Consider the following 113,248-nt stretch of genomic DNA (forward strand, 5'->3'; position numbering starts at 1 on the left):
TGTGGTCTCGACGGGCACCACGGGCCCCGTCTCGTCCCGCTCCTCCTCGGTCCTCACCGGGACGGCCACGGGGGAGTGCCCGCCGGTGTGTCCGGCGGGCGGGGCATGGCTCGCATGACTGCGCCTCCGCGCCCACCAGGTGTGGAAGGCGGCGGTGGCGGCCAGCGCGATCGCCGAGAACACCAGGAGGTAGGGTCCGTCGGGACCCTTGGCGATGGTCTTGGCGATCGTGTCGGCCACCACCACTGCGGTGAACAGTGCGGCGAGCTCGATCAGGTCGTGCCGCCAGTGGTGCGGACGGCGGGCGCTCTTCGAAGACGTCACATCGGTCATGACCTCACTGTGACCCAGTGGTGTTGCGTGATCACGAACGCTTTGTGACTGACGGGTTAAGCGCCCATCTGGCGGCTTAAAGAACGATTCAGGCCGTTTCTGTCAGAGGCTGATCGGCCCCCTGGCCGAGTGCGCCCGACAGCCGCTTCGCCTGGACGACGAACTGCGAGGCGCTCCGTGCCGAGGCCATCGCGTCGAGCCCGGCCACCTCGCCCCGGGCCCCGCACCGCTCCACGCAGTCGGCCGCGACCGCGAGTACCTCGCCCAGACCTCGTACCGGCTTCTCCGCGCCGAGCAGCTCCGGCAGCATCGGCTCCAGGACCGCCCAGACCGTGCCGTACGCGCCCGTGGCGGCCGTCGTCCGGAGCGCGTCCGCCAGCCGGTTCGGCTTCACCGAGCCCTCCACGACCAGCCACGCCAGCTCCGTGCCGAGCCGCCGGGCGTCCAGGTCGCCCCGCGACGCCAGGACGAGCAGGGCGTCCACCGCGCGCAGCCGGTCGTCGGCGTCCTGACAGCCCAGACCGAACGCCACGGCGAGATGGACGGCCCGGCCCGCCGGGCCGCCCGCCTCGGCGAGCGCGGTGAGCGGTTCGGTCACACCGCGCTGGTCCGCGTCGGCCCCCGAAGCGAGGGAGGACAGGACGCACGCCGCCACGAACTCACGGTCCACCGGCAACGCCGTGGCCCAGTGCGCCCGCGTGTCCAGCCAGTGGTAGCAGCGACGGGGAGTCGCCCGCAGCTCGCCCCCCAGCCACCGGAAGGCCGCCGGGAACTCCTTGCGCACCACGGGGCGATCGTCGATCTCCACGACGATCCGGTCCGTCAGCCACCACTTCTGCGAGGCGAGGTCCTTCCCCCTGGCGAGGAACCGCACCCTCGTCCCCAGGGGTTCCCCCGCACGCAGCCACGCGGCGAGCCGTCCTCCCGCCCGCGTGCCGAGCGCCTCGGCCTCCTGCGCCGCCCGCCCGGCCGACGGGTTTCCGCGCCCGACCCGGAGCAGCGCCTGGGCGAAGTCGGCCGGGGCCGGCTCGACGCCCGCGTCCCGGTAGCCGCGCAGCCGCTCCACCAGCACCACCGGGTCGATCTCGCCCGTGTGCAGGGTCGGTGCGGCGAGCAGGAACGGCAGCGCGTCCGTGCCGATCAGGCCGGCGGCCTCCCACAGGCGCGCGTCCACGATCCCCGACAGCGCCTCGTGGTGGCAGGCCTTCCGGTCGTTGCCCTTCGCCCGCCCGGAGTCGACGCGCCACCCCGGCAGCAGTCCCAGCAGCCCCGCGAGTACCACCTCCGCCCCGTGGGTGTAGTGGGTGAAGTAGTGCTGGTGCTCCCAGTGCTCCGTCGGGAACGCCTCGCGCACCGCCGCCTCGAGCCCCGCCCGGTCCCGCCGCGCGAGCCGCACCAGACCGTCGAGCGTCCGCTCGAACGCCGCCGAGTCCTGGTACTGGCCCCTCGTCACCAGCTCCTCCACCAGCGCCTCGACCGTCGTCGCCGGCGGAGCCACCCGCTCCCGCTCCGGGACCGGCGGCAGGATCTCCTCGTACGGGACCCCGGACTCCACCTCCAGGTCGTTCCCGAACAGCGCCACGGCCGCCGGACGGTGCACCGGACTCAGCAGACCGGCCTGCTCGGCGAGCTCACGGCGTACGGAGGCGTCCACCGCCGCCGCATGACGGCCCACCAGCTTCAGGGCCCTCTCCTGGATCGTGGTGTCCTCGTGCCCGAAGGCCTCCGCCACGGCCGGCAGCAGCTCCTCCACCGCGCCCGGCTCCCGCGCCAGCACCTTGCCGACCAGCGTCAACTGGGCCCGCACCAGCTTCTTCTCCGTACGGAACAGCACCCCGCCCGTCATCTCGGCCAGCGCCCCGGCCGACAGCGCGCCGTCGGCGGCGAGGCCCGCGAGGACCTCCTGCGCGTACCCCGCGACCGGGGACGGCGCGTCGGCCGTCATCCCGATCCAGTCCGGGACCCGCTCCCGGCGCTCGGCCGCGCTCGGCTCGACGAGCCGCAGCACCTCAAGCGGGAACCGCAGGTCCCGGGCCCGGCCGCCGCGCAGCAGCCGGGAGACGCACAGGTCCACGACCTGGGCCCGGTCGAGCACGCCCTCCGTGACGAGCGCCGCGAGCGCGGTCGGCCAGTGCGTCGGCGCCTCGGGGCCGACCGACCAGGTCAGCCGGTCGGGCGTCTCGGCCATGGCGAGCGCGTGCGGCACGAGCACCCGCGTGTGCGAGTCCTCCCGGAGCCGCTCCAGCAGGCGCGAGTCGGTGATCTCCCGCGTCCACGCGAGGACATAGCCGTCGGTCGCGGGCACCGCGCACCCGGAGCGCTCCACGAGTCCGCGGATCAGGCCGTAACTGCTCTCCGCCACGGCGGGCCGTGCCGCGAGCCGCTGCGCCACGTCCGCCGTCCACGCCGGATCCCGGTCGGCGAGCACCGAGAGGACCAGGGTGCCGTCCTCGGAGCGCCAGCTCAGCAGGTCGCGGCCGCCGAGCCAGGTCGCCGTCGCGGCCGCACCGGTCTGACAGCCGGCGCCCGCCACGTACAGCGCGCGCCGCACGGCGGTCGCCTCGTTCCACCGCTTCCAGTCCCAGGCGCGCACCTCGGAGCGCAGCGACTTCACCTGTCCCAGGGCGGTCTTCCGGGCGGCGGCGTCCAGCGGCGCCAAAAGCGCCGGTACCTTGTGGGCGCTCCCCGCGCGCACCGCCGCGAGCAGCTGCTCGACCGGGGTGCCCCCCTCCGTACCGCCCCTGCGTCCCGCGTCGCCGCTCGTGCTCCCCGCGTCGTTCCCCGTGTCCCTTCCCGCGTCGCTTCCCGTGCCGCTTCCCGTGTCGTTCCCCGCCCCGCGCATCACGGCGCTCCTCACCTTGGTCATCATGCCGTCCATCACCCTGTTCACCAGGCTGTTCCCCATCTCGGTGCCCCCGCCGTCCACCGTCGCCCCGGTGCTCCCCGTCATCGCGCCGCTCCGGTGACCGTCGCGCCCTCGCCCTCGCCCCCGGCACCGACGGGCTCGGGCCTCGCGCCCCGCCGGACCATCCGGACCGCGAGCGCGTGCTTGCACGGGCCACGCCGGCCCCGGTAGTCGGCCCACCACTGGCAGGTGCAGCTCAGCACGCCGTCCGACTCCCGCACCCGGTAGCGCCGTTCGCCCGAGGCCACCGTCGCCAGATCGCCTTCGACGGTCACCGCGCCCTCCGCGACCAGCCGGCGGGCGCTCACCAGGCGCGGGTTGTGACGCTCGGCGCGGTCCGCGTCGTACGGCAGCTCCCGGTGGAAGTAGGCCGCGTCCGCCACGTCGTACCCCACGCGCCCCGCCGTGCCGAGCCGGGTCAGCGCCGCCCGCACCCGGTCGATCGTGAGCCCGGCCTGCGCCGCCAGGTCGGCCGGGTCGATCCGCGGCTCCCAGGCAAGGAGGACCGCGACCAGCTCGGCGTCCTGCGCGGCCTCCTCCGTCGCGAGGGCCTCAAGAACCCCGCCCTCGCCGGAGAAGCCCCTCGCGGGGTCGGGCGACAGCGTCAGCGTGAGCCGCATGCCCGGCAGGACCACCTCCCAGGCGCTCGCCGTGGCCAGGGTGCCGTCCGGCACCGGCCCGTACACCCGGAGCCCCGTCGCGTGCCGCAGCACCCGCTCCAGGGCGACGAGCCGGTCGGGTCCCGGCAGACACACCGCACCCGCGCCGGGCCGGGTCGTCGGCCGCAGGGTCCGGCCGGACTGCGTGATCCACATCGGCCCGCGCCCACGGGCCTGGTTGCGCGGCAGGGACCGGAGGAAACGGACGGCCTCCGCCCCGCTCAGCTCGGCCCGCAGATCGAACCGGGCCGAGGCGACCTGCGCCTCGGCGAAGCCCCGCAGCCAGCGGTCCGGCAGGGGGACCTTCTTCTCCACGACCGCCCCCGCGAGCGTGGTCACCGCCATCTCCTCCGGACCCACCCGGAGGTGCAGCGGATCGTCCCCCGTCATCCGCGACAGCGCCTCACGCAGCGGGTTGTTGACGTCGACGTTGGTCGTTCCGTGCCCCGTCTCCGTACCGCCGAGTCCTTCGTCGAGCACGTCCAGGCGCGCGTACACCCCGCCGCAGCCGGAGAACGACTCGAACCGCAGCCGGTCCCCGTTCCCCGTCACCACCGGGTCGAGCGACCCCGGCCGTATCCGCTGGTGGTAGCGGGCCGCGGCCACGTCGGCGACCGCGAGCAGACCGCGGGCGGCGACCTGCGGCGAGGCCAGGAAGCCGGCGAAGAAGCGGGGATGGGCCTCGGCCCCCCGGGGTGTGAGACCCCCCGCCGTCTCCAGACCGAGCAGCCGGCCGGAGCCCGTGGACTCCAGCGCGGAAGGGCGGACATAGGCGAGTGCCTGTACGGATCGCGTCATGGAAACGACGTTAGGACCCGGCACTGACAATCACCGGAGAGCCGGGTCCCGTCCGGCCGTCACGACCCGGCGGGCACCAGCTCCCGTACCACTTCCGACCAGGCGTCACTGCCCGACGCGACCCGGCCGCAGCACCTTGCTGAACAGGACCGTCCCGCCCTCGGCCCGCAGACGGACCGTCAGTTCCCCGCTGTGGCCGTCGATGTCGACCTCCCCGAAGTACTGCGGGCTCTCCATCGGCGACAGGTTGGCCCGCTCGGGCGCCCGGACGAACACCCGCTCCGGGCCGAACGTCGCGTCCAGCGCGTTCGCCGGGAAGCCGCCCGCGGCCAGCGGCCCTGACACGAACTCCCAGAACGGCGCGAAGTCCTGGAAGGCCGCCCGCTCCGGGGCGTAGTGCTGCGCCGAGGTGTAGTGCACGTCCGCCGTCAGCCACAGCGTGCCGGTGATCCGCCGGTGCTTGATGAACCGCAGCAGCTCCGCGATCTGCAGCTCGCGGCCGAGCGGCGCGCCCGGGTCGCCCTGCGCTATCGCCTCGATGTTCGTGCCGTCCGGGACGACCAGGCCGAGCGGCATGTCCGCCGCGAGCACCTTCCACACCGCGGTGGAGGCGGCCAGCTCCCGCTTGAGCCAGGCGAGCTGCTCGGCGCCGAGGATGCCGGTGGTGTCGTCGGCCTGCCGCCCGCGGGAGTTGGCGTTCCGGAACGAGCGCATGTCGAGCACGAACACGTCGAGCAGCGGGCCGTACCGCACCACTCGGTGCATCCGGCGCTCGCGACCGCCCCCGCGCGCGTGGAGGGTGGACACCGGCGTGTACTCGCCGAAGGCGCGCAGGGCGCGCGAGGCGAGGACGTCCACGTCCTTCTCCGTGTAGCGCGCGTCGTCCAGGATCTGGCCCGGGTACCAGTTGTTGCGCACCTCGTGGTCGTCCCACTGCATCACCGTGGGCACCTGCGCGTTGAACGCCCGGACGTTGTGGTCGAGGAGGTTGTAGCGGAAGTTGCCCCGGTACTCGTCGAGGGTCTCCGCGACCTTCGACTTCTCGGGCGTCGTGACGTTCCGCCAGATCCGCCCGTCGGGCAGCGTCACGCTCGGCTGGAGCGGCCCGTCGGCGTAGATCGAGTCACCGCTGCACAGGAAGAAGTCCGGGTCGAGGCGGCGCATCTCCTCGTAGGCGCGGAAGCCGCCGATGTCCGGGTTGATGCCCCAGCCCTGCCCGGCGATGTCCCCCGACCAGAGGAAGCGGACCCCCTCCCGACGCCGGTCGGGGGCGGTACGGAAGGTGCCGACGATCCGCTCGCCCGTCCGGCGCGGATCGTCCGGGTCGGCGAGCGTGACCCGGTAGTGGATCTGCTCGCCGGCGGGCAGCCCGCGCAGCGCGGTGGTGCCGGTGAAGTCCGTGCCGGCGCCGATCAGCGGCCCGTGGTGGTGGCGCACCCGCCGGAACGACTCGCTCGCCGAGGTCTCCACGAGCATGCGGGCCGGCCGGTCCGAGCGCACCCACACAAGACCCGAGGACGTCGTGACGTCGCCCGTCTGCACACCCCACTCGGCGCGGGGCCGGCCCGACAGTGCGAACGCCGGGGCGGCGAGACCGGCACCGCCGAGGGTGAGCGCCGCCGACGCGGCGAGCGAACCGCGCAGCACGCTGCGCCGGGCGGGGGAGGGGGAACTGCCGGGTACGGACTGGGACATGGAAGAGCCTCCGAAGGGCGTCCGGGCGGGGGCGGTGCGTCGCCCCATGCCTAACGGCCGGGGGCGGCGCCCACACGAACCCCGCGTGAACACTCACGTGAGGGCCGCGGTGGGCCTCCGGCACCAGGCGTGTGAACGGATGCCTCGCCCCCGGCCGGCCGCCTCCCGGCGAACGGATCGCCTCGCCCTAGGCCGACCGTCTCCCGGCCGTGTGAACGATCGCGTCACCCTCGGTCGGCCGCCTCGGGGCGTGTGAACGCCTCGCCCTCACCCTCGGCCGGCCGTCTCCGGCCGTGTGAACGGATCGCCTCATCCCCGGCCGACCGCCTCCGCCGCCATGCGTATCCCGGCCGTCACGATGGACGGCGCCAGGTGTGCGTACCCGATCACGAGCCGTACGTCCCCGTCCCCGGGCCGGGCGGTGCCGTACTCCTCCAGGGGCCGCAGCGCCACACCCGCCTCCGCCGACCGTGCCAGGAACCGTTCCGGTGGCCCGTAACACCCCGGTACGCGCGCGATGACGTGCAGTCCGGCGGCGATGCCGCTCACGCCGGTGCCCGGCAGGTGTTCCGCGAGCGCCGCCAGGAGGGCGTCCCGCCGCTCCCGGTAGGCGCGTTGGCAGCGGCGCAACTGCCGGTCGTACGCGCCCCGCGTCACGAACTCGGCGAGCACCGCCTGGTCGAGTACGGGGTTGCCGAGGTCCATCGTCCGCTTGCGCTCGACGACCTCGGCGAGCAGCGCCTCCGGGACGAGCATCCAGCCGAGCCGCAGTCCGGGCGCGAGCGACTTGCTGACCGAGCCGGCGTAGACGACCCGCTCCGGGTCGAGTCCCTGGAGCGCGCCGACGGGAGCCCGGTCGTACCGGAAGTCGCCGTCGTAGTCGTCCTCCAGGACGTAACCGTCCACCGCCCGCGCCCAGTCGAGCAGCGCGGCACGGCGCTCCGCCGACCAGCTGATCCCCGACGGGAACTGGTGCGAGGGCGTCACCACCACCGCCCGTACCCCGGAGGCGGCGAGCGGCTCCGGCCGCAGCCCCTCCTCGTCGAGCGGCAGCCACACCGTGTCCAGACCGGTCGAGGCGAAAAGCCGCCCGTGCTCCGGGCTGCCCGGATCCTCGATGCCGACCGCGTCGAGCCCCCGAGCCCGCAGCACGAAGCCGAGCAGGGTCGACGCCTGCGCCACCCCCGAACACACCACGAGCCGCTCCGGATCGGCCACCACGCCACGGCGCCGGGTCAGCATCCCGGCCAGCGCCTCCCGCAGTTCGGGCAGCCCGCGCGGGTCCGGATACCCGAGGGCGGGATGGGGGAGTCGTGCCAGGACGGCACGCTGGGCCGCCGACCAGGCGGCTCTCGGGAACAGCGACAGATCGGGTGTCCCGGGGCGGAAGTCCACCCGGACGGCGGCGGGCGTACCCGCACCACGCGCGCGCGTGCCGTCGAGCCGGCCCCTGGCCGCGTCGCCCACCCACGTGCCCGCGCCCCGGTCGCTGCGCAGATAGCCCTCGGCGGTGAGCTGTTCGTACGCCTCCGTGACCAGGCCCCGTGAGACGCCCAGGTCGGCCGCGAGCGCGCGGGTCGACGGCAGTCGGGTCCCGGCCGCGAGCCGGCCCGAGCGCACCGCCTCACGCAGCGCCTCCTGGAGCGCCCGGCCGCGCCGCCGCGCCGGGGCGGCGGCGGCCGGCAGGAGCAGCTCCCAGGCCGCCTGTCCGTGGCTCCTCATGTCCGTGCGGCCCCTCTCCCCGTCCCGCGCGCCGGCGGTCCCGGCCGAGGCCCATGATGCCGCTGATGCCGTGCCCCGAGCGGATCGGGATCGATCCGATGCGGCGGCCGGGCGTTACCGGTGCAGGTCGAAGGAGATGTGCGGGGCGAGCGCGCGGAGGAAGTCCGGAGCGTCGAAGACCTCGCCGGCCGAGGCGACACCGGTCGTCCTGGTCCGGCCGGTGAGGATCCGCCCGACGGCCTCCACGGCGAGCGGTGCGCTGACGGCGTAGATGTCCTGGCCGACGGCCACGGCCCGGCGTTCCGCGTCGCCCGAGCGGACGACGACGTCCACGAGGAAGGTCTGGTCGGACCGGCCGTGCTCGTCGACCGCGGCCGGTGCCGACGCGTCGGGCGCCGACAGGTCCTGGGCCGCGTCCACCGCCATGTAGGTGCGCACCTCGGGCACCTTCAGGTGGCTCGGGACGGTGACCACGTCGGCCATCGTGAACTCGCCGATGACGGGCCGGGGACCCATCGGGGCCGGGAAGGGCCACTCCTGGACCGTGAACTCGTCGTCGTGGTACTCCAGTCGCCCCTGGGTGAAGCGGACGTGACGGCCGTTCCGCCGCTCCCGGGAGACCTTGCCGGCGGCGAGGGTGCCGGCGGTGGGGTGCCAGCTGCTCAGCCCGTACGCGATGTGGGCCTCGTCGGCCGACGCCCAGTCGCCCATGGCGGCGGTGGCGAGCAGGTCACCGAGGCCGCCGTAGAAGGCCATCGCGGGGACGATCACCGTTCCCGCCGCGCGGGCCCGGTCCCCGAACCGCTCGAACGTGTCGACGTTGGCCTCGATCTCGGCCGCCACGTCCACGTACGGGATCCCGGCCCGCAGGGCCGCCTCGATCACGGGGGCGCCGGTCACGGCGAAGGGCCCCGCGGTGTTGATCACGGCCGCCGCGCCTTCCAGGGCGCGGTCGAGCGACGCCGGGTCGTCGACCGACGCGGGCCGCACGTCGAGCCCCGGACGGGACTCCGCGAGAGCCCGCAGCTTGTCGGCGTCTCGGCCGACGGCCACCGGGACGAACCCGCGGGCGATCAGCTCCGCCACCACGAACCGCCCGGTGTGTCCATAGGCGCCGAACACCGCGACCGTGAGCCCCGTTTCCATGACTTCTCCCTGCTCTCGTACGACCCGAACCGTTCTTGTATGGCAATCCTGGCCCCGGCGGCCGTCGTACACGAGTGTCCGGAACGACATCATGCGTACAATTACGGACGTGGACACGGACCTGAGGGCGGACCCGAGCACGCAGCCGACCAAGACCCCGAGCACGGAACCGAGCGCGGACCCGGACAAGGCCCTGAGCGTGGACCTGAGCACCGTCGCGCTGGCCGTCACCGAGGGGATGCGCCAGTTCGAACTGTCCGTGGCGTACGAGGTGTTCGGCCCGCCCCCGTCCGCAGTGACCGGCCCCTGGTACGAGGTCTCCCTCTGCGGACCGGCCACCGTCCGGATCGGCCGGTTCAGCCTGGAGCCCGACGGCGGCTTCGACCGGCTGGCGCGCGCCGGAACGGTGATCGTTCCCGCCCTCGCCGAGACCGACGATGCCCCGCCCGCCGAACTGGTCGACGCGGTGCGCGCGGCCCACGAGGCGGGCGCGCGCGTGGCCTCCCTCTGCACGGGCGCGTTCGTACTGGCCGCCGCGGGCCTGCTCGACGGCAGGCGCGCGACCACCCACTGGGCCCACACCGAGGAACTCGCCGCCCGCCACCCCCGGGTGGAGGTCGACCCGGACGTGCTCTACGTGGACGACGGCCGCGTCCTCACCTCCGCGGGCAAGGCCGCCGCGATGGACCTCTGCCTGCACCTGGTGCGCCTCGACCACGGCTCGGCCGTCGCCAACACGGTCGCCCGCAGCCTGGTCGTACCCCCGCACCGGGCGGGCGGCCAGGCCCAGTTCGTCACCACGCCCGTGCCCGCGCGCGACGACCACCCGCTCGGCGATCTGCTCCCCTGGGTGATGGAGCGGCTCGACCAGCCGCTGACCGTGGACGACCTGGCCCGCCGGGCGCGGATGAGCTCGCGCAACCTGGGCCGCCACTTCCGGTCGGTGACCGGTACGACCCCGCTGCAGTGGCTGCTGACCCAGCGGATCCGCCACGCCCAGGAGTTGCTGGAGTCCACCGACGAAAGCGTCGAGGGCATCGCGACCGCCACCGGCATGGGCACCGCCACGACCCTGCGCCGGCACTTCAACCGCACCGTCGGCGTCCCCCCGGACGCCTACCGCCGCACCTTCCGCGCCCGCGCCCGCGGTGCCGCCGGCTACGAACCAGGGCGGTCCGGGTGACATGACCGGAGCGGGCCCCGCCGACCGTCAGGTCGGCGGGGCCCGGTGATCGTGAATCTCAGCCGGTGGTGAACGTCGGTGAAGCGGACCCGGACCTCAGTCCGTCGGTGTCGGCACGGTGCAGGCGTCGGCGATGGCACGCGTGTCCCAGTAGAACGGACGGACCTCGGTGATCCGCCCGTCCTTGACAGTGATCGCTTGCAGAATGGGGAAGCTGAGTTCACGGCCGGTCGCGCGAGCGCGAGCACGGACCTGTGTGAGCACGACCGCAGTCTCACCGGTGGCAAGGAACTCCTGCTCCACCATGTCGAACGACTCCCATGCCTCTCCCATCATGAGGAAGAACTGCTTCATGCCGTCGTGCCCACGCCAGACGCCTCCGTAGGGCAGAGCGTCTGCTTGGTGCAGCTCGACATCCGGCGCAAAGAAGGGGGCGAGGAGGTCGAACGAAGCCTCACCAGGGCCTCCCGCCGCCAGGTACTCCGCCTCAGCTGCATACATGCCGGTGAGAACTGTTGCTGATTCCGTAGTGGATGACATCCTCATGGCGCCATCATGAGCACCGCAGCAGGACCTTGCTGGCGGCAATCAGACATCGTCGTGCCGCGAGGTGCCGGCCCGGACCGTGGGGTGGGTCTGCCACCGCCTGAGGTTGGCGTCGCTGCGTTCGTGGCCGGCCTGTGCCACGCCCGTACCGCGCACGCCGTCGGCGACGACACCCTCGACCTCGCACGCCGCCCTCCTGTCCTTTGGGCCGGGCAAGGGTCACGGGCCAGGAAAAAGGGGCAAGCGAAACGAGCACCTCCAGCAGCGGCCCGGACGGCGGCACCCGGTCCGAAGTGGTCCCCGACGGCGTGACAGAAGTGGACCTTCACCAGGGCCGCGCGCCTTCCTAGCGTCGGAGGCATGAACGCGAACGCCCTCCGCGGGGTCCTCCTCGTGACCCTCGCCTACGCCCTCGTCGGCGCCTCCTTCACCGCGAACAGCCTCCTCGGCGACTACCCGTACGCGGGCGGCCAGGCCCTGCGCTACGGCGCCGCCTGTCTGCTTCTGCTCCCCCTGCTCGGCCGCGCCGGGCTCGCCCCGCTGCGGATCCTGACCGCCCGTCACTGGTTGCGGCTCGCCACCCTCGCGGGGGTCGGCATGGTCGGCTTCAACCTGGCGGTCCTCGCCGCCGAGCGGACCGCCGAGCCGGCCGTGCCCGGCGTCCTCGTCGGCTGCGCCCCGGTCGTCGTCGCCGTCCTCGTCCCGCTGACCGAGGGCCGCAGGCCCGCCCCCGCCGTGCTGTACGGGGCACTGCTCGTCGCCGCCGGTGCCTTCACCGTGCAGGGCTGGGGGCGTACGGACCTGGCCGGAATCGGCTGGTCGGTGGCCGCGCTCGCGGGCGAGGTCGGCTTCACGGTGCTGGCCGTCCCCGTCCTTCGGCTGCTCGGGCCGAAGCTGCTCACGGCAGTCGTGTGCGGGGTCGGCGCGGCCGAGGCGGCGCTCGTGGGCCTGATCGTGGACGGGGCCGGTCTCGTCCGGATGCCGACGGCGGTGGAGGCCGGCGCCCTGGTCTGGCAGGCGGCGCTCGCCACCGTGGTCGGGTTCGTCCTGTTCTACATGGGTGTCCAGCGGGTCGGCATGGAGCGGGCCACCCTCTTCACCGGCGCGATCCCGGTCGCCGCCGCGCTGAGCGCCGCCCTGGTCGCGGGCGCCGCCTTCGGTCTCCCGCAGGCGGTCGGCAGCCTGCTGGTGGGGGCCGGTGCCGCCGTGGGCACCGGCCTCTTCACGCGAAGGACTCGAAGCGCCCGGCCGGCCCCGGGGGCGGCCTCAGACGCCGCTGCCGTCCAGGATCACGCGCGCGACGAGAGCCGGGTCGTCGTTCATGGGCACATGACCGCAGCCGGGCAGCCGGACGAGCCGGGCACCGGGGATGGTGTGCTTGGCGCGGACGCCCTGCCGGGGGAGGAGCAGCCGGTCGCGAGCACCCCAGGCCACCGTGACGGGGACGTCGGCGACGTCGTCGCGGAAGCGCACGCTCCCGCCGGCGGCCAGGGTCTGGCGGAACCCGGTGGCCCCGCGCAGCGCGAGCGTTTCGGCGTAGGCGGCCGCGGGTGAACGGCGCCCCGGGCGGGCGTAGATCGTGCTGGTGAGCACGGTGCGCCCGACGGCGGTCCGGGAGAGGCGGTCGATCACCGGCACGGGCAGCGACCTCGCGGCGCCCCGCATCGCCCGCAGCGTCACGAAGGCGTACCGCCGCTCGCCCTCCGACCAGAAGCCGGCGGGGGAGAGGGCGGTGACCGAGCGCACCAGCTTCTCCCGGCCCAGCTCCAGGGCGAGCAGCCCGCCGAGCGAGTTCCCGGCCACATGGGGGCGTTCGACGCCGACGGCCGCGCAGAAGGCGCCGAGCACGCTCCCGACGGTGGACAGGTCGTACGGGCAGCCCTCGGGCAGCTCGTCGGAGTCGCCGAAACCGGGCAGGTCCACGGCGATCACGTCCCGCTCCGCGGCCAGGATGTCCAGCACGGGTTCCCAGGCCTGCCAGTGGTGGCCGATCCCGTGCAGGAGCAGCAGCGGTTCCCCCGCGCCCCGGCGTTCGTACGTGAGGGACGCCGTGCGGGGGCCCGCCGGGGTCTCGATCGTGAACGCGATCCGTTCGGGCATGCGGACTCCCTGTCCTGAAGCTTTTAGACGTCCCGTCAGTGAGAATTACCGATCAGTAGCCTGGAGTTCAAGCCCCCGCCCGAAACTGGACAGCGCGACCGCGGTGGGCTGGGATGGACGGGTGCCCACCGATATTCCGACCGACACCCTGACCGAGCACTTCGAGGAGCACCGCCCGATGCTCCTCGGCGTCGCCTACCGGATGCTCGGCCGCGCCGCCGACGCCGAAGACGTCGTCCAGGAGGCCTGGCTGCGCTGGACCGCGGAGGACCGGGCCGACGTCCGCGAGCCCCGGGCCTTCCTCGTACGGATCACGACGCGGCTCGCCATCGACCGGCTCCGGCAGGCCCAGGCGCGCCGCGAGTCCTACGTCGGCCCCTGGCTGCCCGAGCCCGTCGTCACCGACTTCGGACCGACCGCGCCCGACACCGCCGAGCGCGCCCTGCTCGCCGACTCCGTCTCGCTCGCCGTCCTCGTCGTCCTCGAATCCCTCTCCCCGCTGGAGCGGGCCGTCTTCGTGCTGCGCGAGGCCTTCGGCTTCCCGTACGCCGAGATCGCCACCGCCCTGGACCGCACCGAGGCGGCCGTGCGCCAGCTCGGGGGGCGCGCCCGGCGTCATGTCGACGAGGGCAAGCCGCGCTACGACGTCGACCCGACCGAGCGCCGGGACCTGACCGAGCGCTTCCTCACCGCGGCGGCGGGCGGCGACCTCGGCGATCTCCTCGCCCTGCTCGCCCCCGACGTACGGCTCGTCGGCGACAGCGGCGGCAAGTCCAAGGCCCCGCTGCGGATCATCGAGAGCGCCGACAAGGTCGGCCGCTTCCTGCACGCCACCGCCCAGGGCGCGAACGAGATCTTCGAGTTCCGCTTCCTCGAACTCAACGGCGCCCCCGCCCTGCTCGCCCTCGTCGACGGCAAGCCGGACGCCTTCTTCCAGATCGAGGTGCTCGACGGGCGCGTCCAGTGCGTCTACATCATCCGCAACCCCGACAAGCTCCAGGCGCTCGTCGGCCTCTGACACACCCGGGACGCGCCCCGCGCGACGAAACGGCCCGATCGCGCCGATCGGCCGGAACTTCACCCCGTCTCCCACCAGGGAGGCGGGGTGTTTTGCTGCGCAGGGCACACGGGGGCGCGAACGTCCTGTGAACGATCTAGGTCAGAGGGTCACATTCGGGGGCGTTCGACAGAGGATTGGTCTTGACCAAGGGGTGGGCTCGCCTTATGGTCGCAGAGTTAGTGCAGGAACCTTTAATAAACAAGGGCGCGGAAAAACGCCGCGGGACACGGCGAATTGCGGAGGATCAGGGTGGGGACCACGCAGCTGGCATCGGTACCGGAACCGAAGTACCAGCACCTCAAGACAGTCATCGGCGAAGCACTCGACTCGGACTTCGCGGTCGGGGAGATCCTCCCCAACGAGCGCGATCTCGCGGCACGCTTCGGCGTCGCCCGTGCCACGCTCCGCCAGGCCCTGGAGCAGCTGGAACTCGAAGGCAGACTGCAGCGCCGTCGCGGCGTCGGCACCACCGTCGCCCCGCCGCGCGTCGGCGTCGACGTCTCCACCACCCAGCACACCTGGCCGGGTGTCGGTGACGAGGCCTGGCAGTCCCTCGACTCCGCCGCCGACGTGGCCCCGGCCGCCGTCGCGCGCGTCCTGGACAGCGGCGCCGAGGAGCGGGTGCACATCGTCCGCCGCATCCGCGTCAGCCAGGGCCAGCCCGTCGCCGCCGAGCTGCTCTACGTGCCCGCCGGCTCCGTCCCGGGCCTCAGCGCCATCGACGCGCCCGCCGGACCCGCCCGCGCCCGCGCGGTGCTCCGCGAACTCCAGCACCTCGCCCTCGACGGCCAGGACCGCTCCGTGGAGCTCGGCTCCGCCCGCGCCGACGACGCCAAGGAGCTCGACCGGCTGCCCGGCGCGCCCGTGCTCGTCGTGACGACCCGCTACCTCTCCGGAGGGCGTACCGCCGCCGTCTCCGTGGCCACCTACCGCGCCGACACCTGCCGCCTCACCTTCGGCGACTCGGTCGACCTGGTCATGGCCTCGTAGCGCCCCTCCCACGAACACCGGACACCGGCCGACGGCCCGTCGCGAGGATCCCTCCTAGCGGCGGGCCGTCACCGTGCCGTCGACCGCGAAGAGCTGCTCCTCGACGTGGTCGAGGGCGAGTCGCAGCGCACCCGTCCCCACCGCGGCCTCGCCGAGCAGCGACAGCACCACCCGGGGCGGCCGCAGACAGAACCGGGCCAGCTCCTCCCGGAGCGGCTGGAGCACGCCGTCCAGGCCGGCCGCCCAGCCGCCGACGACGACCAGCTCGGGGTCGATCGCCAGGACCAGCGCCGCCACGTCGTGCACGAGCCGCTGGATGAACCGCTCCACCGCCGCCTCCGCGCGCGCGTCGCCCTTGCGGGCCAGCGCGAAGACCTCGGCGACCGCCTGCTCGTCCAGCGGGTGCAGCGGCTCGTCCGTCGTCGACAGCAGATGCTCGGGGGTGACGCCCCGGCCGAGCAGGTGCAGGGCGCCGATCTCCCCGGCCGCCCCGCCGAAACCGCGGTGCAGCCGGCCGCCGATCAGCGAACCGGCGCCCGGACTCAGCCCGGCGAGGACGAAGACGATGTCGTCGGAGTCGGTCGCGGCACCCTTCCAGTGCTCGGCGACGGCCGCCGCGTTCGCGTCGTTCTCCACGATGACCGGGCACTTGAAGGAGCGCCGCAGCCGCTCGCCGAGCGCGAGACCCGTCCAGCCCGGCAGGGCCGTACCGAGGCGGACGGTGCCGTCGGCCTCCACGATGCCGGGGGTGCCGACGCCGACGGCCCGCAGATTGGACCGGGCGACCCCGGCCCTGCGCAGCACGTCGGCCACGACCGTACGCACCCGGTCCAGGCGCTCGTCCTCGGGAGCCGTCTCCGACACCTCGCGCGAACCGGCGCCGATGATCCGCCCGTCCAGACCGGAGAGCAGCGCGGCCACCCGGTGCGGGCCGATCTCGATGCCGAGCAGATGACCGGCCTCGGCGCGGAAGCGGAACCTCCGCGCGGGACGCCCCTGGCGCCGGGCCTCGCCCTCCTCGGGCGCCGCCTCGACGACGAGGCCGCCCTCCATGAGTCCCTCGACGACCCCTTCGACCGTGGGCCGGGAAAGGCCCGTGATCCGGGTCAGATCCGTGAGCGTCGGCGCTTCGGCGCCGCGCAGCGCATGGAGTACCACCGCGGAGTTGATCCGCCGCAGCAGAGACGGATCCCCGCCGGTCAGCCGCCCCACAGTGTGTCCTCCCAGCTCGTGCACCTCTTCGGCGGATGGTACTCAATGGGCCCGGTCGCGGCGAGTGCCGCCCCCATGACGCTTTGGATTCGCCCGCGGTCCGGTACGGGTCAGACGCCGTCTCCCGGCCGGCTCCACGCCGTCGGCGGGCCCGGCCCGCCGGCCGTCACGGAGTCTGACGCGGCGCCAACTGTCAGTGGTGGGAGCTTTACTGGAGCCATGACCACGGCAGACCGTCTGGCGGCGATCGACTTACTCAGGGCCCGGGGATTCGACGGCGGCCCGGACCACCACCTGGCGGAGCTCGCGACCAGCGAGGACTTCTGGGAGGACGACGGCACGCGCCGCCCGATCGTCGAGGACCAGTACGAAGCGGAACGGGACGGGCTCGGCGTCCTGCTCACCGCCCGCTGGGGCGAGCCCCGGGAGCTCGACCTCGGGCCCGTGCTGGAGCGGAGCATGGAGGGCGAGTCGATACCCGAGCCCTGGTCCACCCTCAGCTGCCACACCCCGGACCTGCGCCTGTGGCGGGCCGACGGACTGTGGATCGGACTCGGCGTCTCCCAGTGGGACAGGGAACTGCCGTTTCAGCTGCTCGCCGTGCTCACCACGGTCGACCCGCCGACGTGACGTCCGGCCGGAGCGCCGGTGGTCACCCCGCTCGGGTTGGGCAGCGCCCAGATCCGGGTGATCCCGCAGCACAACACCGAGAGGCCGCCCGCCACCACGTCGGGAACGACGCGGTCACGGGCGGCCTCCGGCTGCTCCTTGGTGAACCGGGGGCTCCGGGTCAGAGGATCGCCCCGGGGGCGTAGGCGGCGGCCTCCGGGTGCTGCTTGAGGATCTCCTCGATACGGGAGACCACGGAAGCGACCTGGTCGGCGGCGGCGCCGGTGAAGGACAGCTTGTCCGCCATCAGCTCGTCGAGCTGCGCCCGGTCCAGCGGGATGCGCTCGTCCGCGGCCAGCTTGTCGAGGAGCTCGTTCTGCACGGTGCCCTGCTCGCGCATGGCGAGGGCGGAGGCGACGGCGTTCTCCTTGATGGCCTCGTGGGCGACCTCGCGGCCGACGCCGGCGCGCACCGCGCCCATGAGGACCTTGGTGGTCGCCAGGAAGGGCAGGTAGCGGTCGAGCTCACGGGCGACGACGGCCGGGAAGGCGCCGAACTCGTCGAGCACGGTGAGGAAGGTCTCCAGGAGACCGTCGAGCGCGAAGAACGCGTCGGGCAGCGCGACCCGGCGGACCACCGAGCAGGAGACGTCGCCCTCGTTCCACTGGTCGCCCGCCAGCTCGCCGGTCATCGAGGCGTATCCGCGCAGGATGACCATGAGGCCGTTGACGCGCTCGCAGGAGCGGGTGTTCATCTTGTGCGGCATCGCCGAGGAGCCGACCTGGCCGGGCTTGAAGCCCTCGGTGACCAGCTCGTGGCCCGCCATCAGGCGGATCGTCTTGGCGATCGACGACGGGGCGGCGGCCAGCTGCACCAGCGAGGTGACCACGTCGTAGTCGAGCGAGCGCGGGTAGACCTGGCCGACCGAGGTGAAGGCGTGGGCGAAGCCGAGGTGACCGGCGATCCGCTGCTCCAGGTCGGCCAGCTTGCCGGCGTCGCCGCCGAGCAGGTCCAGCATGTCCTGGGCGGTGCCGACCGGGCCCTTGATGCCGCGCAGCGGGTAGCGGCCGAGCAGCTCCTCCAGGCGGGCGTACGCCACGAGCAGCTCGTCCGCCGCCGTCGCGAACCGCTTGCCGAGGGTGGTCGCCTGGGCGGCGACGTTGTGCGAGCGGCCGGCCATGACCAGCTCCGCGTACTCGGCGGAGAGCTTGCCGAGACGGCCGAGGACGGCGACCGTGCGGTCCCGCATCAGCTCCAGGGAGAGCCGGATCTGCAGCTGCTCGACGTTCTCGGTGAGGTCGCGCGAGGTCATGCCCTTGTGGACGTGCTCGTGGCCGGCGAGGGCGTTGAACTCCTCGATCCGGGCCTTCACGTCGTGCCGGGTGACCTTCTCGCGCTCGGCGATGGAACCGAGGTCGACCTGGTCGAGCACGCGCTCGTAGTCGGCGAGGGCGGCGTCCGGAACCTCGATCCCGAGGTCCTTCTGCGCACGCAGCACGGCGAGCCAGAGCTGACGCTCCAGCTTCACCTTCTGCTCGGGGGACCAGAGGACGGCGAGCTCCGCGGAGGCGTAGCGGCCGGCCAGAACGTTGGGGATGCGGGGCTTCGCAGTCACAGCAGTCACGTGGACAGAGTTTACTGGCGATTTCTGCAGGCCAGCGCCACGGTCCGACCTGGAGTTTGCTACGAGACGCAGCTCACGGCCGCCGCTCCGCAACGGCGCCCCGCCGTGCTACGGCTCGTACGGCAGCATCTCCGGGCGCTTGGGTGCGCGGCCGTCGCCCGACGAGCGGCCGGTGAGGCGCCGTCCGATCCACGGTCCCAGGTGCTCCCTGGCGAAGCGGGCGTCCGCCGCCCGGCGGCTCGCCCAGCCGGGCAGAGGGGTCGGCGACGGCGGCGTCCGCCAGTCCTCCTCGGGCGCCAGGCCGAGCGTCTGCCACACGGCCTCGGCGACCCGCCGGTGTCCGTCGGCGGTGAGATGGAGCCGGTCCACGTCCCACAGCCGGGGGTCGGCGAGCGAGGGGGCGCTGTACAGGTCGACGACCAGGGCCCCGTGCCGGGCGGCGAGGTCGTCGACGTGCGCGAACAGCTCCTCCATCCGGGGGCGGAAGCGCTCCAGGACCGGCCCGTTCCGGCCGGGGCTGCGCATCAGGACCAGCTGCCCGCAGGACGGGGTGAGCGTCTCGACGGCCTCGGTGAGCAGTCCGCGCACCCGCCCCATGTCGACCTTGGGCCGCAGGGTGTCGTTGAGCCCGCCGACGAGCGTCACGACGTCGGCCTTCATCGCGGCGGCCGTCTCGACCTGCTCCTCGACGATCTGGCCGATGAGCTTGCCGCGTACGGCGAGGTTGGCGTACCGGAAGCCGGGGGCGCGGGCGGCGAGCCGGTCGGCGAGGACGTCGGCCCAGCCCCGGTAGGTACCGTCGGGCTTCCGGTCCGACATGCCCTCGGTGAAGCTGTCGCCGAGGGCGACGAAACTGTTGTACGTGGCATTGATCTCCATGGCGGAGAGATCATACCGCGCGGTATGCGGGGCTCTCCGCCGGAGCCCGGGAGGGACCGGCGGACGACCCGCGGTGCGCCCGCTCAGGGGACCGGGCGGTGCTCGACGCGCTGGGGGGCGCCGGCACCGCGCTGTGAACGAGGGAGGGCCCCGGGAACGCGCGTTCCCAAGGCCCTCCTCACCTGCGTATCCGGTGCTACGGCGCCGCCGGGCGGCCCACCAGTTCCCGCAGGACGTCCTCCATCGCCACGAGGCCGGCCGGCTTGTCGTCCTCGTCGAGCACCGCCGCCAGATGCGTCCGGCTGCGGCGCATCGCCGTCAGCACGTCGTCCAGCGGCGTGGCCGCGCGCACCCGGGCGATCGGCCGCAGCGCGGACACCGGGAACGGCTCGTCCCGCGGCGAGACGTCCAGGGCGTCCTTGACGTGCAGATAGCCCAGGATCCTGCGCTCCTCGTCGACCACCGGGAAGCGCGAGTAGCCCGTCCGGGCCGACAGCGCCTCCAGCTCCTCCGGAGTCGTGCCGACCTGCGCGTACACGACCTTCTCCGCCGGCATCACGACATCCCGCACGGGACGGCGGCCCAGCTCCAGGGCGTCGTGCAGCCGCTCGGCGGCCCGGTCGTCGAGCAGCCCCGCGTCACCGGCGTCGGTGACCATCCGGGCCAGCTCGTCGTCCGAGAACGTCGCCGCGACCTCGTCCTTGACCTCCACTCGCAGCAGCTTGAGCAGCGCGTTGGCGAAGGCGTTGATCGCGAAGATCACCGGTCGCAGCGCCCGCGCGAGCGTCACCAGCGGCGGGCCGAGCAGCAGTGCCGTACGCGTCGGCTCCGCCAGCGCGATGTTCTTCGGCACCATCTCGCCCAGCAGCATGTGCAGATACGTGGCCACGCTCAGCGCGATCACGAACGAGATCGGATGGACCAGGCCGTGCGGCACGCCCACCGCGTCGAAGACCGGTTCGAGCAGGTGCGCGATGGCCGGCTCGGCGACGATGCCGAGCACCAGGGTGCAGAGCGTGATGCCGAGCTGTGCCGCGGCGAGCAGCGCGGAGACGTGCTCCAGGCCCCAGATGACGCTGCGCGCCCGCCGGTTCCCGTCCTCGGCCAGCGGCTCGATCTGGCTGCGGCGCACCGAGATCAGGGCGAACTCGGCGCCGACGAAGAAGGCGTTGACGACCAGGGTCAGCAGACCGATCAACAACTGGATCACGATCATCGGCCGGCCTCCCCGGTCTCGTCCTGGTGCTGCTCCTGCGACGCGGGCGCGTGCAGCAGCACGCGCGCGGCGCGCCGACCCGAGGCGTCCACGACGTCGAGCCGCCAGCCGTCCAGCTCCACGCTGTCCCCGACGGCCGGGATACGGCCCAGCTCATGGGCGACGAAGCCCGCGAGCGTCTCGTACGGACCGTCCGGCACCCGGAGGCCGATCACCTCCACCTGGTCGGTACGGGCGGCGCCGTCGGCGGACCAGAGCTCACGCCCGTCCGCGTCCTCGCCCGCCCGCGCCAGGTCCGGCGTCTCGTGCGGGTCGTGCTCGTCGCGCACCTCACCGACGACCTCTTCGACGATGTCCTCCAGGGTGGCGACCCCGGCGGTACCGCCGTACTCGTCGATGACCACGGCCATCGTCTGCTTGCCGGACAGCCGGTCGAGGAGCCGGTCCACGGTCAGCGTCTCGGGGACGAGCAGCGGCTCGCGCAGCAGCTCGCCGATCCGGCGGTGGCGCCGCTCCTCGGCCGGTATGGCCAGGACGTCCTTGATGTGCGCGATGCCGACGACCGCGTCGAGGCTGCCCCGGTAGACGGGGAAGCGGGAGAGGCCGGTCGCCCGGGTCGCGTTGGCGACGTCCTCGGCGGTGGCCTGCACGTCGAGCGCGGTGACCTGCACGCGGGGCGTCATCACGTTCTCCGCGGTGAGCTCCGCCAGGTTGAGGGTACGGACGAACAGCTCGGCCGTGTCCGCCTCCAGGGCGCCCTCCTTCGCGGAGTGGCGGGCGAGCGCCACCAGCTCCTGCGGGGAGCGCGCCGACGCCAGTTCCTCGGTCGGCTCCATGCCGAGACGGCGCAGGATCCGGTTCGCGGTGTTGTTGAGGTGGCTGATCAGCGGCTTGAAGGCGGCGGTGAACATCCGCTGCGGGGTGGCGACCACCTTCGCGACCGCGAGGGGCGAGGAGATCGCCCAGTTCTTGGGGACCAGCTCGCCGACCACCATCAGGACGACGGTCGACAGGGCGGTGCCCAGGACCAGCGCCACCGACGAGGCGACCGAGGCGGAGAGGCCGAGGTCCTCGAGAGGGCCCCGGATCAGCTTGGAGATCGACGGCTCGGACAGCATGCCGACGACCAGGTTGGTGACGGTGATGCCCAGCTGGGCGCCGGAGAGCTGGAAGGTGAGCGACCTTACGGCCTTGAGCGCTCCCGCCGCACCGCGCTCGCCACGCTCGGCGGCGTCCTCGAGCTCGCGGCGCTCGACCGTCGTCAGCGAGAACTCGGCCGCGACGAACGCGCCGCACGCGACGGAGAGGAGGAGCGCCAGGAGGAGCAGAAGCACTTCGGTCATCGGTTCACCTCCGTCCCATGATCAGTCAGGGGGAGGGGGAATGCTCGATGTCGGCTGTCGTGGCCGGTGCTTTCGGGAGCAGTACGGAAATCAGTACTACTGGGAGGCTCGCCCATGGGCGGACGCTCACACCTTTCGGTCGTCGGGTCGTCTGAATGAGAGACCATGGTAAAGGATGGGCAAAACGGCGGGGTGACCGGCCCGCGGCCCGGTCGTCGCCGCTCAGTCCGCGAGCGGCTTCACCCAGCGGCGCCAGTGGTCCTCGCGACCGTACCCGGCCGCCGCCCACAGCCGCTGTCCCGTCTCGTTCGCCTCCAGGACCATGGCGTCCGCACGCCGTCCGCCGAGCGCGAGGAACCGTTCCTCGGCCGCGCGCAGCAGCGCGGTGGAGATGCCCCGGCGGCGGTACGAGGGCAGGACCGCGAGGCGGTAGAGGGAGGCGCGCCAGCCGTCCCAGCCGGCGATGACGGATCCCACGATCCGCTCGTCGGCGACCGCGAGGAGGAGTGCCTCGGGGTCGCGTGCGACGAGCCGGGTCACCCCGTGCACGTCGTCCGAGATGGAGGTCCCCTCGGCGGACTCCCTCCAGAAGGCCAGCACGGCCTCGGCGTCGTCGGGGGTGGCGGCACGTATCTTCGGATCGATCATGGCCGGATCCCATCAGGCGGGGCCGGGCCGGTGCCAGGATTTCCGCTCCGTGAGATGGCGCGGCTACCGCCGGGCCGCGCCCAGGACACAGGGCGAGGAGGGCAGCCGCGGCCCCTTCTCCGGCACGTCGAACGAACGGTACGGGCCCAGGGTGAAGCCGGCCGCCTCGATCGCCGCGAGCGGGGCGCGGGAGGTGTGGCAGCCGCCGAAGAGCAGCGGCCAGACCGTCCGGTCGAGACCCCGCTGCACGCGCGCGAGGCCGGGCGTGTCGGCCACGCCGTGCTCGAAGAACCGCAGCTCGGCGCCGGGGCGCAGCACCCGGTGCAGCTCGGCGAGGGCCTGCGGGAGGTTCCGTACCGTACACAGCACGAGGGAGGCCACCCCCGCGTCGAAGGAGGCGTCCTCCAGCGGCAGCGCCTCGGCCGTGTCCGGGAGCACGGTCACCGGGACCGGGGCCCGGAGCGCGGCCTCCTGGGCCAGCCGCCGGAGCCGGGACTCCGGTTCGAGGGCCACCACCTCGGTGACACCGGCCGGGTAGTGCGCGAAGTTCAGCCCGTTGCCCGCCCCGATCTCGATCACCCGGCCGGACAGCCCGGCGAGCAGCTCCGCCCGCAGTTCGCCGAGCCCGCCCTTGGTGTCGGCGGAGACGCTGAACCGGGCGTAGAAACGGGCGAACAGCGGATGGTGGACGCCGGGTGAGGCGGATGAAGCGGACGAGGCGGGTGACGGAGTGTTCGGCGGTGTCATCGGAGCCTCCTCAGCCCGTCACGAAGCAGAACTCGTTGCCCTCCGGGTCCCGCATGACCTGGAAGGAGCCCTGCTCGTCCGTCACGAGGCCGCCGACCCGGGACGCGCCCGCGGGCAGTGCCTCGTCGGCGGCCAGGACCGGGTCCTCGACCTCCAGGTCGAGATGGACGCGGTTCTTCACGGCCTTGCCCTCCGGCACCCGCTGGAAGGCGAGCCGGACGAAATCCGGCGGGTCCACGTACGACCAGTCGCCGCTCCGGTCGACCGGAGCACCGCCGAGGAGCCCTGCCCAGAACCGGACCAGAGCGGCCGGATCGGCACAGTCGAAGACGATCTCCTGAACGTGAGCGCGCATGACTCCAGCCTACGGAGTGGAGGCACGCGCGTCCCTCGATACGAGGCTCCCGCGTCAAGCTTCACGGGGCCCGCGTCCTGCGTCACGAAGCTCCCGCGTCCTGCCGCTCCGAGGCTCCCGCGTCCTGCGCTACGAGGCTCCCGCGTACGGCTCCGCGAACCGCTCCCGGAACGCCTCCGCGTCCCACGTGCCGCCGAGCGCCGGCCCCAGCCAGCCGCCCGCCGCCGCCCGGAACTCCGCCGGGTCGAGCGACCCCGAGCCCTCCGGTACGGCCCCGAGGAGCGGCGCGTCCGCCTCCTGCGGCAGGTCCGCCAGGTTGCAGCGCATCGCCAGGTCCGGCGCGTCCGGCCAGCTGCCGATCACCACGCCCAGCTGCTCGATCCCGCGCGCCCGCAGCGCCTCGGCCGTCAGGGTCGTGGAGTTGAGCGTCCCCAGACCGGCGGGGACGACCACGAGAACGGGTGCGCCGAGCAGCGCCGCCGCGTCCGCGAGGGTGCCGCCCTCCTCGTCGAAGCGGACGAGCAGCCCGCCCGCCCCCTCCACGAGCACCAGGTCGTGCTCGGCGGCCAGCTTCCGGGCGGCCTCGGCGACCTCCGCGGGCCCGACCGGGGCGAGCCCGGCCCGCCGTGCCGCCGTCCCCGGGGCCAGCGGCTCCGGGAAACGGCCCAGCTCGGCGGAGCCCGCGGCGCCGGAGAGCCGGACGACCTCGTCCGCGTCACCGCGCTCGTCCGGCCCGACGCCGGTCTGCGCGGGCTTGAGGACGGCGACCGTGCGGCCGGCGGCGGTGGCGACGGCGGCGACGGCGGCGGTCACGACGGTCTTGCCGATCTCCGTGCCCGTACCGCTGACGACGATGATTCCCACTGTTCTCCCCGCTCTTCCGGTCAGCCCGCGACCGCCGCCGCGCGCACCGCGGCGCAGATGCGGGCCAGGTCCTCGTCGCCCGTCACGTACGGCGGCATCGTGTAGATCAGGTCGCGGAACGGGCGCAGCCACACGCCCGCCCGGACCGCCGCCTCCGTGGCCGCGGCCATGTCGACGTCGTGGTCGAGCTGGACGACGCCGATGGCGCCGAGCACCCGCACCTCGCGCACACCGGGGAGTTCCGCGGCGGGGGCGAGCCCCTCGCGGAGTCCCGTCTCGATGCGCTTGACCTCCAGCGCCCAGTCCTGGGACATCAGCAGGTCGATCGAGGCGCAGGCCACCGCCGAGGCCAGCGGATTGCCCATGAAGGTCGGACCGTGCGCCAGGACGGGAACCTCGCCGCGCGAGATGCCCTCGGCGATCTCCGTCGTGCAGAGCGTGGCCGCCATCGACAGGTAACCGCCCGTCAGCGCCTTGCCCACACACATCACGTCGGGCGAGACACCGGCCTGGTCGGCGCCGAACAGCGTGCCCGTACGGCCGAAGCCGGTCGCGATCTCGTCGAAGATCAGGAGGACCCCGTGCTCGTCGCAGGCCTCGCGGAGGACGCGCAGGTACTCGGGCGGGTGGAACCGCATCCCGCCCGCGTTCTGCACCACCGGCTCCACGATCACCGCGGCGACCTCGTCCGCGTGGAGCGCGATCTGCTCCCGCAGCATCCGGGCGTACGACTCCTCGTACGTGACCGGCGGCGCGTCGACGAAGACCTGGCGCTGGAGCACGCCCGACCACAGCTCGTGCATCCCGCCCTCGGGGTCGCACAGCGACATCGGCTGCCAGGTGTCCCCGTGGTAGCCGCCGCGCCAGGTCATCAGGAGCTGCTTGCCGGGCCGGCCCACCGAGCGCCAGTACTGCAGACACATCTTGGCCGCGACCTCGACGGAGACCGAGCCGGAGTCGCTGAGGAAGACGTGCTGGAGGGGTTCCGGGGTGATCTCGACCAGGCGGGTGGCGAGCCGCACGGCCGGCTCATGGGTGAGCCCGCCGAACATGACGTGGCTCATCCGGTCCAGCTGGCCGTGCGCCGCCTCGTTGAGGACGGGGTGGTTGTAGCCGTGCAGCGCCGACCACCACGAGGACATGCCGTCGATCAACTCGGCCTGGCCGTGCACCGGTTCGGCGAGCCGGAGCCGGACACCCGACGCGGACTCGACGACCAGCGGCTCCGTACGTCCCGGCATGGGCCCGTACGGATGCCAGACGTGCGCCCGGTCGAGGGCGAGCAGTTCGTCGTTACGCATTCGGGGCGAGCTCCGTCCCGGCACCACGGCGGCGCACCGCCACGAGGTCGGGACGCGCACCCGGCACCTCGCTCGCGGGCTCGGCGGCGGGCTCGGCCGAGGGGGCCGTCTGCGCGTGACCGCCGCACGGACCGCAGCCGCCACCGGCCTCGGCGTGCGAACCGCAGCCCGCGCCCTCCGCCGCGTCGTGCGAGCCGCAGCCCGCCGACGCCTGGGAACCGCAGCCGCCGCCCGCCGCGGCGAGCGCGTCCGCCCGGTGCTTCGGGAGCGTCGTCGTGCCCGCGCCCTCCACCTCGAAGCCCGCGTCCGCGATCATGTCCAGGTCGGCCTGGCCGGCCTGGCCCTCGCTCGTCAGGTAGTCGCCGAGGAAGATCGAGTTCGCGATGTTCAGCGCGAGCGGCTGCATCGAGCGCAGGTGCACCTCACGGCCGCCCGCGATCCGCACCTCGACGTCGGGGCAGACGAACCGCACCATCGCCAGGATCCGCAGGCAGCGCTGCGGGGTGAGGTTCCACTCCTTGGCGAGCGGCGTCCCCTCGAAGGGGATGAGGAAGTTGACCGGCACCGAGTCCGAGTCGAGCTCGCGCAGCGCGTACACGACGTCGACGAGGTCCTCGTCGGTCTCGCCCATGCCCGCGATCAGACCCGAGCAGGCCGACAGACCGGCGGCGTGCGCCTTCTGCACGGTGTCCACCCGGTCCGCGTACGTGTGGGTCTTGGTGATCCCGGCGTACGTCGCCTCGGACGTGTTCAGGTTGTGGTTGTACGCGTCGGCGCCGGCGTCCTTCAGCCGCTCCGCCTGGCCGTCCGAGAGCAGACCCAGACAGGCGCACACCTCGACGCCCTCGTTCTGCTCCTTGATGGCCTCGATGGTCCTGCCGACCCGCTCGACGTCCCGGTCCGTCGGACCGCGTCCGCTCGCGACCAGACAGACCCGCTTGGCCCCGCCCGCGACACCCGCGGCGGCGGCCTCGGAGGCCTCGTCCGGCTTCAGCCAGGTGTACTTGAGGATCTCGGCCTTGGAGCCGAGCCGCTGCGAGCAGTACGAGCAGTCCTCGGGGCACAGGCCCGACTTCAGGTTCACCAGGTAGTTGAGCTTCACCCGCCGCCCGAACCACTGACGGCGCACTTTGCCGGCCGCCGCCACCACATCGAGCAGTTCGTCGTCGGAGGTCGCCAGGACGGCGAGCGCTTCTTCACGGGTCGGCAGCTCGCGCCGCAGCCCCTTCTCCACCAGCGTGTTCAGCAGGTCCATAAGGGCTGATCCTTGCCTACCGCCCACCCCCGGGCCAAGGAGGATCCGAACAAACGCCCCGGATAGAGGTGTGTGGATGACCACATCCCGACCTCGGCATCCTCCGGTTAGGGTCTGTGCGCTGCCTACAAAAGGATCGCCGAATGCCACAGGCCGACGACGCACGGGCCGCGGGCCCCCGCCGTACCGCGTTCGACTGGACCGACGCCGAGGCGCGCCGCCGGGCGGACGCCGGTCTCGTCCGTACGCTGCGGCCACGGGCCGCCGAGTCGGACCTGCTCGACCTGGCGGGCAACGACTACCTGGGCCTCACCCGCCGCCCGGAGGTCACCGAGGCGGCGGCCGAGGCGGCGAGGCGCTGGGGCGCCGGCTCCACCGGCTCGCGGCTCGTCACCGGCACCACCCGGCTGCACACCCGGCTCGAGCGTGAGCTCGCCGAGTTCTGCGGATTCGAGGCGGCCCTCGTCTTCTCCTCCGGCTACACCGCCAACCTGGCCGCGCTCACCGCGCTCGGCGGCCGCGACTCCCTGATCGTCTCCGACGCCTCCAACCACGCCTCGATCGTGGACGGCTGCCGCCTGGCCCGCGCCGAGACGGCCGTCGTGCCGCACACCGAACCCGAGGCCGTACGCAAGACCCTCGGCGCGCACCCCGGGCGGCGGGCCCTGGTCGTCAGCGACTCCGTCTTCTCCGTCGACGGCGACAAGGCCCCGCTGCCGGAGCTCGCGGAAGCCTGCCGCGCGCACGGCGCCGGACTTGTGGTGGACGACGCCCATGGCTTCGGCGTCCTCGGCGAAGGCGGTCGGGGCGCCCTCCACGAGGCCGGACTCGCGGGCGACGAGGACGTCGTCGCCACCCTGACCCTCTCCAAGTCCCTCGGCAGCCAGGGCGGTGCCGTGCTCGGCCCGGCCCGGGTGATCGAGCACCTGGTGAACGCGGCCCGCACCTTCATCTTCGACACCGGTCTCGCCCCGGCCGCCGCGGGCGGCGCCCTCGCGAGCCTGCGTCTGATCCGGGCCGAACCGGGCCTCGCCGGGCGGGCCCGTACCGTCGCGACCACGCTGTACCGGCTGCTCACCGAGGCCGGTCTCACGGCGGCCCGGCCCGACGCGGCCGTCGTCTCGGTGCGCGCACCCTCGCCGGAGGCGGCCCTGGGCTGGGCGGCGGACTGCCGCGAACAGGGTCTGGCGGTCGGCTGCTTCCGGCCCCCGTCCGTCCCCGACGGCATCTCGCGGCTGCGGCTCACGGCCCGCGCCGATCTGTCCGACGCGCAGATCGAGCACGCGGTAGGGACGATCCTGCGCACCGCGCCCGAAGCAGGGTAGGACCAAGAGCGTTCCCGGGCAGCAGAGTTCACCGCTTCGGGCGACAGATGGGGACATATCTTGGTGGAACGCCGCACGGCGCGGCACGATCGGTGGCACTCTGACGCGAAGCGCAATCCGGGGCGGTGGCCCCGGTGGGAAAGGGACAGCGTCGCCATGGCAGATCACCAGGAAGCATCCGTCACGCTGCCGAGCGAACCCGCCTCGGTCCCCACGGCCCGGCGCTACGTCGCGGACGTACTCATGGGCTGGGGCCTGCACGATGCCGCGGAGATCGCGGACTCGATCCGGCTGATCGTCTCCGAACTGGCCACCAACGCCGTCCTGCACACCCTCGGCCAGTCGCCCACCTTCACGGTCGACGTCCGCCTGGAGCGCGAGGAGCGGCTCCACATCGGCGTCACCGACAGCCATCCGCGCCGGCCGCGCCGCCTCCCGGCGGCGGTCCAGCAGGACAACGGCCGCGGCATGGTCATCATCCGCGTCCTCGCCGCCGAAGCCGGCGGCCGTCTGTCGGTCACGCCGACCGAGGACGGCGGTAAGACGGTCTGGATCACTCTTCCGTGGACCGTGGCCCCCGTGGCCAGCTGTTAGGTCCTTCTGTCGGTCAGAGGTACGGCGGCGCCACCGCACCCCTCACGGACGAACCGCTACCGCCGCCTGATCAGCGGACGCGGCCGTAGTAGACCTTCGACGACCAGATCCTGTCGAGCTTCACCCATGAACCCGTCTTGGGCGAGTGCCAGATCTTGCCGCTGCCGGCGTAGATGCCCACGTGGTAGACCCTCCCGCCGGAGTGGAAGAAGACCAGGTCCCCCTTCTGCCTGGTGGAGGCGGAGATGTGCCGGGTCTTGTTGTACTGCTGCTGCGCGGTGCGGGGCAGCGACTTGCCCGCCTTCTTGTACGCGTAGAGCGTCAGACCGGAGCAGTCGAACCTCGAGGGTCCGGTGCTCCCGTACCGGTACGGGGCTCCCTTCTTGGACGCGGCGACGCTCAGTGCCTTGTTCGCGTGCGTGGTGGCTGCCTGGGCCTCCGTTGCCGCACCGGGTGCGAACAGCGTGCCGCCGACGGCGGCGAGGGTGAGAGCCGAGACGGCTCCGGCCCGGGACAGCAGGGACGGGACGTGCATCTGCGCAGTCATGCGCAACCCTTCGTCAGCCGCCTGCGAAGGATGACCTGTCGGGTTCGGGCTGGCGAAGATGCCCGGCCGCTGACGCGGCTTCACCCCAAGGGACGGCCTCGCTGCCGGAACAGCGCGTACGCCCCGTAAAAATCGGGTCCTCCACTCCTGCCGATCCAATCCTGTCGACCAGACGTCCGGGACAGCGGCAGGACTCGGCGTCCGCCCGGACCGCCCCGCCGCGGTGGCGGGGGCTTGTCGTCGACAGGGATCTTGACCCACACACAGGTCGAAATCCGAGCTGAAACGGCGATATGTGAGGCTCCTCACGACTGATCCATACGGGTGGACAGGGAGCCTTTGTGATCTTCGGAGGTTTGGCCTACGAGCCCCGCACCAGCGGTGGAACGTCCCATTCCGCTAGATGTGTACACCTGTTGCGCAACTCGCCCGGCACATATGTCGACTCGTCGACTACGCCGAACGGGGGAGTGATTCTGCGGTGCGTGTCGGCCGTCCGGACCTCGACACGACACGCGGATATGTCAACTCGCCCGAGTGCGCGGGACGGTGACGCGGTCGGCCCGGCGCTCGCCGTCCAACACCCTGAGCGCACGCGCCAAAGTGTCCGCGTGCACCTCGCTCTCGCCCCGCATATGCATGAGCGTCAGGGCCTGGAGAAGTGCCTCCGTCCGCCCCACCAGGGCTTGTGCCGCGCGCAGTGCGCCATAGGTATGCATGCCCCTGGATGGATTGATCTTCCCGAGGAGGTCGACCACTTCGAGGTAGGCGTCGACGAGTTCACTCTCGGCGCGGGTCAGTGCGGGCAGCGGCGGCAGCTCGGGAACCATGGCCGGCTCACCCCGCCGTGCCGCCGGCGCCCGCGCGCCGGTTCGTGATCACGTGGTCCACCAGGCCGTACGCGACCGCCGCCGGCGCGTCCAGGACCGTGAGGCGGTCGAGGTCGGCGTCGACGCGCTCCCGGTCCCGTCCCGTGTGCTCGGTGAGCATCCCCGCCATCAGCGCGCGGAGGCGGAGCAGTTCACGGGCGTGGATGTCGAGGTCGCTCGGCTGGCCCTGGAGCGGCTCGTCCATGGCGGGCTGCCGGAGGGTGATCCGGGCGCCCGGCAGCATCATGCGCTTGCCCGGGGTGCCGGCGGAGAGCAGCACGGCGGCGGTGGAGACGGCCTGGCCCAGGCAGGTGGTCTCCACGTCGCAGTGGAGCGAGCGCATCGTGTCGTAGATCGCGGTCATGGCGCTGATCGAGCCGCCGGGGGAGTTGATGTAGAGCGAGACGTCCTGTTCGGGGCCCGCGTGGTCCAGGTACAGGAACTGGGCGATGACGTCGTTGGCCGAGGTCTCGTCGATCGGCGTCCCGAGGAAGACGATCCGGTTCGAGAGGAGCTTCGAGTAGGGGTCGAGGGTCCGGGTTCCGTAGCTGGTGCGCTCCGTGAACTCGGGCAGGACGTAGCGAGCATCCATGGCGGGTACCTCCATCTGTAAAAAATGTACAGGACGTACAGCCCGTAAGATGGGGAGCATGACCTACGAGATCCCGGTGACGCAAGCGCGAGCCGAGCTCGCCGACCTGATCAACCGCGTCGTGTACGGCGGCGAGCGCGTCGTCGTCACCCGCCACGGGAAGCCGCTGGTCGCCCTGGTCTCCGCCGCTGACCTGGAGGAACTCGAGGCGGCCGAGAAGCCCGCCGACGAGCAGGTGATCAGCTCGGTCTCCGGCCTCCACTCCCTCGACTCCGCTACCGGCGAACAGCGCCGCTTCGGCATCGCCGCCCACCACCGCGAGCCCGGCGTCTCCTAGGGCCTGTCCGGCGGACCCGCCCGGCCGCCCCCCGCTCCCCGTCTCCACCGGCACGCACGGAAAAGCCGCGTGCCCCCGTCCGCTACAGCGGGGGCACGCGGCCGTCTTTTCGCGCGTACGGGCTCGGTGGTCCGGATCAGCCCGCGCGCGCCGGAATCGGCGCCGCCGCCACGGGCGCTGACTCCACGGGGTCGGTGCGCCTCCGGGCCCCGATCGCGGTCGCCGTGAGACCCGCCGCCGCCCAGAGGGTGAGGACGAGGAGCGGTCCACCCGCCGCCGCGCCCTCGAAGGAGGAGACGGACCGGAGGGCCGAGCCCGCGGCGCCCGGCGGCAGCCACTGGCCGAGGGTGCCCACGGCGGTCGGCAGGAGTTCCGGTGCGCTCGACACGCCTGAGAACGGGTTGCCGAGCAGGATCATCAGCAGCGCCCCGAGCCCGAGGCCCGGCTTTCCGACGAGGGCCGCGAGCCCGGCGAACGTCGAGCCGATCGCCAGGACGGTGAGGCTCAGGATCCCGGCCTCGGCCCACCAGTTCCCGCCCAGCGCGCCGAGCCAGCTGTGGGCGAGGGCCGCGCCGACGGCGCCCGCGAGCGCCGCGGCGCCGGCGAGGGCGGCCACCGCGCGCCCGCCGCGCAGGCCGAGGAGGGTCGTGACGACGCCTGCCGCCGCTCCGGCCAGGGCGAGCGGCAGCAGACTGGAGGCGAGTACGGCCCCGCGCGGGTCGCCCGCCGGGGCGGCGACCACATCCGTGACCGGGATCCTCGTGCCCTCCGGGGCCTGTGCGGTCACGGCCTCCCGCAGCAGTCCGGCCACCACGGGGCTCGCCGCCGAGGCGGTCAGGAGTTGCGTACCGCCGGGGGTCACGACCACCGCTCCGTATACATGGCGGTCCTCTATCGCGGCGCGGGCCGCTGCCTCGTCCGCGTAGCGGTGGACCTCGAAGGCCCCCTCGTGCCGGGCGAGGTCCTGTTCCAGGGCGGTGACCACCGTGGCGGGACCCGCGACGCCGATCGGCAGGTCGCGGGGTGCCGTCCGGGCCGCGGGCCACGCGAAGGCCCAGAGGGTCAGGGCGACGACGACGGGGATCAGCACCATCACCGCGATGGTCCTGCGCCCTGCGCCGACGGCGGTGGCGTTGGCGGACATGGCGTCCTCGATTCAAAGAGAAGGATCGTTCGTTTTTATATGTCCCTCACTGTCCTGCGGGCTTCGGAAGTTGTCAAGAATGAATATTCGTTTTAAGTTCGGGACATGGCTCGTGTCTCCCAGGAACACCTCGACGCCCGGCGGCGCCAGATCCTCGACGGCGCGGCGCGCTGCTTCGCCCGCAACGGCTTCCACGCCACCTCGATGCAGGACGTGCTCAGCGAGGTCGGCCTGTCGGCCGGCGCGGTCTACCGCTACTTCCGCGGCAAGGACGAGATCATCGCGGCCATCGCGACCGAGGCCTTCGCCGGGATCAGGGGCGCCTTCGAGGAGGCGTCCAGGACCACGCCGCCGCCCACCCCCGACGTACTGATCGGCGCGGTGCTCCGGCTCTTCCTCGAGGAGCGGATCGAGGGTGCCGACCGGCAGGCCTTCGCACGCCTGATCATCCAGGTCTGGACGGAGACCCTCCGCAACGAGCAGCTCGCGCGGACCCTCTCGGAGGGCTACAACGGCATGCGCGTCGTCTGGGCGGACCTGGTCACCCTCTACAAGGAGAGCGGCATCCTGTCCGCCGACGTCCCCGCCGACCATGTGGCCCGCACGCTGATCGCCGTCGTCCAGGGCTTCATCGCCCAGCAGGCCCTTTTCGGCGACGTCGCCGTCGACGTCCTGGAGGACGGGCTCCGCGGCCTGATGTCCATGTCGGTCGATCCGGTCCGACGATCATGAAAGAGCAAAGGCGCAGTTAACGAGCCGGAAAAACTTCCGCCCTAACGTGCAATGTCTGGCCGCGTGCCGCATCTCCGCAGTTCAACAAGGTGTTGACGGTCGGTAGGGTCCGCAGCTGTCCGGGTGTCCCGGTCGACGACTGTGAGGTGGAAGAGTGCAACTGAGCCCGCACGAACAGGAACGCCTGCTCATCCATGTGGCCGCGGACGTGGCCGCCAAGCGCCTGGCCCGGGGTGTGCGTCTCAACCACCCCGAGGCCGTCGCCCTCCTCACCTCCCACATCCTCGAAGGCGCCCGGGACGGTCGTACCGTCGCCGAGCTCATGGCCTCGGGGCGCAAGGTGCTCACCCGCGACGAGGTCATGGACGGCATCCCCGAGATGATCCACGACGTCCAGGTCGAGGCCACCTTCCCCGACGGCACCAAGCTCGTCACCGTCCACGACCCCATCGTCTGAACGGGCCGCGCCGATGATCCCCGGAGAGATCCTGTACGCGGACGGCCCCGTCGCCCTCAACGAGGGGCGCCCCGTCACGCGTCTGACCGTGCTCAACGCCGCCGACCGGCCCGTCCAGGTCGGCTCCCACTACCACTTCGCCGAGGTCAACCCCGGCCTGGACTTCGACCGCGCCGCCGCGCACGGGCAGCGGCTGCACATCGCCGCCGGCACCGCCGTCCGCTTCGAGCCGGGCATCCCCGTCGAGGTCGAACTCGTCCCGCTCGCCGGCCGACGGATCGTGCCCGGCCTGCGCGGCGGAACGGCGGGCCCGCTCGACACGACGGACCACGCGGCCGACCGGGCCGACGAATCCACCGAGGCCGACGAATCCACCGAGGCCGAGGGGGCCGACCGTGCCTGACCTGCACCGCGCCGTCTACGCCGACCTGTTCGGCCCCACCACCGGCGACCGCATCCGGCTCGCCGACACCGATCTTCTCGTCGAGATCGAGGAGGACCGCAGCGGCGGCCCCGGCCGCGCCGGCGACGAGGCCGTCTTCGGCGGCGGCAAAGTCATCCGCGAGTCCATGGGCCAGGCCCGCACCACCCGCGCCGAGGGCGCCCCCGACACCGTGATCACCGGCGCCGTGATCATCGACCACTGGGGCATCGTCAAGGCCGACATCGGCATCCGGGACGGCCGGATCACCGCCCTCGGCAAGGCCGGCAACCCCGACACCATGGACGGTGTCCACCCCGGCCTCGTGATCGGCCCCGAGACCGAGATCATCGTCGGCAACGGCCGGATCGTCACCGCCGGTGCCGTCGACGCCCACGTCCACTTCATCTCGCCGACCGTCGTCGAGCAGGCCCTCGCCACCGGAGTCACCACCCTCGTCGGCGGCGGTACGGGACCGGCCGAGGGCACCAAGGCGACCACGGTCACCCCCGGCCCCTGGCACACGGCCAGGATGTTCGAGGCCCTCGACACCTTCCCCGTCAACATCGGTCTGCTCGGCAAGGGCAACACCATGTCCCGGGAGGCCATGCACTCCCAACTGCGCGGCGGAGCCCTCGGGTTCAAGATCCACGAGGACTGGGGTGCCACCCCCGCCGTCATCGACGCCTGCCTGGGCGTGTGCGAGGAGACGGGCGCCCAGCTCGCCATCCACACCGACACCCTGAACGAGGCCGGCTTCGTCGGCGACACCCTCGCCGCCATCGCCGGGCGCACCGTCCACGCGTACCACACGGAGGGCGCGGGCGGCGGGCACGCGCCCGACATCATCACGGTGGTCTCGGAGCCGTACATCCTGCCCAGCTCGACCAACCCGACCCGGCCGCACACCGTCAACACCATCGAGGAACACCTCGACATGCTGATGGTCTGCCACCACCTCAACCCGGCCGTCCCCGAGGACCTCGCCTTCGCCGAGTCCCGGATCCGGCCCTCCACCATCGCCGCCGAGGACGTCCTCCACGACCTGGGTGCCATCTCGATCATCTCCTCCGACTCCCAGGCCATGGGCCGTATCGGCGAGGTGGTCATGCGCACCTGGCAGACCGCACACGTCATGAAGAAGCGACGCGGCGCCCTGCCCGGGGACGGCCGCGCCGACAACCACCGCGCGCGCCGCTACGTCGCCAAGTACACGATCAACCCGGCCGTCGCCCAGGGCATGGACCATCTCATCGGCTCCGTCGAACCCGGCAAACTCGCCGACCTGGTGTTGTGGGAGCCCGCCTTCTTCGGGGTGAAGCCGCTCACCGTCCTCAAGGGCGGCCAGATCGCCTACGCGCAGATGGGCGACGCCAACGCCTCCATCCCCACCCCCCAACCCATCCTGCCCCGGCCGATGTTCGGCGCGCTCGGCAAGGCGGCGGCGGCCGGCTCGGTCAACTTCGTCGCCCAGGCCGCCATCGAGGACGACATCACCCAACGGCTCGGCGTGCACAAGGAGTTCACCGCGATCGGCAGCACCCGCCGGGTGTCCAAGGCGGACATGCGGGAGAACGACGCGATGCCCCGGGTCGAGGTCGACGCCGACACCTTCACGGTCACGATCGACGGCGAAGCGGTCGAACCCGCCCCCGCCGTCGAACTGCCCATGGCCCAGCGCTACTTCCTCTTCTGATGACGAGTCGTGCCGCACTCCTGGTGCTCGCCGACGGGCGGTTCCCCGCCGGCGGACACGCCCACTCCGGCGGCGCCGAGGCCGCCGTCAAGGCCGGCCGCATCAAGGACGCGGCCGGACTGGAAGCCTTCTGCCGGGGCCGGCTGCACACCACCGGACTCACCTCCGCCGCGCTCGCCGCCGGAGCCGCGCACGGACTCGACCCGGGCGAACTCGACGCGGCCGCCGACGCCCGCACCCCCTCGCCCGCCCTGCGCGCCGCCGCCCGCAAGCTCGGCCGGCAGATGATGCGGGCGGCGCGCGCCACCTGGCCCTGCGCCGAACTCGACGCGCTCGCCACCGCGTTCCCGCGCGGCGCCCATCAGCCCGTCGTCCTCGGCGTCACCGCCCGCGCCGCCGGGCTCGGCCCCGAGGACGCCGCGCACTGCGTCGCGTACGAGACCGTCAGCGGTCCCGCCACCGCCACGGTCCGACTGCTGAGCCTGGACCCCTTCCAGGCCACCGCCGTCCTCGCCCGCCTCGCCCCGGCCATGGACCTGGTCGCCGGGGAAGCCGCGCGCGCCGCCCGGCAGGGCGTCGACGCCCTGCCCGCGGCCTCCGCGCCCCTCCTCGACATCGCCGCCGAACAGCACGCGTCCTGGCCCGTCCGCCTCTTCGCATCCTGAGAACCACTGGAGCCGCTCCATGCACCTCGACCACGGCCACACCCACCACGGCGCCGTCTCCGCCGACGCCCACCGTCCCGACGGCACCCGCCGCGCCCTGCGCATCGGGCTCGGCGGACCGGTCGGCTCGGGCAAGACCGCCACCGTCGCCGCCCTCTGCCGGGTCCTGCGCGACACCCTCTCCCTCGCGGTCGTCACCAACGACATCTACACCCGCGAGGACGCCGAGTTCCTGCTCCGCAACGCCGTCCTGCCGCCCGAGCGGATCCAGGCCGTGGAGACCGGCGCCTGCCCGCACACCGCCATCCGCGACGACATCTCCGCCAACCTCGAAGCCGTCGAGGAGCTCGAGGCCGCGTTTTCCTCCAAGGGCGTCGGCCCGCTCGACCTCATCCTCATCGAGTCCGGCGGCGACAACCTCACCGCCACCTTCTCCAAGGGACTCGTCGACGCGCAGATCTTCGTCATCGACGTGGCAGGCGGCGACGACATCCCGCGCAAGGGCGGCCCCGGCGTCACCACCGCCGACCTCCTCGTCGTCAACAAGACCGACCTCGCCCCGTACGTGGGCTCCGACCTGGAGCGGATGGCACGCGACGCCAAGGAGCAGCGCGGCGAACTGCCCGTCGCCTTCACCTCGCTGCGCGGCGAGCACGGCGTCGCCCCGGTCGCCGACTGGGTCCGGGCCCAGCTCGGGGCATGGACCGCGTGAGCCTGCGCGCCACCGCCCGGATCGCCGCCGCCGCCGACGGGGGCCTGCCGCTGCTCGTGAGCGACGGGCCCCTCGCCCTGCGCCGGACCAGGGCCTCCGGTCCGTACGCCCGGGTCACCGTCGTCGGGGCGATGAGCGCGCCCCTCGGCGGTGACCGGCTCGCCGTCGAGGCCGAGGTACGGGACGGGGCCAGGCTCCTGGTCGACTCGGCCGCCGCCACCCTCGCCCTGCCGGGCCGGAGCGCCGAGCCGGCCGCGTACGACGTCCGGATCGCCGTCGGTGAGGACGGGGTGCTCCGCTGGCTGCCCGAGCAGGTGGTCTCCGTGCACGGCTCCCACCTGCGGATGCGGACCGTCGTCGAGCTCGCCGCCACGGCCCGGCTGGTCCTCCGTGAGGAGCAGATCCTCGGCCGGCACGGCGAACCGTCCGGCACCCTCGTCACCCGCCTCACCGTCCGGCGCGCCGGGCGCCCCCTCCTCGACCAGGAGCTGGCCTTCGGCCCCGGCGCCCCCGGTGGCTGGGACGGCGGCGCGGTCCTCGGCGGCCATCGGGCCACCGGGCAGCTCCTCGTCGTCGACCCGGCGTTCGCGGAGAAGCCGGTGCGGCCGCGGCTGCTCGGCGAGCACGCCGCCGTCACGCCGCTCGCCGGACCCGCGGCCCTCGCCACCGTCGTCGCCCCCGACGCTCTCGCGGTCCGGCGTCTGCTCGACACCGCTCTGTCGGAACTCGCCCCGTTCTGACGGGTTATGACCGACTCTGTGCGTCCGTCGAGAGGTCACCGCTCAGCGGTACACCGTTCACCGGTTATTGGTTCGGCAAAGAAACACGTGTTCGCCCTTTCATCGGGTGCCTCCGGGACGAAAGGATCCCCCGGACAGCCAACACACGGCGCCGCCACGGGGGGTGGCGCTCATCTTGGGGGAGTACACGTTGAGACGTACGGCAATGCTCGGCTCGGCCGGCACCCTGATAGCGGGCACGCTCGTCGCGGGCGCCCTCGCGGCCCCGGCCGCGAACGCCGACAGCAACCGCCACCTGCGCGACGCCGAGTCGATCGGCGTCGCCGTCGCAGCGGCGCGGGCCGCCCAGGCGGGCATCGACTGGCAGGACTGTCCGGCCGACTGGGGCCTCGAGAAGCCGATCCAGTGCGGCTGGGTCACCGTCCCCGTCGACTACGCGAAGCCCAACGGCAAGAAGATCAAGATCGCGGTCGACCGGATCAACGCCACCGGCACCCCCGCCGAGCGCCAGGGCGCGCTCCTCTACAACCCGGGCGGCCCCGGCGGCTCCGGCCTCCGCTTCCCGCGCCGGGTCACCACCAAGAACGCGATCTGGGCGGGCGCCGCCAAGGCCTACGACTTCGTGGGCTTCGACCCGCGCGGCGTCGGCAAGTCGGCCCCCATCTCTTGCGTCGACCCGAGCGAGTTCGTCAAGGGCCCCAAGCTCGACCCGGTCCCCGACAGCGAGGCCGACAAGCGTGCGCAGCGCAAGCTCGCCGCCGAGTACGCCAAGGGCTGCGCCGAGAAGAGCGGCGACATGCTGCCCTTCATGAACACGCCCAACACCGCGCGTGACCTCGACGTCATCCGCGCCGCCCTCGGCGAGAAGAAGCTCAACTTCGTCGGCGTCTCCTACGGCACCTACCTCGGCGCGGTCTACGGCACCCTCTTCCCGACCCACGTCCGCCGCATGGTCCTCGACAGCGTCGTGAACCCGTCGACGCGCAAGGTCTGGTACGAGGTCAACCTCGACCAGGACATCGCCTTCGAGGGCCGCCTCAAGGACTGGATGACCTGGGTCGCCCAGAACGACGCCACCTACCACCTCGGCGACACCCTGGCGGAGGTCCAGCAGCAGTGGGTGACGCTGCGCGCCGCCGCCAAGAAGGCGCCCCTCGGCGGCAAGGTCGGCCCGGCCGAGCTCATCGGCTTCTTCCAGAACGCCCCCTACTACGACTCCATGTGGGCCCCGGTGGCCGAGGCCTGGAGCGCGTACGCCGCGGGTGACCCGCAGCCGCTCATCGACAACGCGGCCTCGGACCCGACCGACACCGCCGGCAACGCCGCTTCGGAGAACGGCAACGCCGTCTACACCGCGGTCGAGTGCGCCGACGCCCCCTGGCCGACCAGCTGGAAGAAGTGGGACCGGGACAACAGCCGGCTCCACAAGCAGTACCCCTTCATGACCTGGGCCAACGCATGGATGAACCTGCCCTGCGCCACCTGGTCCGCGCCGCGCCAGCGCCCGACCGAGGTGAAGACCGGCAAGGGCCTGCCGCCGGTGCTCATCGCCCAGTCCGAGCGCGACGCCGCCACCCCGTACGCCGGTGCCGTCGAACTGCACAAGCGGTTCAAGGGCTCGCGCCTGATCACGGAGAAGGACGCCGGCTCGCACGGCATCACCGGCCTGGTCAACCCGTGCCTCAACACCAAGGTCGAGGCCTACCTACTGACCGGCAAGCTGGACGCCACGGACCAGACCTGCGCCCCGCACGCCACCCCGAAGCCGTAACACGCTGACGGCCCGGTGAGGGGAGGGACAGCCGTCCCTCCCCTCACCCGTGTCACCCGCGCGACGCCAGCCAGGCGTCCTCCGCCGCGTAGTCGAAGAAGTCCACCCCGTACTTCGCGAGACCGGGGAAGGCCTCCCGCCACTCACGACCCGCCAGCCGCTCGGTCAGCCACGCGACCGTCTCCGGCAGCGAATCGGCGTACGACACCACCGGCCGGTACCCCAGCTCCCGCTCCGCCGCCGCCATGTCGTAGACCACCGAACGCGGCGCCGTCCACGGGGTGGACCCCACGATGTCCTGCGGCGGCGCGCCCTCGATCAGCACCGTCTCGCTCTCGACGCCCATGACCGCGTCGATCGCCGCCCCGATCTCCGCCACCGTCGGCGCCTCCGGGTCCCCGCCGTTGAGCACCCGGCTGCCGGGCTTCGCCGCCGCGAGCCGTACGAGCTCCGCGAGGTTGTCCACGTGCACCGGGTGGAACCGCGAGGCCCCGCCGTACGCGAGCAGCCGCACCGGCCGCCCGTCGAGCACCCGCTTCACGAACCACAGCTCCCGCGGACCCGGGGAGTACGGACCGTGGATCGCGCCCGCCCGCAGCACCGTCGTCGGCAGGGCGTCGCCCGCCGCCAGCAACTCCCGCTCCAGCGCGACCTTCCGCGTGCCGTACGTACCGTCGCCGGGCGCCACCGTCCGCCAGTCCTCCGGGATCGGCAGCGGATACGCGGGAAAGCCGTCCGGCCGGTCCTGGGTGTCGAAGCTGCGCCCCTGCTCGTCCTCGTAGACGGCGCCGCTGGACACCACCACCGCCGAACCGATCCGGTCCGCGAGCCCCGTCAGCTGCCGGCCGTGCCCGGCGTCGTACGCCACGATGTCCACCAGCACATCGCATCCGTCGCCCAGACCGGCCGCGAGCGCGCCCTCCTCGGTCCGGTCGAGCGCCACCGACCGGACCTCGGCCGGCCACCTCTCGTCCCTGCCGCCGCCCCGCGAGGCGGCCGTCACCTCCCAGCCGTCCACGACGAGCGCCCGCACGGCCGCCCGCCCCACCTGTCCCGATCCACCCAGCACGAACGCGGTTCCCTTGGTCATGATCGAGACGCTACGACCGCCCGGTGCGGCGGCCCAGGGGTTTGCGCCGAGCGCGGATCCGCTCACAGCGTTCCCGGCGGGGGAACTTCCCGCCGGGGTTCAGCCGTCGGCCTGCGCCTCCGCAGCCTTCACCACCGCCGCGTAGTCGTCCACGTACTCCTGCCCCGACAGCCGGAGGATCTCGTACATGATCTCGTCCGTCACCGCGCGGACCACCGCCTTCTCGCCCGCCGACCCGGCGAACCGGGAGAAGTCCAGCGGCGCCCCGAACCGGATGGTGACCCGGCGGATCCTCGGCACGACCTTCCCGGGAGGCTGGATCTCGAAGGTCCCCACCATCGCGCACGGCACCACCGGCACCCCGGCCGTCAGCGCCATCACCGCCACGCCCACCTTCCCCTTGTAGAGCCGCCCGTCGTGCGAGCGCGTGCCCTCCGGGTAGATGCCGAGCAGCTCACCCTTCCCGAGCACCCCGAGGCCCTCCCGGATCGCCGCCTTGCCGGCCTCCTTGCCCGAGCGGTCGACCGGGATCTGCCCGGCCGCCCGGAAGAAGGCGGCCGTGAGCCGGCCCTTGATCCCCGGCCCCGTGAAGTACTCCTGCTTCGCCAGGAAGGTGATCCGCCGGTCGAGCACGACCGGCATCAGGAAATGGTCCGAAAAAGAGAGGTGATTGCCCGCGACGATCGCCGCACCCTCCTCCGGGATGTGCTCGAGACCCTCGATGCGCGGCCGGAAGAGCAGCTTCAGGAGCGGTCCCAGCAGTACGTACTTCATCAGGTGGTAGAACACCCGCGACCCCCGTTCGTCGTCCGTCAAGCCCGTTGTATCCGTGCGCGGCCCCGTGGTCCACTGGTGGGGGAGCGTCACCATGACACGCGAGATGACACGCGAGCGCGGAGCCGGGCGCCCCGGCCGCGTCCTCACCGCCCTGCTGTGCGCGGTGACGGCGGCCGGGCTGTACGGCTGCTCCGACTCGGGCCCGCCGGAGCCCGCCCCCACGCCGACGCCCGCGCCCGTCACGCCGGCGCCCGCCACCACGCCGCCCGCGCCCGCCACCACGGCACCCGCCCCGACCGGGCGCTCGCCCTTCACCGGGCTCCCGGCACGGTCCGGCCCCGTCCTCGCCGTCAAGATCGACAACGTGGCCGCGGCCCGCCCCCACACCGGGCTCGGCGCCGCCGACCTCGTCTACGTCGAACAGGTCGAGGGCGGTACGACCCGGCTCCTCGCCGTGTACTCCTCCCGCCTCCCCGAGCGCGTCGGACCCGTCCGCAGCGCCCGCGAGTCCGACATGGAGCTGCTCGGCACCTTCGGCCGGCCCGTCCTCGCCTACTCCGGGGCGCAGTCCGCCCTGAACCCGCTGTTGAACGCCGCGCCGCTCCACCCCGTCACCGAGACCACCAGCCCCGGCGCCTTCCTGCGCTCCCCGGACCGGGCCGCCCCGCACAACCTCTATCTGCGCCCCCAGCGGGCCCTCGCCGGCGTCCCCGAGGCCCAGGACGCCCGGGACATCGGCTTCCGCTTCGGCCCCGCCCCGCCGGGCGGCACCCCGGTCGACTCCGAGACCGTCCGCTACCCGGCGGCCCGCTACACCTTCACCTGGTCCGCCTCCGACCGGGCCTGGCGGGTGGCGATGGACGGCCGCGCGGCACGCGCCACCGACACGGGACCCCTCGCACCGTCGACCGTGGTCGTCCAGCGCGTCACCGTCCGTTCCTCCGCCTTCCACGACGTCACCGGCGCGGTCTCCCCGTACACCGAGACCGTCGGGAGCGGCACCGCGCTCGTCCTGCGCGACGGGCGCGCGTACGAGGCCCGCTGGTCCCGTACGTCGCCGACGTCGGGCACCACGTTCACCACCCCGGGCGGCGGGCCGCTGGCCTTCGCGCCGGGACAGGTCTGGGTGGTCCTCGCACCGCGGAACTAAGTGCGCGGCGGGTCGGTCGGGCCGGCTCAGGGGCTCGCCGGGCCAGGGCCGGCAGGCGGTCGGCGGCGCGGGCCCGCCGGGGGCGCGCTGTCCGACGCGGCCAGGCCGATCGTCGCCACGGCGAGCACCACCGAGCCGAACCAGAGCCAGCCGCTGCTGCCGAGCGCCACCGTGTACGCCGTCGTGAGCACCACCGCGGCGCAGGTCAGCACCGCCATCGTCTTCGTGCCACCGGACATCGGTCCGCCCTCCTTCCGACCGGGGTCGTGGAAGCCGTCCAGCCCATCGTGACCCCCCGAGGGGGGCGCGCGCTACTCCCCGGACGCTCCGGCGTGCGCCGGAGAAGGAACCGGGCCCGGCGCCGGACCCCGTACGAGGTCCCGCGCCGGGCCCGAAGAGGGACCGCTCACCGCATGCCGGTCGTCACCGCCGGGTCTGGAGCGAGGCGAGGTACGCGTTGTACGCCTCCAGCTCCTTGTCCCCGTCCCGGTCGGCGGCCCGGTCCAGGCGGACCGCCTGCCGCTGCTCGGAGTGGTACCACTGGTAGACCAGCGCGATCAGCACCAGCACCGACGGGATCTCGCTGAACGCCCAGGCGATGCCGCCCGCCGCGTTCTGGTCGGTGAGCGCGTCGATCCCCAGCGAGGCCGGCGGATTCTCGTACGCCTTCACCATCGGCTCCGAGGCCATCATCAGCGCGATGCCGAAGAAGGCGTGGAACGGCATGCCCGCGAACAGCTCCAGCATCCGCATCACATAACCCGGACGGTGCGGGCCCGGGTCGACGCCCATGATCGGCCAGAAGAAGACCACGCCCACCATCAGGAAGTGGACCATCATCCCGATGTGGCCCGGCTTGGAGCCCATCAGGAAGTCGAAGAGCGGCGTGAAGTAGAGCGCGTACAGGCTCGCGATGAACATCGGGATCGTGAAGCCGGGGTGCGTGATCACCTTCATGTACCGGCTGTGCAGCAGCTTCAGAAGCAGCTCGCGCGGCCCCGTCGAGCCCCGGCCCGCCACCGGCAGTGCCCGCAGGGCCAGCGTCACCGGCGCGCCGAGCAGCAGCAGGATCGGCGACAGCATGGAGATCACCATGTGCTGCACCATGTGCACGCTGAACATGACCATGCCGTAGTCGTTGAGCTTGGTGCACATGACGAGCGCGATGGTCAGCACGCCGACCGTGAAGAACACCGTCCGGCTCACCGGCCACGCGTCCCCGCGCCGCCGCAGCCGCGCCACGCCCCAGCCGTACAGACCGAGCGCCGCGAGGCAGCCGATCAGGAAGAAGAGGTCGGGAGAGAACTCCAGGCCCCGTCCCAGCGTGAACGGCGGCAGATCCGTGGTCATGCCGTGCCCGCTGTGATCCATCGTGTGCACTCCTGGAGCCCGATTCGCGCTTGTTGTCCGCACCAGACTAGAACCGCCCCCGGCCGCGACTGCGACCGGGGGCGGTGTCACGCGAACGCGTCCGTACCGACGTGCGTCAGATCACGCACTCGGCCTCGGCATAGCGGTCGGCGGGGACGGTCTTGAGGCTCTCCACGGCCTGGGCCAGCGGGACCATCGTGATGTCCGTGCCGCGCAGGGCCGTCAGCATGCCGAACTCGCCGCGGTGCGCGGCCTCGACCGCGTGCCAGCCGAAGCGGGTCGCGAGGACACGGTCGTACGCGGTGGGGGTGCCGCCGCGCTGGACGTGACCCAGGATCACCGGACGGGCCTCCTTGCCGAGGCGCCGCTCCAGCTCCACGGAGAGCTGGTTGGCGATCCCGGTGAAGCGCTCGTGGCCGTAGATGTCGGTGCCCGCGGTCTTGAAGTCCATCGAGCCCTCACGCGGCTTCGCGCCCTCGGCGACGACCACGATCGCGAACCGCTTGCCGGCCTCGAAGCGCTCGCCGACCCGGGTGGTCAGCTCGTCGATGTCGAAGGGGCGCTCGGGGACGACCACGGCGTGCGCGCCGGCGGCCATGCCGGAGTGCAGCGCTATCCAGCCGGTGTGACGGCCCATGACCTCGACGACGAGGACGCGCTGGTGCGACTCGGCGGTGGTCTTCAGCCGGTCGAGGGCCTCGGTGGCGACGGTCACGGCCGTGTCGAAGCCGAAGGTGACGTCGGTGGAGGCGATGTCGTTGTCGATGGTCTTCGGGACACCGACGATCGGGAGACCCGCCTCGGAGAGCAGGTTCGCCGCCTTGAGGGTGCCCTCGCCGCCGATCGGGATGATCGCGTCGAGCCCCAGGTCGGCCACATGGCCGCGGGCGCGCTCGACGCCGTCGACCAGGTGCGCGGGCTGGACCCGCGAGGAGCCGAGGATGGTGCCGCCGCGGGCCAGGATGCCGCCGACCGCCTCGAGATCGAGCTTGCGGTAGTCGCACTCCAGGAGGCCCTTCCACCCGTCGTGGAAGCCGATGACCTCGTCGCCGTGGTCGACGACGGCGCGGTGCACGACGGAACGGATGACAGCGTTCAGACCGGGGCAGTCTCCGCCGGAGGTGAGCACGCCAATGCGCATAGCCCAAAAACCTTTGCAACGTGGGCCGACTCCCGGACCACGTCGTCCGGCTGGATCCCCGCCACCCTATCGCCGCAGGGTGGCGGGGCCGAACCGGATGTCCGCACAGTGGACAACGTACGTTCGTACGAGGGACCAACAACGGCGCGCGGGTTGCCCTCCGGACCCGTCCCGGACGGGCCGTGCGACCGCTACGCGGGCTGCGTGGCGGCCGCGATGCGCTCGGCGCGCAGCGCCTCGTACCAGCGGTCGTCCGTCGGCGGCAGCGCGTTCACGTCGAGGGCCAGCTTCAGGAGCAGGTCCGCGATCTGCGGGTTGCGGGCCATGACGGGGCCGTGCATGTACGTGCCGAAGACGGTGTCGTTGTACGCGCCCTCGGTGCCGTCGCCGGTCCCGTTGCCGTTGCCGAACACCGTCCGCGCGAACGGCCGGGCCGTCGGGCCGAGATGGGTGATGCCCTGGTGGTTCTCGAAGCCCGTCAGCTGGGGCAGGCCGAGCCGCGGGTCGATGTCCGCGAGGACGTCGCCGACGCACCGCTCGCCCTCGCCGCGGGTCGTGGTGACGTCGAGCAGGCCGAGGCCGGGCTGCCGCTCGCCGACGTCGTTGATGAACTCGTGCCCAAGGATCTGGTAGCCGGCGCAGACCGAGAAGATGATCGCGCCGTTGGAGGCGGCCCGGGACAGGCCGCCGTCGCGGAGCAGCCGCTCGGCCGCGAGCCGCTGCGGGCGGTCCTCGCCGCCGCCGATCAGATAGATGTCGCCCGAGGTCGGCACCGGCTGGTCGCTGCGGACGTCGACGCGCTCGACGTTGAGTCGGCGCTGGAGGGCGCGGCGCTCGACGACGAGGACGTTGCCCTGGTCGCCGTAGGTGCTGAGCAGGTCCGGGTAGACCCAGACCAGGCGCAGGCTGCTGTCACTCATGCTGCAAGTCCTCTACGGGTCAGTTGCCGACGCGGCGGCGGACGTCCTGGAAGGCGGTGTAGTTGGCGATCAGCTCGATCTGTCCGGGCGGGGCCATCGCGACGGCCTCGTCCAGCGTCTCGCAGACGCGGAAGTCCACACCCGCGACCTCCAGGCGGACGGCGAGGTCCAGCCGGCGGTCGCCGATCACCATGATCGGGTGTCCGGCGAGCCGGCCGTAGTCCACGTCCCACAGCCAGGAGGTGTCCGTGCCGTCGGCGCCGCGCGCGTTGACGGAGAGGATCACCGGGGCGGGCGGCCCGTCGATGAGGGAAAACGTTTCGAGCCAGCCCGCCGGGTTCTTCGCGAGCAGCAGGCGCAGCTCACGGCCCTGGAAGGACACCACGTCGTAGCGTCCGGCGACGGCCTGCACCTGGTACATGCGCTCCAGGGCCACCTGCGGCGGCACTCCGAAGACGGCGGCGACGGCGGCCGAGGTCGCGGCGTTCGCCTTGTTGGCGCGGCCGGGCAGCTGGAGCCGGATCGGCCAGGCCGAACCGTGCGGGTCGAGCACGTGGTCGCCGCTGAGCGCCCAGCTCGGCGCGGGACGGCGGAAGCCGCACTCGCCGCAGAACCAGTCGTCGCCCGGACGCTGCATCACACCGCCACAGGCGGGGCACGACCAGGCGTCGTCCTTCCACTCCTGGCCGGCCGCGACCCACACCACGTTCGGCGAGGAGGAGGCGGCCCAGACGATGAGCGGGTCGTCGGCGTTCGCGACGACGACGGCCTTCGTGCCGCTGAGACCCTCGCGCCACTTCTCGGCGAGCATCCGGGTCTCGGCGGCGCGGTCGAGCTGGTCGCGGGAGAGGTTGAGCAGCGCGATCACCTTGGGCGTGGTGTCGCGGGCGACGCCGGCCAGGTACTTCTCGTCGACCTCGATGACGCCGTACTTGGAGTCCGAGCCACCGGCCAGCGCCGAGGTGATGCCGGCGGGCATGTTGGCGCCGAGGGCGTTCGAGACGACGGGGCCGGCGGCGCGCAGGGCCTCCGCGATCAGCCGGGTCGTCGTCGTCTTGCCGTTGGTCGCCGACACCAGGACGACGTCCAGATGCTGTGCGAGCCGGCCGAGGAGGTCGGGGTCGAGCTTCAGCGCCACCTTGCCGCCGATCACCGATCCGCTGCCGCGTCCCGCCGCACGCGACACCGCGGCCGCGGCCCTGCCCGCCGTCACGGCCAGCTTGGCGCGCGGCGACAGCGGCTCTGGATTACCGGGGTGTCCTGACATCGTTCTTGTTCCTCCTTGCGTCGGTCCGGGCTCAGCCTATCGAGATCCGGCCAGCAGCCCGAACAGCGGCACCGCCGAGCGGCCGCGCGAAACAGCCAGGTCACGGCGGACCGTACCCTTACCGCCATGCGAAACCGCCCCATCCCCGGCAGTTCCGGCCACGTCCGAGCGATGACTCTGCTCGGCGACCCCGTGCTGCACACGCCCTGCGCGCCCGTCACCGACTTCGGGCCCGAACTCGCCCGGCTCGTCGAGGACATGTTCGCCACGATGTACGCGGCGAACGGCGTCGGCCTGGCGGCGAACCAGGTGGGCGTGGGCCTGCGGGTCTTCGTGTACGACTGCCCCGACGACGAGGAGACCCGCCACCTGGGACATGTCGTGAACCCGCGCCTTGTGGAGGCGGACGGCGACGTGTTCCGGGGCCCCGAGGGCTGCCTCTCGCTGCCGGGTCTGGAGGCTCCGACGCCCCGTTACGACCGTGCGGTGGTCGAGGGCGTACGGCTGGACGGGACGCCGGTACGGGTGGAGGGCACCGGTTTCTTCGCCCGCTGTCTCCAGCACGAGGCCGACCACCTGGACGGCGGGGTCTACGCGGACCACGTCACGGGGTGGCGCAAGTCACGTCTGATCCGCGCGATCCGCAAGCAGCCGTGGGGGAGCGGGGCCGGGGTGCTGGAGGGCTGACGAGGGCCGGAGGTCCGAGGGGCCCGGAGGTCTCGCGGCGTTCCCCGGGGCCCGGAGGCTTCCCGGCGTCCCTGGAGCCCGGAGGCTTCCCGGCGTCCCTGGGGCTCGGAGGCCTGAGGGTGCCGGGGCCCGGAGGCCCGAGGGCGCCGGGGCCCGACGGCCCCGGCGGTCGGCTAGAAGCCCGGTCCGCCGGGAAGGTCCGGTGCCTGTGCGAGGCGGCCCCACAGGAGGTCGGCCAGGCTGCGGACGAGGTCGGCGCGGGAGCAGGGGCGTTCGCCGAGCCACCAGTCGCCGGCCGCGTGCATCATGCCGACGATGCCGTGACCCCAGATCCGGGCCTGGGCCTCGGCGCCCGGGCCGAGGTCGACGCGCTCGGCGATGACCTGGCCGAGCTCCTCGCCCATCCGCCGGAGCAGCGGGGCGGAGTGGCGGCCGACGTCGAAGCCCTGCTCGGTCTGGTGCGACTCCTCCGCCGGATGCATGAGGAAGCGGTAGACCTGGGGCAGCGCCTCGATCGAGGCGAGGTAGGTGTCGAGGGTGGATTCGACGCGGCGGCGGCGGTCGGACGGCGCGTCGAGCGCGGCCCGCAGGGCGGCGAGGAGGGCGTCCGTGTGCCGGATGGCGAGGGCGCGGTAGAGGCCGCCCTTGTCGCCGAAGTGGCGGTAGAGGATCGGCTTGGTGATGCCCGCCTCCGCCGCGATCGCGTTCATGGACGCCTTGGGGCCGTCCCGGAGCACCACCCGGTCCGCCGCCTCCAGCAGTTCGCGTCGCCGCTGTTCGGCGGGCGTCTGCTGGTCGGTGGTCCGGTGTGCGATGTCCATAAGCGTGTCTCCCCGCCCGTGCGATTCGTGAGGCTGTCGCAACGTAACACCCGGCCGGTGTCCGCTGCCGGTCGGGCCGAACCGCTCCACCGCAGGTTGACAGCCCATACCCACCGGTAACAGACTGGTGTTACCGCAAGTAACGTACAGCTGGGAGGGAATATGGGCGAGTTCACGCTCGAACTCAACGATGACCAGAAGCAGGTCCGTGACTGGCTCCACGGCTTCGCCGCCGATGTGATGCGCCCCGCGGCCGCCGAATGGGACGAGCGTGAGGAGACTCCCTGGCCGATCATCCAGGAAGCGGCCAAGATCGGCATCTACTCGCTCGATTTCTATGCCCAGCAGTTCTTCGACCCGACCGGTCTCGGCATCCCCATGGCGATGGAGGAGCTCTTCTGGGGCGACGCGGGCATCGCGCTCTCCATCGTCGGCACGGGCCTCGCCGCCGTCGGCGTCCTCGCCAACGGCACCGAGGAGCAGATCGGCACCTGGATCCCGCAGATGTACGGCGACGCGAACGACGTCAAGGTCGCCGCGTTCTGCTCGTCCGAGCCCGACGCGGGCTCGGACGTCGCCTCGATGCGTACCCGCGCGGTGTACGACGAGGCCACCGACGAGTGGGTGCTCAACGGCACCAAGACCTGGGCGACCAACGGCGGCATCGCCAACGTCCACGTCGTCGTCGCGGTCGTCGACCCCGGGCTCGGCTCGAAGGGCCACGCCTCCTTCATCGTGCCGCCGAACACCCCCGGTCTCTCCCAGGGCCAGAAGTTCCAGAAGCACGGCATCCGCGCCTCCCACACCGCCGAGGTCGTCCTGGAGGACGCCCGCGTCCCCGGCCACTGCCTGCTCGGCGGCAAGGAGAAGCTCGACGAGCGCCTGGCCCGCGCCCGGGAGAAGGCCAAGGCGGGTGGCGGGGAGCGCGTGAAGAACGCCGCCATGGCCACCTTCGAGGCCTCCCGCCCCGCGGTCGGTGCCATGGCCGTCGGCACGGCCCGCGCCGCGTACGAGGTCGCCCTCGACTACGCCAAGACCCGCGTCCAGTTCGGCCGCCCGATCATCGAGAACCAGGGCGTCGCCTTCCAGCTCGCCGACATGGCCACCCAGATCGACGCGGCCCGCCTCCTGGTCTGGCGCGCCTCCTGGATGGCGACGGCCGGAAAGCCCTTCACGGCGGCCGAGGGCTCCATGTCCAAGCTGTACGCGAGCGAGGTCGCCAAGAAGGTCACGGCCCAGGCCATCCAGATCCTCGGCGGCAACGGCTACACCCGCGAGTACCCGGTGGAGCGCATGCACCGTGACGCGGCCATCTACACGATCTTCGAAGGCACCAGCGAGATCCAGCGCATGGTGATCAGCCGGGCCATCGCGAAGTAACCGGGCCATCGCGAAGCAACAGGGCCGAGGCCGGTCCGGCTCCGCGGAGGGCGCCACCCTTCCCGCCCACCGCGGAGCCGCCCGGACAAGACCCGCTACGCCCCCTCCCGGCGGCGCACCATCTCGGTGATCCACACGGGCGCGAACGGAGACGTGCAGCCCGGAGGCGTCGGGTAGTCCTTGAGCACCTCCAGGCGCTCACCGATGCCCAGCGCCCGGGCGCGCTGCTCGGGGTGCTCGATCCCGATCTGGGCCAGACAGTGGTTCATCGCCCACTGCAGACGGTCCGGGGCGTCCTTCATCTCCGCCTCGACGACGTCGAGCAGCCCGTCGAGGTCGAGACCGTCGGGCTTCTTCGCGACCCGCTCGGTGGTCAGGGCCCAGCCGGCGCTCGCGACCACCGGATCGGGGTCGGCGGTCCACGCCAGGCGCAGCTCCTCGGCGTGGGGGCTCTTCTTGACCACGTAGTTCACGAGCCAGTCGTGCACCTTGGGGGTGCGCGCCCCGCGGAGCATGGCGTCAAGATCGTCCCGCCCGAAGGCCTTCGGGCGGCAGATCAGCAGCGCAAGGAGTCGAGCCGCGCTGTCGTCCGACTCCCAGAGCCGCTCCGCGAGGTCCTGCTGCGTCTTCAGCCGCTTCGCCAGGGCGCGCAGCTTCCCGAGGTTCACACCGTGGTCGTCGCCGTGTCTCTCGTTCACCGCGCGCGCCTTCGGGTCCTCCAGCGCGGCCAGCTCGGCCATCACCTCGGCCACCGTCGTCTCGGCCACCCCGGTCTCCTGTTCCTCGTCTTCCGCGCGATGCGGTCTGTCACCGACCCCGTCCCGCCCTGCCGGGCGGGACGTCAGACGAGACAGAACTCGTTGCCCTCGGGGTCCTGGAGGACCACCGCGTAGTAGTCCATGCCGTTCGGCTCGTCCATCGTGTACAGGATCGTCGCGCCGAGGGCCGTGAGCCGCGTCACCTCGCCGTCCACCCGCTCGCGGCGCAGGGCGAGCGGCACCCCGCGGCCGCCGCCGACCTTCAGATCCAGGTGGACGCGGTTCTTGGCGGTCTTCGGCTCAGGGACGCGCTGGAACCAGACCCGGGGGCCCACGCCCTTCGGGTCCACGATGGACTCCGGGAGCTCACCGGCGTCCTCGCCCAGCTCGTCCTCGGGGACGCCGATCGCCTCCCAGTAGTCCCGCCAGGTGGCGTGGCCCTCGGGCGGCGGATCGGGGACGTAGCGCAGGGCCTCCAGCCAGAACGGCACCAGGCGCTGCGGGTCCGCGCAGTCGATGGTCAGTTGCAGGGTCATCTCGGGTCGCTTCATGCGGCGAGCCTCTCAGACACCACCGACAGTCGCCCGGATCGAGCCAACAGGCCAGATTCGGTCCGCTGTTCGGGCATCCCTACCCGTGAGTCACCTGCTGCGGGACAATCACCCGTCAGGCGACGATCGAGGGGAACCGTTCATGGCCATCACCACCGGTGCCGAAGCGCCCGAACTCGCGGGACTTCCGCTGCTCGGCTCCATGTTCGACCTCAAGAACGACTCCCTCGGCACCTTCCTCCGTGCCCGCCGCGACCACGGCGACGTCGTACGGATCACCGCCGGCCCGCCCGGCATCCGCGCCACCGTCTACGGCGTCTTCTCCGCCGAGGGCGCCCAGCAGGTCCTCGCCGGGGAATCGGCCAACTTCCGCAAGGACAACTCCTTCTACCAGGAGGTCCGCGAGTCCTTCGGCAACGGACTCCTCACCAGCCAGGACGAGGACTACCTCCGCCAGCGCCGGCTCGTCCAGCCCCTCTTCACCCGCCGCCGCGTCGACGGCTATGCCTCCGCCGTCGCCGCCGAGATCACCACCCTCACCCGCGAGTGGCAGGACTCCGGCGCCGAATCCGTCGACGTCCTCCAGGAGATGACCCGCTTCGCCCTGCGCGCCGTCGCCCGCATCCTCTTCGGCACCGACGTCGACGCGGCCGTCGAGATCGTCGAGAACAGCTTCCCCGACGTCGGCGCCTATGTCCTGCGCCGCGGCTACTCCCCGCTCAACGTCCCCCGTGACTGGCCCACCCCCGGCAACCGCCGCGCCGCCACCGTCCACCGGGCGCTGTACGAGGTCTGCGACCGCATCATCGCCGAGCGCCGCGACTCCGGCCGCGCCCCCGGCGACGGCCAGGACCTGCTGACCCTCCTCGTCGAGGCCGAGAGCGCCGAGGACGGCAGCTTCGACGCGACCGAGCTGCGCGAGCAGGTCCTCGTCTTCCTGCTCGCCGGCCACGAGACCACCGCCACCTCCCTCGGCTTCGCCCTCCACCTCCTCGCCCTGCACCCGGAGGAGCGGAAGCGGGCCCACGAGGAGGTCGACCGCGTCCTCGCCGGCCGCACCCCCGGCGCCGCGGACCTCGACGCCCTGCCGTACGTCACCCGGGTCCTCAAGGAGGCCATGCGGCTCTTCCCGGCCGCCCCGGTCATCGGGCGCCGCGCCGTCGCCGCCACCCGGATCGGCGGCGTCGCCATCCCGGCAGGCGCGGACGTCATCGTGGCCCCCTGGGTCACCCACCGCCACCCGGACTACTGGGAGGACGCGGAGCGCTTCGACCCCGACCGCTTCACGCCCGAGGCGGAGGCCGCCCGCCCCCGCTACGCCTGGTTCCCCTTCGGCGGCGGCCCGCGCGCGTGCATCGGCCAGCACTTCTCGATGCTGGAGTCGGTGATCGCGCTGGCGATGATCCTCCAGCGGTACGACTTCGAGGCCGTCGACACCGTGGTGCCCGTGGCGCCCGCGATCACCCTGCAGGCGGCGGGCCCGGCCCGCTGCCGCCTCACGCCCAGGACGGCGTAGGCGGGCTCACCCACAGCCGGGGCCGCGACGCGGTGACGCGTACGCGGCCCGGCTCAGTCCGTCCGCTTCCCGCCGAGGTGGAGTGCGCGCAGGGCCGCTTCGAGGGCGAACCGGTGGTCGGGATCGAGGAGCCGGTCGCCGAAGTGGCTGTCCAGGTTCCGCAGCCGGTAGCGGACCGTCTGGGCGTGCACGCCGAGCATCTCGCCGACCTGCTCGGCGGGCGCCCGGGTGGAGATGTGGACGCGCAGGGTCTCGATCAGCCGGTCGCGCCGGGTGCCGGACAGCTCGTCGAGCGGGGCGAGTTCGCGCTGGGCGAGCTGGGCCACCAGGGCCGGGTCGGACAGCAGCCACAACGTTGTCAGGTGGTCCTCGCAGTGCACGAGGGGAGCGTCGGCGACGATGCCGTCGTCGATGAGGTGGAGGACGCGCCGGGCCCAGCGGATGGAGTGGGCGGCCTGGGCCGGCGGCACGGTCAGACCGACGACGGCGGAGGTGCCGGCCAGGGCGGAGCCGAGCATCGCGAGGCGGTCGGCGGTCAGCGGGCCGGGGATGAGCAGATACGGCTGGGGAAGGCTGAGGTCGGCGAGGACGTCCCGGTCGAGCCCCGCCTGGACGAGTTCGGCGAGCGGCGGGCGGAGGGCGACCAGGGTGCACTCGGCGGGGAGCTGCCAGGAGGCGTCCCGGCACAGCTCGGCGATCGTCGCCCGGGGCAGCGGCGGGCCGGCGACGACCAGGTGGAGTAACTGTCTTCGCAGCGCGGCCACATCGGACACCGCGCGGGTCTGGACCATGAGGTAGCCCTCGCGGGACAGGGCCTCCAGCTCGTCGACGTAGGCGAAGAGGGCGTCCGCGAAGGCGAGGATCAGGGTGGGGGAGAGGTTGTAGGTACGTCCGATGATCTTGGCCCGGCGCAGCGCGACGCGCGCGCCCAGGCGGTAGGCGCCCAGTAACGTGTCGAGGTCGCGGCCCTCGTAGGCTTCCACGCGGCCGAACTTGCGGAGCAGTTCGTCCCTGAGGGCCGAGTTCGTCCCGGGGTCGGCGACCCGCTCCACGAAGGCGGCGAGCGCCTGCTCCACACCCTGGCGGATCGCGTCCGAGTGCGGCCCGTTGAAGAGATGGGCGTACACGGGGTAGGTCCGCTGGACCTCCATGCCGATCTCCTTGATGAGGCCGGGGATCTCCGGCCTCATCAGGGCGGCGAACTCCCTGGGGAGCGGTTCGAGCGGTTCACCGATGTCCGGCGACTGGGCGATTGCGGGCATGAACCGATCCCTTGCTCTCCTACGCGACCGGTGGGGGAGCGACGGTGCGGAGCCCAGCATGGCGTGGTGGGCTCCGCCGTGGTCGTCAGGTGCGTACCTACGTGGACTGCTGAAGCTAAGTCAACTGCTGTGTGCTGTACACACGTTGAGCAAGAGTTGGCGTGCCGGAAGGGTACGCGCTTACCTAGTAGGCCGGGAATCGACCCTGGGTGGCTGTTACCGGACCGCCGAGTGCCAGTTCCGGGAGAGGACCTTGCCCGCGTCGGGGGCGGCGAGACCGGGGGCGAACAGGCCCGTCAGGTGGGTCTGGGTGTTGTTGAGGGTGAGGCTGTTCTTGCCGGCGGCGGAGGGCAGCCCGGTCTTGAGGTTGACGGCGGCGTCGATCAGGCCGAACCAGCCGAGGCCGCAGCCGCTGGCGCCGGGGACGGCGAAGGTCTTGTCGCTCTGGGTGGAGCCGAGGATGTTGAGGCGGCTCATGTCGCCCTCCTCGTTCGGGGAGCCGTCTCCGTTGAAGCGCTCGACGCCGAAGTCGGGCGACGTGAGGTTGCTCGGGCGCAGGATGATCGGGTTGGCCTTCGTCCCGATGTAGCAGTTGCTGCCCAGGAACGGGTTCTCCAGGTGGATGCGGACCGGGATGGACACGATCGGCTTGTCGGTGAGGACGCCCGCGATCTGGTCGAAGTCCGAGGGCGAGCCGACCGACTCCATGGTGGCCGTGATCTTGTTGAGCTTGGCGTCGGTCAGCTGCCGGCAGATGTCGGTGATGAACGGGATGTCACTGGGACACATCAGACCGAGGAGGCCGCCGGGGACGGTGGCAGGGGCGGCGATGAGCGCGCCGCCGGCCGGGGCGGCGACGGTGCTGGTGCCGTCGGGGTTCTGGACGACGCCGATCTGGAGGTTGGTGCTCCCGGTCGTCACGGTGGTGTTGCCCAGCTTGATGGAGCCGCTGGCGGAGTAGGAGACGACGCACTGCGGCGATGTGTCGAGACCGTCCGAGGCGATCATCGCCCCCGCGTCGACGGGGCAGCGGGTGGACGGCCCCCAACTGCCGTTCAGCTGCGGGTTGCCGGCCGTCGCCGTCCCGATTGAGGCGAAGGCGCCGAGCGCCGTCAGGGCGGAGAGGGTGGCGAGGCGCGTGCGGGAGGAGACGAGGGGCATGGCGATGCCTTTCGTTGAGGGGGTGCGCGAAGCAGGGAGCGGGAACGCACGGGGACGCGGGTGCGCGAGGGCGAGGGGAGCGGGCGTGGCGGGGCGGCCGGGCGTACGGGGTCAGCGCTCGGGCTTGGGGACCAGCAGGGGTTGCAGGTCCTCGGTGCACTGGTCCGGAGGGGGCGCCTCGAGGCCCGCGGAGCAGGTCTGCCCCTGGATCTGCTTGAGGTGGTTGCCGGGGCCGGAGATGGAGGCGGTGAGGAGGCGGTCGAGGTTCTCGCCGCCGGCGCCGCAGCCGGTGAAGGGGGGGATCGTCACCTCGCCGGTGAGGGGACCGCCACTGGTGAGGACATAGCCCTCCGCGGGCAGGCCGAGGGGGATCTTCCCCCTGCCCACCATCACCAGATGCCTCCCGGGGTACTTGGCCGGTTTGGGATCGGTCGAGAAGAGCGACGTCGCGGTACGACAGGAGGGGCCCACGTCCAGTTTGACGCCGTTGACCTTGACGTCGAGGACGCGCAGGACGAGCGGGGCCCGGACCGTGTTCTCCAGGTAGTTGTCACCGGTGGCGAAGACGATGCGGACGAGGGTGTCGATCGTGATGGGGCCCGTCTGCTCCAGGACCATGGTCGCCGTGACCGGCTGGAAGTCGAAGGTCAGGAAGGTGGAGGTGAGGGGCGGGGTCTGCTTGCGTCCCTGGTAGGAGAGTTGACCCGGTGACAGGTTGGTGAAGTGGAACTCGCCCTCGGGGGGAGGCGTGGTGGGTATCTCCATCTGGCCCTGCTCGATCAGCATGCAGGACACCGGGATGAGCGTGGCGCCGTTCAGTTTCCGCACGTTGGAGTAGCCGGTGATGTACGCCGACAACGACGTGGGGGTCGGCTTCTCCGTGACGCAGGGAGGTGCCGTCGGCCGGGGCGCCCGGGTGCCGGGCGCGTCCTCGTCGGCCGCCGCCGGGCCCCCGCCCGCCGGCTGTCCGGTCTGCGGGCCCTTCGGATCCTGGCCCGCCCCGCTCGCTGTGCCCGGCCGGGCCGGGGACGGCCGGTCCGTCGGGAACGACGGCAGAGGCAGGCCCGAGGACGGGGACGGGGCGGACGAGGGAGGGGCGGTCGGCGTCGTGGGAGGGGTGCTGGGTCCCCCGGTGCCGGTGCTCGCGCCGACCCGGACCGTGGCGAGCAACGTCCGTCCCTCCGCGTCCTGGCCGGGGACACAGGCGACGGAGAGGGACGCGGGGGCGGTCGGCACACCGTCGGCCGTGCTCGGGGCGAGGTCGACGGCGAGTCCGCCCGCGGTGAGCCTCAGGTCGCCGGCGGCGTCCGTCGTCAGGCTCGGCACGTCGCCCGTCGTGGTGAGCACGAGGGGGCCGTCGGCGGGTACGCCGACGGGCTGTGCCGTACCTCGCCACGTCGCTTCCGCGCGCTGGTCGTTCTGTGTCACCCCGACCGTGAGCCGGGTCTCCGCCCGTACGGTGGCGGCCTTGAGCGTGGTGAGGTCGGCCACGGCCCCGGCCGGGAGTTCCACCGTCGTGGTGACGTCGGTGGGCCTGATCTCCTCGCCCGCGGCCGCCCGTTCGGGGAAGGCCGCCGTGATCCGTACCGTCGCGGGCTGCTGTCCCGAGGGCAGGGTGCAGACGTAGGGCAGCGCGGCGTCGACCTTCAGCGTCCCGACGGCGACGGCCGCCGCCGGGAGCAGGGGGGCGAGCGCCACGAACGCGGCGATCGTCGCACCGCGCGCGCGGACGCGGGAGGATCGAGGGGTGGGCCGTGGGCCTCTCATCTGGTGCTCCGCTCGGGTCGTTCGTGTGCGGGCGCGGACAGGCCCGCGCCCGCCCGGCCGGGGTCGCCGGCCGGGCGGACGCGGGTTTCTGCGTCCTTACGGGTTGGAACCGACGATCGTCGGGATGGTCGTGGTGCCCGCCTGCTTGAAGAGGTAGTCACCCTTGAAGAGGGGCTTGGCACCGACCGGGACGGCTGCACCGCAGTTGGTCGACGAGACGACCGTGAGCTCGCCCGAGGTGCTGTTCACGGCGAGCTTGCCCGTCGAGTTGGTGTACGTGCCGGAGGCCTTGCCCGTGACGCGGAAGACACAGGCGCCGACGGTCACCTTGGCGTCGACGTTGCCGATGTAGCCCTTGGTGACGCCGGTCGCGGCGGTGTAGTCCTGTGCCACGAGGGTCCAGGGCGTGGTGGCGACGGTGCTCACGTTGCCCAGCACGCTGGTGCAGGGAGCCCCGGTGGCGCCGAACGCGATGGCGGTGATGGAGCCGATCGTCGCCGGGTTGCCGGTGGCGCTCTGACCCGTGCCCGAGCCGTTCGACTTCGTACACGTCATGGCGATGCCGTTGACGCTCAGCACGATGTTCCCGCTGTTCGTCGCGGCGATGTTCACCGGCGACGGGGTGACGGTCCAGACCGTCGAGGGCACGGCCGAGGCAGGGCCGGCGGCGAGGGCGAACGCGGCGGTGGCCGCCCCGGCGACGACGGCGAAGTTTCTGATCTGCTTCTTCATGGGTCCCGGACTCTCCTTGAGGATTGACCAGCTGAGGGTGCGGCCGCGGTGGGGGGAGCGGCCGGCGGCCCGGTATTTCTCGGCCGCGAAACCTGACGTTACTTGCGAGAAACTTAGCTGAACAATGCCGCAGTCCATGATTCTTTGAAGAAGCCCAATTGCCTGTCAAGTGGGTGAGCGGTGGCCGGAATCGCCTTGGTTCCGTGGTGCGCAATGTCGACAATTATGATCGATCAGAGATGGCTGGATTCGGCATTGCTCTCCCCGGTGACAAGCGGCGAAATGGAATTGTCTCCCACCTGATAAACGCCCGGCTGCCTCCCGTCTATCGCCGAAAACTCCGGATCCGGTATTGCCGGGGGAGGTTACTCGGCCGTAACGTTCCCGGGGCGACGACCGGAGTCGCAGGTCGGCCCATCCATGTGTCTCCGCGCAGACAAAGTCGAACCCGGCCTTTGTCTCCGTGGTGACAAATACAGGAGCGGATCAAGGATTTTGCGCCACGCCTCTTGTCCAAGTGATCCGCACCGACTTAACGTGCGCCCGCGGCGCACCCCCGACGCACGCTTGCTGGAGGTGGGATGGGAATCGAAGTAGTCGTTGAGGGTCTGACCATGTCCTTCGGCAAGCAGAATATCTGGCAGGACGTGACCCTGACCTTGCCGGCCGGAGAGGTGAGCGTGATGCTCGGCCCTTCCGGTACCGGGAAGACGGTCTTCCTGAAATCGCTCATCGGGCTGCTCAAACCACAACAGGGCCGTGTTCTCATCAATGGCGTCGACATGGTGAGCAGCCCGGAACGAGACATCTACGAGACCCGGAAACTCTTCGGCCTCATGTTCCAGGACGGCGCCCTCTTCGGCTCCATGACCCTGTTCGACAACATCGCCTTCCCGCTGCGCGAGCACACCCGCAAGCGGGAGTCCGAGATCCGGCGCATCGTCATGGAGCGGATCGAACTCGTCGGCCTGCTGGGCGCGGAGGGCAAGCTGCCGGGCGAGATCAGCGGCGGCATGCGCAAACGTGCCGGCCTGGCCCGCGCCCTGGTGCTCGACCCGCAGATCGTCCTCTGCGACGAACCGGACTCCGGGCTCGACCCCGTCCGCACCGCCTATCTGTCGCAGCTGCTGATCGACCTCAACGCACGCATCGACGCGACGATGCTGATCGTCACCCACAACCTGGACATCGCCGCCACGGTCCCGGACAACATGGGGATGTTCTTCCGGCGCAACCTCGTCACCTTCGGCCCGCGCGAGGTCCTCCTCACCAGCGACGAACCGGTCGTCACCCAGTTCCTCGCCGGCCGCCGCGAAGGCCCCATCGGCATGTCCGAGGAGAAGGACGCCGCCCTGCTCGCCGCCGAGCTGGACAACCCCGCCACCCTCCCGACCGCGCCCCGCGTCATCGTCCCGCAGTTGGAACCCTCGCCCGGCCTCCCGCCGCGCGGGGCGGTCGGACGCCGCCGTGAGCGCGTCCTCGGCATGCTCGACCGGCTGCCGCACGCCGCCCAGGCCGCCATCCGCGACACCTACGCCAGGGACGACGCGGCGTACACCCTGCCCAAGCGGGAGCGGATCACCGGGAGCGGCTCGTGATCACCGGCGCGCTGCGGCAGACCGGCCGGCTCTTCGCCCTCGCCGCCGAAGTGACCAGGGCCGTCTTCCGACGCCCCTTCCAGTTCCGGGAGTTCGTCGAGCAGTTCTGGTTCGTCGCCAGCGTCACCATCCTGCCGGCCGCGCTCGTCTCCATCCCGTTCGGCGCCGTGATCGCCCTCCAGGTCGGCTCGCTCACCCAGCAGCTGGGGGCCCAGTCGTTCACCGGCGGTGCCAGCGTCCTCGCCGTCATCCAGCAGGCCAGCCCCCTCATCGTCGCCCTCCTGATCGCCGGCGCCGGCGGCTCCGCCATCTGCGCCGACCTCGGCTCCCGCAAGATCCGGGAGGAGCTCGACGCGATGGAGGTCATGGGCGTCTCGCCCGTGCAGCGGCTGGTCGTCCCGCGGGTGCTCGCCACCATGGCGGTCGCCGTGCTGCTCAACGGGATGGTCTCCGTCGTCGGCACGCTCGGCGGCTACTTCTTCAACATCATCCTCCAGGGCGGCACCCCCGGCGCCTATCTCTCCAGCTTCTCCGCCCTCGCCCAGCTGCCCGACCTCTACATCAGCGAACTCAAAGCCCTGATCTTCGGGTTCATCGCCGGCATCGTCGCCGCCTACCGGGGACTCAACCCCCGCGGCGGCCCCAAGGGCGTCGGCGACGCCGTCAACCAGTCCGTCGTCATCACCTTCATGCTGCTGTTCTTCGTCAACATGGTGCTGACGGGCATCTACCTGCAGATCGTCCCGCCGAAGGGAGGCTGAGACCGATGGCCTCCCCGTTCGTCTGGCTCGACCGGTCCGGTGACCAGCTCCTGTTCTACGTCAAGGCCCTGCTCTGGGTCCCGCGCACCCTGCGCCGCTACCTCAAGGAGGTGCAACGGCTGCTCGCCGAGGTCGCCTTCGGCTCCGGCGGCCTCGGCGTCATCGGCGGCACCATCGGCGTCATGATCGCGATGACCCTCTTCACCGGGACCGTCGTCGGCCTCCAGGGCTACGCCGCACTGGAACAGATCGGCACCGCGGCGTTCACCGGCTTCGTCTCCGCCTACTTCAACACCCGCGAGATCGCCCCGCTCGTCGCCGGGCTCGCCCTCTCCGCGACCGTCGGCGCCGGATTCACCGCCCAGCTCGGCGCCATGCGCATCAACGAGGAGGTCGACGCCCTCGAAGGCATGGGCATCCGCTCCATGCCGTACCTGGTCACCACCCGCATCATCGCCGGCGTCGTCGCCATCGTCCCGCTGTACGCGATCGGCCTGCTCTCCTCCTACCTGGCCTCGCGCTATGTGACGGTCCTGTTCAACGGCCAGTCCCAGGGCACGTACGACCACTACTTCAACCTCTTCCTGTCACCGACGGACGTCCTGCTCTCGGTGCTGAAAGTGCTGATCTTCAGCGTGATGGTGATCGTCGCCCACTGCTACTACGGCTTCCGCGCCTCCGGCGGCCCCGCCGGCGTCGGCATCGCGGTCGGCCGCTCCGTACGCAACGCCATCGTGCTGATCAGCGTCACCGACTTCTTCCTGTCGCTGGCCCTCTGGGGCGCGACCACGACCGTGAAGGTGGCGGGGTGAGATGAGCGACTCACGTGCCGAGACCCTGCGCCGCCGGTTCGCCGGCGTGGTCTTCCTCCTGGTGCCCGCCCTGCTCGCCTGGCTCGCGGTAGCCGTCTACGACAAGAGGTTCACCGACTCCGACCCGATCGTCGTCGAGACCGGCAGCGTCGGCAACGAGATGCACCTCGGCGCCGAGGTGAAACTCCGCGGCGTCGTCATCGGCGAGGTCCGCGCCATCGACGCCACCGACGGAGGAGCCCGGCTCACCCTCGCCATGCGGCCCGGAACCCTCCGCCACGTGCCGTCCGACGTGCGCGCCCAGATGCTGCCCACGACCCTCTTCGGCGAACGGTTCGTCGCCCTCCTACCGCCCGGCAACTCCACGGCCCAGCCGCTGGGCCCCGGCGCGGTCATCCCGGAGGACCGCTCCAGCAACGCCGTCGAACTCCAGCAGGTCCTGGACAACGTCCTGCCCCTGCTCACCGCCGTCCAGCCGCAGAAGCTCTCGGCCACCCTGTCGGCCGTCTCCCAGGCCCTGGAGGGGCGCGGCGACAAGCTCGGTGACACCCTCACCCGGCTCGACGCCCACCTCCGGAAGTTCAACCCCCAACTGCCCGCCCTCACCCGCGACCTGAAAGAACTCGTGAAGGTCAGCCACCTCTACGCCGACGCCGCCCCGGACATCGTCACGGCGCTCACCGACTTCACCACCACCAGCGGCACCCTCGCCGAGAAGGAGGCCGACCTCGCCGGCACGCTCGGCTCCACCACCAGGACGGCCCAGGACCTGACCGCCTTCCTGCGCCAGAACAAGAACAACATCATCCGGCTCAGCGCCACCAGCCGTCCCACCGTGGATCTGCTCGCCGAGTACGCGCCGTCCTTCCCCTGCACCCTGCGCACCCTCGCCCAGTTCGTACCGGCCATGGACAAGGCCCTCGGCAAGGGCACCGACCAGCCGGGACTGCACGTCGACGTCACCACCGTGCCCTCGCGCGGCGCGTACGTCCCCGGCCGTGACACACCGTCGTACGGCTCCGGCGGCGGGCCGCGCTGCTACCCCGTGCCCTACCTCGGCATCCCGGTCGCACCCGCCGCACGGGCCTCCGCAGCGGCCGACCAGGAGCTCGGCCCCGCCAACTCCCCGCAGGAGAACGACCTCGTCAACGAACTCCTCGCCCCCGGGGCGAAGAAGCGGCCCGGCGACCTCCCGGACTGGAGCAGCACACTGGTCGGCCCGGCGTTCCGCGGCGCGGAGGTGACCCTCCGATGACCGAGCGGCCCACCCACACGCGCCGGCGCGGACTGACCGGCACGCTCCTGAAGTCCCTCGCGTTCGTCCTTGTCACGGCGCTGGCCACCACCGTCCTCGGCCTCAGCATCGCCAACACCGGGGTCGGCTCCGCCACCCGCTCGTACAAGGCGCTGTTCACCGACGTCACCGGGCTCGTCAAGGGCGACTCCGTGCGCATCGCCGGAGTGAAGGTCGGCGAGGTGACCGACGTACGCGTCGTCGAACGGCGCACCGCCCAGGTCACCTTCTCGGTCCGCGAGGACCGCACCGTGCCCCGCTCGGCGACCGCCGCCGTGAAGTACCTCAACATGGTCGGGCAGCGCTACGTGTCCCTCGGCCGGGGCAGCGGCGACCTGGCCGGCACCCTGCGGGACGGGGACACCATCCCGCTCGACCGCACCACACCCGCCCTCGACCTGACCCTGCTCTTCAACGGGTTCAAGCCGCTCTTCGAGGGCCTCTCGCCCGCCGACGTCAACGACCTCGCCGGATCGCTCGTGCAGGTCCTCCAGGGCGAGAGCGGCACCGTCGACAGCCTGCTGCGCCACATCGGCTCCCTCACCAGGACGGTCGCCGCCAAGGACAAGGTCATCGGCCAGGTCGTCACCCACCTCAACACCGTCCTCACCACCCTCAACAACCGCGAGGCGGCCTTCGACGACCTCGTCGTCACCCTGCAGAAGCTCGTCACCGGCTTCAACACCGACCGCAAGCCCCTCGGCGAGGCGGTCCAGGCCATCGGCGCCCTCACCACGACGACCGCCGGGCTCTTCCAGGAGGCGCGGGCCCCCCTCAAGAAGGACATCCGCGAACTCGGCAGGCTCTCCGGCACCCTCGGCGAGCACACCCCGGCCATCGAGGCCTTCCTCGCCAACACCCCCGCCAAGATGACCGCCCTGGCCCGGCTGTCCTCGTACGGATCGTGGTTCAACCTCTACCTCTGCGAGGCGCGCGTGACCGGCGTGAGAACCTCCGACGGCTCGAAGCCGCCGACCGGGATCGCCGTGACCGAACCGAGGTGCCGCGGATGAGTCCCCGCCCCCGGCTCAAGCCGGTCAAGGAGCGCAACCCGGTCGCCGTCGCCGTCGCCGGACTGCTGTTCCTCGCCCTCGTCGCCGCCCTGGCGTTCACCATGGAACGGCTGCCCCTCGTCGGCGACGACACCACCTACAGCGCCGACTTCTCCGAGGCCGCCGGACTCGACGCCGGCGACGAGGTGCGCATCGCCGGCGTCAAGGTCGGCAAGGTCACGGAGGTCTCCCTCGACGGAGCCAAGGTCAAGGTGACGTTCGAGGTCGGCGACGCCTGGGTCGGCGACCGCTCCACCGCCGCCATCGCCATCAAGACCCTCCTCGGCGAGAAGTACCTGGCGCTCGACCCGCTGGGCTCCGACCGGCAGGACCCGGGAACCCGCATCCCGCAGTCGCGCACCACCTCCCCGTACGACGTCACCCAGGCCTTCGAGGACCTCAGCGGCACCGTCGACGCCATCGACACCGCCCAGCTCGCCGAGAGCTTCGAGACGATCTCCGACACCTTCAAGAACTCACCGCCGCACGTCCGCAACGCCGCCACCGGCCTCTCCGAACTGTCGAAGTCCGTCTCCAAGCGCGACACCGAACTCGCCCGGCTCCTGGCGAACAGCACGAAGTTCACCAAGACCCTCCAGAACAAGAAGTCCAGCTTCGAGACCCTCATCGAGGACGGCGGCTCCCTGCTCGGAGAGCTCCAGAAACGCCGCGACGCCATCCGCGCCCTCCTCACGGGCAGCAGGGCGCTCGGCACCGAACTCAGCGGCGTCGTCGGCGACAACGACCGGCAGCTCGGCCCCACCCTCAAGGCCCTCAGCCGCGTCACCGGAGTCCTGGAGAAGAACAGCGGCCGGCTCGACAAGACACTCGCGCTGATCGGCCCGTACTACCGGCTCGTCGGCAACACCCTCGGCAGCGGCCGCTGGTTCGACAGCTACCTGTGCGGTGTGGTGCCCCGTACCTATCTGCCCGAGACCTCGCAGCCCAAGACCGGATGCCTGCCGCCGAAACAGAAGGCGACGGCCAAGGGGAGCGGTGAATGATGACCAGACCCAAGAAGACCCTCGTCGCCGGACTCGCCCTCGTGCTGCTCGCCGCCTGCGGTCTCGTCGCCGTCCGTGTCCTCGACGACGACGGCACCCGGATCACCGCCTACTTCGACCGGACGGTCGGCATCTACGCGGGCTCCGACCTGCGCGTCCTCGGCGTACGGGTCGGCGAGGTCGAGTCCGTGGAGCCGCAGGGCACCCGGGTACGCGTCCGGCTCCTCCTCGACGAGGGCGTACGCGTCCCCGCCGACGCCCGGGCCCTCGTCGTCGCCCCCAGCATCGTCGCCGACCGGTACGTGCAGCTCACCCCCGCGTACAGCACCGGCCCCACCCTCGCCGACGGCGCGGAACTGCCCGCCGCCCGCAACCGCACCCCCGTCGAGATCGACCAGCTCTACGACTCGATCACCGAACTGAGCCGGGCACTCGGACCGAACGGCGCCAACTCCACCGGCGCCCTGTCCGAACTCCTCGACACCGGTGCGAAGAACCTCAAGGGCAACGGCACGTCCATCGGCACCTCCATCAAGGAGTTCGGCAAGGCCGCCAAGACCCTCGACGGCAGCAGCGAGGACCTCTTCACCACCCTCGGCCGGCTCCAGACCTTCACCACCATGCTCAAGGACAAGGACGGCGACGTCCGCACCGCGCAGGAACGCCTCGACGAGGTCGTCGGCTACTTCGCGGAGAACAAGGACGACCTCGCCGGCGCCCTCAAGGAACTCGGCAGAGCCCTCGTCCAGGTCAAGGCGTTCATCAAGGACAACCGCGGCGAACTGAAGAAGAACGTCGACCGCCTCGTCCCCCTCACCCAGACCCTCGTCGACCAGCGCGCCTCCCTCGCCGAAGCCCTCGACGTCGCCCCCCTCGCCGCCACCAACGTCGTCAACGCGTACAACAGGGACACCCGCACCCTCGACGGCCGCGCCAACCTCAACGAGATCAGCATGGGCGGACCGCTGCTCCCGCTGCCGGTGACCGGCGGCTCCGCGTCCACCGGCGGCGCGGTGGGACCCGGCGGCTCCTCGCCGACCGGTGCTCCCTCGGCGACCACCGGAGAGGGGGAGCGATGAGACGCCCCACCCTGCCGACCCGGCGGGCGGCCGGAGCCGGAGCCGTCGGCGTGATCGCGCTCGGCGTCGGACTCGCCGTCGTCCTCGGCGTGACCCCGGGGAACCCCTTCCGCTTCGACGGCATCGAGGACCTGCCCCTGCCCGGCGGCGCCGACCTCGGCCCCCACCCCTACACGGTCACCGCCGAACTCGACGACGTACTCAGCCTCGTGCCGCAGTCCGCGGTGAAGGTCAACGACGTCGCCGTCGGCCGCGTCACCGCCATCGAGCTCGGGACGACCGACACCTGGTCCGCCCGCGTCACCCTGAAGATCAACGGCGACGTCCGGCTGCCCGCCGACGCGGGCGCCCGCCTGGAACAGTCGAGCCTCCTGGGCGAGAAGTACATCCAGCTCGTCGCCCCGCCGAAAGACAACGGCGGACGGCTCACCGACGGCAGCGTCATCCCGCTCGCCCGCACCAGCCGCAACACCGAGGTCGAGGAGGTGTTCGGCGCACTGTCCCTGCTCCTCAACGGCGGCGGCGTCAACCAGCTCAAGACCATCACCCGCGAACTCAACGCGGCGCTCGGCGGCCGCGAACCCGAGGTCCGCTCGATGCTCCGGCGGGTCAACACCCTCGTGACGACCCTGGACACCCATCGCGGCGACATCACCCGCGCCCTCGACGGCCTCAACCGGCTCTCCGCCACCCTCGCCGGCCGCAAGAAGGATGTCGACACGGTCCTCACCGGACTCTCGCCCGGCCTCAAGACGCTGGAGAACCAGCGGGGTTCCCTGCTGACCATGCTGCGCGCCCTGGACACTCTGTCCGGGGTCGCCGTCACCACCATCGACGCGAGCAAGAAGGACATGGTCGCCGACCTCAAGGCCCTCGCGCCCACCCTCACGGCACTCGCGGACGCCGGTGCCGACCTGCCCGAATCGCTCCAGGTGCTGCTCACGTACCCCTTCACCGACGAGGTGCTGCGGGGCGTCAAGGGCGACTACCTCAACACCTATCTGCACCTCGCCGCCGCCCCGGGAACCGAGGTGATCCCGCCGCTGATCCCCAAGACCGAGCCCACGTCCACCCCCACGCCCACCCCGTCCGACCACGGCCCCGCCGCCCGCCGGGGAACCGGGGCGATCACCGGGATCCCGAGCCCGAATCCGCCCCTGCCTCTGCCCCCGGCCACCCCGCCGAAGGACGGAGGCGAGACCCGGTGATCACCCGTACCGTATGGCTGAAGAACCTCGCCTTCCTCGTCATCGCCGTCCTCGTCCTCGGCTTCCTCGGCATCCGCTACGCCGACCTCGGCCGCTACGTCGGCGTCGCCGACCACTACATCGTGCGGGTCCATCTCGCGCGCACGGGCGGCCTGTTCACCCACTCCGACGTCACCTACCGGGGCGTCTCCGTGGGACGGGTCGGCGACATCGGCCTGACCGCCGAAGGCGTCGTGGCCGAACTGCGCATCAAGAAGTCCGCCCCCAGGATCCCCGCCGACGCGCGGGCCGTGGTCGCCGGACTCTCCGCCGTCGGCGAGCAGTACATCGACCTGCGCCCCGAGAGCGACGACGGCCCCTTCCTCGCCGACGGCGCCCGCATCGAACAGTCCGACACCCAGGTACCGGCACCCGTCACCGACGTGCTCGCGAGCATGAACGACCTCACCGGGTCCGTACCCCTGGAGTCCCTGCACACGGTCGTCGACGAACTCGGCAAGGCCTTCCAGGGACACGGCGACGACCTCCAGGTCCTCCTCGACAGCGGCAGCCGCTTCGTCCAGGCCGCCGACACGTCGCTGCCGGCCACCACCCGGCTCATCAACGACGGGGAGGTCGTCCTGCGCACCCAGGCCGAGGAGAGCCGCGCCATCCGGGACTTCGCCACCGGCGCGCGCACCCTGGCCACCACCCTCAAGGGCTCCGACGCCGACCTGCGCCGCCTCCTCGCCGTCACCCCCGACGCGACCGGCCAGGTCAACGGGCTCCTGCGCGATCTCGACCCGAGCCTGAGCGTCGTCCTCGCCAACCTCCTGACGACCTCGGAGATCGCCGTCACCCGGCAGCGCGGCATGGAGGAACTGTTCGTGAAGTACCCGGCGGCCGTCTCGGCCGGAGCCACCGCCGTCGAGGGAGGCCGCATGAACTTCGGCATGGCCGTCACCTTCTTCAAGCCACTGCCCTGCACCTCGGGGTACGGCGCCACGCGCTACCGCAACGGTCTCGACCTGGGCACCGCGCCCGCGCTCAACACCGGCGCCTCCTGTACGGGCTCCGCCGCGGCCGGGGTCAACGTACGCGGCTCGGCGAACGCGCCGAAGGGCGGCCCCGTCCCCGTACCGGCCAGGCCCGGCTCCCTGCCCTCGGGCGGCGCGCGCACCACGACGGACACGCGGCAGGCCCTGCCCGGCGCGCTCGCGCTGCCCGGCCAGAACGGCGGGCCGACGGACATGGCCGGCCTCCTCGGCCTGAACACCGGGGGCACCCGATGAGGCGGGGCCGGATCCTCGGCGCCGGCGCCCTCGTCGTCGCCCTGGGCTTCTGCGGCACCGGCGTCTGGACCTACGCGCAGGCCCGCACCGACGAGGGCCTCGCCTTCAGCCGCGAGCGGGACACGGCGCTCGCCGAGGGCCGGGCCCGCCTCACCGTCCTCAACTCCCTCGACGCCTCGACCCGAGAGCACGCCGAAGCGGGCATCCGGGCCTGGCGCGACGCGTCCACCGGCCCGCTCCGCACCGAACTGGGGCGCACCGCACCCGCGGTGGGCGCCTCGGCGCGCGCCACGGTCACCGAGGCCGCCCTCACCGCGCTCGACGCGAGAGCCGGTACGGCCAAACTCATCGCGACCGTCCGCGTCGACGTCACCCCGCGCGGAGGCGGCGCCGCGACCACCGACCGCAAGCGCCTTGAAGCGGTCCTGACGCGCACCGGCGAGGACACGTGGAGGGTCGCGGCGCTGAGCGCGGTCCCCGTCGCCGGGGCCGAGGAGGGCGAGGACGAATGACGCGACTCTTGCGCAGGACGACGGCCGCTCGGTCGGCCGAGCCCGCGACCGACGGGGGAGGGGCACCGGAGCGACCGGAGGAGACGGCCGACGTGACGACCGAGGCCGCGGGTGACGCCGCGACCGAGACTGCGGCCGGCGCGACGACCGAGGCCGAGGCCGCGGTCGCGGTCGAGCCGGCGGACGCGGACGGGGACGCGGACGTCCCCGAGGACGACGCCGCCCGCCCCTTCCCCGCCACCTGGCAGAAGGCCGCCCTCGCCGCGGCCGTCGCCGTCCTGCTCCTCGCCGGGAGCGCCTTCTTCTACGGTGCCCACCAGCTCAGGTCCACCCCCTCGGCGCGCAACCACGCGCTCACCGACGCCGGGGCCACCGCCCGCGTCGGCGGTGACGTCGGCGAGGGCCTCGCCCGGATCTTCTCCTACACGCCCGCGAGCAACGACGCCGTCGAGCGTTCCGCCGGAACCGTCCTCGCCGGACGTGCCGCCCGCCAGTACGCGGACCTCTTCGCCCAGGTCCGCGCGAAGCTCGTCGAGCAGCGCATCACCCTCAGCACCCAGACCGTCCGCACCGGTGTGATCGAACTCGACGGGGACAGTGCGCGGCTCCTCGTGTTCCTCGACCAGACCTCGCGCCGGGACAACGCGCGTCAGGACAAGGCGCGTCAGAACAAGGCCGGTCGGGACAAGGCGACCGCCACGTCTGCCGCGGCCCAGCTCACCGTCACCGCGAAGTTCCAGGGCGACCGGTGGCTGATCGTCGACATCAAGGCCCGCTGACCATGAGCGGGAGACGGGAGCACCCCATGACACGCCCGGTCCGCACCCCGGCGGGCATCCGCCCGGCCCTGGCCGTGGCCCTCGTGCTCACCCTCGCCGCGGGTGCCTCCGCGGCCTGGGCCGGCCGGGACTGGTACGCGGCCGCCCACGACGACTCCACCGCGTACGCCGTGCAACGCGACGAGGCGCTCGCGGCGGGGGAGCAGGCCGTGCAGAACCTCAACACGCTGGACCACCAGCGGGTGGAGCAGGGGCTCGACCTCTGGGAGTCCTCCACGACCGGTGAGCTGCACAAGCAACTGGTCGAGGGCCGCGAGGAGTTCACCGGCCAGGTGAGGGCGGCGAGGACGGTGACCACCGCCCGGGTGCTGTCCGGGGCCGTCACGGAACTGGACGACCGGGCGGGGCGGGCCCGGTTGCTCGTCGCCCTGCGCATCACCGTCACGACGCCCGACAGCAAGAGCACGGACAAGGACAGCCGCATGCTCGGCGAACTCACCCGCACCGACGGCCACTGGAAGCTCAGTGCGCTGGGGCAGGCCCCGGTGGGCGGTACGGCGGTCGGCTGACCGGGCCGTACCGCGACAGCCGCCCGCACCCGAAAGGACACGCACGATGCCGACGCCCCGCCACCACCTCAACCGCCGCCGCCGCCAGGCCGCCCTCGCCGACCAGCAGGCGCCCGGCGGCAGGCCCCGTACGCCCGCGGGTGTGCTCACGGAACCCGCACCGCGAACCGGTGAACGACCGGCGGCGACGTCCGTACGGGAAACGGCCGCGGAGCCGAAGGGGGAGGCGCGGGTCCGCGAGAAGACCGGCAGCCGGAAGAGCGGCGGTGAGCGGACCAGCCCCGAGAAGTCGGGAAGCGCCATGTCCGGCCGCGTCCCCCTCGTCGTCCTGTGCGTCCTGACGCTCCTGCTCGGCGGCTTCGCCGGATGGGCGTACAGCAGGGCGGGCGAGCTCCGCGACGACCCCGCGCGCGGGAACACCGCGCTCACGGATCTCGCCCGCACCAGTGAGATCAAGGGGCAGACGGGCGCCGCCGTCGCCGCGCTCTTCTCGTACGACCATGCCGACACCGCCCCCTTCGAACGGGCGGGCAAGACGCTCCTGACGGGCAAGGCCGTCGCCCAGCACCGGACGCTGCTGGGCGGGGTGCTCGCCAAGGCGGCCCGGCAGAAGACGGTGATCACGACGACCGTCACCGACAGCGCGGTGGAGCGGATCGACGGCGACCGCGCCCGCGTCCTGGTCTACGCCGACCAGAGCAGCGTGAGCACGGCCGGCGGGCCGGCGAAGGACAAGGCTGCCAAGGCCGGGGATCAGGGCGTCTACGCGGGTGCCATGTTCGCCGTGGACGTCGTGCTCCGCGACGGCCGCTGGCTCGTCGAAAACATCGACACCTTCGGCCGCTGAGCCGGAGCCCCGGTCAGCCCGCCCAGGTCGCGACGAGGACGGTCGCGTACCGCTCCTCGCAGCTCAGAACACGTGCCTCCAGACCGCACGCGGTGACCGCGTCCACCGCCCGCTCGGCCTGCCGCTCACTCGTCTCGACCAGCAGTCGCCCGCCCGGCGCCAGCCACTGCGGTGCCTCGGCGGCGACCCGCCGCAGCACGTCGAGACCGTCGGGGCCGCCGTCGAGGGTGACGAGCGGCTCGTGGTCGCGGGCTTCCGGGGGCAGCAGCCCGATGTCCCCGGTGGGGACGTACGGCACGTTGGCGACCAGGACCTCGACCCGGCCCCGCAGCTCCGGGGGCAGCGGGGCGAAGAGGTCTCCCTCGTACACCCGGCCGCCGCGCGGCTCGACGTTCCGGCGGGCGCAGCGCACCGCCGCCGGCTCGATGTCCGATGCGTGCACCTCCGCGCCCTCGACCCGGTCGAGCAGGACCGCGCCCGCCGCGCCGGAGCCGCAGCACAGGTCGACGCAGACGGCGCCCGGCCGGGCCAGGTCCACCGCGTGTTCGATCAGGAACTCCGTACGGCGCCGGGGGACGAACACCCCGCCGTCCACCTCGATGCGCAGCCCGGCGAACTCGGCCCAGCCCACGACGTGCTCCAGGGGCAGGCCCGAGGCCCGCCGCTCGACCATCAGGTCCAGCTCGGCGGGCCCGGCCGCAGCCGCGAGCAGCATCTCCGCCTCCTCCTCGGCGAAGACACAGCCCGCGGCCCGCAGCCGCTCGACGACCCCCGTACCGCTCGCGACGTCAGACAAGCTGGGCCTCGATCGCGGAGACGATCTCGGCGGCGCCCGGCTCGGTGCGCGGACGGAAGCGCGTGACCCGGCCGTCGCGGCCGATCAGGAACTTCTCGAAGTTCCACTGGACGTCACCGGCCTCGCCCTCGGCGTCGGCGACCTTCACCAGCTCCGTGTAGAGCGGGTGGCGGGCGTCGCCGTTGACGTCGATCTTCTCCAGGAGCGGGAAGGAGACGCCGTACGTCGTCGAGCAGAAGGTCTGGATCTCCTCGGCGCCGCCGGGCTCCTGGCCCGCGAACTGGTTGCAGGGCACGCCGAGCACGGTGAAGCCGCGGTCGCCGTATTCCTTCTGCAGCTTCTCCAGACCCTCGTACTGCGGGGTCAGGCCGCACTTCGAGGCGACGTTCACGACCAGGACCGCGCGGTCCCGGTAGTCGGCAAGGGAGACCGGCTCGCCGGTCAGGGTCTTCAGCGGGATGTCGTACAGGCTCATGGACTGCTCCTCGTCGGAATAGGGTTTGATCTCAGCATGGGAGACGAACCACTGGCAATCTCGATCGATTCCGCACCGGAGGCAGAACCGGGGTCCCGACCGCGCCGGATCCTCTGCCGCCTCTGCGGCCGCCCCCTCACCGGGGCCGACTCCCGCCGCACGGGCCTGGGCCCCACCTGCGACGCCAGACTCCACCCACCGGCCGCCGACATCCGCACCCGCCGGCACGAGGTGGACCAGGACACCCTTCCGGGCATCGACCAGGCCCTGTAGGGCTCTCGGGCCGGGACCCGGCGACGCTACCAGCCCGAAAAACGATCGCCCAGCCGTTTCCCACCTCGGCACAGTGGGCCCCGATGAGACTGAAACCCGAGCACCCGGAGTCCTGAGATGTCGACCCTGCGCGTCACCGCCGAAGTCCTGACCGTCCATCCCCATCCGAACGCCGACGCCCTGGAGCTGGCGCAGGTCGGCCTGTATCGGGCCGTCGTCGCCAAGGGCGCCTATCGGACCGGGGACGCCGCCGTCTACATCCCGGAGCAGGCCGTGCTGCCCGCCGCCCTCGTCGAGGAGCTCGGGCTCACCGGGCGGCTCGCCGGCGGGAACTCGGACCGGGTCAAGGCCGTGCGGCTGCGCGGGGAGCTGTCGCAGGGCATCGTGTGCAGGCCCGGCGTGCTCGCCGGTGCCGACCTGGCCCTTGCGGCGGCCGAGCGGACCGACTTCGCGGAGACGCTGGGGATCATCAAGTGGGTGCCGCCGATACCGCCGACCATGAGCGGTGACGTGGAGGTCGCCCCGGACCTGCTGCCCTGGGTGGACATCGAGAACCTCCAGCGCTACCCGGAGATCTTCGAGCCGGGCGAGCCCGTCGTCCTGACCGAGAAGCTCCACGGCTCGGCCTGCCTGATGACCTTCCTCACCGAGGAGGGACGCACCCAGGTCTCGTCCAAGGGCTTCGGGTCGAAGGGCCTGGCCCTCCAGGAGGACCCGCGCAATCTGTACTGGCGCGCCGTCCACGGCCACGGCCTGCCCGCCGTCGCCGAGCGGCTGGCGAAACGTCTCGGCGCCCGCCGGGTCGGCTTCTTCGGCGAGGTCTACGGCTCCGGGGTGCAGGACCTGGCCTACGGCGCCGACGCCCGCTCCGAGACCGTCGGCTACGCGCTGTTCGACGTGTCGGCCGAGATCGACGGCCGGGTGGAGTGGCTGGACCCGGCCGAGGTCCTGGAGGCCGGCGAGGTCCCGCTCGTACCGCGGCTGTACTCCGGCCCGTACGACCTGGACACGGTCCTCGCCCATGCGAGCGGCCGGGAGACGGTCTCGGGACGGGAGGCGCACCTGCGGGAGGGCGTCGTGATCCGGCCCGCGACCGAGCGGTACAGCCCGGTCGTCGGCGGCCGGGCCATCGCCAAGGCGGTCAGCCCGGCCTACCTGACGCGGAAGGGCGGCACCGAGTACGAGTGACCGGGCCGGTCCCCGGACCGGCCGGTCCCCGTCGGGACCGGCCTGCGGCCAGGACCGGCCTGCGCCCCGGCTCAGAGCTTCCTGAACAGGCCCTCCTGGACCACCGACACCAGGAGCTGCCCCTCGCGGTCGTAGATCCGGCCCCGCGCGAGTCCCCGGCCGCCCGTCGCGATCGGGGACTCCTGGTCGTACAGGAACCACTCGTCCGCGCGGAACGGCCGGTGGAACCACATCGCGTGGTCCAGCGACGCCATGTCGAAGCCCCGCGGTCCCCAGAGCGGCTCGATCGGGATGCGCACCGCGTCGAGGAGCGTCATGTCCGAGGCGTAGGTCAGCGCGCACGTGTGGATCAGCGGGTCGTCGCCGAGCGGCCCCACGGCCCGCATCCACACCGCGCTGCGCGGATCCGCGCCCTTGACCTCGTCCTGGGTCCAGCGCAGCCGGTCCACGTACCGAATGTCGAAGGGCTGCCGACGGGCCATTCTCTCCAGGGCCTCCGGCAGCGCCCCCAGGTGCTCGCGGATCTCGTCCGCGAGGTTGGGCAGGCTGTCCGGGTCCGTCAGGTGCCTCGGGGGCAGCTGGTGCTCGAAGGCGCCCTCCTCCGGCTTGTGGAAGGAGGCCGTGAGATTGAAGATCGTCCGGCCCTCCTGGATCGCCGTGACCCGGCGGGTCGTGAACGACCGCCCGTCCCGCACCCGCTCCACCTGGTAGACGATCGGCACCCCGGGCCGCCCCGGCCGCAGGAAGTAGGCGTGCAGCGAGTGCACCGGCCGGTCGCCCTCGGTGGTGCGGCCGGCCGCGACGAGGGCCTGCCCGGCGACCTGCCCGCCGAAGACCCGCTGCAGCGACTCCTGCGGGCTCCGCCCACGGAAGATGTTGACCTCGATCTGCTCCAGGTCGAGCAGATCGACGAGCCTCTCGGCGGGATTGGTCACGTCAGGTCTCTCCTCTACAGCTGTCCGACGGACGTCACGCGGACGATCGCGCGGCCCTCCTCGTCGGAGGCCGCGAGATCCACCTCCGCGCTGATGCCCCAGTCATGGTCGTTGTTCGGGTCGGCGAAGGTCTGCCGTACGCGCCACAGGCCGTGGGCAGCGTCCTCCTCGATGGCGAGCAGCTTCGGGCCGCGCGCGTCGGGGCCCGTACCGAGGTCGTCGTACTCGTCCCAGTACGCGTCCATCGCCTCGCCCCACGCGTCCGCGTCCCAGCCCGCCTCGGCGTCCATCTCGCCGAGTGCGTCCACGTTGTCGAGGGCCGCGAGCTCCACCCGGCGGAACATCGCGTTGCGCACCAGGACCCGGAAGGCGCGGGCGTTGGCCGTGACCGGCTTGACCTGGTCGGCCTTCTCCTGGGCCTCCTCGGCCGTCTGGACCTCCGGGTTGGCGAGCTGCTCCCACTCGTCGAGCAGCGAGGAGTCCACCTGGCGCACCATCTCGCCCAGCCAGGCGATCAGGTCCTCCAGGTCCTCGGTCTTCAGGTCGTCCGGGATGGTGTGGTCGAGCGCCTTGTACGCGCTCGCGAGGTACCGCAGGACGATGCCCTCGGTGCGCGACAGCTCGTACCAGGAGGTGAACTCGGTGAAGGTCAGCGCCCGTTCGTACATGTCACGGATGATCGACTTCGGCGACACCGGGTGGTCGCCGACCCACGGGTGCGACGTCCGGTAGACGTTGTACGCGTGCCAGAGCAGCTCTTCGAGCGGCTTCGGGTACGAGATGTCCTGGAGCCGCTCCATCCGCTCCTCGTACTCGACACCGTCCGCCTTCATCTGCCCGACGGCCTCGCCGCGCGCCTTGTTCTGCATGGCGGCGAGGATCTGGCGCGGGTCGTCGAGCGTCGACTCGACGACGGAGACCATGTCCAGGGCGTACGAGGGGGACTCCGGGTCGAGCAGGTCGAAGGCGGCGAGCGCGAACGTCGACAGCGGCTGGTTCAGCGCGAAGTCCTGCTGCAGGTCGACCGTCAGGCGGATCGTGCGGCCCTCGGCGTCGGGCGTGTCCAGCTGCTCGACGACACCGCCGTCGAGCAGGGAGCGGTAGATCGCGATGGCCCGGCGGATGTGCCGCAGCTGCGCCTTGCGCGGCTCGTGGTTGTCCTCCAGGAGCTTGCGCATGGCCTCGAAGGCGTTGCCCGGGCGGGCGATCACCGAGAGCAGCATGATGTTGGTGACCTTGAAGCGCGAGGTCAGCGGCTCCGGCTCGGCGTCGATGAGCCGCTCGAAGGTGGTGTCGCTCCAGGCGACGAAGCCCTCGGGGGCCTTCTTGCGGACCACCTTGCGGCGCTTCTTCGGGTCGTCGCCGGCCTTGGCGAGCGCCTTCTCGTTCTCGATGACGTGCTCGGGGGCCTGGGCGACCACGTATCCGGCGGTGTCGAAGCCGGCCCGGCCGGCGCGGCCCGCGATCTGGTGGAACTCACGCGCGCGCAGGGTCCGCACCCGGTTGCCGTCGTACTTCGTGAGGGCGGTGAAGAGCACCGTACGGATGGGAACGTTCACGCCCACGCCGAGCGTGTCCGTCCCGCAGATCACCTTCAGGAGACCGGCCTGCGCCAGCTTCTCGACGAGCCGCCGGTACTTCGGCAGCATGCCCGCGTGGTGCACGCCGATGCCGTGCCGGACGTAACGCGAGAGGTTCTGGCCGAACTTGGTGGTGAAGCGGAAGTTGCCGATCAGCTCGGCGATCTTGTCCTTCTCCTCGCGCGTGCACATGTTGATGCTCATCAGCGACTGCGCGCGCTCGACGGCCTGCGCCTGCGTGAAGTGGACGATGTAGACCGGCGCCTGCTTGGTCTCCAGGAGCTCCGTCAGGGTCTCCGTGATGGGGGTGAGCACGTACTCGTAGGAGAGCGGCACCGGCCGGGTCGCCGAGCGGACCACCGAGGTCGGCTTGCCCGTGCGCCGGGTCAGGTCCTTCTCGAACATCGACACGTCACCGAGCGTCGCCGACATGAGGACGAACTGCGCCTGGGGGAGTTCCAGGATCGGGATCTGCCACGCCCAGCCGCGGTCCTGCTCGGCGTAGAAGTGGAACTCGTCCATGACGACCTGGCCGATGTCCGCGTACTTGCCGTCCCGCAGCGCGATCGACGCCAGCACCTCGGCCGTACAGCAGATCACCGGCGCGTCCGCGTTCACGGAGGCGTCGCCGGTCAGCATGCCGACGTTCTCGGTGCCGAAGATCTTGCACAGGTCGAAGAACTTCTCCGACACCAGCGCCTTGATCGGCGCGGTGTAGAAGGTCACCTGGTCGTTCGCGAGCGCGGTGAAGTGGGCAGCTGCCGCGACCAGCGACTTTCCCGATCCGGTGGGCGTGGAAAGGATCACGTTGGCCCCGGAGACGACCTCGATCAGCGCCTCTTCCTGGGCCGGGTAGAGCGTGATGCCCCGGCCCTCCGCCCAGGAGGAGAAGGCCTCGAAGAGGGCGTCGGGGTCGGCGGTCGGCGGCAGCTGATCGATAAGGGTCACGCCCCCATCTTGCCTGGATTCCGCCCGGATGAGGGAACCGGCCACCGGTTCGAAGATCACGGACGATAGGCTCGTCCGTCGACCGGTCGTCAACTGAGCGCCGGCAGGGGAGAAACGGGGCGGGCCAACCATGATGGGACCGGCACACTCGCTGTCCGGAGCGGCGGCCTGGCTGGGTGTCGGAGCGGCCGCGGCGGCCTTCGACCGCCCGATGCCGTGGCCGGTTCTCGTCGTCGGCGCACTCATCTGCGCGGGCGCGGCCCTCGCCCCCGACCTGGACCACAAGTCGGCGACCATCTCGCGTGCCTTCGGACCGGTCTCCAAGGGCCTGTGCGAGATCGTCGACAAGCTGTCGTACGCCGTCTACAAGGCGACCCGCTCCTCCGCCGACCCCCGCAGGTCGGGCGGTCACCGGACCCTCACGCACACCTGGGTCTGGGCGGTCCTGATCGGCGGCGGCGCGTCCGTCGCGGCGGTCACCGGCGGCCGGTGGGCGGTGCTCGCGATCCTCTTCGTGCACCTGGTCCTCGCCGTGGAAGGCCTGCTGTGGCGGGCCGCCCGGATGTCCAGCGACGTCCTGGTCTGGCTGCTCGGCGCGACCAGCGCGTGGATCCTCGCGGGCGTCCTCGACAAGCCGGGCAACGGCGCGGACTGGTTCTTCACCGGCCCCGGCCAGGAGTACCTGTGGCTCGGGCTGCCGATCGTGCTCGGCGCCCTCGTCCACGACATCGGCGACGCGCTCACCGTCTCGGGCTGCCCGATCCTCTGGCCCATCCCGGTCGGCCGGAAGCGCTGGTACCCGATCGGCCCGCCGAAGGGCATGCGCTTCCGGGCCGGCAGCTGGGTCGAGCTGAAGGTCCTGATGCCCGTGTTCATGGTGCTCGGCGGGGTCGGCGGAGCCTCGGCGCTCGGCTTCTTCTAGCCGGCCGCCGGTCTCGGTACCCCGAGGGTCGTCACGAGCCGGGTCAGCTCCTCCTGGAAGAGCTTGTCCGGGCTCGTCGTCTGGCGGCCCAGATGCCCGTACACCTCCAGGGCGACGAGTCCGTGCAGATGCCCCCAGAGCCGTAGCGCGAGGGCGACGCCGGCCGGTGGCAGGTCGGGGAAGGCCGGGCGCACCTTGTCGAGCAGCCCGGCGTCGAAGTCGTCCCAGGTGAACGCGCTGTCCCGGTAGAGCGGTTCGGCGTACGGCCAGGCCGCCGCGGCGAGTCCGGCGAGCCCGGTGCAGACCCGGCGGGCCGCGTCGGGGGCGGGCCCTTCCTCCGGCGCCCGGTAGCCGGGCACGGGGTCGCCGTAGACCAGCCGGAAGCCTTCGGGGTTGGCCAGGGCCCAGGTGCGGAAGGCGCGGGCCCAGGCGAGGATCCGCGTAGCCGGGTCCCCGGCGGGGCGCTGCGTGGCCGGGTCCCCGGCGGGGGCGTCGGCCGGGTCCCCGGCGGGGGGTTCGGCCGGACCCCGCGTGGCCGCTTGGGCCCAGGCCGCCTCCACGGAGTCGGCGAGTGCCGAGTACACGTCGTCGATGAGCGTGGTGACCAGGTCGTCGCGGGTGGCGAAGTAGCCGTAGATCGCGTTGGCCGTCATTCCCATCTCGCGGGCGATGGCCCGCAGGGTGATGGCGTCGGGACCGCCCGAGGCCATCAGGCGCAGGGCCGTGTCCTTGATCTCGGCGGTGGTCTCGGCCCGCAGCCGCTCACGGCGGCCGCGCCCGGCCGGAGCCGTCCCCGTGCTTGTTCCTGATGTCCCGGTCATGCCGGCAGCCTATCCCTCTCTTGGTGACCGTATGGAAACTGCACGCCGTGTACTTCACGGCGTATAGTTTTCGCACGGCGTCACGTCAGTGACGCGTCGAAGGTGTGAGCACAGGGGAGAGCCATGCACATCGGAGTCGTCGGAGCCACCGGCACCATCGGCAGCCGCGTCGTCGCGGAGGCCCTGGAGCGCGGGCACCACATCAGGGCATTCGGCCGCGACGCCACGGGGGCGGCGGCGCGGGAGACCCGCGAGAACATCACCTGGGCGAGCCTCGACGTCCTCGACCCGGCCGGCATCGCCGCCGTCCTGCCCGGACTCGACGTCCTGATCAGCGCCTTCCAGCCCGGAAACGCCGCCCAGGACATGGCCGACACCGTCCGGCGCTCGATCGCCGACGCCGGGGTCTACGCCACCGCGGCCCGCGCCCTGCTCAAGGCCCTCGAAAGCCACCCGAGGACCCGGCTCATCGTGATCGGCGGTGCGGGCAGCCTGGAGATCGAGCCCGGCGTGGTGCTCGCCGACGCGGAGGAACGCCTCCACGCGACCCTCGACGGCGTCGGCCTGCCCCGCGCCTACGCGGCGGCGGTACGCGGCCACCGCGACGCCCTGAACGTGCTGCGCACCTCCAACCGCCGTTGGACCTACTTCAGCCCCGCCGAGGACATCGCCCCCGGTGAGCGCACCGGCCGCTTCCGCATCGGCGAGGACCAGCCGGTCCGCGACGCCGAGGGGCGCAGCCGCGTCTCGGCGGAGGACGCGGCCGTGGCCCTCGTCGACGAGGCGGAGCTGCCCCGCTTCGTCCAGCGCCGCTTCACCGTCGGCTACTGATCAGGACCCGATGGAAGCGGGCCGGGCCGGGGCGACCCGATGGAAGCGGGCCGGGCCGGGGCGACCCGATGGAAGCGGGCCGGGCCGGGGCGACCCAAGGGAAGCGGGCCGGGCCGGGGCGACGGAAGCGGGCCGGGCCGGGGCTCGTACGACTCCCCGGCCCGGCCCGCTTCCGCCGGGTGTCACCCGTGCCACGACCTCCACAGCGCCGCGTACGCCCCGTCCGCCGCGACCAGTTCCGCGTGGCTGCCGAGCTCGCTGATCCGGCCCGACTCGACCACCGCGATCAGATCGGCGTCGTGCGCGGTGTGCAGCCGGTGCGCGATGGCCACGACCGTCCGCCCCTCCAGGACCCGGCCGAGGGACCGCTCCAGATGCCGGGCCGCGCGCGGGTCGAGCAGCGAGGTCGCCTCGTCCAGGACCAGCGTGTGCGGGTCCGCGAGGACGAGCCGGGCCAGGGCGATCTGCTGGGCCTGCGCCGGGGTCAGCGAACGGCCGCCCGAGCCGACCTCGGTGTCCAGGCCCTCGCCGAACCCCCGCGCCCAGGCGTCCGCGTCCACCGCCGTGAGCGCCGCCCACAGCTCGGTGTCCGTGGCCCCCGTCCGGGCCAGGAGCAGATTGTCGCGGAGCGAGCCCACGAAGACGTGGTGCTCCTGGTTGACCAGGGCCACGTGCTCGCGGACCCGCTCGGCGGGCATCCGCGCCAGCTCGGCCGCGCCGAGGGTGACCGAGCCGGTCCTCGGGGCGTAGATGCCCGCGATGAGGCGGCCGAGGGTCGACTTTCCGGCGCCGGACGGGCCGACCAGGGCGAGACGGGTGCCGGGGGCCACCTTCAGGGACACCTCGTGCAGCACGTCGACACCCTCGCGGTAGCCGAACCGGACGTCGTCCGCCCGGACGGCCCGGCCCTCGGGCCGTACCTCCGTGTCGCCCGCTTCCGGCTCGATGTCGCGGACGCCGACGAGCCGGGCCAGGGACACCTGCGCGACCTGGAGTTCGTCGTACCAGCGGAGCACGATGCCGATCGGGTCCACCAGCATCTGCGCGAGCAGCGCGCCCGTGGTCAGCTGCCCGACGTCGATCCAGCCCTGGAGCACGAACACCCCGCCGAGCAGGAGCACCGCGCACAGCACCGTCGAGTGGGTGATGTTGACGACGGGGAAGAGCACCGAGCGCAGGAAGAGGGTGTACCGCTCCCAGGCGACCCATTCGGAGATGCGCCGGTTCGACAGGGCGATCCGCCGCGCACCGAGGCGGTGCGCCTCGACCGTACGGCCCGCGTCGACCGTCTCGGCGAGGGCGCCCGCCACCGCCGCGTATCCCGCGGACTCCGACCGGTAGGCCGACGGCGCACGCCGGAAGTACCACCGGGAACCCACGATGAGCAGCGGAGCCGCGAGCAGCGCGGCCAGGGCCAGGGGCGGCGCCGTGACCGCGAGTCCGCCGAGCAGCAGTCCCGCCCACACGAAGCCGATGGCCAGCTGAGGCACGGCCTCGCGCATGGCGTTGGAGAGCCGGTCGACGTCCGTGGTGATCCTCGAGAGCAGGTCGCCCGTACCGGCCCGTTCCAGCACGCCCGGCGGCAGGCGTACCGCGCGGACGAGGAAGTCCTCCCGCAGATCGGCGAGCATCTCCTCGCCGAGCATCGCGCCGCGCAGCCGGACCAGCCGCACGAAGCCGGTCTGGACGAGCAGCGCGACCGCGAACAGGGCGACCGTGCGCTCCAGATGGAGCTCGCGCGCGCCCGCTGCCAGCTCGTCCACCATCGAACCGAGCAGGTACGGGCCGACCATCGAGGCGATCACGGCGACCGTGTTCACCCCGACGAGCAGCCCGAAGGCCCGGCGGTGGCGGCTCAGCAGCTCGCGTACGTAACCGCGGACGGTCGCGTCGGCGGCGACGGGCAGTGTCGTCGCCGTCGTCGGGGCGGCCGGGTCGTACTCCGGCGGTGCCAGGCCGATCATGCCGATTCCCCTTCCAGTGCGGTGAGTTCAGCGACGGGCTCACCCTCGGCGACCGCTTCGAGGCCGCCGTCACGGGGTTCCGCCACGGCGAGCTCCTCCTCGGTGTCGCGGCTGACGACCGCGCGGTAGCGGGGCTCCGTGGCGAGCAGCTCGCGATGGGTGCCGACAGCGACCGCCTGGCCCTCGTGGACCAGGACGACCCGCTCGGCGCGGTCCAGGAGCAGCGGCGAGGAGGCGAGGACCACGGTGGTCCTGGCCGCGCGCAGCTCGCTGACGCCGGCGGCGACCCGGGCCTCCGTGTGCGCGTCGACCGCCGAGGTCGGCTCGTCGAGGACGAGCACCTCCGGGTCGGTCACCAGGGACCGGGCGAGGGCGAGCCGCTGGCGCTGGCCACCGGAGAGCGACCGGCCCCGCTCGGTGATGCGGGTGCGCATCGGATCGCCGTCGGTGTCCACGGAGGCCTGCGCCAGCGCGTCCAGGACGTCGTCGCACCGGGCGGCCGCCAGGGCCTGTTCCGGGAGCACGGCGCCGGAGCGGGGCACATCGAGCAGTTCGTGGAGTGTGCCCGAGAGCAGGACCGGGTCCTTGTCCTGGACGAGGACGGCCGTACGGGCGTCCTCCAGCGGCAGTTCGTCGAGGGGGACCCCGCCGAGCAGCACCGAGGTGTGGTCCTCGCCCGGATCGGCCGGGTGGCCGCCGAGCCGGTCCGCGAGCCGCCCGGCCACGTCCGGGTCGCCGCAGACGACCGCGGTGAGCCGGCCGGCCGGAGCCAGCAGCCCGGTCAGCGGGTCGTACAGGTCGCCGGTGGCCTTGCGGTCCTCGTCACCCGTGGTGGTGCTGGTCGTCCGGGCGAGGCCGAGGACCCGGGCGGCGCGCTTCGCGGACGGCCGGGAGAAGGAGAACGCCATGGCGATCTCCTCGAAGTTGCGCAGCGGGTGGTACGACAGGGCCACCGCGCTGTAGACGGTGACCAGTTCACCGACCGTGATCCGCCCGTCGAGCGCGAGCCGTGCCCCGTGCACCGCCACCACGATGAGCAGGATGCCGGGCAGCACGACCTGGATCGCGGAGATCAGCGCCCACATGCGCGCACTGTGCACGGCCGCCTTGCGGACCTCCTGCGAGGCGGCGCGGTAGCGGCCGAGGAACAGTTCCTCGCCGCCGATGCCGCGCAGCACACGGAGCCCGGCGACGGTGTCGGAGGCGAGCTCGGTGGCCTTGCCCGCCTTCTCGCGCTGGATGTCCGCCCGGCGCGTGGCGCGGGGGAGCAGCGGCAGCACGGAGAGGGCGAGAATCGGGACACCGACGGCCACGACGACGCCCAGGGCGGGCTGGTAGACGACGAGGCCGACGCAGATGAAGACGAGCACGACGGCGCCTGCGGCGAACCGCGACAGGGCCTCGACGAACCAGCCGATCTTCTCGACGTCGCCGGTGGACACGGCGACGACCTCGCCCGCGGCGACCCGCCGGGTCAGGACGGAGCCCAGCTCGGCGGTCTTGCGGGAGAGGAGCTGCTGGACGCGGGCGGCGGCCGTGATCCAGTTGGTGACGGCGGTGCGGTGCAGCATCACGTCACCGACCGAGATCGCGGCGCCCAGCACCACGAGCAGCACTCCGGCGAGCCCGAGGCGCCCGCCGTCGCGGTCCACGACCGACTGCACGGCGATGCCGATGCCGAGGGGCAGTCCGGCGATGCCCAGATGGTGCAGAAGTCCCCACAGCATGGACTTCACCTGCCCGCCGAGCTGTTGACGGCCGAGCCAGACGAGGAACCGGGTGCCCGAGCGGACATCGGGGACCCCTGGGTCGGCGAAGGGAAGATCTCGAATCTGCATGGCGTCCCAGGGTCTCCGGGTCTCGTCTGGGGGGAACGCACGCCGGGGGTGTGCGACGGCGGGGAAGGCCGTGCAAGGTTCGCGTCTTCCCCCAGGGGCGGCAATCGATTTTCCGCATGGGAGAACAGATCGCGCCATGTCCGCTCATCGTCCTCTGGACCGCACGGCACCGAGCGCGCTTCACTCCAGCCCCATGAGATCACTCAAGATCATGAGCATGCTCAGCGGCCTGGTCCTCGCCGCGGGTGCGCTCCTCACCGCCCACCCGGCCGCCGCCGACGGTCCGAACGGCCCGACGCCCCCGGCCGAGTTCACCGGCGACTGGCACGACCCGGTCACCGCCGCCCCGCCGGTCGAGACCCCCGGCACCCGCAGCTGCGAGGTCACCCTCGCCGCCGCCCGGTTCCGCGACTTCACGCCCTACCAGGGCGGTTACACCCCGCCGAAGGCCTGCGGCACCCGCTGGAGCAAGGTCGTCCTGCGCCTCGAAGGAAACGTGAAGGGCCGCCAGTACGACCGCCTCGGATACCTCACCGTCGGAGGTGTGGAGATCCTCCGCACCTCCACGCCGCAGCCCTCGCCCGACGGCATCACCTGGTCGGTCGAGAAGGACGTCACGCGCTACAGGGACACCCTCAGCCGCCCCGGCGCTGTCGAGATGCTCATCGGCAATGTCGTGAACGAGACCTACACGGGTGTCCTCGACGTCCGCGTCACCCTCACCTTCCACACCGCCCAGGGCCGCGTGAAACCCGCCGCCGGTACGCCCGACCGGGTGATCCCCCTCACCGGCCCCACCCTCACCACCCCGCGCAACACCGAGCGCGTCCTCGCCGAGGTGTACGCCACCGGCTCCGGCGGCGGCTGCGAGGAGTACTGGTACCTCTCCGTCCCCGAAGCCGCCCCGTACTCCTGCCGGGCCACCGACGGACCGCACCGGGAGGTCCGCGTCTCCGTCGACGGACGCCTCGCCGGCATCGCCGCGCCCTTCCCCACGGTCTGGACCGGCGGCTGGTCGAACCCCTTCCTCTGGTACGTCACCCCCGGGCCGCGCGCCTTCGACGTCCAGCCGATCCTCTACGACCTGACCCCCTTCGCGGCCGTCCTCAACGACGGCCGCGCCCACCGCGTGGAGGTCACCGTCGCCGGGGTCCCCGCCGGGCAGTCGGGCTGGTCCACCCCCACCAACGTGCTCCTCTGGCAGGACGAGGGCAGCCGGGTCGTCACCGGCGGCCTCGACCGCCACGAGGAGACCACCCCGCGCAACTCCTCCGTCTACACGGCGGGCACCGCGGACTCCCTCCACCGGCTCGACACCGTCGCCGGCCACCGGCTCACCGTCGCCGGACACCTGAACACCTCGCACGGCCGAGTCACCACCACCGTCGACCGGACCGTCGCCCACACCTCCGCGCACCGCTGGGGCGAGGGGGAGAACCCGGACGCGTTCACCGCGCGCTGGACCGACCGCGAGACGGTGACCAGCGGCCGGACCGTCACCCGCGCCGACCGGACGTACACCATGGACGGCGAGACCACGATCGGCGCGGGCGACCGGCTGCGGACCGTCCTCACCCTCGGGGACCGCGCCGACACCACCGTCCTGCGCGACGGACGGCGACTGTCCTGGTCGCGGCTCGACGACACGTACACCGGTGACGCCACCTACACCACCGGCGTCCCGCGCGACCAGCGGCACGCGGTCGGCACCACGCACGAGCGCTACCGGCTGTACGGCTCCGAGGGCTGCTACGACCGGAGCCTGACCACGGTTCAGGGAACGGTCACCCAGGACCTGCGGCGCTGCTGAACAGGGCGGCGTCCCGGCCCCCGTACGCGGCGTCCCGGCCCCCGTACGCGGTGCCCGGCCCCCGTACGCGGAGGCCGGGCACCGCACGCCGGGAGCCCCGCCGTCAGGCAGGCTTCACCGAGTCCACGCCCGAGCGGGCCTTGCGCCACTCGCCGCGCGTGAAGTCGGGGATCTCCTGCGGCGCGCCCTTCGCCTTGATGGAGGCGTGGCTCAGCGGCACCGGCGCCGTCCAGGTGGCGGCGTCGTAGACGTCGAAGTCCGGCGGCAGCCCGAGCCGCATGCACTGCATCAGGCGGTAGACCATGATGTAGTCCATGCCGCCGTGGCCGCCCGGCGGGTTGGCGTGGTCCTTCCAGAGCCAGTGGTCGAACTCGCCCGCGTACGCCGAGAAGTCGGCCCACTGGTCGTCCTTGTGGTCCGGCTCCAGGTAGATCCGGGCCGGGTAGTCCTCGAAGACGCCCCGGGTGCCGCCCAGGCTGTTGACCCTGCTGTACGGGTGCGGGGTGGAGACGTCGTGCTCCAGGCGGATGACCCGGCCCTGGGCCGTCTGGACCAGGCTGACCGTCCGGTCGCTCCCGATGTACGTCTCCTTCCAGCTGGGGTCGCCCGCCGGCATGTTCTCCTCGCGGTACTCGGCGAGGCCCAGCGCCGGAGTCCCGAAGCTGCTGATGCTCACCGCCCGGTCACCCCGGTTGATGTCCATGTAGTTGGCGACGGGGCCGAAGCCGTGGTTCGGGTAGAGATCGCCCCTCAGCCTCGTGTGCCAGAGCCGGCGCCAGGGGCCCTCGTAGTACGTCGGCGAGAACATCAGCGCGCGCAGGTCGTGGTTGTACGCCCCCGCGCCGTGCAGGAGCCGGCCGAACTTTCCGGCGTGCGCCATCCGCAGCACGCGCATCTCGTTCCGGCCGTAACAGCAGTTCTCCAGCTGCATGCAGTGGCGGCGGGTCTGCTCCGACAGGTCGACCAGGTCCCACAGTTCGTCGAGCGTCATCGCGACCGGACACTCCACGCCGACGTGCTTGCCGCCCAGCATCGCCGCGCGGGCGATCGCGTAGTGGCTGTCCCAGGGGGTGGCCACGTGCACGAAGTCGACGTCGGAGCGGGTGCAGAGGTTCTCGTAGTCCTCCTCGCCGTTGGTGTAGAGGGCGGGGGCGGCCTGTCCGGCGGCGACGACCTTCGCCGCGGCCCGCTCGGCCTTCTCGCGCACCGGGTCGCACACGGCGACCACCCGCACCCAGGGCAGTGCGAGGTAGAGGCCGATCATGCCGTTGCCCCGGTTGCCGAGGCCGACGAGCGCGACGCGGACGGTGGAGCGGCCGGGGAAGGGGACCCCGGCCATGGTGGGCCCGAGGCGCCTGCGGGCGGTGGCGGACGGCGTCGCGGCGGTGGCGGACTCGGGTGACGTCGCCGGGGCGGCCACGGCGGCCTGGGCGTTCGGGCCGCCGAGGGCGCCGATCCCGATTCCCGTTCCGGCCGCGGCCGCGGCCGCCGTGGTCCTGAGGACCTTGCGACGGCTCGGGGTGTGCGGTGTCTGCTCGTTCATGGAACCTCCCGGAGCTGTGTGCACGGCTGTTTCATGAATCCCGCACAGGACCCTGGCCCCGGCGACCGGCGGTCCGCAAGGGCGCCGACTGGACTCTCGTCATGGGTAGTTGGACTTTACTGTTCCGGATCTCGCACCGAGCCTGACCGGGCGCCCACCATCACCCGAACAGACGAAAGGCCCCTCACCGCGGGGGGTGAGGGGCCTTACGCCGGGGCTCTGCCCGGAGTGTGACGGGGGGTCAGGGCCGTGTCGCGTGCTCCAGGGCGAGGAGCACCGATCCGTACCTGCGGCCCGTCGCCCGGTCCATCCCGATCTCGCACATCCGGTTGGCCGAAAGATGCGCGTCGAAGGGCCGCGCCGTCACCTCGGCCGCCTCCCGGGCCGTCGCCGAGGCCGTCAGCTCCGGGTGCAGCATGCCCCGGTCGCCCGCGAAGGCGCAGCAGCCCGCGTCGGTGGGGACGACGACCTCATCGGCGCAGGCCCGCGCGAGCTCCGTCAGCCTGTCCTCGTCGCCCAGGTGCCGCATCGAGCAGGTCGGATGGACCACGGCGGAGCCGACCCGGCGGCGTACGTCGAGCCGGGGGAGCAGCTCGTCCGCCGCCCACACCAGCGAGTCGACCACCGTCATCTCGGCGTGCAGCGCCCGGTTGTCCTCCGTCAGATACGGCACGACCTCGTGCGCGATGCCCAGCGTGCACGAGGAGGCGTCCACCACCAGCGGCAGCGTCCCGCCCGCGGTCCATCCCCAGGCCGCCTCGACGATCCGGTTCGCCATCACCTCGTTGCCCCGCTCGTACCCCTTGGAGTGCCAGATCGTCGCGCAGCAGGTTCCGGCCACGTCGTCGGGGATCCACACCGGCTTCCCCGCGCGCGCCGACACCGCGACCACGGCCTCCGGGAGGGAAGGGCCCCGCTCGCCGTCCGGATTGCCGAAGATCCGGTTCACACAGGCCGGGTAGTAGACGGCGACCGCGGCGGGACGGTGGGTGCGGGGCAGCCGCCGCGCCGCCGCGCCCGGGATCTCCGGCAGCCACTCCGGTACGAGGTCGGTGCTGACCGCCCGGCGCGCCAGGCCCGTCACCGACTCCAGGACCCGGTCGCCGATCCGGTCGGCCGCGGCGACCGCGAGCCGCGCGGAGGCCTCCGCCGCCCGGAAGTTCTTCGCGGCCAGGGCGGCGATCCGCTCCTCGCGCGAGGTGTGCCGCTCGTGCCGGAACTCCTTCATCAGCGCGCCCGTGTCGATCCCGACCGGACAGGCCAGCTTGCAGATGGAGTCGCCGGCGCAGGTGTCGACGGCGTCGTAGCCGTACGACTCCAGGAGACGGGTCTCGACCGGGGAGCCGTCGCGCTGCCGCATCATCTCCCGGCGGAGCACGATCCGCTGGCGCGGAGTGGTCGTCAGATCGTGGCTGGGGCAGGTCGGTTCGCAGAAGCCGCACTCGATGCAGGGATCGGCGATCCGCTCCACGGTCGGGATCGTCTTGAGGCCCCGCAGATGGGCGTGCGGGTCACGGTCCAGGACGATCCGCGGGGCGAGCACCCCGTCGGGGTCGATGGCCTCCTTGACCCGCCACATCAGGTCGGTCGCCCGCGTCCCCCACTCCAGCTCCAGGAACGGCGCGATGTTCCGACCGGTGGCGTGCTCCGCCTTCAGGGAGCCGTCGAAGCGCTCCACGGTCAGCTTGCAGAACTCGTCCATGAAGGCCGCGTACCGCTCGACGTCGGTGGGGTCGCCCGCGTCGAAGGCGAGCAGGAAGTGGAGGTTGCCGTGCGCGGCGTGACCGGCCACGGCGGCGTCGAAGCCGTGCCGGGACTGGAGGTCGAGCAGCGCCTCGCAGGCCTCCGCGAGCCGGGCCGGGGGCACCGCGAAGTCCTCGGTGATCAGGGTCGTACCGGAGGGGCGTGAGCCGCCGACCGCCGTCACGAAGGCCTTCCGGGCCTTCCAGTAGCCGGCGATCCGCTTCGGGTCCGTGGTGAACGCGTTCTCCACGGAGGCCACCGGAGCCACCAGGTCCAGGCCGGCGAGGGCCTCCGCCGCCGCCCGCTCGTACGCCTCCCGCGCGGCCGCGTCCGGCGCCCGGAACTCGACCAGGAGCGCCGCCGTCTCCTTGGGCAGCTCCGCCCAGTCCGCCGGGACGCCCGCCACGCTCACGGAGGCCCGCAGGGTGTTGCCGTCCATCAGCTCGACGGCCAGCGCTCCCGCCGCGTTGAAGCGGGGGACCGCCTCGGCCGCCGCCGGAAGCGAGGGGAAGAAGAGCAGGGCCGAGGACACCTCGCGGTCCAGCGGCAGGGTGTCGAAGACGACCTCGGAGATGAAACCGAAGGTGCCCTCGGAGCCCACCATGAGGCCCCGCAGGATGCGCACCGGGGTGTCGCCGTCGAGGAAGGCGTCGAGCCGGTAGCCGTTGGTGTTCTTGATGGCGTGCTTGGCGCGGATCCGGTCGGTGAGGCCGGTGTCGGCCTCGATCTCCGCCTTGAGCCCCATCAGCTCCGCGCACAGCCTCGGCTCGGCGTGCGCCAGCTCCTCGTCGGCGGCCGGGTCGGCCGTGTCGACCACGGTCCCGCTCGGCAGCACGAAGGTGAGCGAGGCGACCGTCCGGTACGAGTTCCTCGTCGTCCCGGCCGTCATGCCGGAGGCGTTGTTGGCGACGACCCCGCCGATCGTGCACGCGATGGCGCTGGCCGGATCGGGACCCAGGACCCGCCCGTGCGGGGCGAGCGCCGCGTTGGCCCGTACGACGGTGGTGCCGGGGCGGATCCGGGCCCGCGCACCGCCGTCGAGGACCTCGACGCCCGCCCAGTGGCGGCGCACGTCGACCAGGATGTCCTCGCCCTGCGCCTGCCCGTTGAGGCTGGTCCCGGCGGCCCGGAAGACGACCTCGCGGCCCTTGCCGTGTGCGTACGACAGGATCGTGGAGATGTCGTCGATGTCCTCGGCGACCACGACGACCTGCGGGACGAAGCGGTACGGGCTGGCGTCGGAGGCGTACCGCACGAGGTCGGAGATCTTCGAGAGGACCTTCTCCGGGCCGAGGAGTTCGGTGAGCTCCTCGCGCAGCCGCCTCGGCGTCCCCTTGGCCTGGAGCTCCGGCACGCGGTCCGGGGCCGGACTCCGCTTCGTACCGGGGCGTAGGGCCTGCGGGTTCGGCTCGAACAGCGGCATGTCACGGCTCCCCTTCGCGCGTCCGCGTGCCCGAGGGGTCAGCAGCCGCCCTCCGGGCCGGGGTCGACCAGGGCGGACAGCAGACCTCCGAGCACCTCGCGCTGTGCGGCGGTCAATGGAGCAAGGATGTCCTCTGCGGCCGCCCGGCGCGCGCTGCGCAGCTCCCGCAGCGTGGCGCGGCCCGCGTCGGTCAGCTCGATGCGCACCACCCGGCGGTTGCTCGGATCGGGCACCCGGCGCACCCGGTCGACGGCCTCGAGACCGTCGACGAGACTGGTCACCGCGCGCGGGACGACCTCGAGCCGGGCCGCGAGGTCGGCCATCCGGGGCGGCTCCCCGAAGTGCGCGACCGTGCGGAGCAGCCGGGACTGGGCGGGCGTGATGCCGACCGGTTCCAGGTGGCGCTTCTGGATGCGGTGCAGACGCCGGGTGAGGCGCAGCAGCTGCTCGGCGAGGAGGCCGTCGGCGTCGGGTTCCCCCGAACGGCGGGGTCCGGTCGGGACGGCGGAGGTGCTCATGCGGGAACAATATCAGGACCTAGTTCATTGTGAGCATAGGTAACAGTGAGCTAAGCTCTCATCGACATCGCCGAACCCTCGAAGGAGCCCATGCGCCCCCACGACCAGTCCGACTGGACGCCCCCGCCCCGCGACTCCTCGCAGCCGAAGGAGCCCGCGCAGCTGCGGCGCATCCTGCGGCTCTTCCGCCCCTACCGCGCCCGCCTGGCGCTCGTCGGCCTTCTCGTCGGCGCCGCCTCGCTCGTCACCGTCGCCTCGCCCTTCCTGCTCAAGGAGATCCTCGACACCGCGATCCCCCAGGGGCGCACCGGGCTGCTCAGCCTGCTCGCCCTCGGCATGATCGCCACCGCCGTGCTGACCAGCGTCTTCGGCGTGCTCCAGACCCTGATCTCCACCACCGTCGGCCAGCGCGTCATGCACGACCTGCGCACCGGGGTCTACGAGCAGCTCCAGCGGATGCCACTCGCCTTCTTCACGCGCACGCGTACCGGCGAGGTGCAGTCCCGCATCGCCAACGACATCGGCGGCATGCAGGCGACCGTGACCTCCACGGCCACCTCCCTCGTCTCCAACCTCACCGCCGTCGTCGCGACCGTCGCCGCGATGCTCGCCCTCGACTGGCGGCTCACCCTCGTCTCCCTGCTCCTGCTGCCGGTCTTCGTCTGGATCAGCCGCCGCGTCGGCAACGAGCGCAAGCGGATCACCACCCAGCGCCAGAAGCAGATGGCCGCCATGGCCGCGACCGTCACCGAGTCCCTTTCGGTCAGCGGCATCCTGCTCGGCCGCACCATGGGCCGCGCCGACTCCCTGACCAAGTCCTTCGCCGAGGAGTCCGAGCGCCTCGTCGACCTCGAAGTGCGCTCCTCCATGGCCGGACGGTGGCGGATGTCCACCATCGGCATCGTCATGGCCGCCATGCCCGCCCTGATCTACTGGGCCGCCGGCATCGCCCTGGGCTCCGGCGGTGCCGCCATCTCGCTCGGCACCCTCGTCGCCTTCGTCTCGCTCCAGCAGGGCCTCTTCCGGCCCGCCGTCAGCCTGCTCTCCACCGGCGTGCAGATGCAGACGTCCCTCGCGCTCTTCCAGCGCATCTTCGAGTACCTCGACCTGCCCGTGGACATCACCGAGCCCGCCGAGCCCGTCCGGCTCGCCGAGGTCCACGGCGAGGTCGCCTTCGAGAAGGTCGAGTTCCACTACGACCCCGAGGACGCCGGCCGGCCGACCCTCGACGCCGTCGACCTGACCGTGCCCGCCGGGGGCAGCCTGGCCGTCGTCGGCCCCACCGGCTCCGGCAAGTCCACCCTCAGCTACCTGGTGCCCCGGCTCTACGACGTCACCGGCGGCCGCGTCACCCTCGACGGGGTCGACGTGCGCGACCTGGACTTCGACACCCTCGCCCGCGCGGTCGGCGTCGTCTCCCAGGAGACGTACCTCTTCCATGCCTCCGTCGCCGACAACCTCCGCTTCGCCAAGCCGGACGCCACCGACGAGGAGATCTGGGCGGCCGCCCGCGCCGCCCAGATCCACGACCACATCGCCTCGCTGCCCGAGGGGTACGACACCCTGGTCGGCGAGCGGGGCTACCGCTTCTCGGGCGGCGAGAAACAGCGCCTCGCCATCGCCCGCACCATCCTGCGCGACCCGCCCGTACTGATCCTCGACGAGGCCACCAGCGCCCTCGACACCCGTACGGAGCACGCCGTGCAGCAGGCCATCGACGCCTTGTCGGCCGGCCGGACCACGATCACCATCGCCCACCGGCTCTCCACCGTCCGCGACGCCGACCAGATCGTCGTCCTGGAGGCGGGCCGGATCGCGGAGCGCGGCACGCACGACGAGCTGCTCGCCCGGGACGGGAGGTACGCGGCCCTGGTCCGGCGGGACGCGCGGAGCGCCGCGTCCGCCACCGAACAGGCGAACGTGGGAGCGGTTGTTCCCCAGAACGTGTGATCGTTCCGGGATTCGTTGCTCAACTCCCGTACGACGTCGGATGATTGCGGAACGCGATCGACGGGCTGCAGACCGTGACCGCACAGTCCCACTGAAGCATCAGTCCCACTGATGTACCTGTACGAGGAGAAGCACCACCATGAACGTCATCACCAACCTGCTCGCCGGCGTCGTCCACTTCCTGGGCTGGCTCGTCTGACGATCGCAGTGCCCCGGCGCCGCCGGTCCCCCGTCCCAGGGGACCGGCGGCGCCGCCGTGTGCGCGGGCTCCCGGGATTCCCGTGCGCGGCGGGTTAGCGTGCGGCCATGAGGTACCGGCCGCCGACACCGTACGCAGCCCCACGCCGCCGCCCTTCCCTTCCCCCGAGCCTCCGTCCCTCCCGGCGCCGTCCCCGGCTCACCCGGCGCGGTCGCCTCGCGCTCCTCCTCGGCGCCCTCGTCGCCGTGGCCGTCGCCGTCACCCTGCCCCTGCTCCTGACGCGGGACGAACCGGCCGTCGAACAGCCCCGGGCGCTCCTCGTCCCCGAGGGCCGGCGGGCCGGCCAGGTCTACACGGCCGTCGACCGGGCACTCGGCCTGCCCGAGGGCACCACCCGCAAGGCGGCGACCGCGTCCGCCCTCCCGCTGCCCGCGGCCGCCGGAGGAAACCCCGAGGGCTACCTGTTCCCGGCGACGTATCCCGTCCTCGACGCCACCACCCCCGAGGGGCTGCTCCGCTTCATGGTCGACACGGCCGGAAAGCGCTTCGGGGCCGCCCGGATCGCCGAGGGCGCGCGGGCGCACGGCATGAGCGTGTACGAGACGGTGATCGCGGCCAGCATCGTCCAGGCCGAGGCCGACAACCCGGAGGACATGGCCAAGGTCGCCCGGGTCGTCCACAACCGGCTCGCCCGGGGCATGGCCCTCCAGATGGACTCGACCCTCAACTACGCGCTCGGCCGCAGCACCGTGGACACCACGGTCGAGGACACGCGGCTCCAGAGCCCGTACAACACCTACGAGCGCAAGGGCCTGCCGCCGACGCCCATCGGCAACCCGGGGGACCAGGCCGTGGACGCGGTCATCCGTCCGGCGGACGGCGACTGGCTCTACTTCGTCACGGTGACCCCCGGAGACACCCGCTTCACCGCCGACTACGCGGCCCACCAGCTCAACGTGGCCGAGTTCAACGCCAACCGGGGTGCCGAGCAGGGCTGAGCCGGATCACACGGAGGCGGCCACCGGGGCGGTCCCCGTCGCGGTCGTCGTGTCGCGCCGCAGCAGACGCCGGATGTCCGAGGCCGCCGCCCGCCCGGCCCGGTTGGCACCGATCGTCGACGCCGACGGACCGTACCCCACGAGGTGGACGCGCTCGTCCCGGACCGCGCGCGTGCCCTCGACCCGGATCCCGCCGCCCGGCTCGCGCAGCCGCAGCGGGGTGAGGTGGTCGATCGCCGCCCGGAAGCCGGTCGCCCAGAGGATCACGTCCACGTCGACGGCCCGGCCGTCGTCCCAGGCCACCCCGGTCGGAGTGATCCGGTCGAACATCGGGAGGCGGTCCAGGATCCCGCGCGCGCGTGCCGCGCGGATCGCGTCGTTGAGGGGGAGCCCGGTGACCGAGACGACACTCTTCGGGGGCAGTCCCTGCCGTACCCGCTCCTCCACGAGTGCGACGGCGGCCCGCCCCTCCATCTCCCCGAACGGCCCCTCGCGCCAGACCGGCTCGCGCCGGGTCACCCAGAAGGTGTCGGCGGCGACGTCCGCGATCTCCATGAGGTGCTGGGTGCCGGAGGCTCCGCCGCCGACGACGAGGACCCGCTTCCCGGCGAACTCCTCCGGGCCCGGGTAGCCGGCGGTGTGCAGCTGGTGCCCCCGGAAGGTCTCCTGGCCCGGATAGCGCGGCCAGAAGGGGCGGTCCCAGGTACCGGTGGCGTTGATCACGGCACGGGTGGCGTACGTACCCTCGGAGGTCTCGACGAGGAGCCGTCCGGCCTCGTCCTCCCGTCCTCCGTCGCCCTCGCGGACGGCCGTGACGTCGACGGGGCGGTGGATCCGCAGGTCGAAGGTCTGCTCGTACGAGTCGAAGTACGCGCCGATCACCTCCGAGGACGGCCGCGCGGGGTCGGCGCCGGTCAGCTCCATGCCGGGCAGCGCGTGCATGCCGTGCACCTTGCCGTAGGTGAGCGACGGCCAGCGGAACTGCCAGGCACCCCCCGGATGCGGGGCGTGGTCCAGGACGACGAAGTCCCGGTCCGGCTCCAGTCCGGTGTGGCGCAGATGGAAGGCGGCCGAGAGCCCGGCCTGTCCGGCGCCGATGACGACGACGTCCACCGGCGTCGGCCCCTCGCCCGCTGCCGCGGCCCCTGACTCTTCGACCCCGTAATCGTTCACGGTTCTACCAACCGAGGCGGGGGCGCGGATCTTCCCGCGCCCCCCATGACGGCCTCCTTCCCGCACCCCCCACGACAGGAGCCTTCCCGCACCCCCCACGACAGGAGCCGACGCGCCGGTCCCGTCCTACCGCCCGCCGGCCACGAGCAGCGGAGCACCCCCCGGCGCCGAGGCCGGCCGGCCGTTCGCGGCCGGGACGCCGAGCAGCGGGGAGGGCAGCACCGTCGGCAGCAGGCCGCGTGCCGCCAGGACCGGCCGCACGCCCTCGCCGAACCAGTACGCCTCCTCCAGATGCGGGTAGCCGGACAGGACGAAGTGCTCCACGCCCAGGTCGTGGTACTCCTCGATCCGGTCCGCGACCTCGGCGTGGCTGCCGACGAGCGCGGTGCCGGCGCCGCCCCGTACGAGACCGACCCCCGCCCACAGGTTCGGCGAGATCTCCAGCCGGTCGCGGCCGAGGGAGCCGCCCTCGTGCAGCGCCAGCATCCGCTGCTGGCCGACCGACTCGCTCCGGCCCAGCACCTGCTGCGCGGCGGCGATCGTCTCGGCGTCGAGATCGGAGAGCAGCCGGTCGGCGGTCGCCCAGGCCTCGCGCGCCGAGTCACGGGAGATCGTGTGCAGCCGGATTCCGAAGCGGACCGTGCGGCCGCGCTCCTCCGCGAGGCCCCGGATCCAGTCGATCTTCTCCTTGACCTGCCACGGCGGCTCGCCCCAGGTCAGATAGACGTCCGCGTGCTCGGCCGCCACCGGACCGGCCGCGGCGGAGGAGCCGCCGAAGAAGATCTCGGGCAGCGGGTCCGGCGGCAGCGCGGTGAGCCCGCCCTCGATCCGGAAGTGCTCGCCCTCGTAGTCGAACGGCCGCCCGCTCCACGCGCCCCGCACGACCGACAGGAACTCGGCCGTGCGCGCGTACCGCCGGTCGTGGTCCAGGTGGTCGCCGAAGCGGCGCTGTTCGCTGGAGTCCCCGCCGGTCACCACGTTGAGGAGGAGCCGGCCGCGGGTGATCCGCTGGTACGTGGACGCCATCTGGGCCGCGAGTACCGGCGAGATCACCCCCGGCCGGAACGCCACCAGGAACTTGAGCCGTTCGGTGTGCTGGGCGAGCGCGACCGTGGTGAGCCAGGCGTCCTCGCACCACGTCCCGGTCGGGGTCAGCACGGCCTCGAACCCCAACTGCTCGGCCGCCTTGGCGATCTGGATCAGATAGTCGATGTCGGGCGCGCGCACCCCGGACACGGTGCGGTCGCGGGTGATCCCGCCGTCCGTGTAGGCGTGCCGGTCGACGAGGGTCCGGCCGTCGCCGCCGGTGGGCAGGAACCAGTGCAGATGGACGGTCATGAGGAGGCCTTTCCATAGCTGCGCGCCGGGGTGGTGGACGGCGGCAGGTCCTTGTTGAAGCGGGTGTCGACGTAGTCGGCGAAGCGGAACGTGCGCGGGATGAGCCCCAGGGCGGAGAACGTGTCGGCGATCTTCTGCTCGGAGGCGATGGCGGCGGCGTCGAGGGCGACCGGGATACGGGTGCCGTTGCTGCGCTTCACGGCGGCGAGGGCCACCTCGTACGGCAGTCCGGTCTCCTTCGACCAGACCTTGGCCCAGGCGTCGGGGTGGTCGAACACCCAGCCCTGGGCGCGCCGGAGCCGCTCGACGAAGTCGCCGATGGCCTTGGCCTTCGCGGGGTCGGCGAGCGCAGAGGGGGCGGCGACCTGGAAACCGAGGCCGTTGACGAGCCCGCGCCCGTCGGAGAGGACCCGGCCCTTGCCGCTCAGCAGGACCTGCGAGGTGTACGGGTCCCAGACCGCCCAGGCGTCCACCTTGCCACTGGTGAACGCGGCCAGGGCGTCGGCCGGCTGGAGCAGCGTCACCCGGACGTCGCTCGGCTTCAGGCCGGCCTTGGCGAGCGAGGAGATCAGCTGGAAGTGGGCGGAGCTTCCCTGGGCGACGGCGACCTGCTTTCCCTTCAGGTCCGCCACGGAGCGCAGGGGCGAGTCCTTCGCGACGAGGATCGTCTCGCCCGCGGAGTCGCCGTGCGTCGCGGAGACCACGGTGATCTTCGAGTCGGCGCCCGCGGCGAAGACGGGCGGGGTGTTGCCGACCGAGCCGATGTCGACGGCCTTGGCGTTCACCGCCTCCAGTAGGGGTGGTCCTGACGTGAACGTCGACCATGTGACCCGGTACGGAAGGTCGTCCAGCTCACCGGCGGCCCGTAGCAGCGCCTCGACGCCGCCCTTCTGGTCGCCGACGTTCAGGACGACGGAGCCCTTGCCGTCGGAGTTCGAGGACGAGCCGGCCGCGGAGGCGCCGGAGCAGGCGGAGGCGAGGAGCGCGAGCGGCACGAGCAGGGCCGCGGTGGACAGACGGAAGGACTTCACAGGGATCGCTCCTTGGGGAGGGGACGAGGGAGAGGAAGGGGGCGGTGGGTGGACCTGGGCAGGGGCATGGGCATGCTCAGGGGCATGGTCAGGCCGTATGTCCGGCGAACTCGGCCTCGTTGACCCCCAGTTCGGCGAGGAGGCGAGTCCGGAGCGCGGCCAGGGCGGGATCGCCGGCGGAGCGGGGCCGGTCCAGTGCGACGGCGGTGTCGTACGCGATGACGCCGTCCCGCATCACCAGCGCGCGGTCCGCGAGCTGTAGCGCCTCGTCCACGTCGTGGGTGACGAGCAGGACCGTGCAGCCGCGTCGCTGCCACAGCTCGGCCACGAGCCGTTGCGCCTTGATGCGGGTCAGCGCGTCGAGCGCGCCGAACGGCTCGTCGAGCAGCAGCAGATCCGGGTCCCGTACCAAGGCCCTTGCGAGGGAGGCGCGTTGGGCCTCGCCGCCGGAGAGCGTCTTCGGCCAGGCACCCGAGCGGTCACCGAGCCCGACCTCCGCCAGGGCCTTCTCCGCCACCGCCCGGCCCGGCTTCCCCGGCAGCCCGAGGAGCACATTGCGCCAGACCCGCTTCCACGGCATCAGGCGCGGCGCCTGGAAGGCGACGGCGCGACGGCGCGGGACGAGGACGGTGCCGGAGATCTCCCGGTCGAGCCCGGCGAGGACCCGGAGGAGGGTGGACTTGCCGCAGCCGCTGTGGCCGAGGAGTGCGGTGAACTGCCCCGCGTACAGGGTGAGATCGAGCCCGTCGACGACCGGTCGCCCGTCGAAGGAACGGGTGAGGCCCTGGACGGTCACTGCCCGGTGAAGGTCGGTCGCCATTGCAGCAGCAGCCTTTCGAGAGTGCGGACGACGGCGTCGGCGAGGAGGCCGAGGAAGGCGTAGACGACCAGGCAGACGACGATCACGTCCGTGCGGAAGAACTCCCGCGCCTGGTTCATGAGGAAGCCGATGCCGGCGTCGGCGTTGATGGACTCGCCGAAGACCAGTGCCAGCCAGGCGGTGGCGAGGGAGTACCGCAGCCCGGTCATGGCCCCGGGCAGCGCGCCCGGCAGTACGACGTGCCGGACGAGACCCCAGCGTCCGAGCCCCAACGACTGGCCGGCTTCTACGAGTTGGGCGTCGACGCCGCGGATTCCGGCGTACACGTTCAGATAGAGGTGGAAGGCGACGCCGAGCGCGATCAGTGCCACCTTGGGCGCCTCCCCGATGCCCAGCCAGATGATGAGGAGCGGGATCAGGCCGACCCAGGGCACGGTCCGCAGCATCTGGACGGGGGCGTCGACGAGGTCCTCGCCGAGCCGGGAGAGTCCGGAGAGCAGGGCGAGCGCGATGCCGACGATCCCGCCGATCAGCAGTCCGACGGCGACCCGGCGCAGGGAGACGCCCATCGCGGTGGGGAGGGTCCCGTCGCCGATCAGCTCACCGCCGGCGCGGGCGATGGTCCCCGGCGAGGCGAGCGCCTCGGCCGGCAGCACCCCTGTCGCACTGAGGGTCTGCCACAGGGCGAGGAGCAGGAGGGGGCCCACGGTGCGGCGCAGCCAGCGGGGGACGGCGGGGGCGCGGCCGGGGCCGCGATCCGGGGTGAGGGGTTCGACATCCGGCAAAGGCGATATGTCGGGCGGGGAATGGGGTGGGGCATGACCGACCGTCATGGCGGAACTCCGGGGGAGTGGGTGGGGAGAGCGCGTATGGGTACGCGTCAGCGACCGCGGGCGGCGCGGGGCGAGCGCGGGCACACGGCGATCAGGGCGTCAGCGGGGGTACGGGTACGGCGCGCGGCGTCGGAGGGGCGGCGCGTCGGAGACGTGAAAGGGCGTCAGCAGCCGCGGCGACACGCGGCGGAGGCCACCCGCAGCAGGTCGATGTGACCGCGCGTGGTGAGCAGGGCTGTACGCAACATGGCGCGAAGGTAGCGACGCACGCGTCCCGGGTCAACGGCGTCTCGGAGCGTGGACGCGCTTCTGGGACGCGTGGAGGCGGTCCGGCAGGGAAGGGGCGGAGTGAGGCGGGGAGATCAGCTTGGCCTGAATGCATCTTGTGTCCGCGACGCGGGACCCCCTTTTGCTGATCGGTAAGGTTAGGCTAACCTCTGCGACGTGCAAGCAGGTGAACAGACCGACGCGACGCTTCGTCCCCGCGGTCATGAACTCTCGGCCACGGGTGTCACCGTGGCGTACGAAGGCGTCGATGTCGTCCACGACGCCTCCATGACGCTGCGCCCCGGCGAAGTGACCGTCCTCGTCGGACCCAACGGCAGCGGCAAGTCGACGCTGCTCCGTACCATCGCACGGCTCCAGCAGCCGCGTACCGCCACGCTCACGCTCGACGGGACCGTCGACGGCCTCGCGCTGAGCCCCCGTGAGTTCTCGCGCCACGTCGCCCTGCTCACCCAGGGACGCCCCACCCCCAGTGGGCTGACCGTCCGCGACCTGGTCGAATTCGGTCGCTACCCCTACCGGGGGCGCTGGGGCAGGGCCGACCCGGACGGCAAGGCGGCGGTGGACCGCGCGCTCGCCATGACGGGCGTCACCGAACTCGCCGGGCGCGGCGCCGAGCACCTCTCCGGCGGCCAGCTCCAGCGCGTCTGGCTCGCCGGCTGCCTCGCCCAGCAGACGGGGGTGCTGCTGCTCGACGAGCCCACCACCTACCTCGACCTGCGCTACCAGGTCGAACTCCTCGACCTCATGCGTGACCTGGCGGACGACCACGGCATCGCCGTCGGCGCCGTCCTCCACGACCTCGACCAGGCGGCGGCCGTCGCCGACCGGATCGTCCTGCTCGACACGGGACGCGTCGTCGCCGACGGCAGCCCCTCGGACGTCCTGACGCCCGAGCGGCTGACCGACACCTACGGCATCCGCATCGAGGTCGACACCGATCCTCTCACCGGCCGGCTGCGCACCCGTGCGATAGGCCGGCACCACTCGCGAAGCGAAAGGCTCAGCACCACCTCATGAGACGCCTCCTCCTCACCACGGCGGTCGCCACCACCGCGGCCCTCACCCTCACCGCCTGCGGCACCACCGAGCCCGCCGCCGACGACGCGAAGAAGACCACCGAGCGCATCACCCTCACGGACTCCACGGGTGAGAAGGTCGAGCTCGACGGCCCCGCCAAGAAGGTCGTCGGCACCGAGTGGAACGTCGTCGAGCACCTGATCACGCTGGGCGTCGACCCGGTCGGCGTCGCCGACGTCAAGGGCTACAAGACCTGGGACACCGCCGTCCCGCTCAAGAACGAGCCGAAGGACATCGGCACCCGCGGCGAGCCGAGCGTGGAGACCGTCGCCGCCCTCAAGCCCGACCTCATCGTCGCCACCACCGACCTGCCGCCGGCCGCCGTGAAGCAGCTGCGCAAGGTCGCCCCGGTCCTGACGCTGAAGGCCGCCGACGCCGCCGACCCGATCGGCCGGATGAACGCGGACCTCGACGCCATCGCCAAGGCCACCGGCACCACGCAGAAGTCCGAGGAGCTCAAGAAGGACTTCCAGGCGAAGCTCGACGAGGGCAAGAAGGCCCTCGCCGACGCCGGTCTCGCCGGGACGAAGTACGCCTTCGCCGACGGCTACGTGATGTCCAACCAGGTCTCGATCCGCCCCTACACCAGCGGTTCGCTGATCGGCGCGGTCAACGAGAAGATCGGTCTGAAGAACGCCTGGACCGTCAAGGGCGACCCGGCCTACGGCCTCGGCACCACCGACGTCGAGGGCCTCACCAAGCTCGGTGACGTGCAGTTCGCCTACGTCGGCAACGACGGCGACGCCGGCAGCACGCCCTTCACCGGTGTCCTCGCCAAGGACAAGGTCTGGACGTCCCTGCCGTTCGTCAAGAAGGGCAACGTGCACCGCCTCCCCGACGGCATCTGGATGTTCGGCGGCCCCCAGTCGATGAGCAAGTACGTCGACTCCGTCGTCGCCGCGCTGACGAAGTAACACCATGGCCGTCACCGCAACCACCCCCGCCACCCGTCCGCCGACGGCCACGTCCCGGACGGGCGCGGCCCCGGTGACGGCCGCCCTGGTCCTCCTCGTCGCGGCACTCGCGCTCGTGGACATCACACAAGGCACCGCCGCGGTCGGCGCGGCCGAGGTGTGGAAGGCGTTCACGGGCCAGGCCGATCCGGCCGACGCGTCCGTCGTCGTCGCCTCCCGCCTGCCGAGGATGACCGCCGGCCTCCTGGTCGGCGCCGTCCTCGGGGTGGCGGGCGCCGCCCTCCAGGCCGTCAGCCGCAACGTCCTCGCCTCGCCCGACACCCTCGCCGTCAACGCGGGCTCCTACTTCGCGCTCGGCCTCGGCGCCGCCTTCGGCCTCTCGCTCCCGCTGTTCGCCTCCTCCGCCCTCGCCTTCGTCGGCGGTCTCGCGGCGGCGGCCGTCGTCCTCGCCCTCTCGGGCCTCGGCGCCGGAACCGTCCGCCTCGTCCTCGCGGGCAGCGCCCTCACCCTCGGCCTCACCGCCGTCACCGAAGGCATGCTCCTGCTGTTCCCCGCGGAGACCGAGGGCCTCTACCGGTGGAACCAGGGCAGCATCTCCCAGAACGGCTTCGACGGCGTCCTGCAGATGGCCCCGATCGCCGTCACAGGCCTCGTCGGACTGCTGCTCCTCGCCCGCCGGATCGACGCCCTCGCCCTCGGCGACGACGCCGCCCGCGGCCTCGGCGTCCCCGTCCGCGCCACCCGGGTCACCGCCGTCGTCCTCGCCGCCCTGCTCTCCACGGCCGCCGTCACCCTCGCCGGACCCGTCGGCTACGTCGGCCTCTGCGCCCCCGCGATCGTCCGGCCCCTCGCCCGCAGGTTCCGGGGCTTCACCAAGTCGCGCGGCTTCCTGCCCGCGACCGCACTCACCGGCGCCGCCCTCGTGCTCGGCTCCGACGTCCTGCTGCGCGCCCTCGTACCGGCGGACGTGGCGGTCTCCGTGCCGACCGGCGTCGTCACCAGCCTCGTCGGCGCCGTCTTCCTGATCGTCATGGCCACCCGCGTCCGGGACACGGCCGGAGCCACCGCCACCGAGCGGCTCCGCATCAGGAGCAGGGCCCGCTTCCTCACCGTCACCGCCGTCCTGGTGGCCGTGGTGATCGCCGTCGCCGTCGCCGGCGTACTCCTCGGTGACAGCAAACTGCTTCTCGGCGACGTCCTGAACTGGGCCCAGGGACAGGCCGGCCGGACCGTCACCTTCGTCCTCGACACCCGGGTGCCCCGCGTCCTGGCCGCCCTCTTCGCGGGCGCCGCGCTCGCCCTGGCCGGCACCCTCGTCCAGGCCGTCACCCGCAACCCGCTCGCCGAACCCGGCATCCTGGGCGTCTCCGGCGGCGCCGCGCTCGGCGCCGTACTCCTCGTGACGACCGTGCCCATCGCCGGTTCGTGGGGCATGGCCGGCGCCGCGTTCGCGGGCGCCGCCGCCAGCTCCGTCCTCGTCTTCGGACTGGCCGCGCGCGGCGGGTTCCAGCAGAACCGGCTCGTCCTCGTCGGCTTCGGCGTCGCCATCGCCGCCTCCGCCCTGATCAGCCTCCTGATCATCCTCACCGACCCGTTCAACGCGACGAAGGCCCTCACCTGGCTGTCGGGCTCCACCTACGGGCGGTCCCTGCCCGACGTGGTCCCCCTCGTCGCCGTCCTCGCCGTGGGCACGGCCGTCGCGTTCGCCCGGCGCACCGAACTCGACCTCGTCTCGCTCGACGAGGACACCCCGCGCCTCCTCGGCCTCGGCCTGGGCCGCGCACGCCTCGGCTTCCTCGCCCTCGCCGTCCTGCTCACCGCCACCGCCGTCGCCGCCGCCGGCACGATCGGCTTCGTGGGCCTCGTCGCACCCCACGCGGCCCGCGCCCTGGTCGGCCGTCAGCACGCGCGCGTGGTGCCGGTCGCCATCCTCCTCGGTGCCGTCCTCGTCTGCGCCGCCGACCTCGTCGGCCGCACGGTGATCGCCCCGGCCCAGCTCGGCGCGGGCCTGATGACGGCGGTGATCGGCACGCCGTACTTCCTCTACCTGCTGGTACGGAGCCGACGCGGCTAGGACCGCCACGAGTGTCACGAGTGCCACGAGGCCCGGCCGGAGGGCGGACGACCCAGGGGGTGTCTTGCCGATCGGGCCGGGCTCGCGGCGTCCGGCACCGCCTAAGCTGCCCTCCGGCACAGGCCTCGACCCAGGAGCACGCACCATGACCGACCGCGACCGGCAGCCCCCGTACCCCGACGCCCTCCGGCCGGACGCGGCACCGGCCCCGCACGAGTTCCTCGCGCCGGTGACCGGGCTGCTCGGCACCTGGGTCGGCACGGGCCGGGGCGGGTACCCGACGCTCGCCGAGGACTTCGCGTACGCGCAGGAGGTCACCTTCAGCCACGACGGCCGCCCCTTCCTCCACTACGAGGCGCGCGCCTGGCTGATCGACGCGGACGGCACCCCGCTGCGACCTGCGGCGCGCGAGAGCGGCTGGTGGCGCCTCAAGCCCGAGGGCACCGTCGAGGCGCTGATCACCCAGCCCACCGGCATCGCCGAGATCATGGTCGGCCGCGCCGAGAACGGCACGATCGACCTCACCACCCACACGGTCGCCCTCGCCCCCACGGCCAAGGACGTCGAGGCCACCCGCCGCCGCTACACCCTCACGGACGCGGACACCCTGGACTTCGTCCACGACCTGGCGGCGGTGGGCCAGCCGCTGCAACACCATCTGTCGGCACAGCTGCGACGCGAGGACGGGAAGTAGACCCATGGGGAACCTGAACCACGACGACCCGTACCTGTGGCTGGAGGACGTCTCCGGAGAGGCCGCGCTGGCCTGGGTGGCCGAGCGGAACGCGGAGACCGCGGGAGCGGTGACCGAGGGCGACGCGTTCGGGGCCCTGAAGACGCGGCTGCGGGAGGTGCTCGACGCCTCCGACCGGATTCCCTACACCGTGCGGCGCGGTGAGCACCTGTACAACTTCTGGCGGGACGCGAACCACCTGCGCGGAGTCTGGCGGCGGACCACCCTGGAGCAGTACCGCCAGGACGACCCCGAGTGGGAGGTGCTCCTCGACGTCGACGCGCTGGCCGACGCCGAGGGCGAGAAGTGGGTCTGGGACGGGGCGCGGGTGCGGCGGCCGGAGTACGACCGGGCCCTGGTGCGACTCTCGTGCGACGGTGGGGACGCCGTCGTCGTCCGCGAATTCGACCTCGGCACACGGGAGTTCGTCGACGGCGGATTCCGGCTGCCCGAGGCCAAGACCCGGATCGGATGGGTCGACGACGACACCGTCTTCGTCGGTACGGATCTGGGCCCGGGCTCGCTCACCGACTCCGGCTATCCGCGCACCGTCCGCCGATGGCGGCGCGGCACGCCCGTCGAGGACGCCATCCTCGTCTACGAGGCCGACCGGGCGGACGTGGCCGCCTGGGGCTACCGGGACACCACACCGGGGTTCGAGCGGGAGTTCGTCGGCCGCTCCCTGGACTTCTTCCACAGCGAGACGTACCTCCTGCGCCCCGACGGCACCCGCGTACGGATCGACGTGCCCGACGACGCGAGCGCCTACGCCCATCGGCAGTACCTGATCGTCACCCTCAAGTCCGCGTGGCTCGGGCAGCCGACGGGCTCGCTGCTCGCCTTCGACTTCGACGCCTTCCTGGCGGGCGACCGCACTCCCGACGTGCTGTTCACGCCCGATCCCCGGACCGCCCTCGCCGGACACACCTGGACCCGCAACCACCTCCTCCTGGAGACGATGCGGGACGTCAGCACCCACATCGAGGTCCTCACCCCCGCCCCCGACGGCGGCTGGACGCGCGAGCCGCTCGTCGGCGTCCCGGCCCTGTCCGCCGTCAGCGTCGTCGACACCGACCCCGACGTGTCCGACGAGTACTTCCTCGACGTGTCCGGGTTCCTGCAGCCCTCCACCCTCCACCACGGACGGATCGGCGCCGGCTCGGAGGTCCTCAAGCAGGCCCCGCACCACTTCGACCCCACCGGCCTCACCGTCGACCAGCATTTCGCGACCTCCCGGGACGGCACGCGCGTCCCGTACTTCGTCGTCGGCCCCGACCGCGCCACCGCGCCCGGCCCCGGTCCCACCCTGCTCTACGGCTACGGCGGCTTCGAGGTCTCCCTCACCCCGTTCTACGGCGGGGTCACCGGCCGGGCCTGGCTGGAGCGCGGCGGCACCTACGTCATCGCGAACATCCGCGGCGGCGGCGAGTACGGCCCCGACTGGCACCAGGCCGCGCTCGGCGCCGAACGCCCCCGGGCCTTCGAGGACTTCGCCGCCGTCGCCGAGGACCTCGTGGCGCGGGGCATCACCACCCCGGCCATGCTGGGCGCCAAGGGCGGCAGCAACGGCGGGCTCCTCATGGGCGCCATGCTGACCCGCCACCCCGAGCTCTTCGGCGCGATCGTCGCCCAGGTGCCGCTCCTCGACATGACCCGCTTCCACAAGCTCCTCGCGGGCGCGTCCTGGATCGCCGAGTACGGCGACCCCGACGACGAGGCCGACCGCCCCCACCTGCTCGCACTCTCCCCGTACCACCGGCTCGCGGCGGACCGGGACTACCCGCCGGTCCTCCTGATGACCTCGACCCGCGACGACCGCGTCCACCCCGGGCACGCCCGGAAGACGGCGGCCCGACTGCGGGAACTCGGCCACCGGGTCCTCTTCCACGAGAACACCGGCGGCGGGCACGCGGGCGCGGGAGACAACGAACAGGCCGCCCACAACAGCGCGCTCGTGCACACCTATCTGTGGCAGCAGCTCACGGGAGCGGGAGCGGGAGCGGGAGCAGAGGTGGGAGGGGGAGCGGAGGCCGGCTCGGTATCCGAGGCGACGACGATCCCCGGACCGCTCACAGCCACCCCGACCGCTGCGCCTGCAGCGCCATCTGGAACCGGCTCGTAGCCCCGAGCCGGGCCATCAGGACCTGCACGCGGCGGAAGAGCGTACGGCGGCTGACGCCGAGCTCCCGGGCGATGACCTCGTCGCTCGCTCCGGCCGCGAGCAGCCGGAGCAGACGCCGGTCGGCGGGCAGCAGCCCCGCCGGCCGGGCCGAACGGCCGTGGAACGGCAGCGCGTTCTGCCAGGCCTGCTCGAACAGCGCCACGAGCGCGGAGAGCAGGCCGCACGGCTGCACGACCAGCATCGTGTTGTACACGTCCGTCTCCTTGATCGACAGGGCGACCAGGGCGTACGCGTCGTCGATGACCACCAGCTTGACCGGCACCGACGGCAGGACCCGCGCCTGCTCGCCGGCCTCGATGCACGGCTCGATCGAGTTCTCCAACTGCCCCGGATACTCAAGGGACTCCCGCGAGTACACGACTCGCTGGGTCACCCCACGCGCGAGCGTGGCCAGCGCGTCGTCCGTGGCGCCGACGAGGGGGAAGTACGGCGGCGAGTCGAACTGCCGGATCTGCTCCCGGGCGCTCGTCCACGCCTGACGCATCCGGAGCCCGATGGCGTCACCCGTCACGACCTCCACCAGCGGGTCGTGATACCCCGCCAGTCGGTGCCGCCGGAACGACTCGAACGCGCCCCCGACGGTGATCCGGGAGGCGTCGAGCTCGGCCGCCCGCCGCCGCCCGAGGATCTCCAGACCCGCGGTGGGCGGCACCGGCGCCACGACGTCGGAACCCTCCTCGGCGGTGCTCGCCAGACCGCAGTCGACCAGCTCGCGGTACGCCTCCGCCAGCGCCTCGTCCCCGAGCCCGGCCGCGGCACCGATCGAACTCAGCGGCGCGGGCCCGCACTCCAGGAGCGTCCGGTAGACCCGGGCGCCCTCCTGACCGATGCCCAGAAGCCGGAGTGCCTCGCTGAGTTTCTCGTTCGCCATGCAGCGATTATCGACGTCTTCGATTCGGGGCCGTCGGTCCCCGCCGTTCGTGTGCCGTGACGGGCCTGAAGGCCACCCCGGACGGCCGCCGACAAGGGGCGCGGATCCCAGGGTCGTCCGCCTTCCGACGGGCTCCCACCTCCCCTCCCAGGCGTTCGCTAGAACCCCTCTGACCTGGCGTTTTGTGGGAATCCGCCTAGGCTGACGGAGGTCTGGAAGACACTGTCGGAGGGGACTTCATGAGCGACGACGCACGCACGTACGACGCCGGCCGCATCCATGTGATCGAGGGACTGGAGGCTATCCGGAAGAGGCCCGGGATGTATGTCGGATCGACCTCGCAACGAGGTCTGCACCAGATGGTGTACGAAGCCCTGAGCCCGGCCGTGCACGGGGTCCTGACGCGTGGTGCGGGCTCCGTCGATGTCACGCTCACGTCCGACGGCGGCGTCCGGGTCGCCGACGACGGGCCCGGCGTCCCGTTCGAGAGCGCGGGGGACACCGCGGCTCCCGGCCTGGAAGCCCGGCTGACACGCGTGTACGCCGGGTGGGAGCTCGGTGGTAGCCGTGTGGTGAGGCTCGACCTCTTCGGCGCCGGGCTGAGCACGGTCAACGCGCTGTCGAGCCGTCTGACCGCCGAGGTGCGACGCGAGGGAGTCCGCGAGATCCAGGAGTACGCGCGGGGTGTCGCGCTCGCCCCGCCCCTGCCTGCCGGGCCCGCGACGGGGAGCGGGACCACCCTGGCCTTCTGGCCGGACGCCGGCCTGTTCGAGACGACGGAATGCTCGTACGACGTGCTGGCGGAGCGCTTCAGGGAACTCGCCTTCCTGAACCGGGGCCTCCGCATGGCCCTGACCGACGAGCGTCCCCCGGGCGGGGCCGGGACCGAGCGGTTCGAGGGCGGGGTACGGGACTTCGTCGCCTGCCTGGAGACCGACGCCGGGGGCGCGCCCGTCCACCCGGACATCCTCTCCTTCGAGCTGGAGGACCCGCGGATGGCGGGGTCCATGGAGGTGGCCCTCCGGTGGTCCGACTCCGGGGAACAGGTGGTGCGGAGCTTCGCCAACAGCCGCCGCACGCACGAAGGCGGCGAGCACGTGGAGGGTTTCCGCGCCGGACTGGCGGCCGCGCTCACCGCGTACGCGAGGGAGCGGCGCCTGTTGACGGCGGCGGACCCCGATCTCGCCGCCGACCGGGTCGACGAGGGACTCACGGCGGTCCTGTCGGTGAAGCTGGACCGGCCGGAGTTCCACGGAGCCACCCGCACGCTCCTGGCCGGCGCCGAGGTGCGCTCCTGCGTCGAGGAGGCCGTCCGCGTGCGCGTCGGCGCGTGGCTGGAGCGGCACCCGGAGCAGGCCTCGGCCGTCGTCCACCGCATCGTCGGGGGAGCGGGCCGGGGCTGAGCCGCTGCGCCGCGGCGCTGCTACTCACCCACGGGTGAGTAGCAGCGCCCACGCGCGGTGCGGGGTGGCCGTCCTACGCTCCCGATCATGAGTGCTGTTGCCCGAAGTCGTCCGGGCCGAGTGGTGCGGCCGCTTCTCTACGGCCTGATCGCCGTGGGCCTGGTCGCCGCCGGCTACTACCTGTGGAACGGTCCGCCGTACCCCCAGGCCGACCCCGACGCGGTCGCCGTGCGCCTCAAGGCGCAGGCGCAACGGGTCTACGACGAGGCCGCGCTCCCCGGAGCCCCCGGTGTGCAGTCCCGGGTGGAGACGGGCACCTGCTCCTACCGCGGCCTCCGTTCCGTCGCCCACATCGACCGGGGGCGCCTCGACGTGCGCAGCTTCGGACTCTCCTGGCAGGTCACGGACGTGCCGGAGGCGACGGCCCGCGCGGCACAGGCGCGCACCCGGCTCCGCCTGGAGCGGGACGGCTGGAAGCTCGTCGGCAAGGACGTCTCCGACCTGGGCTACCGCTTCGAACACCCCGGGACGGGCGACAAGGTGGACGTCGACTGGTACGCGCCCACGGGCACCTTCGCCCTGAACACCTACGCGCCCTGCGGCAAGCTGCCGGACGGTTTCTCCGAGTACGACTGGCCGACCGCCGCCTGGACGCCCCGTTAGACGGTGCGGGTAGGCGCCGGTCCGGCAGGCGCCGGTGCGGGTAGGCCGGTCCGGCAGGCACCGGTACGCAGGCACCGGCCTGGCCGATCCGTGCCACTGGCGGTCTTCGGCAACCGGCGCCCGCGTAGCGGAGTACCTTCCGGGAGTCGCCGGCCCACGGCGGTCGAGGAACTCATCCGGAAGAAGGTGCAGGACGTGGCGAAGGGTCGCAAGAACGGCCTCTACGAAGGCGTCTCCGAGGAGCTCTCCACCCTGATGAGGTCGGGGTGGGCGGACACCGAGCGGCACGGGCTCGAGCCGGACGAGCAGGCCCCGTACGCGGCCCGCCGCCGGGCCGTGCTCTCCGCGCGCTTCCCCGGCGAGCGCCTCGTGATCCCCTCCGGCAACCTCAAGACCCGCTCCAACGACGACACGTACCCCTTCCGTCCGTACACGGGATACGTGCACATGACCGGCGACCAGGCGCGCGACGGCGCCCTCGTGCTCGAACCCCGCGCGGACGGCGGCCACGACGCCTACTGCTACCAGCTGCCGCGCGACAGCCGCGACAACGACGAGTTCTGGATCGGCTACACGGCCGAGCTCTGGATGGGCCGGCGCCGCTCGCTCGCCGAGGCCGAGGTCGTCCTCGGGCTGCCCTGCCGCGACGTCCGGACCGTCGCCGAGGACCTGGCCGCGGGTTCCGGTGTGCCGACCCGGATCGTCCGTGGCATCGACCCGGTGCTCGAAGCCGCGGTCACCACGGACGAGGAGCGCGACGACGAGCTGGAGGAGGCGCTCTCCGGACTCCGGCTCGTCAAGGACGCGTGGGAGATCGGCGAGATGCGCAAGGCGGTCGACTCGACCGTCCGCGGGTTCACCGACTGCGTCGGCGAGCTGTCGAAGGCCGTCGCCTCCTCCGAGCGGTGGATCGAGGGCACCTTCTTCCGCCGGGCGCGCCTGGAGGGCAACGCCGTCGGATACGGCTCCATCTGCGCCGCCGGTGAGCACGCCACGATCATGCACTGGACGGAGAACGACGGCCCGGTCCGGCCCGGTGAGCTGCTCCTGCTCGACGCCGGCGTGGAGACCCGCTCCCTCTACACGGCCGACGTCACCCGCACGCTGCCGATCAGCGGCACGTTCACCCCGGTACAGCGCCAGGTGTACGACGCGGTGTACGAGGCGCAGGAGGCCGGTATGGCCGCGGTCAAGCCGGGTGCCCCGTACCGCGACTTCCACGAGGCGTCCCAGCGGCACCTGACGGCGCGGCTCGTCGAGTGGGGCTTCATCGAGGGCCCCGTCGACCGCGCGTACGCCCTGGGTCTCCAGCGTCGCTTCACGATGGCCGGCACCGGGCACATGCTCGGCCTGGACGTCCACGACTGCGCGCAGGCCCGCACGGGGGAGTACGTCGAAGGCGTCCTCGAACCGGGCATGGTGCTCACCGTCGAACCCGGGCTGTACTTCCAGCCCGACGACCTGACCGTGCCGGAGGAGTGGCGGGGCATCGGCGTCCGGATCGAGGACGACCTGGTCGTCACCGACGACGGCCACGAGAACCTGTCGGCGGGCCTCCCGCGCTCTTCGGCAGAGGTCGAGTCCTGGATGGCCCGCTTCGCGGGCTGACCCGACCCGGGGAGCGGATGACGGCCCCGGCGGTGCGGTCCGAGGGACGGGCCGTCCGCAGGGCTGCAGTCGGCGAGCCCGCCCTGTAAGCGAGGACGGCGGCCGGACGTTCATGCCGAGGCTCACCGTGTCCCGCAACAGGGCCGCGTACTCGGATCTCGTCCAGCTGGACGAGGCGACGATCGGACTCCTCCACGGGACCGGGACCGGGAGCGCGTACGAGACGGTGGAGTTCCGCCGTATCCCGCCGGCGGCGGTGACGGGCTCGGCGGGCCGAGGGCCCTAAGGCGAGGGCGTCGGGGTCGCGACCGGCCTGCGGATCTCGTCACGTATCTTGCGCGTCTCCGCCGCCGCCACTTCGAGGGAGGCGCTCGGGGTGAACTCGATCGCGACGGTGGTGTTGGCGTCGCCCCAGCCGCACACGGTCTTGCCGTCCACCGTCTCGCAGCGGAAGTCGACGTCCGAGCCGGGCACGCGGATCGTTCTGGCCGGATCGCCGACGGTCTCGCGGCCCGTGACGGTCATGGCTCTCATCAGGCTGTCCCGGTCCCACTCCGGGTCCGTGTACCGGCCCGACGAGCCGTACACCTCCACCGTGCGGAACGTGACCCCCTTCTCGAGGCCGGCACTGGTGACGGTGTAGTCGGCGGAGTAGTGCGTCGAGCCCTTCTGGCCTCCGTTGTCCGGCTGCGGGTCGGCGGGAAGGCGGTTCTCGATGTTGCGCCCGTACGCGCCGTCCACCATCGACTCGGGAAGGACGAGCTCGTGCGTGGCCGGGGGGAAGGAGGCGTCCGAGCCCCAGCCCGGCCCTCCGGCCGCGTAGATGCCGTAGCCCGCGCCACCGAGCACGAGCAGGGCTCCGGCCGCGACGGCGGCGACCCGTCCGGTGGGCATCTTCCCCGGCGGGGACCCGGCGCCCCGGGACCCGGCGGGCGGGGCTGCGGCGCCCGCGGTCGCGGCGCCCGGGGCTGCGGCGCGCGGGGGCGCGCCGACGGTCGCGGCATCGGCGATGTCCCCGGCGGTCGGTGCCACGGCCGACACGGCGGTCGGCGTCTGCGTCGGTGTCGGCGTCAGGGAAGGCGTCGGAGATGGTGCCGCCGGCGCCGCCGCCGGGGAGGCCGGTGCCGTCGGGTGGGCAGCCGCCTCCGCAGCCGCCTCCGCCGGCTTCGTGGCGGTCTCCGGGGCAAGGAGGTCCAACAGCCTTTTGGGGGTGGGCCTTTGCGCCGGATCCTTGGTCAGGCAGGCGGCGACCACCGGGCGTATGCCCTCCGGCAGAGCGGACAGGTCGGCCGGCTCGTGCACCGCCCGGTACATCAGCATCATCGGGGTGCCCTCCCCGAACGGCTGCCCACCGGCCGCCGCGACCAGCACCGCGCCCAGCGCGAACACATCGGCGGCGCCGCCCACTTCGAGACCCTGAGCCTGCTCGGGGGCCAGGAAGCCGGGCGTGCCGAAGGCCGCGCCGGTGAAGGTCAGCCGGGTCGCCTCCAGGGCCCGCGCGATACCGAAGTCGAGCACCCGCGGACCGTCGTCGGCCATGATGATGTTGCCGGGCTTGAGGTCACGGTGGATCAGGCCGCAGTCGTGGATGGCCTGCAGCGCCTCCGCCAACGCCGCGCCGAGCAGCCGCAGTCGGGCCTCGTCCATGGGACCCCGCTCGGCGAGCAGTCCCGAGAGCGTCGGCCCCGCGATGTAGGCGGTCGCGAGCCAGGGCGCCGCCGCGTCCGGGTCGGCGTCGACCACCTGCGCGGTGTGGAACCCGCCGACCTTGCGGGCGGCATCGACCTCCGCGCGGAACCGGGCGCGGAAATGCGGATCGGCGGCCAGTTCGGGGCGGGCCACCTTGACCGCCACGGTGCGTCCGCCCCGTGACCGTGCCAGGTACACCGTCCCCATGCCGCCCGCACCCAGCTCGCGCTCCACGACGTAGTCGCCGATGCGCTCCGGCAGGTCAACGCCGTCCACTCGCCACCCCCTGTGCGGCACGCCCCCGTTGGAATGCCGCGGGCCAGTATGGCCGACCCTCCGCCCGGCGTCACCCACGGACGATCACGCTTCACGCGAAGGCCGTGAGGTCCTCGTACAGGGCGAAGAGGCGGGGGAGCGGCGAACCGGAGTCCTGCCCGGGGCGGTTCGTCAGCGCGGTCCACGCGGTGGCGAAGAGCTGACGCGCCCCGGCTCCCGGCCAGGGCGAGGGGAGCAGTTCGGGGGGCAGCAGGGGGTCGGGCCCCATGGCGTACGTGAAGGCGGCGGCGAGCTGGACGGCGAGCGTCAGCCGCTCGGGGGCCGTCGGGCTCCCGGCGCGCTCCGCGTCGTCCGGGTTCTCCAGGCGGTGGAGGCAGCTTCGGGCGAAGGCGGCCAGGCGGTCGTGCCGGGCGGCGATCTCGTCGAGCGGCCAGAGTGCGGCGGCCAGCGCCCTCGGTTCGGCGACGTCCCCGACCCGCAGGTCGGTGCTGGTGAGGTACGTGACCTGGCCGGGGACGCCGAGGTGGTGGGCCTGGGCCTCGACGAGCGGTGCGATCGGATTGGCGGCGGCGTACAGGCCCCCGTGGAGCG

104 protein-coding genes, 1 pseudogene and 1 riboswitch (2 of these 106 running past the window's edge) are annotated in these 113,248 nt (G+C 72.5%); of the genes and pseudogenes, 49 read left to right on the top strand and 56 right to left on the bottom strand.

Annotated elements, in window-relative coordinates; all coding sequences use genetic code 11:
- The 6 genes from E0F75_RS18595 to E0F75_RS18620 form a co-directional block, all read right to left on the bottom strand.
- Window positions 1–333, bottom strand: partial view of a GNAT family N-acetyltransferase gene (locus E0F75_RS18595; protein ID WP_187623640.1) — the 5' portion only. 1,122 nt of this gene lie to the left of the window's left edge; only the first 333 of its 1,455 coding nucleotides appear in the window; its start codon is at window positions 331–333; the stop codon falls past the left edge of the window.
- Between the two features lie 88 nt (window positions 334–421).
- Window positions 422–3,283, bottom strand: a complete 2,862-nt coding sequence (locus tag E0F75_RS18600) for a DUF6493 family protein (RefSeq protein ID WP_229312728.1) — start codon at window positions 3,281–3,283, stop codon at window positions 422–424.
- A complete protein-coding gene (locus E0F75_RS18605; protein WP_187623641.1) occupies window positions 3,280–4,695 on the bottom strand; it encodes an SWIM zinc finger family protein in 1,416 nt (471 codons plus the stop codon). Before E0F75_RS18605 ends, E0F75_RS18600 begins: the two co-directional genes overlap by 4 nt.
- A 105-nt stretch (window positions 4,696–4,800) precedes the next feature.
- Window positions 4,801–6,390: an alkaline phosphatase gene (locus tag E0F75_RS18610; RefSeq protein WP_187623642.1), complete on the bottom strand. Its 1,590-nt coding sequence runs from the start codon at window positions 6,388–6,390 to the stop codon at window positions 4,801–4,803.
- Window positions 6,391–6,699: 309 nt separating this feature from the next.
- Window positions 6,700–8,112, bottom strand: a complete 1,413-nt coding sequence (locus E0F75_RS18615) for a PLP-dependent aminotransferase family protein (protein WP_187623643.1) — start codon at window positions 8,110–8,112, stop codon at window positions 6,700–6,702.
- Between the two features lie 114 nt (window positions 8,113–8,226).
- On the bottom strand, window positions 8,227–9,258 hold the full coding sequence (locus tag E0F75_RS18620; protein ID WP_187623644.1) for a trans-acting enoyl reductase family protein: 1,032 nt from the start codon (window positions 9,256–9,258) through the stop codon (window positions 8,227–8,229).
- A gap of 205 nt (window positions 9,259–9,463) precedes the next feature.
- Between E0F75_RS18620 and E0F75_RS18625 the strand changes: the two genes are divergently transcribed.
- Window positions 9,464–10,441: a helix-turn-helix domain-containing protein gene (locus tag E0F75_RS18625; RefSeq protein WP_187623847.1), complete on the top strand. Its 978-nt coding sequence runs from the start codon at window positions 9,464–9,466 to the stop codon at window positions 10,439–10,441.
- Window positions 10,442–10,537: 96 nt separating this feature from the next.
- Here the strand turns inward: E0F75_RS18625 and E0F75_RS18630 are convergent, their stop codons facing one another.
- On the bottom strand, window positions 10,538–10,987 hold the full coding sequence (locus tag E0F75_RS18630; RefSeq protein WP_187623645.1) for a nuclear transport factor 2 family protein: 450 nt from the start codon (window positions 10,985–10,987) through the stop codon (window positions 10,538–10,540).
- Between the two features lie 360 nt (window positions 10,988–11,347).
- On the opposite strand from E0F75_RS18630, the pseudogene E0F75_RS18635 reads away from it, so the two are divergent.
- Window positions 11,348–12,184, top strand: a pseudogene (locus E0F75_RS18635) (EamA family transporter); the annotation flags it as partial.
- Between the two features lie 69 nt (window positions 12,185–12,253).
- Here the strand turns inward: E0F75_RS18635 and E0F75_RS18640 are convergent.
- Complete coding sequence (locus E0F75_RS18640) at window positions 12,254–13,087, bottom strand: alpha/beta fold hydrolase (RefSeq protein WP_187623646.1); 834 nt, start codon at window positions 13,085–13,087, stop codon at window positions 12,254–12,256.
- A gap of 133 nt (window positions 13,088–13,220) precedes the next feature.
- Here E0F75_RS18640 and E0F75_RS18645 point away from each other — a divergent pair, with 133 nt between their 5' ends.
- Window positions 13,221–14,105, top strand: coding sequence for an RNA polymerase sigma-70 factor (locus E0F75_RS18645; protein ID WP_187623848.1), 885 nt, complete (start codon window positions 13,221–13,223; stop codon window positions 14,103–14,105).
- Window positions 14,106–14,396: 291 nt separating this feature from the next.
- Complete coding sequence (locus E0F75_RS18650) at window positions 14,397–15,137, top strand: GntR family transcriptional regulator (protein WP_187623647.1); 741 nt, start codon at window positions 14,397–14,399, stop codon at window positions 15,135–15,137.
- Window positions 15,138–15,191: 54 nt separating this feature from the next.
- On the opposite strand, the gene E0F75_RS18655 is transcribed toward E0F75_RS18650, so the two are convergent.
- Window positions 15,192–16,349 (bottom strand): ROK family transcriptional regulator, encoded by a 1,158-nt coding sequence (locus E0F75_RS18655; protein ID WP_030316649.1) that lies wholly within the window; start codon window positions 16,347–16,349, stop codon window positions 15,192–15,194.
- Window positions 16,350–16,568: 219 nt separating this feature from the next.
- On the opposite strand from E0F75_RS18655, the gene E0F75_RS18660 reads away from it, so the two are divergent.
- The gene (locus tag E0F75_RS18660; protein WP_187623648.1) at window positions 16,569–16,979 is read left to right on the top strand and encodes a hypothetical protein; all 411 of its coding nucleotides are present in this window, start codon (window positions 16,569–16,571) and stop codon (window positions 16,977–16,979) included.
- A gap of 160 nt (window positions 16,980–17,139) precedes the next feature.
- Here E0F75_RS18660 and purB read toward each other — a convergent pair whose 3' ends face one another.
- From purB to bioB, 10 genes are all read right to left on the bottom strand, one after another.
- Window positions 17,140–18,582 carry an adenylosuccinate lyase gene (gene purB, locus E0F75_RS18665; RefSeq protein WP_187623649.1) on the bottom strand — a complete coding sequence of 481 codons (1,443 nt, stop codon included), beginning with the start codon at window positions 18,580–18,582 and terminating at the stop codon, window positions 17,140–17,142.
- A gap of 108 nt (window positions 18,583–18,690) precedes the next feature.
- A complete protein-coding gene (locus tag E0F75_RS18670; protein WP_187623650.1) occupies window positions 18,691–19,461 on the bottom strand; it encodes an SGNH/GDSL hydrolase family protein in 771 nt (256 codons plus the stop codon).
- 196 nt (window positions 19,462–19,657) lie between these two features.
- Window positions 19,658–20,677, bottom strand: coding sequence for a hemolysin family protein (locus E0F75_RS18675; protein ID WP_187623651.1), 1,020 nt, complete (start codon window positions 20,675–20,677; stop codon window positions 19,658–19,660).
- Complete coding sequence (locus E0F75_RS18680) at window positions 20,674–22,020, bottom strand: hemolysin family protein (protein WP_187623652.1); 1,347 nt, start codon at window positions 22,018–22,020, stop codon at window positions 20,674–20,676. Before E0F75_RS18680 ends, E0F75_RS18675 begins: the two co-directional genes overlap by 4 nt.
- A gap of 222 nt (window positions 22,021–22,242) precedes the next feature.
- Window positions 22,243–22,668, bottom strand: coding sequence for a GNAT family N-acetyltransferase (locus tag E0F75_RS18685; protein ID WP_187623653.1), 426 nt, complete (start codon window positions 22,666–22,668; stop codon window positions 22,243–22,245).
- A 63-nt stretch (window positions 22,669–22,731) separates the two neighbouring features.
- On the bottom strand, window positions 22,732–23,415 hold the full coding sequence (locus E0F75_RS18690; RefSeq protein WP_187623654.1) for a class I SAM-dependent methyltransferase: 684 nt from the start codon (window positions 23,413–23,415) through the stop codon (window positions 22,732–22,734).
- Between the two features lie 10 nt (window positions 23,416–23,425).
- Entirely contained in the window at window positions 23,426–23,770 is a 345-nt protein-coding gene (locus E0F75_RS18695; RefSeq protein ID WP_187623655.1) for a VOC family protein, read from the bottom strand.
- 129 nt (window positions 23,771–23,899) lie between these two features.
- A complete protein-coding gene (bioD, locus tag E0F75_RS18700; protein ID WP_187623656.1) occupies window positions 23,900–24,634 on the bottom strand; it encodes a dethiobiotin synthase in 735 nt (244 codons plus the stop codon).
- Window positions 24,635–24,654: 20 nt separating this feature from the next.
- Complete coding sequence (locus E0F75_RS18705) at window positions 24,655–25,935, bottom strand: adenosylmethionine--8-amino-7-oxononanoate transaminase (RefSeq protein WP_187623657.1); 1,281 nt, start codon at window positions 25,933–25,935, stop codon at window positions 24,655–24,657.
- Complete coding sequence (gene bioB / locus E0F75_RS18710; RefSeq protein ID WP_187623658.1) at window positions 25,928–27,190, bottom strand: biotin synthase BioB; 1,263 nt, start codon at window positions 27,188–27,190, stop codon at window positions 25,928–25,930. Before bioB ends, E0F75_RS18705 begins: the two co-directional genes overlap by 8 nt.
- A gap of 143 nt (window positions 27,191–27,333) precedes the next feature.
- Between bioB and E0F75_RS18715 the strand changes: the two genes are divergently transcribed.
- A complete protein-coding gene (locus E0F75_RS18715; protein WP_187623659.1) occupies window positions 27,334–28,515 on the top strand; it encodes an 8-amino-7-oxononanoate synthase in 1,182 nt (393 codons plus the stop codon).
- Between the two features lie 156 nt (window positions 28,516–28,671).
- Entirely contained in the window at window positions 28,672–29,109 is a 438-nt protein-coding gene (locus E0F75_RS18720) for an ATP-binding protein (RefSeq protein ID WP_187623660.1), read from the top strand.
- Window positions 29,110–29,179: 70 nt separating this feature from the next.
- Here the strand turns inward: E0F75_RS18720 and E0F75_RS18725 are convergent, their stop codons facing one another.
- From E0F75_RS18725 to E0F75_RS18735, 3 genes are all read right to left on the bottom strand, one after another.
- Window positions 29,180–29,656, bottom strand: coding sequence for a C40 family peptidase (locus tag E0F75_RS18725; RefSeq protein ID WP_073902069.1), 477 nt, complete (start codon window positions 29,654–29,656; stop codon window positions 29,180–29,182).
- Between the two features lie 3 nt (window positions 29,657–29,659).
- Window positions 29,660–29,866, bottom strand: a riboswitch (cyclic di-AMP (ydaO/yuaA leader).
- 314 nt (window positions 29,867–30,180) lie between these two features.
- The gene (locus E0F75_RS18730) at window positions 30,181–30,486 is read right to left on the bottom strand and encodes a hypothetical protein (protein ID WP_187623661.1); all 306 of its coding nucleotides are present in this window, start codon (window positions 30,484–30,486) and stop codon (window positions 30,181–30,183) included.
- A gap of 7 nt (window positions 30,487–30,493) precedes the next feature.
- Window positions 30,494–31,117 carry a ClpP family protease gene (locus E0F75_RS18735; RefSeq protein WP_229312729.1) on the bottom strand — a complete coding sequence of 208 codons (624 nt, stop codon included), beginning with the start codon at window positions 31,115–31,117 and terminating at the stop codon, window positions 30,494–30,496.
- 58 nt (window positions 31,118–31,175) lie between these two features.
- On the opposite strand from E0F75_RS18735, the gene E0F75_RS18740 reads away from it, so the two are divergent.
- On the top strand, window positions 31,176–31,454 hold the full coding sequence (locus tag E0F75_RS18740; protein WP_030316684.1) for a type II toxin-antitoxin system Phd/YefM family antitoxin: 279 nt from the start codon (window positions 31,176–31,178) through the stop codon (window positions 31,452–31,454).
- A gap of 136 nt (window positions 31,455–31,590) precedes the next feature.
- On the opposite strand, the gene E0F75_RS18745 is transcribed toward E0F75_RS18740, so the two are convergent.
- Entirely contained in the window at window positions 31,591–32,598 is a 1,008-nt protein-coding gene (locus E0F75_RS18745; RefSeq protein ID WP_187623663.1) for an ABC transporter permease, read from the bottom strand.
- Window positions 32,599–32,703: 105 nt separating this feature from the next.
- On the opposite strand from E0F75_RS18745, the gene E0F75_RS18750 reads away from it, so the two are divergent.
- From E0F75_RS18750 to E0F75_RS18785, 8 genes are all read left to right on the top strand, one after another.
- The gene (locus tag E0F75_RS18750) at window positions 32,704–33,330 is read left to right on the top strand and encodes a TetR/AcrR family transcriptional regulator (protein ID WP_187623664.1); all 627 of its coding nucleotides are present in this window, start codon (window positions 32,704–32,706) and stop codon (window positions 33,328–33,330) included.
- A gap of 154 nt (window positions 33,331–33,484) precedes the next feature.
- A complete protein-coding gene (locus E0F75_RS18755) occupies window positions 33,485–33,787 on the top strand; it encodes an urease subunit gamma (protein WP_030316690.1) in 303 nt (100 codons plus the stop codon).
- Window positions 33,788–33,800: 13 nt separating this feature from the next.
- Window positions 33,801–34,190 carry an urease subunit beta gene (locus E0F75_RS18760; protein WP_187623665.1) on the top strand — a complete coding sequence of 130 codons (390 nt, stop codon included), beginning with the start codon at window positions 33,801–33,803 and terminating at the stop codon, window positions 34,188–34,190.
- Window positions 34,183–35,904 carry an urease subunit alpha gene (locus tag E0F75_RS18765; RefSeq protein ID WP_187623666.1) on the top strand — a complete coding sequence of 574 codons (1,722 nt, stop codon included), beginning with the start codon at window positions 34,183–34,185 and terminating at the stop codon, window positions 35,902–35,904. Before E0F75_RS18760 ends, E0F75_RS18765 begins: the two co-directional genes overlap by 8 nt.
- Window positions 35,904–36,569 carry an urease accessory protein UreF gene (locus tag E0F75_RS18770; RefSeq protein ID WP_187623667.1) on the top strand — a complete coding sequence of 222 codons (666 nt, stop codon included), beginning with the start codon at window positions 35,904–35,906 and terminating at the stop codon, window positions 36,567–36,569. Before E0F75_RS18765 ends, E0F75_RS18770 begins: the two co-directional genes overlap by 1 nt.
- 19 nt (window positions 36,570–36,588) lie before the next feature.
- On the top strand, window positions 36,589–37,281 hold the full coding sequence (gene ureG / locus E0F75_RS18775) for an urease accessory protein UreG (RefSeq protein WP_187623668.1): 693 nt from the start codon (window positions 36,589–36,591) through the stop codon (window positions 37,279–37,281).
- Complete coding sequence (locus E0F75_RS18780; RefSeq protein ID WP_187623849.1) at window positions 37,278–38,021, top strand: urease accessory protein UreD; 744 nt, start codon at window positions 37,278–37,280, stop codon at window positions 38,019–38,021. The genes ureG and E0F75_RS18780 overlap by 4 nt, the downstream gene beginning before the upstream one ends.
- A 190-nt stretch (window positions 38,022–38,211) precedes the next feature.
- Complete coding sequence (locus E0F75_RS18785; RefSeq protein WP_187623669.1) at window positions 38,212–39,792, top strand: alpha/beta hydrolase; 1,581 nt, start codon at window positions 38,212–38,214, stop codon at window positions 39,790–39,792.
- A gap of 52 nt (window positions 39,793–39,844) precedes the next feature.
- On the opposite strand, the gene E0F75_RS18790 is transcribed toward E0F75_RS18785, so the two are convergent.
- Window positions 39,845–40,882, bottom strand: coding sequence for an NAD(P)-dependent oxidoreductase (locus E0F75_RS18790; RefSeq protein ID WP_187623670.1), 1,038 nt, complete (start codon window positions 40,880–40,882; stop codon window positions 39,845–39,847).
- A gap of 99 nt (window positions 40,883–40,981) precedes the next feature.
- Window positions 40,982–41,671, bottom strand: a complete 690-nt coding sequence (locus E0F75_RS18795; RefSeq protein ID WP_187623850.1) for a 1-acyl-sn-glycerol-3-phosphate acyltransferase — start codon at window positions 41,669–41,671, stop codon at window positions 40,982–40,984.
- Window positions 41,672–41,762: 91 nt separating this feature from the next.
- Between E0F75_RS18795 and E0F75_RS18800 the strand changes: the two genes are divergently transcribed.
- Window positions 41,763–42,809: a DUF3048 domain-containing protein gene (locus tag E0F75_RS18800; protein WP_187623851.1), complete on the top strand. Its 1,047-nt coding sequence runs from the start codon at window positions 41,763–41,765 to the stop codon at window positions 42,807–42,809.
- A 26-nt stretch (window positions 42,810–42,835) separates the two neighbouring features.
- On the opposite strand, the gene E0F75_RS18805 is transcribed toward E0F75_RS18800, so the two are convergent.
- From E0F75_RS18805 to E0F75_RS18825, 5 genes are all read right to left on the bottom strand, one after another.
- Window positions 42,836–43,048 (bottom strand): hypothetical protein, encoded by a 213-nt coding sequence (locus E0F75_RS18805; RefSeq protein WP_187623671.1) that lies wholly within the window; start codon window positions 43,046–43,048, stop codon window positions 42,836–42,838.
- Window positions 43,049–43,232: 184 nt separating this feature from the next.
- Window positions 43,233–44,180 (bottom strand): cytochrome c oxidase assembly protein, encoded by a 948-nt coding sequence (locus E0F75_RS18810; RefSeq protein WP_187623672.1) that lies wholly within the window; start codon window positions 44,178–44,180, stop codon window positions 43,233–43,235.
- A 115-nt stretch (window positions 44,181–44,295) separates the two neighbouring features.
- The gene (locus E0F75_RS18815; RefSeq protein WP_073902085.1) at window positions 44,296–45,321 is read right to left on the bottom strand and encodes a 6-phosphofructokinase; all 1,026 of its coding nucleotides are present in this window, start codon (window positions 45,319–45,321) and stop codon (window positions 44,296–44,298) included.
- 191 nt (window positions 45,322–45,512) lie between these two features.
- Window positions 45,513–46,241, bottom strand: coding sequence for a type 1 glutamine amidotransferase (locus E0F75_RS18820; protein WP_187623673.1), 729 nt, complete (start codon window positions 46,239–46,241; stop codon window positions 45,513–45,515).
- Window positions 46,242–46,260: 19 nt separating this feature from the next.
- Window positions 46,261–47,508 (bottom strand): MurT ligase domain-containing protein, encoded by a 1,248-nt coding sequence (locus tag E0F75_RS18825; protein WP_187623674.1) that lies wholly within the window; start codon window positions 47,506–47,508, stop codon window positions 46,261–46,263.
- A gap of 126 nt (window positions 47,509–47,634) precedes the next feature.
- Here E0F75_RS18825 and def point away from each other — a divergent pair, with 126 nt between their 5' ends.
- Window positions 47,635–48,195, top strand: coding sequence for a peptide deformylase (gene def / locus E0F75_RS18830; RefSeq protein WP_187623675.1), 561 nt, complete (start codon window positions 47,635–47,637; stop codon window positions 48,193–48,195).
- Between the two features lie 173 nt (window positions 48,196–48,368).
- Here the strand turns inward: def and E0F75_RS18835 are convergent, their stop codons facing one another.
- The gene (locus E0F75_RS18835) at window positions 48,369–49,016 is read right to left on the bottom strand and encodes a TetR family transcriptional regulator (protein ID WP_187623676.1); all 648 of its coding nucleotides are present in this window, start codon (window positions 49,014–49,016) and stop codon (window positions 48,369–48,371) included.
- A gap of 162 nt (window positions 49,017–49,178) precedes the next feature.
- Between E0F75_RS18835 and E0F75_RS18840 the strand changes: the two genes are divergently transcribed.
- Window positions 49,179–50,396, top strand: coding sequence for an acyl-CoA dehydrogenase family protein (locus E0F75_RS18840; RefSeq protein ID WP_187623677.1), 1,218 nt, complete (start codon window positions 49,179–49,181; stop codon window positions 50,394–50,396).
- 95 nt (window positions 50,397–50,491) lie between these two features.
- Here the strand turns inward: E0F75_RS18840 and E0F75_RS18845 are convergent, their stop codons facing one another.
- Entirely contained in the window at window positions 50,492–51,163 is a 672-nt protein-coding gene (locus tag E0F75_RS18845; protein WP_229312731.1) for a DNA alkylation repair protein, read from the bottom strand.
- Between the two features lie 74 nt (window positions 51,164–51,237).
- Complete coding sequence (locus E0F75_RS18850) at window positions 51,238–51,705, bottom strand: VOC family protein (protein ID WP_187623678.1); 468 nt, start codon at window positions 51,703–51,705, stop codon at window positions 51,238–51,240.
- A 142-nt stretch (window positions 51,706–51,847) separates the two neighbouring features.
- On the opposite strand from E0F75_RS18850, the gene E0F75_RS18855 reads away from it, so the two are divergent.
- A complete protein-coding gene (locus tag E0F75_RS18855; RefSeq protein WP_187623679.1) occupies window positions 51,848–53,221 on the top strand; it encodes a cytochrome P450 in 1,374 nt (457 codons plus the stop codon).
- A gap of 53 nt (window positions 53,222–53,274) precedes the next feature.
- Here the strand turns inward: E0F75_RS18855 and E0F75_RS18860 are convergent, their stop codons facing one another.
- From E0F75_RS18860 to E0F75_RS18875, 4 genes are all read right to left on the bottom strand, one after another.
- Window positions 53,275–54,483: a helix-turn-helix domain-containing protein gene (locus E0F75_RS18860; RefSeq protein ID WP_187623680.1), complete on the bottom strand. Its 1,209-nt coding sequence runs from the start codon at window positions 54,481–54,483 to the stop codon at window positions 53,275–53,277.
- A 216-nt stretch (window positions 54,484–54,699) separates the two neighbouring features.
- Window positions 54,700–55,644, bottom strand: a complete 945-nt coding sequence (locus E0F75_RS18865) for a hypothetical protein (protein ID WP_187623681.1) — start codon at window positions 55,642–55,644, stop codon at window positions 54,700–54,702.
- Window positions 55,645–55,755: 111 nt separating this feature from the next.
- Window positions 55,756–57,411, bottom strand: a complete 1,656-nt coding sequence (locus tag E0F75_RS18870; protein ID WP_187623682.1) for a DUF6801 domain-containing protein — start codon at window positions 57,409–57,411, stop codon at window positions 55,756–55,758.
- A gap of 96 nt (window positions 57,412–57,507) precedes the next feature.
- Window positions 57,508–58,143, bottom strand: a complete 636-nt coding sequence (locus tag E0F75_RS18875; RefSeq protein WP_187623683.1) for a hypothetical protein — start codon at window positions 58,141–58,143, stop codon at window positions 57,508–57,510.
- 581 nt (window positions 58,144–58,724) lie between these two features.
- On the opposite strand from E0F75_RS18875, the gene E0F75_RS18880 reads away from it, so the two are divergent.
- From E0F75_RS18880 to E0F75_RS18940, 13 genes are read left to right on the top strand one after another with little or no spacing between them, the layout of a single operon-like run.
- A complete protein-coding gene (locus E0F75_RS18880) occupies window positions 58,725–59,741 on the top strand; it encodes an ABC transporter ATP-binding protein (RefSeq protein WP_187623684.1) in 1,017 nt (338 codons plus the stop codon).
- On the top strand, window positions 59,738–60,502 hold the full coding sequence (locus tag E0F75_RS18885) for an ABC transporter permease (RefSeq protein WP_030316734.1): 765 nt from the start codon (window positions 59,738–59,740) through the stop codon (window positions 60,500–60,502). The genes E0F75_RS18880 and E0F75_RS18885 overlap by 4 nt, the downstream gene beginning before the upstream one ends.
- A 5-nt stretch (window positions 60,503–60,507) precedes the next feature.
- Window positions 60,508–61,314, top strand: coding sequence for an ABC transporter permease (locus tag E0F75_RS18890; RefSeq protein ID WP_073902099.1), 807 nt, complete (start codon window positions 60,508–60,510; stop codon window positions 61,312–61,314).
- Between the two features lies 1 nt (window position 61,315).
- Window positions 61,316–62,569, top strand: a complete 1,254-nt coding sequence (locus E0F75_RS18895) for an MCE family protein (RefSeq protein WP_187623685.1) — start codon at window positions 61,316–61,318, stop codon at window positions 62,567–62,569.
- Window positions 62,566–63,621 carry an MCE family protein gene (locus tag E0F75_RS18900; protein ID WP_187623686.1) on the top strand — a complete coding sequence of 352 codons (1,056 nt, stop codon included), beginning with the start codon at window positions 62,566–62,568 and terminating at the stop codon, window positions 63,619–63,621. Before E0F75_RS18895 ends, E0F75_RS18900 begins: the two co-directional genes overlap by 4 nt.
- Window positions 63,618–64,664, top strand: a complete 1,047-nt coding sequence (locus E0F75_RS18905; protein ID WP_187623687.1) for an MCE family protein — start codon at window positions 63,618–63,620, stop codon at window positions 64,662–64,664. The genes E0F75_RS18900 and E0F75_RS18905 overlap by 4 nt, the downstream gene beginning before the upstream one ends.
- Window positions 64,664–65,743, top strand: coding sequence for an MCE family protein (locus tag E0F75_RS18910; RefSeq protein WP_187623853.1), 1,080 nt, complete (start codon window positions 64,664–64,666; stop codon window positions 65,741–65,743). The genes E0F75_RS18905 and E0F75_RS18910 overlap by 1 nt, the downstream gene beginning before the upstream one ends.
- Entirely contained in the window at window positions 65,740–66,951 is a 1,212-nt protein-coding gene (locus E0F75_RS18915) for an MCE family protein (RefSeq protein WP_187623688.1), read from the top strand. The genes E0F75_RS18910 and E0F75_RS18915 overlap by 4 nt, the downstream gene beginning before the upstream one ends.
- Window positions 66,948–68,222 carry an MCE family protein gene (locus tag E0F75_RS18920; RefSeq protein ID WP_187623689.1) on the top strand — a complete coding sequence of 425 codons (1,275 nt, stop codon included), beginning with the start codon at window positions 66,948–66,950 and terminating at the stop codon, window positions 68,220–68,222. The genes E0F75_RS18915 and E0F75_RS18920 overlap by 4 nt, the downstream gene beginning before the upstream one ends.
- On the top strand, window positions 68,219–68,734 hold the full coding sequence (locus tag E0F75_RS18925) for a hypothetical protein (RefSeq protein ID WP_187623690.1): 516 nt from the start codon (window positions 68,219–68,221) through the stop codon (window positions 68,732–68,734). Before E0F75_RS18920 ends, E0F75_RS18925 begins: the two co-directional genes overlap by 4 nt.
- Window positions 68,731–69,513: a hypothetical protein gene (locus E0F75_RS18930; RefSeq protein WP_194481188.1), complete on the top strand. Its 783-nt coding sequence runs from the start codon at window positions 68,731–68,733 to the stop codon at window positions 69,511–69,513. The genes E0F75_RS18925 and E0F75_RS18930 overlap by 4 nt, the downstream gene beginning before the upstream one ends.
- 26 nt (window positions 69,514–69,539) lie before the next feature.
- A complete protein-coding gene (locus E0F75_RS18935) occupies window positions 69,540–70,082 on the top strand; it encodes a nuclear transport factor 2 family protein (protein ID WP_187623692.1) in 543 nt (180 codons plus the stop codon).
- A gap of 46 nt (window positions 70,083–70,128) precedes the next feature.
- On the top strand, window positions 70,129–70,929 hold the full coding sequence (locus tag E0F75_RS18940) for a hypothetical protein (protein ID WP_187623693.1): 801 nt from the start codon (window positions 70,129–70,131) through the stop codon (window positions 70,927–70,929).
- Window positions 70,930–70,942: 13 nt separating this feature from the next.
- On the opposite strand, the gene E0F75_RS18945 is transcribed toward E0F75_RS18940, so the two are convergent.
- Window positions 70,943–71,725: a putative protein N(5)-glutamine methyltransferase gene (locus E0F75_RS18945; RefSeq protein WP_187623694.1), complete on the bottom strand. Its 783-nt coding sequence runs from the start codon at window positions 71,723–71,725 to the stop codon at window positions 70,943–70,945.
- Window positions 71,718–72,200 (bottom strand): glutathione peroxidase, encoded by a 483-nt coding sequence (locus E0F75_RS18950; protein ID WP_187623695.1) that lies wholly within the window; start codon window positions 72,198–72,200, stop codon window positions 71,718–71,720. Before E0F75_RS18950 ends, E0F75_RS18945 begins: the two co-directional genes overlap by 8 nt.
- 36 nt (window positions 72,201–72,236) lie before the next feature.
- Here E0F75_RS18950 and E0F75_RS18955 point away from each other — a divergent pair, with 36 nt between their 5' ends.
- Together E0F75_RS18955 and E0F75_RS18960 are read left to right on the top strand one after the other, a co-directional pair.
- Window positions 72,237–72,473, top strand: coding sequence for a DUF6011 domain-containing protein (locus E0F75_RS18955; protein ID WP_187623696.1), 237 nt, complete (start codon window positions 72,237–72,239; stop codon window positions 72,471–72,473).
- 117 nt (window positions 72,474–72,590) lie between these two features.
- A complete protein-coding gene (locus E0F75_RS18960) occupies window positions 72,591–73,661 on the top strand; it encodes an RNA ligase (ATP) (RefSeq protein WP_187623697.1) in 1,071 nt (356 codons plus the stop codon).
- A gap of 71 nt (window positions 73,662–73,732) precedes the next feature.
- Here E0F75_RS18960 and E0F75_RS18965 read toward each other — a convergent pair whose 3' ends face one another.
- Window positions 73,733–74,596 (bottom strand): acyl-CoA thioesterase II, encoded by an 864-nt coding sequence (locus E0F75_RS18965; RefSeq protein ID WP_187623698.1) that lies wholly within the window; start codon window positions 74,594–74,596, stop codon window positions 73,733–73,735.
- 14 nt (window positions 74,597–74,610) lie between these two features.
- Window positions 74,611–77,184 (bottom strand): RNA helicase, encoded by a 2,574-nt coding sequence (locus E0F75_RS18970; RefSeq protein ID WP_187623699.1) that lies wholly within the window; start codon window positions 77,182–77,184, stop codon window positions 74,611–74,613.
- Window positions 77,185–77,254: 70 nt separating this feature from the next.
- On the opposite strand from E0F75_RS18970, the gene E0F75_RS18975 reads away from it, so the two are divergent.
- A complete protein-coding gene (locus tag E0F75_RS18975) occupies window positions 77,255–78,046 on the top strand; it encodes a metal-dependent hydrolase (protein WP_187623700.1) in 792 nt (263 codons plus the stop codon).
- Here the strand turns inward: E0F75_RS18975 and E0F75_RS18980 are convergent.
- Complete coding sequence (locus tag E0F75_RS18980) at window positions 78,043–78,867, bottom strand: TetR/AcrR family transcriptional regulator (protein ID WP_187623701.1); 825 nt, start codon at window positions 78,865–78,867, stop codon at window positions 78,043–78,045. The two genes, E0F75_RS18975 and E0F75_RS18980, sit on opposite strands and share 4 nt — an antisense overlap.
- A gap of 123 nt (window positions 78,868–78,990) precedes the next feature.
- Between E0F75_RS18980 and E0F75_RS18985 the strand changes: the two genes are divergently transcribed.
- On the top strand, window positions 78,991–79,698 hold the full coding sequence (locus E0F75_RS18985; protein WP_187623702.1) for an NAD(P)-dependent oxidoreductase: 708 nt from the start codon (window positions 78,991–78,993) through the stop codon (window positions 79,696–79,698).
- Between the two features lie 182 nt (window positions 79,699–79,880).
- On the opposite strand, the gene E0F75_RS18990 is transcribed toward E0F75_RS18985, so the two are convergent.
- A complete protein-coding gene (locus E0F75_RS18990; RefSeq protein WP_187623703.1) occupies window positions 79,881–81,662 on the bottom strand; it encodes an ABC transporter ATP-binding protein in 1,782 nt (593 codons plus the stop codon).
- Window positions 81,659–83,500: an ABC transporter ATP-binding protein gene (locus E0F75_RS18995; RefSeq protein WP_187623704.1), complete on the bottom strand. Its 1,842-nt coding sequence runs from the start codon at window positions 83,498–83,500 to the stop codon at window positions 81,659–81,661. Before E0F75_RS18995 ends, E0F75_RS18990 begins: the two co-directional genes overlap by 4 nt.
- 193 nt (window positions 83,501–83,693) lie before the next feature.
- On the opposite strand from E0F75_RS18995, the gene E0F75_RS19000 reads away from it, so the two are divergent.
- Window positions 83,694–85,310: a peptide-N4-asparagine amidase gene (locus tag E0F75_RS19000; protein ID WP_187623705.1), complete on the top strand. Its 1,617-nt coding sequence runs from the start codon at window positions 83,694–83,696 to the stop codon at window positions 85,308–85,310.
- Between the two features lie 103 nt (window positions 85,311–85,413).
- Here E0F75_RS19000 and E0F75_RS19005 read toward each other — a convergent pair whose 3' ends face one another.
- From E0F75_RS19005 to E0F75_RS19015, 3 genes are all read right to left on the bottom strand, one after another.
- A complete protein-coding gene (locus E0F75_RS19005) occupies window positions 85,414–86,853 on the bottom strand; it encodes a Gfo/Idh/MocA family protein (protein ID WP_187623706.1) in 1,440 nt (479 codons plus the stop codon).
- Between the two features lie 241 nt (window positions 86,854–87,094).
- Window positions 87,095–90,019 (bottom strand): FAD-binding and (Fe-S)-binding domain-containing protein, encoded by a 2,925-nt coding sequence (locus tag E0F75_RS19010; RefSeq protein WP_187623707.1) that lies wholly within the window; start codon window positions 90,017–90,019, stop codon window positions 87,095–87,097.
- Between the two features lie 38 nt (window positions 90,020–90,057).
- Complete coding sequence (locus tag E0F75_RS19015) at window positions 90,058–90,537, bottom strand: MarR family winged helix-turn-helix transcriptional regulator (protein ID WP_187623708.1); 480 nt, start codon at window positions 90,535–90,537, stop codon at window positions 90,058–90,060.
- Between the two features lie 90 nt (window positions 90,538–90,627).
- Between E0F75_RS19015 and E0F75_RS19020 the strand changes: the two genes are divergently transcribed.
- Window positions 90,628–92,487: an ABC transporter ATP-binding protein gene (locus E0F75_RS19020; protein ID WP_187623709.1), complete on the top strand. Its 1,860-nt coding sequence runs from the start codon at window positions 90,628–90,630 to the stop codon at window positions 92,485–92,487.
- A gap of 306 nt (window positions 92,488–92,793) precedes the next feature.
- On the top strand, window positions 92,794–93,684 hold the full coding sequence (mltG, locus tag E0F75_RS19025; protein ID WP_187623710.1) for an endolytic transglycosylase MltG: 891 nt from the start codon (window positions 92,794–92,796) through the stop codon (window positions 93,682–93,684).
- Window positions 93,685–93,690: 6 nt separating this feature from the next.
- Here the strand turns inward: mltG and E0F75_RS19030 are convergent, their stop codons facing one another.
- From E0F75_RS19030 to E0F75_RS40725, 6 genes are all read right to left on the bottom strand, one after another.
- Window positions 93,691–94,857: an NAD(P)-binding domain-containing protein gene (locus tag E0F75_RS19030; protein WP_374115411.1), complete on the bottom strand. Its 1,167-nt coding sequence runs from the start codon at window positions 94,855–94,857 to the stop codon at window positions 93,691–93,693.
- 126 nt (window positions 94,858–94,983) lie between these two features.
- Window positions 94,984–96,195, bottom strand: a complete 1,212-nt coding sequence (locus tag E0F75_RS19035; RefSeq protein ID WP_187623711.1) for an LLM class flavin-dependent oxidoreductase — start codon at window positions 96,193–96,195, stop codon at window positions 94,984–94,986.
- Window positions 96,192–97,226 carry an ABC transporter substrate-binding protein gene (locus E0F75_RS19040; RefSeq protein ID WP_187623712.1) on the bottom strand — a complete coding sequence of 345 codons (1,035 nt, stop codon included), beginning with the start codon at window positions 97,224–97,226 and terminating at the stop codon, window positions 96,192–96,194. Before E0F75_RS19040 ends, E0F75_RS19035 begins: the two co-directional genes overlap by 4 nt.
- A gap of 88 nt (window positions 97,227–97,314) precedes the next feature.
- Window positions 97,315–98,046, bottom strand: a complete 732-nt coding sequence (locus E0F75_RS19045; RefSeq protein ID WP_187623713.1) for an ABC transporter ATP-binding protein — start codon at window positions 98,044–98,046, stop codon at window positions 97,315–97,317.
- On the bottom strand, window positions 98,019–98,879 hold the full coding sequence (locus E0F75_RS19050) for an ABC transporter permease (RefSeq protein WP_187623714.1): 861 nt from the start codon (window positions 98,877–98,879) through the stop codon (window positions 98,019–98,021). Before E0F75_RS19050 ends, E0F75_RS19045 begins: the two co-directional genes overlap by 28 nt.
- Window positions 98,880–99,043: 164 nt before the next feature.
- A complete protein-coding gene (locus E0F75_RS40725; protein WP_351816447.1) occupies window positions 99,044–99,127 on the bottom strand; it encodes a putative leader peptide in 84 nt (27 codons plus the stop codon).
- Between the two features lie 196 nt (window positions 99,128–99,323).
- On the opposite strand from E0F75_RS40725, the gene E0F75_RS19055 reads away from it, so the two are divergent.
- The 5 genes from E0F75_RS19055 (at window position 99,324) to E0F75_RS19075 (ending at window position 106,087) form a co-directional block, all read left to right on the top strand.
- Window positions 99,324–100,184 (top strand): ABC transporter ATP-binding protein, encoded by an 861-nt coding sequence (locus tag E0F75_RS19055; protein WP_187623715.1) that lies wholly within the window; start codon window positions 99,324–99,326, stop codon window positions 100,182–100,184.
- Window positions 100,181–101,158, top strand: a complete 978-nt coding sequence (locus E0F75_RS19060; RefSeq protein ID WP_187623716.1) for an iron-siderophore ABC transporter substrate-binding protein — start codon at window positions 100,181–100,183, stop codon at window positions 101,156–101,158. Before E0F75_RS19055 ends, E0F75_RS19060 begins: the two co-directional genes overlap by 4 nt.
- A gap of 4 nt (window positions 101,159–101,162) precedes the next feature.
- On the top strand, window positions 101,163–103,232 hold the full coding sequence (locus E0F75_RS19065; RefSeq protein ID WP_187623717.1) for an iron ABC transporter permease: 2,070 nt from the start codon (window positions 101,163–101,165) through the stop codon (window positions 103,230–103,232).
- A gap of 145 nt (window positions 103,233–103,377) precedes the next feature.
- A complete protein-coding gene (locus E0F75_RS19070) occupies window positions 103,378–103,926 on the top strand; it encodes an FABP family protein (protein WP_187623718.1) in 549 nt (182 codons plus the stop codon).
- A gap of 4 nt (window positions 103,927–103,930) precedes the next feature.
- On the top strand, window positions 103,931–106,087 hold the full coding sequence (locus E0F75_RS19075; protein WP_187623719.1) for a prolyl oligopeptidase family protein: 2,157 nt from the start codon (window positions 103,931–103,933) through the stop codon (window positions 106,085–106,087).
- Here E0F75_RS19075 and E0F75_RS19080 read toward each other — a convergent pair.
- A complete protein-coding gene (locus E0F75_RS19080; protein WP_187623720.1) occupies window positions 106,035–107,018 on the bottom strand; it encodes a helix-turn-helix transcriptional regulator in 984 nt (327 codons plus the stop codon). The genes E0F75_RS19075 and E0F75_RS19080 overlap by 53 nt on opposite strands.
- 239 nt (window positions 107,019–107,257) lie before the next feature.
- Between E0F75_RS19080 and E0F75_RS19085 the strand changes: the two genes are divergently transcribed.
- The 4 genes from E0F75_RS19085 to E0F75_RS19100 all read left to right on the top strand — a co-directional run bounded on the left by E0F75_RS19085 (window position 107,258) and on the right by E0F75_RS19100 (window position 110,978).
- Window positions 107,258–108,421, top strand: a complete 1,164-nt coding sequence (locus E0F75_RS19085; RefSeq protein WP_187623721.1) for an ATP-binding protein — start codon at window positions 107,258–107,260, stop codon at window positions 108,419–108,421.
- Window positions 108,422–108,508: 87 nt separating this feature from the next.
- Window positions 108,509–109,084, top strand: coding sequence for a hypothetical protein (locus E0F75_RS19090; RefSeq protein WP_187623722.1), 576 nt, complete (start codon window positions 108,509–108,511; stop codon window positions 109,082–109,084).
- 195 nt (window positions 109,085–109,279) lie between these two features.
- Window positions 109,280–110,692 (top strand): aminopeptidase P family protein, encoded by a 1,413-nt coding sequence (locus tag E0F75_RS19095; RefSeq protein WP_187623723.1) that lies wholly within the window; start codon window positions 109,280–109,282, stop codon window positions 110,690–110,692.
- Between the two features lie 112 nt (window positions 110,693–110,804).
- Complete coding sequence (locus tag E0F75_RS19100; protein WP_187623724.1) at window positions 110,805–110,978, top strand: sialidase family protein; 174 nt, start codon at window positions 110,805–110,807, stop codon at window positions 110,976–110,978.
- Here the strand turns inward: E0F75_RS19100 and E0F75_RS40730 are convergent.
- Window positions 110,975–112,657, bottom strand: a complete 1,683-nt coding sequence (locus tag E0F75_RS40730) for a serine/threonine-protein kinase (protein ID WP_374115412.1) — start codon at window positions 112,655–112,657, stop codon at window positions 110,975–110,977. The two genes, E0F75_RS19100 and E0F75_RS40730, sit on opposite strands and share 4 nt — an antisense overlap.
- A 91-nt stretch (window positions 112,658–112,748) precedes the next feature.
- Window positions 112,749–113,248: the 3' portion of a PaaX family transcriptional regulator C-terminal domain-containing protein gene (locus E0F75_RS19110; RefSeq protein ID WP_187623725.1), read on the bottom strand. 499 nt of this gene lie beyond the right edge of the window; the window shows 500 of its 999 coding nt (coding positions 500–999); its start codon lies beyond the right edge, outside the window — the gene reads right to left on this strand; it ends in the stop codon at window positions 112,749–112,751.

Origin of the sequence: Streptomyces sp. CB02980 (assembly GCF_014451325.2) — a bacterium.
Taxonomy (GTDB): Bacteria; Actinomycetota; Actinomycetes; order Streptomycetales; family Streptomycetaceae; genus Streptomyces.

Excerpts from the sequence above, each read along its gene's own strand:
- E0F75_RS19045 (WP_187623713.1), bottom strand. The coding sequence starts at position 98,046 with ATGGCGACCGACCTTCACCGGGCAGTGACCGTCCAGGGCCTCACCCGT.
- E0F75_RS18670 (WP_187623650.1), bottom strand. The coding sequence starts at position 19,461 with ATGGAGATCAATGCCACGTACAACAGTTTCGTCGCCCTCGGCGACAGC.
- E0F75_RS19050 (WP_187623714.1), bottom strand. The coding sequence starts at position 98,879 with ATGACGGTCGGTCATGCCCCACCCCATTCCCCGCCCGACATATCGCCT.
- E0F75_RS18750 (WP_187623664.1), top strand. The coding sequence starts at position 32,704 with ATGGCTCGTGTCTCCCAGGAACACCTCGACGCCCGGCGGCGCCAGATC.
- E0F75_RS18865 (WP_187623681.1), bottom strand. The coding sequence starts at position 55,644 with ATGCCCCTCGTCTCCTCCCGCACGCGCCTCGCCACCCTCTCCGCCCTG.
- E0F75_RS18935 (WP_187623692.1), top strand. The coding sequence starts at position 69,540 with ATGACACGCCCGGTCCGCACCCCGGCGGGCATCCGCCCGGCCCTGGCC.
- E0F75_RS18740 (WP_030316684.1), top strand. The coding sequence starts at position 31,176 with ATGACCTACGAGATCCCGGTGACGCAAGCGCGAGCCGAGCTCGCCGAC.
- E0F75_RS18820 (WP_187623673.1), bottom strand. The coding sequence starts at position 46,241 with ATGAGTGACAGCAGCCTGCGCCTGGTCTGGGTCTACCCGGACCTGCTC.
- E0F75_RS19100 (WP_187623724.1), top strand. The coding sequence starts at position 110,805 with ATGCCGAGGCTCACCGTGTCCCGCAACAGGGCCGCGTACTCGGATCTC.
- E0F75_RS18875 (WP_187623683.1), bottom strand. The coding sequence starts at position 58,143 with ATGAAGAAGCAGATCAGAAACTTCGCCGTCGTCGCCGGGGCGGCCACC.
- E0F75_RS18705 (WP_187623657.1), bottom strand. The coding sequence starts at position 25,935 with ATGCGTAACGACGAACTGCTCGCCCTCGACCGGGCGCACGTCTGGCAT.
- E0F75_RS18825 (WP_187623674.1), bottom strand. The coding sequence starts at position 47,508 with ATGTCAGGACACCCCGGTAATCCAGAGCCGCTGTCGCCGCGCGCCAAG.
- E0F75_RS18720 (WP_187623660.1), top strand. The coding sequence starts at position 28,672 with ATGGCAGATCACCAGGAAGCATCCGTCACGCTGCCGAGCGAACCCGCC.
- E0F75_RS19015 (WP_187623708.1), bottom strand. The coding sequence starts at position 90,537 with ATGAGCACCTCCGCCGTCCCGACCGGACCCCGCCGTTCGGGGGAACCC.
- E0F75_RS18815 (WP_073902085.1), bottom strand. The coding sequence starts at position 45,321 with ATGCGCATTGGCGTGCTCACCTCCGGCGGAGACTGCCCCGGTCTGAAC.
- E0F75_RS18870 (WP_187623682.1), bottom strand. The coding sequence starts at position 57,411 with ATGAGAGGCCCACGGCCCACCCCTCGATCCTCCCGCGTCCGCGCGCGC.
- E0F75_RS19020 (WP_187623709.1), top strand. The coding sequence starts at position 90,628 with ATGCGCCCCCACGACCAGTCCGACTGGACGCCCCCGCCCCGCGACTCC.
- E0F75_RS18620 (WP_187623644.1), bottom strand. The coding sequence starts at position 9,258 with ATGGAAACGGGGCTCACGGTCGCGGTGTTCGGCGCCTATGGACACACC.
- E0F75_RS19005 (WP_187623706.1), bottom strand. The coding sequence starts at position 86,853 with ATGAACGAGCAGACACCGCACACCCCGAGCCGTCGCAAGGTCCTCAGG.
- bioB (WP_187623658.1), bottom strand. The coding sequence starts at position 27,190 with ATGGACCTGCTGAACACGCTGGTGGAGAAGGGGCTGCGGCGCGAGCTG.
- E0F75_RS18630 (WP_187623645.1), bottom strand. The coding sequence starts at position 10,987 with ATGAGGATGTCATCCACTACGGAATCAGCAACAGTTCTCACCGGCATG.
- E0F75_RS18960 (WP_187623697.1), top strand. The coding sequence starts at position 72,591 with ATGTCGACCCTGCGCGTCACCGCCGAAGTCCTGACCGTCCATCCCCAT.
- E0F75_RS18895 (WP_187623685.1), top strand. The coding sequence starts at position 61,316 with ATGAGCGACTCACGTGCCGAGACCCTGCGCCGCCGGTTCGCCGGCGTG.
- E0F75_RS18640 (WP_187623646.1), bottom strand. The coding sequence starts at position 13,087 with ATGCCCGAACGGATCGCGTTCACGATCGAGACCCCGGCGGGCCCCCGC.
- E0F75_RS18975 (WP_187623700.1), top strand. The coding sequence starts at position 77,255 with ATGATGGGACCGGCACACTCGCTGTCCGGAGCGGCGGCCTGGCTGGGT.
- E0F75_RS19000 (WP_187623705.1), top strand. The coding sequence starts at position 83,694 with ATGAGATCACTCAAGATCATGAGCATGCTCAGCGGCCTGGTCCTCGCC.
- E0F75_RS18745 (WP_187623663.1), bottom strand. The coding sequence starts at position 32,598 with ATGTCCGCCAACGCCACCGCCGTCGGCGCAGGGCGCAGGACCATCGCG.
- E0F75_RS18690 (WP_187623654.1), bottom strand. The coding sequence starts at position 23,415 with ATGACACCGCCGAACACTCCGTCACCCGCCTCGTCCGCTTCATCCGCC.
- E0F75_RS18805 (WP_187623671.1), bottom strand. The coding sequence starts at position 43,048 with ATGTCCGGTGGCACGAAGACGATGGCGGTGCTGACCTGCGCCGCGGTG.
- E0F75_RS18660 (WP_187623648.1), top strand. The coding sequence starts at position 16,569 with ATGACCACGGCAGACCGTCTGGCGGCGATCGACTTACTCAGGGCCCGG.
- E0F75_RS18930 (WP_194481188.1), top strand. The coding sequence starts at position 68,731 with ATGACGCGACTCTTGCGCAGGACGACGGCCGCTCGGTCGGCCGAGCCC.
- E0F75_RS18855 (WP_187623679.1), top strand. The coding sequence starts at position 51,848 with ATGGCCATCACCACCGGTGCCGAAGCGCCCGAACTCGCGGGACTTCCG.
- def (WP_187623675.1), top strand. The coding sequence starts at position 47,635 with ATGCGAAACCGCCCCATCCCCGGCAGTTCCGGCCACGTCCGAGCGATG.
- E0F75_RS18950 (WP_187623695.1), bottom strand. The coding sequence starts at position 72,200 with ATGAGCCTGTACGACATCCCGCTGAAGACCCTGACCGGCGAGCCGGTC.
- mltG (WP_187623710.1), top strand. The coding sequence starts at position 92,794 with ATGAGGTACCGGCCGCCGACACCGTACGCAGCCCCACGCCGCCGCCCT.
- E0F75_RS18685 (WP_187623653.1), bottom strand. The coding sequence starts at position 22,668 with ATGATCGATCCGAAGATACGTGCCGCCACCCCCGACGACGCCGAGGCC.
- E0F75_RS19080 (WP_187623720.1), bottom strand. The coding sequence starts at position 107,018 with ATGGCGAACGAGAAACTCAGCGAGGCACTCCGGCTTCTGGGCATCGGT.
- E0F75_RS18800 (WP_187623851.1), top strand. The coding sequence starts at position 41,763 with ATGACACGCGAGCGCGGAGCCGGGCGCCCCGGCCGCGTCCTCACCGCC.
- E0F75_RS18605 (WP_187623641.1), bottom strand. The coding sequence starts at position 4,695 with ATGACGCGATCCGTACAGGCACTCGCCTATGTCCGCCCTTCCGCGCTG.
- E0F75_RS19090 (WP_187623722.1), top strand. The coding sequence starts at position 108,509 with ATGAGTGCTGTTGCCCGAAGTCGTCCGGGCCGAGTGGTGCGGCCGCTT.
- E0F75_RS19070 (WP_187623718.1), top strand. The coding sequence starts at position 103,378 with ATGACCGACCGCGACCGGCAGCCCCCGTACCCCGACGCCCTCCGGCCG.
- E0F75_RS18985 (WP_187623702.1), top strand. The coding sequence starts at position 78,991 with ATGCACATCGGAGTCGTCGGAGCCACCGGCACCATCGGCAGCCGCGTC.
- E0F75_RS18890 (WP_073902099.1), top strand. The coding sequence starts at position 60,508 with ATGGCCTCCCCGTTCGTCTGGCTCGACCGGTCCGGTGACCAGCTCCTG.
- E0F75_RS18790 (WP_187623670.1), bottom strand. The coding sequence starts at position 40,882 with ATGACCAAGGGAACCGCGTTCGTGCTGGGTGGATCGGGACAGGTGGGG.
- E0F75_RS19085 (WP_187623721.1), top strand. The coding sequence starts at position 107,258 with ATGAGCGACGACGCACGCACGTACGACGCCGGCCGCATCCATGTGATC.
- E0F75_RS18860 (WP_187623680.1), bottom strand. The coding sequence starts at position 54,483 with ATGCCCGCAATCGCCCAGTCGCCGGACATCGGTGAACCGCTCGAACCG.
- E0F75_RS18850 (WP_187623678.1), bottom strand. The coding sequence starts at position 51,705 with ATGAAGCGACCCGAGATGACCCTGCAACTGACCATCGACTGCGCGGAC.
- E0F75_RS18810 (WP_187623672.1), bottom strand. The coding sequence starts at position 44,180 with ATGGATCACAGCGGGCACGGCATGACCACGGATCTGCCGCCGTTCACG.
- E0F75_RS18980 (WP_187623701.1), bottom strand. The coding sequence starts at position 78,867 with ATGACCGGGACATCAGGAACAAGCACGGGGACGGCTCCGGCCGGGCGC.
- E0F75_RS18905 (WP_187623687.1), top strand. The coding sequence starts at position 63,618 with ATGAGTCCCCGCCCCCGGCTCAAGCCGGTCAAGGAGCGCAACCCGGTC.
- E0F75_RS18955 (WP_187623696.1), top strand. The coding sequence starts at position 72,237 with ATGGGAGACGAACCACTGGCAATCTCGATCGATTCCGCACCGGAGGCA.
- E0F75_RS18695 (WP_187623655.1), bottom strand. The coding sequence starts at position 23,770 with ATGCGCGCTCACGTTCAGGAGATCGTCTTCGACTGTGCCGATCCGGCC.
- E0F75_RS18675 (WP_187623651.1), bottom strand. The coding sequence starts at position 20,677 with ATGATCGTGATCCAGTTGTTGATCGGTCTGCTGACCCTGGTCGTCAAC.
- E0F75_RS19065 (WP_187623717.1), top strand. The coding sequence starts at position 101,163 with ATGGCCGTCACCGCAACCACCCCCGCCACCCGTCCGCCGACGGCCACG.
- E0F75_RS40725 (WP_351816447.1), bottom strand. The coding sequence starts at position 99,127 with ATGTTGCGTACAGCCCTGCTCACCACGCGCGGTCACATCGACCTGCTG.
- E0F75_RS18915 (WP_187623688.1), top strand. The coding sequence starts at position 65,740 with ATGAGACGCCCCACCCTGCCGACCCGGCGGGCGGCCGGAGCCGGAGCC.
- E0F75_RS18835 (WP_187623676.1), bottom strand. The coding sequence starts at position 49,016 with ATGGACATCGCACACCGGACCACCGACCAGCAGACGCCCGCCGAACAG.
- E0F75_RS18995 (WP_187623704.1), bottom strand. The coding sequence starts at position 83,500 with ATGCAGATTCGAGATCTTCCCTTCGCCGACCCAGGGGTCCCCGATGTC.
- E0F75_RS19075 (WP_187623719.1), top strand. The coding sequence starts at position 103,931 with ATGGGGAACCTGAACCACGACGACCCGTACCTGTGGCTGGAGGACGTC.
- E0F75_RS18925 (WP_187623690.1), top strand. The coding sequence starts at position 68,219 with ATGAGGCGGGGCCGGATCCTCGGCGCCGGCGCCCTCGTCGTCGCCCTG.
- E0F75_RS18600 (WP_229312728.1), bottom strand. The coding sequence starts at position 3,283 with ATGACGGGGAGCACCGGGGCGACGGTGGACGGCGGGGGCACCGAGATG.
- ureG (WP_187623668.1), top strand. The coding sequence starts at position 36,589 with ATGCACCTCGACCACGGCCACACCCACCACGGCGCCGTCTCCGCCGAC.
- E0F75_RS18610 (WP_187623642.1), bottom strand. The coding sequence starts at position 6,390 with ATGTCCCAGTCCGTACCCGGCAGTTCCCCCTCCCCCGCCCGGCGCAGC.
- E0F75_RS19010 (WP_187623707.1), bottom strand. The coding sequence starts at position 90,019 with ATGCCGCTGTTCGAGCCGAACCCGCAGGCCCTACGCCCCGGTACGAAG.
- E0F75_RS18715 (WP_187623659.1), top strand. The coding sequence starts at position 27,334 with ATGCCACAGGCCGACGACGCACGGGCCGCGGGCCCCCGCCGTACCGCG.
- E0F75_RS18725 (WP_073902069.1), bottom strand. The coding sequence starts at position 29,656 with ATGACTGCGCAGATGCACGTCCCGTCCCTGCTGTCCCGGGCCGGAGCC.
- E0F75_RS18680 (WP_187623652.1), bottom strand. The coding sequence starts at position 22,020 with ATGACCGAAGTGCTTCTGCTCCTCCTGGCGCTCCTCCTCTCCGTCGCG.
- E0F75_RS18840 (WP_187623677.1), top strand. The coding sequence starts at position 49,179 with ATGGGCGAGTTCACGCTCGAACTCAACGATGACCAGAAGCAGGTCCGT.
- E0F75_RS18910 (WP_187623853.1), top strand. The coding sequence starts at position 64,664 with ATGACCAGACCCAAGAAGACCCTCGTCGCCGGACTCGCCCTCGTGCTG.
- E0F75_RS18880 (WP_187623684.1), top strand. The coding sequence starts at position 58,725 with ATGGGAATCGAAGTAGTCGTTGAGGGTCTGACCATGTCCTTCGGCAAG.
- E0F75_RS18940 (WP_187623693.1), top strand. The coding sequence starts at position 70,129 with ATGCCGACGCCCCGCCACCACCTCAACCGCCGCCGCCGCCAGGCCGCC.
- E0F75_RS18735 (WP_229312729.1), bottom strand. The coding sequence starts at position 31,117 with ATGGATGCTCGCTACGTCCTGCCCGAGTTCACGGAGCGCACCAGCTAC.
- E0F75_RS18730 (WP_187623661.1), bottom strand. The coding sequence starts at position 30,486 with ATGGTTCCCGAGCTGCCGCCGCTGCCCGCACTGACCCGCGCCGAGAGT.
- E0F75_RS19035 (WP_187623711.1), bottom strand. The coding sequence starts at position 96,195 with ATGACCGTCCATCTGCACTGGTTCCTGCCCACCGGCGGCGACGGCCGG.
- E0F75_RS18990 (WP_187623703.1), bottom strand. The coding sequence starts at position 81,662 with ATGATCGGCCTGGCACCGCCGGAGTACGACCCGGCCGCCCCGACGACG.
- E0F75_RS18770 (WP_187623667.1), top strand. The coding sequence starts at position 35,904 with ATGACGAGTCGTGCCGCACTCCTGGTGCTCGCCGACGGGCGGTTCCCC.
- E0F75_RS19060 (WP_187623716.1), top strand. The coding sequence starts at position 100,181 with ATGAGACGCCTCCTCCTCACCACGGCGGTCGCCACCACCGCGGCCCTC.
- E0F75_RS18760 (WP_187623665.1), top strand. The coding sequence starts at position 33,801 with ATGATCCCCGGAGAGATCCTGTACGCGGACGGCCCCGTCGCCCTCAAC.
- E0F75_RS18900 (WP_187623686.1), top strand. The coding sequence starts at position 62,566 with ATGACCGAGCGGCCCACCCACACGCGCCGGCGCGGACTGACCGGCACG.
- E0F75_RS18615 (WP_187623643.1), bottom strand. The coding sequence starts at position 8,112 with ATGAGGAGCCACGGACAGGCGGCCTGGGAGCTGCTCCTGCCGGCCGCC.